The following is a 115,343-nucleotide window of genomic DNA, read 5'->3' as shown; positions in this document are numbered from 1 at the left end:
TATAACAGGCGGCGTTTCGAGCTGGATTCATGCTCTGATCCGCCATATGCCGGAGCATGAATTCGTTGTCTATGCCATCGCCGCGGAACGAAAGCAAAAGGGGAAGTATAAATATACGCTTCCCGATAATCTTGTCGAGGTTCGGGAGGTCTTCCTGGATGATTATTTGCGGATCGATGGCCAATGGGGTCACCGCGTTAAGTTGAGCAGAGAGGAAAAGGGCGCTTTGAAGTCGCTGATCGGCGGCGGCGAACAGGTGGACTGGGGACCAATCCTGCAAGTGCTTCATCATCCTAAGCTTAAGAATGCCGCTGATTTCCTCATGAGCAAAGATTATTTCGACATTATGAGCGAGCTCTGCATGATGAAGTATCCGCAAATCCCGTTCACGGAGATGTTTTGGACGGTTCGCTCCATGATTCTTCCGCTGCTGCTGACCGCCAGAGAACCGGTGCCCGAAGCGGACATCTACCATGCGGTTTCGACCGGTTATGCAGGCGTTATTGCGAGTCTGGGCAAGCATGTATACGAGAAGCCGATGCTGCTTACGGAACATGGCATCTACTCGCGGGAGCGGGAAGAAGAAATCATTAAGGCGGATTGGGTGAAGGGCTACTTCAAGGATATATGGATCGAATACTTCTATACGCTTTCCGCCTGCGCTTACCAGTATGCGGATCAAGTCATTACGCTGTTCAACCGCAACAGAGAGATTCAGATCGAGCTTGGCTGCGAGGAAGAGAAGATTCAAATCATACCTAACGGCGTAGGCGTCGCTGATTTCGCGGGGCTTCCGGCCAAGCCCGCCGGCGAGCCGCTTTGGATCGGCGGTCTCGTGCGCGTTGTTCCGATCAAAGACATTAAGACCATGATTCTGAGCTTCCAGTACGTGAAGTACGAAGTGCCGGATGCGAAGTTTTTCATCATGGGGCCGTACGAGGAAGACTTGGAGTATTATGAAGAATGTTTACAGCTGATCGAGTCGCTGCAGCTGAAGGATGTCATCTTTACCGGCAGCGTCGATATCAAGGACTACATCGGGAAAATGGATGTTCTCGTGCTGACGAGCATCAGCGAGGGCCAGCCGCTTGCGGTGCTCGAAGGCATGGCCGCCGGTAAACCTTTCGTAACGACTGACGTGGGCAGCTGCAAGGAACTGCTGTACGGCGCGGATGACGAGTACGGGAATGCCGGAACCGTAGTTCCGGTTATGAACTACGAGCAGATCGGACAAGCGATCGTAACGCTGTGCCAAAGCGGGCGGCTGCGCAAAGAATATGGCGGCAACGGACTTGAACGCGCACGTAACCGTTATACGCGGGAAGCGTTCATTAACAACTACAAGTCGTTATATCGGACTTACGGAGGAGGGGGGCGCTAATGGCCGGTATCGGTTTCGAATTAAGAAAGCTGTTTGATAAAACAGGTCTCGTCAACAAGCTCAAAGCGTTCTCCTACTCCTCCATTGTTACAATCGGACCTATGCTGGCTTGTATTTTGCTGGTGCTCGCCGTTCAAGTGATTTTGATCGGGAACGATATCGCCTTCATGGATCGCGAGCTGTTCATTGCTTGCACCGTCTATGCGTTCACATTCTCTTATGTGTTTTCCAATTTGCTGACCATGTTCATTACGCGTTCGGTATCGGATTTCATCTATTTGGGCTATGTCGACGCGCTTCTTCCATCCTTCTACGGATGTATCATTGTAAACTATATCATCGGCGCAGTCCCTGCACTTATTTTTTTATCGGTGACCGGGCTGACGTTTGCCATAAAGGTCGCGCTATTTACGCTCTATATGATTTTGATCACGATTTGGAATATGAATATCTTCATTTCGGCCATGAAGAACGTTCGGTTTATCAGCTACGCGTTCGTAACGGGTGCGGCAGTGGCGCTTCTTCTTGTCTTGGCGGTCGTGCATTTCTTGGATCATGCGAATATGATCGCCAATATCCTGTTTGCCATGGACATTGGCTTCGCCGTAACGGCAGGAATGCTGCTCTTCCAAATTGAACGGTTCTTCCGTACGGGCAAAAAGATGCTGCCAAGCTTCTCGTTCTTCGCCTACCTGCGCAAATATCCTTCTTTGATTGCAATTGGAGCCTTGAGCGCGGTCGGATTGTACTCGCATCAATTCATACAATGGTTCGGTTCTGCCGGTCAAATGGTCGGCGGGTACTTCCGGATGGCGCCGGAATATGACATTGCCGTATTTTACAGCTTTATATCCGCCGTACCGACGATGATTCTATTTACGGTTACGCTGGAGACCGCGTTCTATCCGCAATTCAAAGCCTATTATTCGGCCATATTAACGCGCGGCTCGATTCTCGATATCGACAAAGCAAAACGCAGTATCTACCAGGTTATTTCCCAGCAATTGTCGATTATAATGGGGGTGCAGCTGTTCTTCTCCATTATGGCGATCGCCATGGGCATTCGATTTCTGCCGTTGATCGGTTTTACATCCGCGCAAATCGACGTGTATAACATTCTTGTTATGGCCTTTTACGCTTATATTATTTTCAATGTTACGGTACTGATTTTGCTCTATTTCGATGACCGCAAAGGCGTGCTGTTCTTATCGGCGGCGTTTCTCGTTCTGAACACCTTCTTTACGATCATTTCGGTGGCGCTGCGCGAGCAAGGCTTCTCGTTCTTCATGGCCTCGTTCATTACGCTCTTGCTGACGCTGGCAAGATTGATCTATTTGATGCGCAATTTGAATTACTATACTTTCAGCGCGCAGCCGCTCATTGCCAGAGAGTATGACAACCGCTACACACGCATGTTGAAGAGCAGTCAAGAAGAGTAGCCCTGCGTATATCGCTTCTTCGCAAGAGAAGGTAGGAGGATGACATGAACAAAAGAAATAAGGGCTTGTTGACGTGGGGAACCTTGGCGGCCATGCTTGTTGTCTTGAGCGGTTGTACGGCAGCGGACCGAACGAATGATCAGCCGGCTGCGAGCAAGATTGAATTGGCTGCAGCCTTTAGCGCGAAGCTGGTTGAAGATCGATCGGTCTATCAACAGGACAGTCCGACTGATGTGGTAGACCTTTACATAACGGTTTCGGCCATGAATAAAACGGCGGAGCATCCCATGACATGGTCGAAGCTCAACAGCATTATGACCAAAGAGGAAAATACGGATGAGAAGACGATGGAAATCATCATTCAAGAGGGCGATGAGCAGTCGCCGAAGTCCGGCATGTTTGGCTTTGGCTCTACGCATCCAAATGCGCAGATCAGCTTGAGGGGAAACTCCTCCATCGCTGCGCGCGCAGATCAAAAAAGCTACAAGGTGAAGCTCTTCGACAAAGCCGGGCTTTGGCGCAGCCAAAGTACGATCAACCTCGTCAAGCACGCCTATGATTTTACGCGAATGCGAAATAAAATCAGCTTCGATATCTTTAAACGGCTTCCCGATTTCACAAGCTTGCGAACCCAATACGTTCGTCTGCATGTGAAGGATTTGACCGGAAATGTGCCCGGCTTTCAGGATTACGGTCTATATGAGCAGATTGAACAGCCGAATAAAGCTTTTTTGCGTTCACACGGCCTTGATCCGAACGGGCAATTATACAAGGCGGCTAACTTTGAATTCCTGCTCGGCGAAGCTCTCAAAATGAAAGATGACCCTGCTTATGACCAGTCGAAGTTCGAACGAATTTTGGAGATAAAAGGAAGCGACGACCATTCGAAGCTGCTTAAGATGCTCCGGGATCTGAACGATCTTTCCTTGGATATTGACGATGTCGTCGATCGTTATTTTGACAGAGATAACTTCCTGACTTGGCTGGGGACGAATATCCTTCTGGATAATGTGGATACGAACTCGCAGAACTTCATGTTGTATTCGCCTTTGAACTCGGAGAAGTGGTTTTTTCTGCCGTGGGACTATGACGGGGCGCTGGGATACTATGATTATAAAGGCATTCCGACAGAATCGCGGGCGAGCTGGCATCGGGGGATCCACAATTATTGGGGCGTAAAGCTGGAGAACCGCTTCTTCAAGAAACCTGCGAACGTTCAGCAGCTGCTGGACAAAATCAAGGAGCTGAAGACGTACATTAACCCCGACGAACTAGGCAAGCTTATCGGCACGTATAAACCGATCGTGAATGAGTTTGTCAGCCGTACGCCGGACTTGTCCTCCCTGCGCTACCCCTACTCGGAGTGGAACGGCGAGGTAGAGCGGATCAAGCAGCTGCCTGTCTTGAATGAGCAGAAGTTTATGGCTGCGCTCGAGAACCCGATGCCATTCTATCTCGATGAACCGCGTGCCGAGGGCGGCAAGCGCCGGTTCGATTGGGAGATCTCGTACGACTTGCAAGGAGACGAGATCGGTTATAAGTTCCAAATCGCGAAGGAACCGTCATTTGCTCGCCCGATCTTCAAATCGGAGAAGCTGACTGCAAATTCCGTCACGATCGATGAACTGCCGCCGGGACATTATTATTTCAAAGTGGAAGCTCGAGATGCAAAGGGCAATGCCACGCCGGCTTTTGATACCTTTAGTCATGTGGATGATAACGACTACTTCGGCGTTAGGGAGTTCTATGTCGAATAAGAAGATTGGAATTTCACTCTTGCTGGTGCTGGTCGCAATCGCGATGCTCGGCTGGCGCTTGATGGAACGGCAGAGCAGTAACGAGGGAAAGTCTCATCAGGATGTGAGTTACAATGCGGAACCTCGCTTCTCTCTTCAGCCAGGATGGTATCCGGAAGGTACTAAGCTTGCCATCGCATTAAGCGGGGATGAGCGGATGAAGGGAAAGCTGGTCTACACCTTGGACGGAGCGGAGCCGACTGCGGCTGCTACTGCATACGATAAGCCCATTGTACTCGATCGAACGGTGCTGGTGAGAGCCAAGCTATTTTACGAGGACGGCACGGCCGGACCTGAAACGGCCGGTTTCTTCGGCATCGGAGCAAAGCCGGCCTTGCCTGTAGCGGTTGTGCTCGCCAACCTGGACAGGCTCTCGGAGGAGACGATTCCGGCCCGCTTCCAATGGTTCGACCCGGAGGGTGCGCTTGCCTATGAAAGCGGCGCTGGAATGGAGTTGTTTGGCGGCGAATCGCGTCTGCAGCCGCAGCAATCATTGGAATTGAAGGCGAAGAAGAAGTATGGCGGGAAGAGCTTTGCATACCGGTTCTTCGATCAGCGGGAGCGGAAAGCGTACAATTCCATTATTCTTCGGAACGGCGGGCAGGATTTCCCGCTGACCCATATGCGCGACAGCTTGTCTTCGCTAATTGCGGAACCGATCTTGGAAGATGTGCAGGCGTACAGACCTGTTGCGGTTTACTTGAATAATCGCTATTGGGGCATTTATGATTTGCGCGAGAAGCTGGATGAGCAGCTGCTTGCCGATCGTCATGGCCTTGAAACCAAATCCATCGATTTGCTTGAATCGGACGGCGAAGCGAAGGCCGGCGGCGACAAAGCATTCAAGCTGCTGCTCGAAGAGCTGCGCGATGCGCGGTCTTCGTCACCGCCGGACATTCGGAAGCTGGAATCGATGATCGATACGGATAATTTGTTCGATTACATGATTGTGGAGGCTTATATCGGCAATACGGATTGGCCTGACCACAATATTCGTTACTGGCGTTCCGATCAGCACGATGGCAAGTGGCGCTGGCTCTTGTACGACGCCGATCTCGGCTTTGGGAAAGCGGATGAGCCGACGTTGAACAGACTGTTATCTCCGGCGCTGGCCTCGCATCCGTCCGTGGAGCTGTTTCAAACCCTGCTTCAGGATGCCGGCATGCGTGAGCGGTTCCTAAAAAGGTTCGGTACGCTGTTGAACGGTCCGCTGAGCACGGAGACGGTTACGGCCGCAATTGATCGGGCGCGGGCTGCGCTTGAACCGGAGATGGAACGCCATCAGGAACGCTGGGGCGGGACAGTGAGCGGCTGGCATGCGGAGACGGACAAGCTGGTAAGCTTCGCTGCCAAGCGGCCTGCCGAATTGACGAAGCAGGTACGGCAGCAGTTCCGGTTATCGGATGCGGAGATGAACGCTTACGGGCTGAAGTGAAGGTCGCAGGAAAGGCGGATAAACGATGCAGTTTGCGGGGAAGAAGCTTCGACATGAATTGAAGTACTATATCCATTATCACGAGTACTTAGGGCTTCGCGAACGCGTTGGCTCCGTGCTTCGGATGGACGAGAACTCCATCGGCCGGGAGGGTTACCATATTCGCAGCCTGTATTTCGACAATGTGCATGAGACGGCGCTGCTTGATAAGAATAACGGCATCTTCCAGCGCAAGAAGTACCGGATTCGCATTTATAACAAGAGCGACAGCTTGATCAAGCTCGAACGCAAAAGCAAATTTCATGACTATGTCGCAAAAGAATCGGTTGGCCTGACGCGCGAGCAATTCGACAGCCTTATCGCAGGCGACTTTGAATTTCTGCCGGAGCTTAATCATCCGCTGGCCAGAGACTTTTATTTCGACACTAAGCACGGCTTCTTGAAGCCGGCCGTCGTCGTCGACTACATCCGGGAAGCGTATATCTACCCGGTCAGCGATGTACGAATTACATTCGATAAGTGCTTGAAGGCGAGCGTGCAGTCGCTTGATATGTTCGATCAAGATTTGCCTATGATCGAATCGATCGAAGGGCCGAAGACCATTCTGGAAGTGAAATATAATCAATTTCTGCCGGATTTCATTAATGGCCTCGTGCAAATGTCCGCCGCGAACCGGTCTACGATTTCCAAATATGTGATTTGCCGCGAAAGAAGAAAGACCTTCGCGGATTAGGTTAAGGGGGAGGCGGGCGTACGTGGGGGATACCATTAATTTTCAAGAAGTGATCAAGAGCAGCATTCTAGAGCTTGAAGCCTTTAGGCAGGTATCGATAGTGGAAATCGTCGTGGGCTTGCTTATTTCCTTCCTGCTTGGCATGTTCATCTACTGGACGTACTACAAGACGTTCCGGGGCGTGGTCTACAGTCACAACTACAACCTGACATTCGTGATTATGACGATGTTGACAACGATTGTCATTATGACGATCAGCACGAATATTGTTCTCTCGCTCGGGATGGTCGGCGCGCTAAGCATCGTCCGATTCCGGACGGCAGTTAAAGATCCGCTCGATATAATGTATATGTTCTGGTCGATTACGGTGGGGATCGCAACCGGGGCGAAGATTTACCCGATTGCGATTTTAGGCTCGATTGCAGTCAGCGCCGTGCTGTTTATACTGGCGAAGCGCGAGAGAAAGGACTTGCCGTACTTGTTGATCGTGAATTATGAGGAGCGGGCGAGCGATCAAGTCAGAGCGGTGCTGCGCAGAAAGAAGCATGTATTGAAATCCAAGACGGTGCGCAAAGACATGACGGAAATGACCGTGGAAATCCGCTTGAGCGACGATAACACCTCATTCGTCAATCAGATATCGAACTTCGATGGCGTCAAGGATGCCATCCTCGTAAGCTACAATGGGGACTATGCGCCATAAGGGCCGCGATTAGAAAGAATAGAACCTCTCTTCCGATTAGCGGATGAGAGGTTCTTTTTGATTCTGATATTATCATTGGTCATCGTACCCTTTTCTTAAGCTTTATAGCTTCACTTTGATTAATCTTAGCAGTTGTTGAAAGCATTGCAGCCTGAAGTAGTTTCAAAGAGAATGCCACTTTCCAATATATAGATTAGAGTCTATATAATATAATCTTATATGTATTATACATAAATGTACCTTTGGCCTATACTAAAATAAGGGATTAGGACTATGATCTGGTTATTTCGCTAGTGGCGCCGCTAGAGAATAAGTCCCATTTTGTATCATAATCTACAGGGGAGCTGAGAAGTTCAGTCTATATATGGACACTTGGACTGAATGGAGCGAATAGTGTAACCGACCCTCCTATTAGTATACAGATAATACTTTGGGAGGAATTTTCTTTGAAGAAAAAAATCGCGGTTTTGGCTCTAGCACTAACATTATCCTTATCGGGTTCTGCTCTTGCTTCAGTTACATACGATTCCAGTACAGGAATAGGTACTGTGGGTAAAGGTGATGTTCAACTCGCTTTGAACTACAACAATGCTCAAATGCAAGCGAACGCTTCGAGTTTAGTATTCTCGCAAGAATCGGAAGATGAGTACCTTATAACGGTTGAATGGGATACCGCCGAAGGTAAAAAACAAAAACACCATACTCAAAAGCAGCACAAAACGTCAACATTAGCCGATACGGTTTCGTATGACACAAAAGTAAAAAAACAAGTTGTTGGGTTTAACTTGACAGGAATTTCTTCTACTGTCGTTGATGGTCCAGCTCTACCAGTAGTAGGCGACATTCTTGTTGATAATGAAAATATTCAAAAAACAGTAACAGCAGTAACTCTACTTTCTCATACGGAAAGTGGCTTAAAAGTAAATGGTGTGGTAATCCCTATTGCACCGCCTGTAGTAGAAGGGCCAGTTTTACCATAATAAACAATAAGTTAATGAAAAGCTGGTGGGTGTACTCCACCGGCTTTTTTGTTGCTTCATATACACTATATCCTATTCAACTATCCTGCCCGCTAGCTTAATCAGAAAATCAACAACAAAGTTTAACAAAGCCTTGAATTAAGGGGATGTAATGCTCACTGCGCCTAAAAGATATCTGCCGTCTTCCCTTTTGCCGCTAATGGCGAGCTGAATGCCCGGCTGTCCTGTTTCCGGGTCCAGAATGGCTGCCGTCACTTGATAGATTCCATCCGGCAGACCGGCAGGAACAGGCAGCTCTGCGGATATAACGGAATGGCCTGGCAGCCAGGAGCGAATATCCGTGCCCGTTATCATCGACGTGCGGATAGCTCCCGTTTCGTCCGTCAAACTTAGCTCCAGCGGCCACTCGAAATAGAATGGCGCTACGCCGCGGTTAAGAATGGAAAGTTGAACATGGAGCGGCTGGCCCGCCTGAATTTCTTCCTCATGGGATTCCTCTGTGATCACGAATCGGTAGCCGATCGTATTGAGGAAACGGTCGATGTTGGGCTGCATCGGACCGCCGAGCGGTTCTTTCAACGGTGCGTAGGGTCCCATCCAGGAAACATGAGTCAGTTTAGCTTCGAGAATCGCTTCCTCGATCGTATCGTCTGCCAGCAGGCTGCTGTCACTGGAGAATTCGCCTCCGCTAGGCGCATTCTTCCAGAAGTCGGGCATCGCAGGCTCTTCTTCTTTCGTCAGCCAATTGGTATAGCCATTCGTATACCAGTTCAGGAATTCGTCGATCGTAGCTTCCCGGTCGCCGAACGCATCATTGAACAAGCCCATCCCGTTTTTCTTCGCGATCGCATGCGGTCTGCGCATCATAAGGGGTTTGTCCGTAAAGTAGTCGATGTAAGGTTGGACATACTTGTCCGCGATCGCCCGTTTTGGAAAAGGAATCGGCTTTTCCGTATCATTGCCGTCATAGGTGTGCCATTCTCCCCAGTGACCTAGACTGCCGAGTTCGACAAAAGCAATGGCTGGATCATCATTGTAGCGTTCGCCCAGTTTCTTAATGAGCTGCCTGTGATATTGAATGAGCAAAGGGTTCGCATAGTCCGGGCTAAAGCCTTTGCCGTATCGGTTATCGTAAATGGTGCCTTTCTTGCCGATCTCTTCGTACAGCCACTGGGGGATGTCCTTGTGGGCCGTCTTCCTCGGATAATCCATGACAATACGAATGACAAGCTTGACGTTCTTCTGCTTCCACAGCGCCAAATTAAAGTCGCGCTCAATCTCATCAAAGGCATAGACGCCTTTGGCCGGTTCAAGCTCAGCCCAGCTGATATTGGCATGCGCAAGCCGGAACGGCTGCGTCGCATCGTCATATCTGGCATCGGCCACAAATCCCGTATAAGGGTTATCCAGCACCAGCGAGGGTGTTTCAGCCGGTATAAATGAAACGCGCGGAGCTTCGGAGGAAGCAAAGAGCTCCCTCCAGGCATAAAAGGAAACGAATAGGATGCAGACGGTGAGAACCGCTAGCATCATGGAACGTTTGAACATGTGAGTGCCTCCGCTTAAGCTGATGATTTGGAAGAAACGATTTGGATCGCGGCCGTCGGCTTCTCCCAAATGACGAGCGCGCCGAGCGATTCGCTGATGAACCGCAGCGGTACGAAGGTTACCCCGTTCGACAGTACAGGCGCTTCGGCTAGAATGAGCGGTTTTTGATTAACGGTGGCGTGTATGCTGCCGACTGCGAGCCTCAGCGTTAACCCGGATTTATTCGCTTGAATGGAACGGTCTTTGGCATTCCATCTGACGGCGGCGCCGAGCTTCTCGAAGATGCCGCGCATCGGAACGAGCGTCGTGCCTCGCGAAATAAACGGCTTCTGCGCGTAGAACTGCTCCCAGCCGTCAATGAAGACGCGGGGCGCCGCCGACTGATCGCGGATTCCAATGATGCCGAGCAGCGGCGAGGCGCACACCGCATCGCCGGAGGGAGCGGCTTTGCAGGTCAAGTCCGGGCCGATCGCTTCATCGGCATCTTGAAGATTCAGCTGCAGCGAATAACGTAATTTGCCGCTGTCCGCAGCCAGCGAGTACCAGCCATCATGCTGATCTTGTATGTATAAGTTGCCCGCAAGATCCGCTTGGAGCGTATCAAGGCGCAACTTCTCCCCTTCAGGGGGCTTATAGGTCCAGTAATGCTTTGTGTTACTCGAGATTACCGCGTTTTCATTCGCCGAGATACCGGCCGGAATGGGAACAAGGAAGGACGAATCACTAGAGTGCTGCAAAGCGGGCTCCCCGGATGGCAGGATGGCGGCCTTCTTCCCCGCGGCCATATAGTAGAACGTATTGTCGGCGGAAACGAATAGGCTGCTGATTCGGTCCTTGCTTTCCATGCGCCACGCGATGTCAAATCGATCGTCTCCGGTGAGAGTAGCGTGTATCGTACGGCCGGGCGCCGGAAATACAATGGAGCGGGTCTGGGGTGCGAGCATATCCGATGCAGCTGTAGGAGAAACTTGCAAAATGGCCAGAGCCGCTGAAAGCAGAACAATCCTTTTTTGGCGCAAAGCGATGCCTTCCTTTATCTATGGAATCGAAAGATGAATCTAGTATACTTGAAAAGCGCGGAAGGCTGCATGAGACAAGGAAAAAAATGGCCCGTTTCAGGGGCTTGTTCTTTCTTCGTGAGTTCATGCAATCTTTAGATTAAGCCATGCCTGTAGCTGCATAAAATCGGAGTACATAGCCTTTTAAGGGGGCTAACGATTTTCTTAATATTATGCAACAATTTCTTATAGGAAAACGGGACTGGGGGAGCGAAAGGTTTCAGATCACATTTTGCGGGTTAAAGGCAGACTATGATGAAGAACTTTATGCGGTATTCCATCAACCGAATAGACTATAACAGGCCAAGCGATGCAACGCCGGAAGTACCGGCGTGCGGCTTGGCTTCACGCGCCTGCGCAGGCGACGGCGCGGCGCCCGCGGGCGGCTGCGCGCAGCCGCCCGTCGCTCCGCGCTCGCGGCGCTCGCGCCTCGCGCGCCTCGCGCTGCACGCGGCGCTCGCAGCGCTGCTGCTGTGGAGCGCCCCTGCGGGAGCGGCCACCGCCGCCGCTGCAGGGGCCGCTCCCGCGGCCTTGCCGCCTGCGGCGGCAGCCGGCGGCCCGCCGATCGCGGCGGCCGCGGCCAACCCCGCCGCCGCGGGCGGCCACGATGAGCCCGCGCCCACCGGCGGCTGGCTCATCAAATGGCGCGACCCCGAGCTGGCGAAGCCGCTGCCGGGTACGCGCGTGCTCCGCCGCCTAGCCATGCCGGGGGCGGCGGCCGTGGACGTGGTCCGCCCCGAAGACCCCGGGGCGGACACGTCCGAGTGGCTCCTCCGGCTGCAGCGGATGCCGGAGATCGCCTATGCCGAGCCGATCAGCAGGGTCCGTCTGCTTGCGGCGGAAGTCCAGCCCAACGATCCGGAGCTGCCGAAGCAGCATCACCTGGATCAGATTGGGGCGAAGGCGGCCTGGTCGAAGGCTCATGACCAGAAGGCGCTGACCATCGCGCTCATCGATACGGGCGTCGATCTGGGCCATCCCGATCTGAAGGATAATCTCGTTGCGGGCACCAATCTCGTAAGTCCGGGCAAGCCGCCCGAGGACGACAACGGGCACGGCACGGCCGTGGCGGGGGTGCTGGCCGGCGAGGGGAACAACAAAGCGGGCATCGCGGGCGTGCTTTGGCATGCCAAGCTGATGCCGATCAAAGCGCTCGACCAAGACGGCTTCGGGGACGAGGAGCGGCTGGGCAAAGCGATTCTTTACGCCGTCGACCACGGGGCGAAGATCATCGTGCTGTCCGTCGGCCTCTACCGCTATTCGCCCTACCTGCGGGACATCGTGCAATATGCCGAGTCCAAGGGGGCGCTGCTCGTAGCCGCAAGCGGCAACGACGGATTGGCGCTCGGCGCGAAGGCTGAAGTGAAGTATCCGGCTGCCTATGCGACGGTGCTGGCGGTCTCGGGGGCTGACCCTGATGGACAACCGGAGCCGCGCTCCAATGCCGGTTCGGAGATCGACCTTGCGGCGCCATGGCATGTCTATACGACTGCGCCGGGAGGCGGGTATAAACACGAGGAAGGGACCTCTATGGCTGCGCCGCAGGTGGCCGCCGCAGCTGCGCTGGCGTGGGCGGTTCATCCGGGATATAAGCCGTATCAGGTACGCGAACTGCTGCGCCAAACGGCGCGGGACATCGGAAAACCGGGGGTGGATGATGCAAGCGGCTACGGGCTGCTACAGGTAGACCGTGTGGTCACGGGACTGCTGAAAGCAGACGGCTACGAGCCAAACAATACCAGGCAGGAAGCGCGGAAATTTCCGCTGGGCAAACGGATCGGCGCAGAGCTTGCCGGCGGATCGGACCGCGACTGGTATGCCTTGGATGCGCCTTATGACGGCGTCATATCCATTCAGCTGCAGAGCTTGACGACGCCGGGCACGACGACGCCGATTCTTCAGATGACGCATGTCGCAGGCGGCACCGTTCGAGGAACAAAAGAAACGAAACTTGGGAACCAAACCATCGACTGGCACGTTAAGAAAGGGAGGAACGAATTTGAGCTGCGCTTCTTTGACAAGACGACAAAGCAGCGGCTCTCTTATTTGTTGACCTCAACGTTCGAGATCGCTCCCGATGCTTATGAAATCAACGACAAGCCGTACCAAGCGTTTACGCTAAAGCCGCAATCCCAGCAGCTGACGGGCAATTTTCATCAAACGGGCGATCGTGACTGGTATGCGATTCATTTTGAAACGGGAGGCACGTTGAAGCTTACGCTCTCCACCGATTCCGCGCGGATCGATCCCGCGCTGGCTTACCAGCGGCAGGGAGAAGCGCTGCACGAAATCGATGAGAACGGCGAAGCCGAAAGCGAGGTTTCGGAACAGATCCAGGTAACGCCGGGTCTGTATTACATACGCGTTCACAACGGGCTGTCGGCGCAAGCCGGCCCGTCTGCTGCGGCGTATACGCTAAACCTGAAGCTGATTTCGAAATATACGGATCCTAACGAGCCCAACGACAAGACGTACGAAGCTACCGGTGTTGCCCCCGGATCGAACTATATGGGGGTCATCGGGGCAAACGATGCGGATTGGTACCAGCTGCGGACGGACAGCGAAAGCGTGCTGTCGGTACAGGTTAGCGGCATTCCGAGTGGCATTCGGATGAAGGCGGAGGTGTTTGACAAACGGCAGAAGCCGTTATTCACCCTGCAATCGGCACGGAACCAAACCCGCATGGCCAAAGAACAGCGTGTACAAGCGGGTCTGTACTATGTCAAAGTGACGGCGAACAGCAGCTTTGACAAACAATATTACGGGCTTCGCATCGGTGCCGAGCCGATTGTGGCAGGGTTCCGCGATATCGACGGCCATTGGGCCGAGGATGCGATCGCTTCGCTCAGCAAGTCCGGTATCGTGAAAGGGAGCGGGAACTACCGCTTCCATCCGGACAAGAGCATTACAAGGGCCGAGGCTGTCTCGATGCTCGTCCGGGCGTTTGAGCCTGTGCCGATAAAAGGAGCGGGCTTTAGCGATGTGCCGGCAACCCACTGGGCGTATACCGCGATCAGTGAAGCATCGGGAACCGGTTGGATCGGCGGCTATCCGGGCGGAGCGTTCGGTCCAAGCCGGCCGATTACCCGCGAGGAGATGGCGTCCATCCTGCTGCGGGTGCTCCGATTGAATGCCGGCCGCCCCAATGCGTCGCCGTTTAGCGACGTCGAAACGGCGCGCTGGTCGTCTGCCGCGATTCAGGCCATGAAACGGAGCGGGCTGCTTGGCGGTTATCCGGACGGCAGCTTTAAGCCGGAGCGAACCGCAAGCCGGGCAGAGTTCGCGGCGCTGCTGCTCCGGGCAGTGCAGATGTAGAAATTGTGTAGCAGGGAGTCAATCACATGGATCAATTTGCCGCGAATGCCGGCGTACATGCGCTTCTTTCCATCCTAATCGAGCTGTTCAGCATTGCGCTGGCATGGATTGCCTTGCAGGAGCTGAAGTTAACGTCCATTCTGAAGAGGCCGCGGAGCGGGCAGGCAAGACTGCTGCAAATTATGCTCGCGATCGTGCTGGGACATGGCTTTGCGGACTTCGTGTTGTCTTACTGGAACTGGTCCGGGCTGCTCAGGGGAATTGTCGAATAACTAGGGGGAAAGATGTCAACAATGGGTAATACATGACGGTACAAAACCCGAAATCGGCTTCGAATAGTATAGAACTTGGCATTTCATAACGAATTTCGACAGGCAGAAAATAACGCTTGTCGATTGTTGTAAGCTGATGGTAAGATGTAGGTTGGGTACGGGGGTCCGTACCATTAATTGTGCAAAAAGGTAAATGAATCTACTGCACGCGGAGGGAAACTTGAGATGAGCAAAATAATCGTCCGCGGCGGCCAGCGACTATCCGGAAATGTTCGTGTAAGCGGAGCAAAGAATGCCGTATTGCCGATTCTCGCTGCCACGTTACTTGCTAAGGAAGGCGAGAGCGTCATTCATGACGTGCCTAATCTAGACGATGTAATGACCATACAACAAGTGCTTGCCGCATTAGGCGGAAAGCTGACATATGACAATGAAACGATGCGGATTAACGCTGAGCAATTAACCTCATTCGAAGCGCCTTATGAATGGGTGCGCAAGATGCGCGCATCCTTCCTCGTAATGGGACCGCTTTTAGCAAGGCTCGGCCGTGCGAGAATTTCCCTCCCTGGCGGCTGTGCGATCGGCACGCGTGCGATTGATCAGCATTTGAAGGGCTTCGAGGCGATGGGCGTCGAGATCGTCCTTGGCCAAGGCTTCATTGAAGCGCGCAAAGAAGGCAAGCTGAAGGGGGCTAAGATTTACCTCGACGTTGCCAGCGTAGGCGCAACTGAGAACATCATGATGGCGGCCGTGCTCGCCGAAGGCACGACGACGATCGAGAATGCGGCGAAGGAGCCGGAGATCGTCGACCTCGCCAACTACCTGAACGCGATGGGGGCGAAGGTTCGCGGCGCCGGAACGGGCATTATCCGCATTGAAGGCGTTGAAGAGCTGAAGGGCGCTAAGCACTCGGTCATTCCCGACCGCGTTGAAGCGGGCACGTTCATGATCGCGGCTGCGATGACTGCCGGCGACGTTCATATCGAAGGCGCAATCGGCGAGCATTTGGCGCCGGTCATCTCCAAGCTTGAAGAAATGGGCGTAGTGATCACCGAAACAGAGAACGGCTTGCGCGTCGTGGCACCGAAGAAATTGAAGTCCGTTGACGTCAAGACTTTACCATACCCTGGATTCCCGACGGATATGCAGTCGCAAATGATGGCGCTTCTCATGGTTGCCGAAGGCACCAGCATCGTGACGGAAACGATTTTTGAGAACCGTTTCATGCATGTCGAGGAATTTCAGAAAATGAGCGCGCATATTAAGATCGACGGCCGCATGGCCATCGTCAGCGGCAGCACGGCGTTGACGGGAGCGAAAGTAACCGCAACCGATCTTCGCGCGGGCGCTGCGCTAATCTGCGCGGGGCTGTGCGCGGACGGTGAAACCGAAGTGACGGGCCTTCACCATGTGGACCGCGGTTATGTCGACATCACCGGCAAGCTTGCGGCGCTAGGCGCCGACATTCGCCGCGTCGATCCGGCACCGGCAGAGCCGGTCTATGCGAAAGTGCTCGAAGGCGTTGCAGCTGCACTGGAAGAAGCGGAGCCCGTTGCCGTTGCGGCAATGGCATCGGCCGAGCCGGCGAAGCGCGAGAAAGAAACGCCTCGTCTGAAGGTTCAGCCGACCTGGGCGTAACACCTTACACATAACTGTTGATAAAGCCTTGTTCCCTCTGAGGAGAGCAAGGCTTTTTTGCTTTTTTCCGTCCATTCTTCCTTTCGGTACTATCCTACTTGTCAGGTTCATAGACTGTAGCAAGCAAGAATTAAGAGATAGGAGAATGGCGTAAGAGGAAGGAGCGGCGGATGGATCGAGTGAGATGGCGGACAGGCAGTTCGAGGCGAGGGCGGCCCTCGGCGAGCGGATGGTTGTTCTATTTTATGTGGGGGCTGCTGCTGGTCATGCTGGTTCGAGGAGTCGTCTACCTTAACGAGCGTGGCGAAGGGAAGGAATCGGGCCAGACGCAGGAAGCGGCAATGACGGCGACAGCCGGGGAAGAGGGCGTGCAGGAGAGCGCAGAGCCGGCTATCGCGCAGAAGAAGCCGGTGCAGGACAAGCCTGCTTCCGGACAAGCCGCGGCCGGGCAGGAGGAAGCGAAGTCTGCTAAGGCGCTAAGCGCGTATGACCGCATGTGGGTCAATGTATACCTCACCGAGGAGAAACGGATCGAGAAAATGCCGATTGAGCTGTATGTGCGCGGCGTGCTGGCCGGCGAAATGCCGATCGATTTCGAGCTTGAGGCGCTGAAGGCGCAGGCGATTGCCGCACGCACCTATATTTATAAGCGGCTGCTGCAGCAAGACCGCAGCGGGCTGGGCGACGAGGCGAAGCAGGCCGATGTGAACGATACCGTCATGAACCAGGTGTATGTCTCGCTTAGCCAGCTGCTGTCGCGCTGGAGCGGAACGGATAAGGAAGCGAATTTGGCGAAGCTGAACGAAGCCGTGGAGCAGACGAAAGGACAGATTGTCACATATGACGGGGAGCCGATCCAGGCGTCTTTCTTCTCTACAAGCAATGGCTATACGGAGAACGCTTCGGATTATTGGGATATGGACCTTCCCTATTTGCGCAGCGTAGCGAGCCCCTGGGACAAGACAATCTCTCCGAAATATAAGGAAACGGTCACCATGTCGCTCAAGGCATTCAGCGCCAAGCTTGGCGTGAAGAAGAGCGCGGTCAGCCAAATGCGCATCCTGGATACGACGGAAGGCAAGCGCATCAAGACGGTTTTGATCGGAAGGGACAAGTTCAGCGGCAGAGAAATCCGGGAGAAACTGGGTCTTGCCTCTTCGCAATTCCACTGGACGATCTTAGATGACGAGATCCGCATAACGACGTTCGGCTACGGCCATGGCGTAGGCATGAGCCAATGGGGCGCTAACGGCATGGCGATGAAGGGCCAAACGGCGGACCAGATTCTCGCACACTATTATACCGGGACGAAGCTAGAGAAAGCGGCAGGCCTGCTAGACTAGCGCAGCGGCCGCGACTCTCGTTCTCTAACAATCTCAAAAAATGTTAAACCCTCACGTATAAACTGCTAGGTTGTGGCAACAATGGCTAGTGAGGTGATCGAACAATGAGTGATAAATCAAAGTTCAATGAAGAAGCTCCCAAAAATGTAGTGGGAGGCACTGCCGTCAAACCGTCTGCATGGAGAAAGCTGCTTTCTAAGAAATGGGCAGCACCGTCAGCATTCCTAGCCGCGGCAGCAATTATCGTAACCTTAATGTGGCTCTATGGGGGAGCTGGAGAAACTAGCGACAAACCAGCCAGCACCGACGTAGAAGTTACACAAGGAACGACGGATGAAATGACGGAAGATCAAGTGCCGGCTGATGACGCTGCAGTTCAGGTATCGGAATCCGAACTGATGCAGTGGCCGGTAGACCGCAGCCAGCTGGATATCGTAGCGCCGTTCTATGACGCGAAAGCTTCCGGCGAAGAACGTCAGGCTGCTCTGATTCAATCGGGCAACACATTTGTAACGAACATGGGGATCGACTTCGCGAAGAACGACACCGCATTTGACGTATCGGCAGCGCTCAGCGGCCGCGTCGTGGTAGCCGAGAAGCACCCGCTGAACGGCAACATTGTCGAAATCAAGCACGCGGACGGCATCGTAACGGTGTACCACAGCTTGACCGACGTACAGGTTAAAGTCGGCGACGAAGTCAAGCAAGGCGCGATCATCGCAAAAGCCGGCCGCAGCGAGCTGGAGAAAGAGCTGGGCGTCCACCTGCACTTCGAAGTGCGCAAGGACGGCAAGCCGATCAATCCGAATACGCTGATCACTAGCGCAAGCGCTACAGAGAACTAATTTCACAAGCAGTACTTTTGAAGGCAGGGAAGTCCCTGCCTTCTTTTTTTTGCTCCGATTAGGCGGTTTGGATGCCCCGGAAAGCGGAAAAGCACCCGTTTCTGAAAATAATTGCGCTTCTTAGGCTTGTCACGCTTGGACACAAAGAATATATACCCGTACCCCTCATATAATGTACCAAACTATCTCGAGTAGGGAGGCGGGAGCGTGCACGATTACATCAAAGAACGGACCATAAAAATCGGCCGTTGCATCGTCGAGACGAAGCACACGGTGCGGACGATCGCTAAAGAATTTGGCGTCTCCAAGAGCACGGTGCACAAGGATTTGACCGAGCGTTTGCCGGAAATAAATCCCGATTTGGCGGACCAGGTGAAGCATATCCTAGAGTACCACAAGTCGATCCGGCACCTGAGGGGAGGAGAAGCGACCAAAATCAAGTATAAGAAGAGCTCCGGGCGTAAGCGCGAGGTTCTCGCAGCTGCAAAAACGTAAGCGATTTTTTCTACAAAAATAGAGGAATTTCGATCATTTCAGCGAATACTAAACAAGATGATCATTGCATCGAATTCTTATTCGCCGTGGAGGATTTAGTACTTATGTTTAGCAAGGATATTGGGATCGATTTAGGGACAGCGAATGTCTCCATTCACGTAAGAGGGAGGGGCGTTGTACTGGATGAGCCTTCTGTCGTCGCGATTGAAAGCGAGACGAAGCGCGTGCTTGCGGTAGGTGAAGAAGCGCATCGGATGGTCGGACGGACTCCTGGTAACATTATCGCCATCAGACCGCTGAGAGACGGCGTTATCGCCGATTTCGAAATTACGGAAATCATGCTGAAGGCCTTTATCGATCGCGTCGGCGGCCGTTCTTGGTACAGCCGCCCTCGCATCTTAATTTGCGCCCCGACGAACATTACGTCGGTGGAGCAGAAGGCGATCCGCGAAGCTGCCGAGCGCAGCGGCGCAAAGGACGTCTTCCTCGAAGAGGAGCCGAAGGCGGCCGCGATTGGCGCGGGCATGGACATTTATCAGCCTAGCGGCAACATGGTTGTCGATATTGGCGGCGGCACAACGGACGTAGCCGTGCTTTCCATGGGCGACGTTGTGACCGCCTCTTCGATTAAGATCGCAGGGGACAAGTTCGATGAAGCGATCATGAAGTATATCAAGAATAAGTACAAGCTGATGATCGGCGAACGGACTAGCGAGGATATCAAGATCAAAATCGGCTCGGTCTATGACAATGGCTTCAAAGACGAGATCGACATTCGCGGACGGGATATGGTTACGGGCTTGCCGCTTACGGTGACGATATATTCGGAAGAAGTGCGCGAAGCGCTTTGGGAACCGGTGTCGTCCATTGTATCGGCGGCCAAGTCCGTGCTGGAGCGGACACCGCCGGAATTGTCGGCCGATATTATTGACCGCGGCGTCATCCTGACGGGGGGCGGCGCGCTTCTTAGCGGCCTTGACGCGCTTCTGGCCGAGGAACTGAAAGTACCTGTATTGATCGCTGAAGACCCGATGCATTGCGTCGTGAAAGGGACAGGCCTGCTGCTCGACCATTTGGACCGCTCTCCTCGCAGAGAGAAAACCAAGCGCCAAGCATAAGCTGCGAAGCGGCAGCTGCAGGATGTCCGGGTAGGACGCCTTAGGGGGGCGTGCCGAGGGGCATCGCCTGCAGAATAGTTCTTAAGTCATGCGGCCTTCTATACATCGAGAGGACGAGTTGTCCGATATATACGGTAGAGATTAGATGGTTCGGCCATATGGATGGGAACGAAAGAGCCGATCCGGCAACGTTACAGCGTTCAGGAGGTAGCTTCATGCTAAGAGGTCTGTATACCGCTGCATCGGGGATGATTTCGCAGCAGCACCGGCATGATACGGTAACCAATAATATTTCAAACTTGAATACACCCGGTTATAAACAGAAGAGCGCCGTTACGCACTCCTTCCCGGATATGCTGCTTCGGCTCTCCGGCGTTGAAGAAGGAGGCGGCCGCGCGGTCGGCAAGCTCAATACCGGGGTGTTCGCGGAAGAAAGCATTCAGATCAACCTGCAGGGCGACTTGATGCAGACGAATCGGTTCAGCGATTTCGCCATCGTATCGGACATCGAGGTGCCCGGCATGAATTTCGACGCATCCGGCAAAGCGATGTCGGCGGACGGGAGCTACGTGTTTCAGCCGCAGGCATTCTTTACGGTTCAGAATACAAACGGCGAAACCCGTTATACGCGGGACGGCCAATTCAAGCTTGACGATGAGGGCTACCTGACGCTGCCCGACGGATCCCGCGTACTCGGCGCCGACGAGCAGCCGTTCCGCTTGCCTGACGGCATGACGTTCAATCAATTGGTCTTGACGAGCGGCAATCAGCTCGTTGATCCGATGACGGGCGCCAGCGCCGGTCAATTGCTTATTACGCGGGTCGAGAATCCGAACATGCTCATCCGCGAAGGAGATGGTAAGTTCAGGGTCGGCGACGATGCGGCCGGGATCCGTCCGATCGGCGCGAATGACCGCGTAGAGCTGAAGCAAGGGTACGTCGAGCGCTCCAACGTCGATTCGGCTCAGTCGATGGTCGACTTGATGTCGGCGGCGCGTGCTTATGAAGCGAACCAGAAGGTTATACAATTTTATGATAAAAGTTTGGATAAAGCGGTGAATGAGATCGGACGGGTATAACCGCCCGCATAGCAGCATGAGCGATGCGTGAGGACGCACGGCAGAGGAGGTTGCAGAATTGAACGGTTCGATGATTAACGCGATGGTGTCCATGAGCGGGCTGCAGCAGAAGCTGGACCTATTGGCGGACAATATCGCCAACGTGAATACGGTCGGCTATAAGCGCAAGACCGGGACATTCGAGGACCTGCTGACAACGCTGAAGAAGCAGCCGGAGGTGTTTAATCAGCCGGGACGGCTTACGCCGCTTGGCTTCAACCAAGGCTGGGGCTCGCGGTTGACCATGATTCAGCCGGATTTCTCCCAAGGACCGATTCAGCAAACGGACCAGCCTCTTGACGTCGCGATCGAAGGTAATGCGCTGTTTGAAGTAACCGTTAACGACCAAGGCGATCTCGGTTATACGCGCGGCGGGTCGTTTCAGACCTCGTTCACGCGTGACGGCGTTCATATATTGACGACTAAAGAGGGTTACCCGATCTCATCTGTCGACGGCAACCCGATCGAGATTCCCGCGGAAATGAAGGAAGTCCGCATTGATGCGAGCGGCAGCATCATCGGCACGCTCCCTTCCGGCGAGCTTGTCCCGATGGGACGGCTGAAGCTGGTGCAGGTGGACAAACCTTCGCTGCTGTCGCAGGTTGCGGACAATTTGTTCGCGATTGCGGACGGTTTTGCGGTCGGTGATGTACTTCACCAGGTGACCGCGAGCGCGGAAACGAATATCGATATCAAACAGGGCTTTTTGGAGCAATCTAATGTTGTCATGTCCGACGAGATGACCGAATTGATCAGCGTGCAGCGGGCTTATCAGCTCAGCGCAAGGGCATTGTCCTCCAGCGATACGATGCTGGGCCTTGCGAACAATCTGCGCGCGTAAGAAATGAGTGAATGCGTATGGATGCAAAAAAAGAAACGGCGGCCGGCATGGAAAGCGTCGCGCAAGCGGAGCGGCCTAATCTGCTGAGCTCACCGCCGGCAAGCAAGAAGCAGCGTCAAGGCGGCAATAACCAGCCGGAACGCGAGTCCGGTGTTGTTAAAGGGAAGGCGTCGGTGCGCAAAAAGCGCCATCCGGCACTTCGGGCCCTTCTGTGGACGCTGCGAAAGAGCATCGTTCCGATCCTGTGCGTCCTTGCTCTGCTCGGCGGCATGTATGCTGGGTATGCGGTCCTTGGCCATCGCCCGGGAGAAGAAGTATTTGACCTTGCGACTTGGAAGCATATGTACGATCTTGTATTTGCGGATTAATTTATACTTTCACATGGCGGTCACAGGAGGGGCAATCCTGGACCCGCTCTTTTTCGTCCCTTATCCAAAAAGCACCTCTTCGACTATCGTCGCCGCTCGCGGTGATTGCGTCGAACGAGGTGCTTTTTTGATGAGAAGAGAGGTTATTTTACGACGACCCGGATGCTGACGGACTTGCCGTCGAGCACGGCTTTTATGATTGTGCTTCCTTTAGCTGCCGCGGTGACGATGCCGTTCTGGACGGTTGCCACTTTTCGATTGCCGACCGTCCAAGCAGCGGTCTTCGTTACATCGGTTACGCGGCCGCCTTCGTACTCCGCCGTTACGTTAACGGTTTCTTTGCCCTCGGCTGCAAGCGTAACGGATTTGGTCGACGCACTGAGCTTCTTCACTTTAGCGACGACCGTAAGGGCAACCTCGACGGATTTGCCTTGATACGTGCCTGTCAGCTTGCCTGAGCCTTCCTTAAGTGCCTTTATGGAGCCGTTCTTAATGGAAGCGAGCGTTTCCGGATTGACTTCCCAGTTCATCTTGGTCGTGAGGGATACGGATTTACCGCTCTTGTATATGCCCGTCACTTTCAGGCTCTTGGTCCGGGAAGGATTCAAGGTAAGGGTCTCCGTCTCTACGAACAGTTTCTTAATTTCCTCTTCGATCGCGACGCGGACTGTCGTTGATTTGCCCAGGTAGGTGGCGGTCAATGTGACGTTCGACGCCTGCAAGCCTCTCATATTCGGCGTTTTCACGAGCAGGTTGGCAGACGAGCTCTTCCAGGTCACTTTGTCCGTGACATTTTCCTCTTCGCCGCTTTCATACATGACGGTAATGACCGGCAGCTTGATTTCCTTGCCGATGATGACGGAAGCATTGGCTTGATCGGGCGTCAGTAAAATCGGCCTCTCGTGCACTTCTACGGTAACGCTGACCGATTTGGATTGAACGGTTCCGGTTAGAACGGCTGTGCCGAGCTTCTTTGCGGTCCATGTGCCATCCACCTTGTCCACGATATCTTTATTGCTGCTTGTCCAGCTCACAAGACTCGAGACATCGATGGTTTCTTCGGCGATCGACTCCGCAGTCACCTTAGGAAGCGCGATGGCTTCGTCCAAGAACGCGTCTACGGAAGCTTTGGCTGCCTTCAGGCTGCCGACCGTAGGATAAACCGTTACGGATACTTGCTGCGAAACGCCCAAGTAGCTGGCTTTAATAAAGGTCGTGCCCACCCCTTTCGGCATGACGACTCCGTCCTTGCTTACGGTGGCCGCATAGAAGTTCGAGGATGTCCATGTCGCCTTGGAGGTGACGGTCTCCGGCGCTTCGTCGCCTTTCCTAACAACGACGCTGAATTGGATCGGTTCATCTTGCAGCGTGACATGCTGATCTTCTTTCGGCGTGATGCGCATGGCTTCGAAGGCCGGGCGGACAACAACGTCGATGCGGCTCTTAACGCCCAGGCAGGAAACGGAAATCGTCGTCGTACCGCTTCCAACCGGAGTGACGACGCCTTTGGAGACGGTAACGACAGCGGAATTGCCGGTTGTCCATTCCGCAAGATCGGTAACGTCGGATAGCGTATCGTCTTCATCCGCGGCCGAAGCCGACAATGCTGCGGCGCTGTCGCCGACGTTGAACTCCAGCAGCTCCTCCGGGGAGATCGATAATGACTTGTAAGGCGAGGTAACAGATAGCTTTATGGAATCGGATCTGCCTTTATATTTGGCCGTGATCGTTGTTTCGCCGGCCGCAAGCAGCTTGATTTCCCCGGCGTCCACGGTTGCAACCGAGGTGCTGGAGCTCGTCCATAGTGCGGAATCGGTGACGTTCTCGTCGGCTTTGCCGCTCTTTGCCGCCATCAGCTCATAGGCGATCGTATCGCCGAGATGGACGTCTGCCGCCGTTGCCGCGAGATTTCCATTCTCCGTCAGTTTGACGCTGTCATATAGATAGTGTACGGAGACAGGGAGCGTGATTTTGAAGCCTTTGTACGAGGCGCTTACGATTGCCGTGCCGCTGGTCAGGCCGACCAGCACGCCTGCGGACGCTTTCGCGACGGCCGTATTGGATGAGCTCCACACGGCGTCATTCGTAACGTCTTTGACGGAAGTCGCGCCCGGAATCGATGCATTTACTTGCAGGGAAATCGTATCGTCATCAACATATAGCACGGCTGGCGAAGGCGCATTGTCGAATGTAATGCCTGTTACAACCTCTTCCGCGTAGGCAAGTCCCGCAAAGGACGAGAAGCTAAGGACGATGGCGAGCATGACGGACAGCCAGGTACCGTACCGTTTAGATGCCGCGTGTTTGTTCGTGCGCATGTGGTTTAAAACCTCCAAAGACTCGATTTTTCCGTATCTTCTATAATTAACGGCTATCGAGACTGAAATTTGAAGGCATAACACATCTTTTTCCATATTTAGTTGCCCGGGCACGGCGGCTCAGAGAGAAGAATGGCTGGATTTCGCGGCACTTGCACTGGTTTTATTTTTTCCAGCGTAGAGTTATAATGGGAAAGAATCTTCAGAAGCATCTTTCCGTTAGAAGGTAAGGGGGCGTAAACGTTTGAATTTGCCTAATTTGCTCACGATGCTTCGCTTTGCCTTAATACCCGTTTACGTTGCCGTTTTTGCATCGGACTCTTCGAATCATATGAAGTGGGCATTTTTAGTCGTGGTCATAGCCGGACTGACAGATATACTGGACGGTTATTTGGCCCGGAAGTATGGACAGGTGACCTCGGTAGGGGCGATGCTGGATCCGCTTGCGGACAAGACAATGATGATTACCGTCATTTTGTCGCTGCTCTTAACCGGACATATTCCTTGGAGCGCGGGCGCGGCTATATTTATCCGCGACGCAGGGATGATCATCGGATCGGCTTTCTTTCATTTCCGGGGGAAGAAGACGGTACCAGCAAACTGGATGGGGAAATTAACGACGATCTTGTACTACCTGGCGATCATGTTCATTTTTTTCGAACTGCCTTTTGCCAGGACGTATTTGTGGGGCGTTATCGTGTTCTCCTTCATCACTTCCTTCATCTATATCTTCCTGTTCGTCGCGCTGAACAAGGATGATGAGGAGCAGACCGAAGGAGCGGCGTCCGTCCAGCCTGCCGGCAAGAAGCAGGATAAAGACTTACCGCATGTATGAGAAGATTAAAAAGGAGATTGAACTCGCAAAAGGCCGCGTGAACGGCGTTGCAGCCTTCAATCTCCCTTATCTTAACCCCACGACTGCAGTTTCGTGATGGATGGCCTTATTTTGGCACAAGTCCAAGCAATTTATTACAACCGCCTTGAAGGGAGATCGTTTCATGCTGGATATTAGACAAATTCAAGAAATCATTCCGCACCGCCCGCCGTTTCTGCTCGTTGACCGCATTCTTGAGGTGGAAGAAGGCAAACGCGCCGTCGGGATCAAGAACGTATCGATGAATGAGCCGTTCTTTACGGGTCATTTCCCGCAATACCCGGTAATGCCGGGTGTGCTTATTGTTGAGGCTCTGGCTCAAGTAGGCTGCGTGGCCATCCTTAAAGTCGAGGAGAACCGCGGCAAAATCGGCTTCTTCGCCGGTATCGACAACTGCCGGTTCCGCGGACAAGTCGTTCCGGGAGATACGCTAAGGCTGGAAGTGGAAATTACGCGCCTTAAGGGCATGATCGGCAAAGGACAAGCGGTAGCCAAGGTTGGGGACAAGGTTGTCGCGGAGTGCGAAATTATGTTCGCGCTGAAGGATCCGGAATAAGTCTCATTGGGCTGCGTGCAGGCAGGCTCTGCACGCCGTTTTTTTATATAAATGAGAACCTTTACTGACTACATATGGAGAGAGGATGCTAAAGGATGAACCAATCCGCTGTTGAACGTTATGAGGCATGGTTGAGCGATCCGCTAATTGACGCGGCGACGAAGGAAGAGCTGGCTGCGCTCAGAGGCAATGAGAAAGAAATCGAGGACCGCTTCTACCGCGAGCTGGAGTTCGGGACAGGTGGGCTGCGCGGCGTCATGGGCGCCGGCACGAACCGCTTGAACGCTTATACGGTCGGCAAAGCCACTCAAGGATTGGCGAACTGGGTGCTTGGGAAGAGCAGCGTTCCATCGGTTGTCATTGCTTATGATTCCCGCAATAATTCGCCGGAGTTTGCGCTTGACGCTGCTCTTGTGCTGGCTGCAAACGGCGTTAAAGCTCATGTTTTCCAGTCGCTTCGTCCGACGCCGCAGCTCTCGTTCGCGGTACGCGCACTTGGCGCGACAAGCGGGATTGTCATCACGGCAAGCCATAATCCGCCTGAATATAACGGATACAAAGCATACGGCTCCGACGGGTGCCAGCTTGTCCCGGAGGACGCGGCAGAGGTGATCGGCGCCATTCAGCAGGTGACGGGCTTCGATCAAGTGCGCCGCATCAGCCGCGAGGAAGCGGAAGCGAAGGGTCTGCTGCACTGGCTGGGCGAAGCGGAAGACCGCGACTATATTCAAACCGTTGCGGCTGAGAGCTTGAACAGCGGCCTGCTGAAGGATGGACTGGGCGAGTCTCTGACCGTTGTCTATACGCCGCTTCACGGGGCGGGGAATATGCCTGTTCGCGAGGTGCTGAAGGAAATCGGACTGTCGAATGTTCACATCGTACCGGAGCAGGAGAAGCCGGACGGCTATTTCAGCACGGTGAAATCGCCGAACCCGGAGGAGCGGGAAGCGTTCGCGCTCGCCATCAAGCTCGGACAAGAGCTCGGCGCCGATATCATTGTCGGCACGGATCCGGACTGCGACCGCATGGGCGCGGTTGTGCGCAACAATGAAGGCGAATACGTCGTGCTGACGGGCAACCAGTCCGGCGCGATCATGGTCAATTACTTGCTCGGCTCGCTGAAGGAGCGGGGAGAACTGCCGGCTAACGGCGTTGTCGTGAAAACGATCGTAACGAGCGAAATGGGCGCCGATATCGCGGAATCCTACGGTGCGGAAGTCGTCAATACGCTGACCGGCTTCAAATATATCGGGGAGAAAATAACCCAATACGAGCGCAGCGGCGAGCGTTCCTTCTTGTTCGGCTATGAGGAAAGCTACGGTTATTTGGCCGGCACGTATGCCCGCGATAAAGACGCCGTTATTGCCTCCATGCTAATTTGCGAAGCGGCTGCTTATTATAAGAGCAAGGGCAAAACGCTTTACGACGTGCTCTTGGAGCTGTATGCGAAGTTTGGCAACTACATGGAGCATTTGGAGTCCCGTACGCTTAAAGGCGTGGACGGCGTTCAGCAAATCGCGGCGATCATGGAAGACTGGCGCAGCAATCCGCCGGCCGAAATCGGCGGCGTGGACGTAACCCGCGTGCTCGACTATTTGCCTGGCCTGGACGGGCTGCCTCCCGAAAACGTGCTTAAATACATGCTCGCCGACGGTTCCTGGTTCTGTCTGCGTCCGTCGGGCACGGAGCCGAAAATAAAAGTTTATTTTGCCGTTCGCGGAAACTCGCAGGACGAGGCGAAGGCGGCGATCGCTCGCCTGACTCAAATCGTAATGGAGCGGGTAGATAATAGGGCATAGCTGCAGTACCTTCCGTACGTGAAATTTTCCTGCGGAACATACAGACCATCGTAGCGAAAATTTCCTACGGCATATGTTAAGGAGTGGAAGACGTGCATAACTGGCAACACTGGAATCGTAAAGCAAACATTGTTCTTTGTGTATTGGTTATCTTAGGCTTGATCGCGGCGCTGCCGATCGGCGCCGTGCGCTGGAAGATGGAGAAAACATCGGACAAGGTGCAAATGGTGTTCGATTATCGGGATTTGGTGCAGATTGCGGCCTATAAATCGCATCCGAAGCAATTCCTGAAGGACGAGCTCGTTAAGATGCAGGCCGCCGGCATTAACGCAATGGCGGTATTCGAGTCGTCGCTGCAGGAGCTGAGCTGGGCGGGACGTCTATCGCTGTACAATACGGCGACGGCCTCTGAGCTGCAAGGTAAGCCGGCTGCGGCAGATGAGAATTTCACGTACGTGCTCTTTGCCGGCGGTGAGGACGAGAAGGCGATTCGTCCGGTCATCGAGGCTACTTTTAAACAATGGGGCATCTCAACCTCTTCGTGGAGCTACGAAGGCCACGGCGGCCTTATTCTGGAAACGCCGCTGGAGGATGCGATCCTGAAGCCGATGGTTCCGGATCCGATTGCGGTAAGCGAGCTGCATGAGGCCGGGTTTACCCTTATGCCGCGGCTATCCGACCGCGTTCCGTTCGATGCGGCATCGGTAGATGCGATGCTTGGTTCTTTTGAGCAGATGGGCGTTAAACGCATTTTGTTCGAAGGCGATTCGGTAAAAGGCTTCACGGACAATGCCGAGCTGAAAAGCTTGAACCAGTTCGCGGAGCTCTTGAACAAGCATGGTATCGGAATCGCGACGATCGAGAACTCTAAACCGCAGAAGGGTATGGGCACCCTTGGTTATTTGACTCATTATAATGTAGTAAGGCTGTATTCGCTTTCCGATAACGATTCGGCTTCGATGAAGCCCGAAGAGATTGCCGACCGGTTCCAGCTTGCGGCGAAGGATCGCAGCATCCGCATGTTCTATCTGAACGGCGCTCCATCGAGCAGTCCGGTGAAATCGGCCATTACCGATCCGCTTCAAAATCTATATGATGCGATGCAGGACAAAGATGGCGTGCTCGCCAAAATGGACAAGCTTGGCTTCGAGATCGGTCAGCCGCAGCCATTCCAGTACGAATCACCTTCATGGATTAAGCCGCTCAAAGGCATTGTCGTCGTTGGCGCGATTGCGTTTATTACGCTGCTGATCAGCGCGTTTGTGACGGGCGTTGCCATTCCGGTATTTGTGCTCGGTCTTATTGGCAGCGCCGGCTTGTACGTGCTGTCGAAGCCGATCCTGGAGCAGGCGCTGGCGCTTGGGGCATCCATTAGCGCGCCGACGCTGGCGCTGATCTGGGCGATTCGCCGCGTTCGCGCTCATACCATCGGCAACCGCAGGCCGATCGGCGGCGCAGCGGACACCACGCGCATTGACGTCGATCAAGTACGGTGGTTCTTCCCTGGACTGGGGGCATGGCGCCGGCTTATGATGGCTATCACGATTTTTGTTACTACGGCCTTGATTTCGATGAGCGGCATTCCGTTTATCGTCGGTCTGCTGAACAATATCACGTACAAGCTTGTCTTGGAGCAGTTCCGGGGCGTCAGCCTGCTGCATTTGGCACCGATTGCGCTCGTTGCGCTGTATTTGTTCCTCTATACCGGCGACTCGGTAATCGGTAATTTGCGGAAATTGCTGAAGATGCAAATCACCTTGCTTTGGGTTGGCGTCGCAGGCGTCCTCGGCGTCATGGCGCTGTACTATTTGTCCCGTACGGGCAATGAAGGACAAGCTTCTTCCTTGGAATTGATGTTCCGCAACACGCTGGAGTCCACCTTCGGCGTCCGTCCGCGGACGAAGGAATTCCTGCTTTCGCACCCGCTGTTCTTCTTCGGGCTTTTCCTCGCGCTTCGATATCGCGCTGCGTGGGTATTATTTATTGTAGGCTCGATTGGGCAGCTTTCTATGGTAGACACGTTCGCTCACATTCATACGCCCCTTCTGATTTCCATCATCCGTGATTTGCTCGGCCTTGTGCTTGGCGCTCTGATTGGACTTGCGATGATCGGCGTATGGCAAATTGGGGAAGGAGTTTGGAAACGATGGGCACCACGAGCCACACAACTGAAACAGGGCTACAAGTCCGGCGTGTAGTCATCTCCGGCTACTATGGTTTCCGCAACAGCGGAGACGAGGCGGTCCTGAAATCGATCCTGTTCGCGCTGGAGGAGGAAGGCCGGCAGCAAGGGCTTCGGATCGAACCCGTCGTTCTATCCATTGATCCGGCTTGGACGACCGGGATGTACGGCGTGGAAGCCGTGCACCGGATGCGCCTCGGCGAGGTCGTTCGCGCGATTCGCAGCAGCGATGGCCTCATTAGCGGAGGCGGCAGTTTGCTCCAGGATGCGACAAGCGCGAAGACGATTCCTTATTATACCGGCATCCTGAAGCTGGCTCAGCTGCTCGGGAAGCCGACATTCGCGTATGCGCAAGGCATCGGGCCTGTGAATCGCCGGTGGATGGACCGGCTGATTCGCGGGGTCATGCGCCGCAGCGCGTATGTCTCTGTGCGAGACACCGAATCCGCCGCTTTGCTTGGGCGGATCGGGGTGCCTCGCGACCGGATCGACGTAGTGCCCGATCCGGTCATGGCGCTGCCGCTGCCGGCAGCGCAGCCGCCTGCGGGCGGCCCGGGCGCCGGCGCGGCGCTGCCGCTCATCGGCGTGTCCTTGCGCCACTGGCGCAAGGACGGCGCCGACTTGGCGCTCTTCGCTGCCGCGCTGGGCGCGTTGAACCGCAGCCGGGCGGTGCGGCTGCGGTTCCTGCCTTTCCACACCCCATCAGACGCGGAAGCGTCGCGATGGGTGATGGAGCGGCTCGGCGATCTCGGCGGAAGCACGGCCGAAATTGCCGAGCCCGGCGAAGACCCCCAGCAAATGCTGCTGGAGGTCAGCCGATGCGACGCGCTGCTGGGCATGCGCCTGCACGCGCTGATCTATGCGGCGAATCAGTCCGTGCCGATGCTCGGACTGTCCTACGATCCGAAGATCGATCAATTCCTGAATCGGATCGGTCTGACGCCGATCGGCACGACGGAAGCGCTCGATCCGCAAGCATTCGTCACGGCAATGGGCGAGCTGCTCGACAATCCGGAGCAATGGCGGTCGAGGCATCAAGCGGCAATCTCGCAATTAAAACAAGAAGCGCGCAGACCGGCGAAACAAATCGCAGCTTATTTACGTTAATCTATATGTAGATTTCTCCCTCTCCCCAACACGAGCAGCGACTACTAAAGCTTGGATATAACGCCGAAAAATGTAGCGAATGCGCTGTGCGAGAAAGAAAATGTCGCAAAATCTCGACCAAGCAAGCGATTTAAAGGGGAAATCCGTGAAAATTGCTTGAAAATGAGAGTGGAGTTTCTTTTTCAAACAGCGTATAATTCAATCCGGCGATAGCTATGAAAGGGAGATGGAAATGAGTCAGGTCGTACTCTACACAATCGGATTTATCATTTCATTATGTCTTGCGCTTGTGTTAACCCCGTTTGTCATTAAATTCGCAAACAAAATCGGGGCGATCGACAAGCCCAACCATCGTAAAGTACACACACGAATCATGCCGCGGCTTGGCGGTTTAGGTATATATGCAGCTTTCGTTGGAGCTTATTTCGCGGTCAAACCTTTCATCCCGGAAGGCTTGCTTCGCAGCTATGACACCAACCTGATGAACGCGCTGCTCGCAGGCGGCTCGATCATCGTCATCATTGGCGCGCTGGACGACCGCTTCGAACTGTCCGCCAAAGTCAAACTGCTGGGCCAACTGATTGCGGCTTGCGTTGTCGTATTCGGCTTCGGCGTTAAGATCGACCTAGTTAATATTCCGTTCGGCGAAGCCATGCAGCCAATTGCGGCATGGATCAGTATCCCGCTCACGATCATCTGGATCGTAGGCGTAACGAACGCGATCAACTTGATTGACGGCTTGGACGGCTTGGCTGCCGGCGTATCCGGCATTGCCATCAGCAGCATTCTCGTCATGGCCGCATTCATGGGCTCTGCCCCAGTCATCTTGCTGAGCGCGCTGCTTCTAGGCGGCGTAATCGGCTTCCTGGTTTACAATTTTCATCCGGCCAAGATTTTCATGGGAGATACCGGCTCCTTGTTCCTCGGCTTCAGTCTGGCAACCTTGTCGATGATGGGCTTTAAGCAGGTGACGATGGTCTCCTTCGTAACGCCGCTTCTGATTATCGGCGTGCCATTGTCGGACACATTCTTCGCGATCGTTCGCCGCTGGGTAAACAAGAAACCGATCTTCGCGCCGGATAAAGGCCACCTGCATCACTGCCTGCGCGAGCTTGGCTTCAGCCATCGCCGCACGGTATTGATCATTTACGGTATCGCATCGGTATTCGGCATTTGCGCCGTCCTGCAATCGACAATCGTGCAATCCGATGCAGCTAACTGGATTACGTTCGGCGTCATTCTAGTGCTCGTGTTCATTCTGCAAATCGGGGCAGAGCTGATCGGCATCGTGGATAAAACCCGCCGTCCGCTGCTGAACTTCCTGCAGCGTCTGGTTCTAAGAACTACTGAGCAATCTCGCTCGAAATAATAGGTACGGTTTAATGAACTTCGTTCCCGCGCGGGAACGAAGTTTTTTATTGTTGCCGCAAATCCGGATCCGGTACATTTCTAGAGATCGTCTAAACTTTTGGCCTTACAGCGCCGATAAAAAAGATACATGAAACGATGAGAAATGGACTGGAGTGGAGGAGACGCACCGTGATTAGAAAATTAGGTACATGGTTTATTTTGCTGGCCCTAGTCATTCAATTATTGCCTGTCCAACGCATGGAGACGGCTAATGCGGCGACAGGCAATTTCACGTTCCCAAGCGAAAGCGACCAAATTGGTTCACCGCGAGTGACGACCGAGGAGCGCATCACGCTGCAGGGGACCATCAACAATGTCGATCCGACTTCGATCTCGTACAGCGTGTATCAAATCATTGATCAGTCCGACGAGTCCAAGATTGGAAGCACGCGCGAGAACCTTACCAGCAATATTTCGGTGAGCGGCTTTAGCATGCAGGTGTTCAACATCCAGCTGTTCCCGGGCTTGAACAAAATTACGTTCAAAGGCACGCAAGGCGGCGGCGAAGTGGTGAACTCCATTTACGTCGAGTACCGCAACGGCCCGATGCTGTTTGACTTGACGGCAAGTTTGGACGGGAACAACTTTCCGATCGCGGAGAACGGAACAACCGTAGTTCAGTCCACGACCTCGCGCGGACGCAACAGCGCGGATATCAGCATCACAGGTAAAGCGCCGAACGCGCAGCAAGTTACGATCGTCGTGAACGGAAGCAGTAAAACGTACTCGGTCAACAGCGCCAACAATAATTCGTTCGCCGCTGCGCCGATTACGCTGCAAAAAGGAAAAAACCAAGTGACGATCCGCATTAAGAACGGAACGCAAGTGATCGAAACCTCCCGCGATATCGCGTTCTATAACGGCAGCGTTACGTTCTATGACGTTGATATCAATGAAATGAACGGAGCGGCTAGCTTGCAATCGGCTGCCTTGGAGTACACGCCGAACTTTGTAATCAACACAGCTAATCGCTTAGAGCTGACGGGTAAAGTTATCGTACCGAACAGCTATTATGAGGATACGCCTTCGAGTCCCGCCGTGCCTCACCCGGATCCGACTTTGCCGCTTTCTACGATGAAGGCTAACCTCAAGAAGGTAACGGATTTGGCCTATACCGATATTTCATCAAGAATTACGAGCATCGTACCGGTTGGAACGCCTTCTCCTACAGATAAGTTCTTTGTTTATGAATACACGATTGATCTAGGCGCGGCAACCGCATACACGCTCGACACGATGTATAACGTAAAACTCACTGCCCGCAATGAAGAGAATGTCCATCTGAACCTGACGCCTACGGAACAAGGGACGGATGCGCTTTACTTCTCCTTGCGCGATAGTAATAGACCGTTTATCAGCCAAATCAATTATTTGTCCGGCTACAAGCCAACCAACTATCAAGGCATTGAAGGAACGACGCTTGAAGGAAAGAACATATATGGCTTGCCTCTAGGCATCGAGGTTCTTGTCGGCAACTCATCCGGTTCCGATGCCGTGACGGTAACCAGCATTTCGGATTTATACGGTCATACGATGACACCGGTACTGAAACCAATCCCTTCGGCAGGACAATCGCTTGCTTCAGGTCAATATGCCGTTCGAGAAACCTCGCTTGTAACGAGGGCGGTAAACGGGATTCCTCAAGTCTTCCAACGGGTTATCTTGGAGTTCTATAAAATGCCTTATGAGGGAACGCAAACGATTACGGTACGTGTAGGCGGCGCCGGCGGCGACACGGAATCGTCGAAGTTTACGCTGCTCTACGGTCCATATACCAACTTCAATAAAATTTTTGACGGCATGACGATTTATGATGATTCGACTCTATCGACGATAGACCGGATTACCGAAATCATTGCGAATAAATTAGGCAATTTCCAAGGCTCGCTGCAAAACATCAACAATACGTCGGAGATCAAGTACGACAATGCCTCCGGGCCGCGTACGGTTTACTTTTATATTAATAACGTTTCCTTCCCGCTGGAGATTGTCGGCGGCGACGTAACGCAATTCAAGCTTAAGACCGGCGAGGCGGGCAATGCGCTCAATGCCATGTTCAACGGGGAGAACACCATCAAGTTCGTCTTCCAAGGCTCCAAGAGCTACTATGAGAAAGTCGTGAAGGTAAATAAAGTGCCGACGAATCTGCCGGTTATTCCCGTTCAGTCGACTGGCGTATTCCCGTTCACTTACGAGGATGCCAACTCGAATCCGAAACCGATTCTAAACGATCCAAACTTCCCTAAGTCCGGATCGATCTACAACACGACCGAACCTTTCATGAATATTTACGGTACGTTCGACTTTATTGATTTAGGAGACTCAACGGGCGAGATTAACGGTAAAATGGCATCGTTGCTTACTCCGGACGCGCCTGGCCATAGGCCGGCCGACGATTACATTTTGAGAATTACGGGGGCTTCGCTCCTGACCGACATTACTTGGAAGCTAAGCGAACCGTTCCAAATCGTAAACGGCGAGACGCCGGTCGGCATTTATCCGGCTGGCGGGAACATCAACGGCGACTTGGTCGTCCGTTATGATATCGCTACGCAATCGTTCCAATTCCTATTGAGAAAGCAGGAGCTGAATGCCGACGGCAGCTCCAGCGTTTATCTGTTCAATGTCTATAACAGCGGTTTGACCGGGCCAAAAGCGACATATCGCCTAGAAGTGGATCCAACGGTACTGCCGTATAAGATCCTTCGTCCGTATATGCCGGCAGAAGGGATCGTCAATAAGAACTTCGTTGATGTGATCATCAATGCTAAAGGCGCGGAGAAGGTAACGATTAATAAGCAAGCTGCAGATAAGTTCGCTTATGATTCCGATAACAACCCGGCTAACGGCATGGAGTACCCGCACGCTTTTAAGGCCACAATCACGGGACTTAAACCGGGCGTGAACAAGATCAGCTTCACGATCGAGAGTTCATCCGATAAGGTGAGCAACTATATCGAAGTAAATTATACGCCGACCAACATTCCAGGCGCGGAATTCATGGACGAGATGAAGAATTCGAACAAAGTCTTCGACGGAGCGGTTTCCCTGACGTTCCCTAAAGGCACTGCGCTCATTCGCCGCGACTATAATGTTCCGGCTAACTTGAAGAGCCAAGTCTTCACGGGCCACAAGCTGTTGTTTGCCATTGCGAACCCCGAAGACGGCGTCGTCGACCGCCGCGAGTACGATAACCCGCCGGCAGACTTCGATCTGATTATGCAAAGCTTCGGTACGCGGTTTAAAGTATCGTTCCCGACTCGCTTCGTGAAGTCCAGCCCGGTTTACTGGATTGATGCCGGCCTTGCGGACGACACGGCGACGTCGAACTACGATCCGCTCAAGATGGGCGTGGATCCGTATCAATATCCAGGCGCCAAAGGCCCTGGAGATACGAAGATTCCAACCTATGACGATCGTCCGGATGACCGCGAGCTTGTCGCTTCCAAACGCGGAACGCTGACGCTGGCTTTCGACCCGAGCATCCGCAACACGGCCGGAACGATCGTAACGGTATTCCGCTACGATGTGAAAAATAAGTTCTGGGTTAACCTGGGCGGCACGGTAGATACGAAGAAGAACACGATTACGGTTCCGTTCGATCAATTCGGCTATTACGTGGCTGCGAAGATGGGCTACTCTTTCTCGGACGTCACGAACCATCCGTATGCACGCAACTATATGGAAGCTATATATTCCAAAGGCGTTATGAACGCAGCGAACTTCGATGATTTTGGTGCGGATATGTACACGACCCGGGGCGAGTTCACGAGCATGATCGTCAAGGCGCTCGATATTCCGCTCAACTACGAGCTGAGCAAGCCGCACTTCGACGACGTTCCGCCGATCATTAACCAGGATGCGTTATGGGACTACAGCACGATTGAGACGGCGGCGCGCGAAGGCATTATCCGCGGTACGCAGCCTCGGGCTTTTGAACCAACTGCTAACCTGTCCCGCGGCGATGCGGCTGTTTTCCTTGCGCGCGCTCTTAATCTAAAGCTCGAGACGGATTCTGAGAAAATTGATAAAGCGCTTCAGAAGACCTTCAAGGATTATGCGGAGATCGATTACTATGCCAAAGCTTCCGTTCTTGCGATTGCCAAGAAGGGCTACATTAAAGGGTCGCCTATCGATCCCGCGGATCCGAAGAAAGGCTTCACGTTCGAGCCGAAATCAAGCTTGCTCCGTTCGGATGCAGCTATCATTCTCGGAAAAATGCTAGCAGATCTCAAGAAGTTGCCTAAGTTGAACTAGCAGAAAATAGGCAAAGCTGCCCGGGAAATCCGGGCAGCCTTCATTAGTGCCTTTGCTATGAAATTTGCTAGAGTTATCTTTACATGGGAAATCTTATCTATCGACGAAAATAGGACATTCGTTCTATAATAAGTGACGTGGTAGACAAGTTATGCTAGTTCATGTGGCTTATCGACAAATTTAGAAAAAAGAAACATTAGAAAAAGATTAAAAAACTTTTTCCTAATGGCGCAACTTTTTCGAAACCTGTGCGTTTAATTACATGAACAAGGCAGCAGGGGATGCTGAGTTAGCGTAGCGGAGTACTTGGAACGAATTCTCAAATTACTCTTTACGCTATAAATAGCCCATTGTATAATGTTGTAGTGGTGTTCAGACTCTACCAATATTTTCTTGTCAACTTTTGTTTACAAGATTCTGCGACAAGTTCCTACAGGGAAGCAACTTCTTGCAGACACTTTTAATACTAATTCTGCTCAACTCGTGAAAGGAGGTGAATCGGCCAATGAGAAAAACGAGCAATCTATATTCTATTAAACAAAACTCTCAAGAACCGAAGCAATTTAGAGGAGGAGAAAAAAAGGTTATGAAAAAAAGTTTATCTCTACTAGTAGCAGCTGCTATGACACTTTCCACAGCGTCCGTAGCATTCGCAGCTGATGCACAAGCAGAACTGACAACTCAACAAAAGTTCGACGCACTTAAAGCAGCAGGTGTTTTCAACGGTTTCCCGGACGGCTCTGCTGGTCTTGAAAAAGAAATGACTCGCGCTGAGTTCGCGAAAGTACTTACGAAGTTGACTGAGCTTGCAGAAAACTCCGCAGCTAACGTTTACTCCGACGTTGCTAAAACTCACTGGGCAGCTGGCTTCATCGGCGCTGCAACAGAAGCTGGCCTTCTGAACGGTCTTGGCGGCGGCAAATTCGGCCCATCCGGCAAAGTAACTATCGAGCAAATCGCTAAAGTTGCTGACCTGGTTGCAGGTATCGAGCCAGATGCTGACGGTACAGTAAGCGGCGTAGTTTCCCCTTGGGCTAAAGGTTTCGTAGCAGCTGCTATCGAAGCAGGTCTTCTTCCAGAACTTCCTACTTACAAAGTAAACGCTAAGCGCGGTCAACTGGTAGAAGTTGCATACGAGCTTGCTGAATCGCTTGGCGAACTGTCGGTTGTTAAAGCATCCCAAACAGGCGCGAAAGCAATCACTGTTGAGTTCAGCCGTGCTGTAACTGCAGAAGAGAAAGCAGCTACAACGTTCGAACTGAAAAACGGCCTTGTACCTTACGCTGTTACTGTTAAATTCGCAGATGACAACAAATCTGCTGCATTGACTTCCGCATTCCTGCCAGCTGGCGACTATACGCTGACTGTTAAGGGTCAAGACCCAATCACAGTTAAAGTGGTAGACGAAGTAGTAACGAAATTGGAAATTGGTGCAACAGTTCTTCAAAAAGCTGCTAACCAAGATCTGAAAGTAAAAGGTCTGAACCAATTCGGCGAAGAAGTTGCAAATGCAGTTGCTGATGCTAACATCACTGTATTCAACAGCAAACTGGGTTCGCTGACTGGCAACAAAATCGATCTTTCCGGCGCTGATATCGATTCCGCAGTTATCGTTACTGCATTCCACCCAGCAACTGGTCTGAGCGTTACTAAAACATTTAAAGTAGTAGATCCTGCATCCGCTACTAACATTAAACTGGGTACAGTAGTTCCGTTGAAAGACGAAACTCGTATCTCCGTTGGCAAAGCAGAAGGCTATGTTCTGCCATACACAATCGTAGACCAATATGGTCAAGCGGTTAAATTGTCCGGCGCTCCAGTAGTAGCTGGAAACAAAGTTACAATCAACGGAATCGACTTCGTAATCAGCGATACTGCAGTCGTAACTCCTGGTTCCTTCAAAGTGAACGCTGATGGCGTCCTGACATTCGGTACTGGCGCTAAAGCCGGCACTGTAGTAATCACTGCAGTTAACAGCAAAACTGGTGCAACTGCTTCGACAACAGTTAAAGTTGAAGCACTGCCAGCTCTGAAAACATTCCAAATCTCGCAACCAGGCGTACTGCTTGTAGCGAACGAAGCTATCAAATTCCCATATGCAGCAACTGATTCCTTCGGTGCAGCATATGCGCAAAAAGATGTTAAAGCAGCTACGGACGCATTGAATGATGCTGATCCAGCTACTAACTTCAACATCACATCTTCGAATCCAGCTGTTACAGTAGCTTACGGATTCGACGCGAAAACTGGTGAATTGAACCTTACGTTCACAGGTGCAGGTCAAACTACACTGTTCGTATGGATCAACAACCAAATCGCTTCCCAACTGAACCTGGATGTTAAAGCAGCTGCAACTCCAGTTAAAGTATTGGGTCTGAAATCCGGCGCAGCAACTTCTGTTGGTATCAACGGTGTAGCTGATCTTACAATCGATCAACTGAACGTAGTAGATAACTACGGCCGTGCAGTAACTAAATTGCCTACTGGTTGGGCTCTTAAAGTTGTCGAAGCAGCTGATGCTACTGCTGGCGTTGTTGACTATGCTGCTGGTAAAGTAACTGGTAAAGCTGAAGGTACTGAGAAACTGGCTATCAGCCTGACAAACGGTGGCGCTGACGTAGCTAACTCCGGTATCGAAACAACTTACACTACAGTTAAAGATGCTGACATCAAATCGTTCGCGATCGAAGCAATCGGTACACTGTACGGTGGTACTACTGGCCATGTTGCAGGCCACAATGCAACTGTAACTTTGGTCGGTAAAACTGCTTCCGGTGCTGTAATTGCAATCGACCAATCCCGCTTCTTCACAGCGATCACAAGCTCGGATCTGTCCGTAGCTACAGTAGCTGGAACAACTGTAACAGGTAAAGGCAAAGGTACTACTACAATCACTGTTTGGAACGGCGCTACTAAACAAGCTGAAGCAGCTGTAACAGTTAGCGATGCTGCTCCAGTGATCACTTCCGTAGCATTCGATCCAACAGAAATCGACTATGTTGCAGGTCTGAACGTTGCTGCTAAATTGGCTGTTAAAGACCAATATGGCGTAGCAATCGATAAAGATGGTGTGTTCGCATCGTCCGACAAAGCTAAAGCAACTGTTACTCAAGCAGGTGTTGTAACTAAAGTTGCTGGTGCAACTGGTTCCGTTACTATCTCGTTCGTATCCGTGAACGGTCTGGTTTCGACAATCGTTGTTAACCTGTAATAGTTTATAATTTCTCCAAAAGGACCCGGCATAAAGCCGGGTTCTTTTTTGTTTCTTACGAAACAAATTCTGCCCAAATAGCGTCTAATTAGGTAGAATGCTACAGGAGGAATGTAAATTGAGGAAATCCATCAAGACGTATAGCGTTGCTGCGCTAGCGGCAATTACGATTGCTGCTCAAACCATAAACATCATACCCGCGCAGACCGTATCTGCCGCGGCTGCACAAACGATTTCTTCTAAGGTTGTAAGACTAAGTTCGAACAGTACCTTGTCGATCAGAGATGCGCAATTTCTTATGCAAGAGAAGGGTAAAGTATTAGCGATTACGGTTACGATTACGAACAACGATAACAAAGAGCTGGACCTTCTCGATTATTGGTTGAAGATTAAGACGAAATCCGGACGTACGTTCAAAACAAACATGACGGAAGCGGATAAATCGAAATCAACCGTAGCTCCTAAATCTTCAGTGAACATTACATATTACTCCGTTATCGACATGGCTACGAAACTGACCGATTTGCAATTTCAAATTTTGAAATGGGATTTTTCTGCGGCTAATTATGAACGTACTTTAGGAGTAATTACTTACCCTAGTACGCAAAGCGATCGCGCGGCTCCATTTCAAGCCAAGACGATTTTATTTGGTAATACCAAGCTGCGTTCGGCAGTTAAACAAGTTTCGATCAGTCAGGACAGCACGAGCGCGTACATGACCGTTTCATTATTAGCCGAGAATGTTGGCTTCCAGACGACAGACTTGTCAAAGCTGTCACTCTTCCTTCAAACAGAGAGTCTGTCTATCTACAATGTGGATACGAGTCAAATCGCGAATGTCGTCGTTCAGCCGAAGGAACGCAAGATAGTTACGGTTACGGCATCGATTCCGCTTGTCAGTGCAAAGAAAGCGTTATCGCTCGTATTGGCTTCCAATGATGAAGCAAGCAAAGTCATGCTTCCGCTAGGTGCATTCGCTCTGCCTATTGTCAAACCGGGTGCGGCAACAGCTGTAAACCAATCCAAAACGATCTATTTAAGCGGAGAACCGATTTCCACCAAAATTGATTCTACGTACTCGGCTGTTAATGAAGACAACCGTGATGTAACGGTTTCGTATACGCTTACGAACAATGGCGTTGCTGCAATTACCGTACCTGGACTTGAAATGTCGATTAAAACAAAGGACAACGTTCAATATCCATTGACCTTTACGCCTGACGAAAAGAAGCTGCTTCCGAAAACAAGCAGAACCATTACTTTAACCGGCCAAGTACCAAATGCTGTTGATATGAACACCAGCCAGCTTATCGTGAGTACAGCTGCGACTGATAAAGGCAAAGGTTATGTACTCGGCAATTATGCGCTATCCGTTAAAAGTCAGGATGGCAACATTACAAAACCGTTCGATTATAATGGATATTCCATTAAAGTAAATCGAATAGAACGGACGCCGCTTGAGAATGATGACTTGCTTGTAGCGGACCTAACCATTACGAATAAAAGCACGATCAGCAAGTCCATTCCAAACTTAAGCGGATACTTTGTCGTAAATGGCGTTAAGGTAGATGCTGCACAAACCAAACAACAAGTCTTAGATAATGCGATCTCCATTGCTCCGGGAAGCTCATATAATATGGTTGTGTATACGAAGATCCCATATACGTCCACCATTGGAACCGTCAACTTTGTACTTACTGAAAAGGTGGACGCGAATAATGATAAATCGCTATATCAATTCACTAGCGGCGGAGTGAATGAAATTGTTTCAGTACCGCTTACTAGTAGTTATGAAATAACGAATACAGGTCATAAGTCGTCGGTGCGTGTGATTAAAAACGCGATATACGGCAGTGACAACAACAAGCTTTTTTATAGTGAAATCGAACTTACGAATAAAGAGGTTCGCTCAGCAGCTTCGGTTCAATTAGCAGGTTATTTGAAGAATGATAAAGGCGAAGTGCTAAAAGTTACTTTCTCAACTTCGAAAACAAAACTTTCACCGAGTGGAAAACAACTGATTTCCGGAACCGCTAAACTGCCGGCATCGTTCCAATCTTCCGCCTATACTCTATATCTGGGTCAGGCTATCAACCTAGGCGGAGACAATGAAAATGCAGAGCTAGGTCTAATTAAGCCGGTTGCATATGGTTTAGGTAATGGTATCACGGATTCGACCAAAACAGATTTCAATAATTTGACTGTTGGTGATTATACGCTTTCGTTCAGACAATTCAATGCATTCCTAAATGTATCTGGCGGGTTTGATGTATTAGGCATTAAATTGCAGCTTAATGCGGATGTGAAGCGAAATGGTATTTATGAAGATGTAACAGACGACCATAAGCTTATCATTGAGTTTGTAAACCAAGACAGCAATAAAGCAACCTATTCGAAAGTGTTGTCTTTTAAGACAGGCGAACAAGGAACAGTCGAATTAAGAGAAGGAACAGGAATGCCTGTCACAATCACCTTCGACGATCCAGACGTTCAAAACATTGTACAAAGCTACGAGAAGTACCGAATTAATATATATGATTCCATTCAAGACAATAAATTATTAATCGCTTCGAAAGAGCTGCGTTGGTTTACCCTCTCCGACTAAAAGGCTGGAGAATATTCTCATAATCTAGTATGCTAAAAGACAGTGATACTAGAATGAGAGGAGCATCCTGGAAATGAAGAAACAAGCGTTTCGCCTGACGGTTGCTGTTATTTGTATCGGAGCAGCCGTTTGGGTAGGAACACGTTGGTCCAGTGAGGCGGAAGATTCAGTCGTTCCCGGGTCGGTTAACGATCCTGTCGTGACTAAGAGCTACATTGATAAAAAGCTGGCCGAGTTGGGTAATCAAAGCGGAAGCGGCGGGCAAGGCGTTGATGAAAAGAAGCTGCAGGAAATGCTTGATGCTTTCCGTTCCGAATTGGAGCAGAGTGGCGGTGGTTCGCAGCAGGTGGTGGTTGTTACGGTCCCGGTGGGAAAACGGCTTATCGCTAAAGACGGAGCCGAGTTTATTGTACGGGCAGGCAAAGCGATGGCGTACAGTGCGGACAGCAATGGCATTTCGGATTTGACGGATGGCAAGGATATTAAGAATGGCAAAGCCGTACCGAATGATCATCTCATTCTGTTCCCGCGCGGCGGACGCGGCGTCACTGCACAGGTTGGGCAGAAGTCGGGGCTGACGGTACTGGTGCGCGGCGAATATGAGATCCAAGTACAGCCATAGTTTATTTTACCCGAACTGACAACAACTTAGCCGCTTCGAACCATGTGTCTAGGCACACACTATAAGCATCCCATCAGGAGGTGCTTATCATGTCGAGAAGTAATCGTAAGGTTGTTCCGGAATGTGCTCAAGCGCTTAATCAAATGAAGTATGAAATTGCAGCCGAGCTTGGCCTTATGACAGGCGGATTCAATGCTGGCGCAAGCGATACGGAATTTGCGGGAGAGCTTGGCGGTACTGGCGGCTCAAGCGGCGGGCAAGTCAATTGGTCGCAGCTCGCGACAAGAGACGTCGGTTTTGTTGGCGGCAATATGACGAGGCTGCTCGTACAGCGTGCCGAGCAAGTGCTTAAAGGACTGTAATCACGGCTTGCTTAACCATTGACACAAAGCGACAGATTCGGTATCATACTGTTTTAGAGAGTTATTCATGAGACCTTTTCCGATTTGCTTAGTCGGAAAAGGTTCATTTTTTGGAATCGAAACGTTGGGCATATATATAAGTTCCTTTGGGAAGTGGATTTTCTTTATAGAGTCCCAGCATTTTGTGCATTATATTCATCATACTTAGAATTTTGAAGGCTGTAGGAGGTTGAGATCAGATGTCACTTAAAGGACGTCACTTGTTCACGTCGGAATCGGTTACGGAAGGCCATCCCGACAAGATTTGCGATCAGATTTCAGACGCGGTATTGGATGCTTTTCTTGAAGTTGACCCGTATGCGCGCGTAGCGTGCGAAGTATCGGTAGCTACAGGTCTTGTACTTGTTATCGGTGAAATCAGCAGTAAAGCGGATTATGTCGATATTCCTGCAATCGTACGTAAGACGGTTAAAGAAATCGGCTACACGCGCGCGAAGTATGGCTTCGATTACAGCACTTGTGCGGTTCTTACGTCGCTTAACGAGCAATCCGCTGACATCGCGCAAGGCGTTAACGCTGCGCTTGAAACTCGTGAAGGCGTAGAAAACGTTCATCAAGAGAACCCGGATATCGGCGCTGGCGACCAAGGTCTGATGTTCGGTTTCGCATCGAACGAAACACCAGAGCTTATGCCGCTTCCAATCGCGCTTGCACACCGCATTTCCCGTCGTTTGTCGGAAGTGCGCAAGAACGGCACTCTCGAGTACCTTCGTCCTGACGGTAAAACGCAAGTTACAATCGAGTACATTGATGGCAAACCGAAGCGCGTTGACGCCATCGTTGTTTCGACACAGCATGCGGAAGAAGTTACGCTGGAGCAAATCCAAGCGGACATCCGCGAGCACGTTATCGCCCCTGTCGTTCCTTCGGAATGGCTGGATGAAGAAACGAAGTACTTTATTAACCCTACAGGCCGTTTCGTAATCGGCGGTCCTCAAGGCGATGCGGGTCTGACTGGCCGTAAAATCATCGTTGATACGTATGGCGGTTACGCTCGTCACGGCGGCGGTGCATTCTCCGGTAAGGATCCGACAAAAGTTGACCGTTCCGCAGCGTATGCAGCGCGTTATGTAGCGAAAAACATCGTTGCTGCAGGCCTTGCAGATAAATGCGAAATCCAGCTTGCTTACGCGATCGGCGTAGCAAATCCGGTTTCCATCAACGTGGACACTTACGGTACGGGTACAGTCGATGAGGAAGTACTTGTTGAAGTCATCAAGAACAACTTCGACCTTCGCCCAGCAGGCATTATCAAGATGCTTGACCTGCGTCGTCCTATCTACAGCAAAACGGCTGCTTACGGTCACTTCGGCCGTACGGACCTCGATGTTCCATGGGAACGCGTTGACAAAGCAGAGCAGTTGAAAGCTGACGCACAGCGCTAATAATCGACATTTAGTTCAAAACCGCTCCTGACAAGGAGCGGTTTTTTTCGTGCATATTTTACAAACGAAGCCTTCATTTCAACTCACTCCCAACCGAAAAATATAGTACATGTTTCATTAGTAGGGAGTGGGTACTGTTGGTCCTAAATCGAAGATGGATTTCTATCTTAGTTGCAGCACTATTATTCGTTCAATTCGCCGTTGGTGGATTCGCCGCCATTCCATCGAAAGTCTCGGCCGCCGCTGGCGGTCCGATCCTATCAAGTATTTCACCATCCAATCATGCTTCGAATGTAGCGGTGAACGGGAGGCTGATTATTGCCTTTGACGAAAACGTGAAGAAAGGCACGGGCTCCGCGACCATTCAAATTCGCAAGCAGATCGACAATCAACTGTTTGAGTCGTATGTGGTGGAAACCGACAATCGGGTTTCGGTCGGTTCAGGAACGAACCGAAATATCGTAACCATCTCGCCAAGCAGCAATTTTGCGTTGAATACGAGTTACTACGTCACGATTGATGCGGGAGCCTTCACAAACGATAACAATGCGAGCTACGCTGGGCTCACGAGCGCGGTAGGATGGGTATTTACGACCGTTTCCGCCATCGATAAGGCAGCCCCGGTGCTGTCGACCGGTCCGAATGCACTTCGGCCGGTTAACGGTTTGGCAGCCGATATAGGAACTGCGCTAACTATGGCATTTAGCGAACCGGTTTTTGCGGCAAGCGGCACGATTACCGTGACGAATATCAACCAGCCGGCAGATGTGCAATCCGTAAGCGTCAATTCGACTGGCGTGACGGGCAGCGGCAGCGCGAACGGTACGATTGTCGTCAATTTGCCGAGTACGCTGAAAGGGAACAGCACCTATGAGGTAGTCGTGCCGAACGGAGCTTTTCAGGACGCGGCCGGTAATGCTTTTGCAGGTATTGCCCCGAGTAGATGGCGATTTACGACTTCCTCGCCACCGCTGGGTGCGGCGGTTTTCGAGCCTGCCGATAATACGTTCGCCGTAAGCGTCTCTTCGAATTTTTATATTTCGTTCCCTGGCGCAGTCCGGGCAAATACGGGGTATATCCGCATCAACAAAATATCCGATAACAGCAACGTTCAAACGATCAGCGTCAATTCGGCCAGTGTAACAGTCGGCTCCAATGGGGTAGGCAGCTCGGTTGTCATTAATCCCACAAACGATCTGGCGCCGAATACAGGCTTCTATATTCTGATTGATCCAGGCGCTTTTGCCGATGCGTCGGATTCGACAAAGCAGTACCAAGGCATTACGGATGCGACGAGCTGGAATTTCTTCACCGATCCGGGCAACGATGCGACGCCGCCAGTGCTGCTCGCCGAACGCAAGCCATCAAGCGTGCAAACCACAACGGCCGTGAATTTGGAAATGAATTTCAGTGAACCGGTCTATCCGGGCACAGGCAGCATCACCATTCGTTACGCGGCGACCGATGCCGTATTTACGACCATTCCTGTAACATCCTCTAATGTAAGCGGGGGCGGAACGGCGAAGATTGTCGTAACGGACGGCAGCAGAAGCTACACGAACAACCAGAGCTACTACGTGGAAATCGGCGGACAAGCGTTTTCCGATTCGAAAGGGAACAATTTTGCCGGACTGTCCGGTCCGAATGCATGGCGATTCACGGTCACGCAGGATAACGTGAAGCCGACGATCGTCACGCAATCGCCTGGCAACGCGGCAGTGGATATTCCGGCTCTTGGGGCGGATTTCGAGGCTGTATTCAGTGAACCGATCGCACTTGCTTCAAGCGATCCGGAAGCCATTGTGGTCAAGCGGGTATCCGGAGGCGCAGCCTCAGCGGTTTCGACTTCGTTCATCGTCGACCCTGATAACAACAGGAAGCTATTGATATCTGTAAACGGTGAACTAGCTGTTTATACGAATTACTATGTCGAAATCGCACAAGGGGCCATCACCGATTTGGCCGGCAATGCCTTCGACGGCATTCTGAATCAATATCAATGGACGTTCCGGACCGCGCTTAATTCCGGCGGCGCTCCTGCAGTGACGAAGGCGGAGCTGCAATCCGGCACGCAAATTAAGCTCACCTTCAACAAAGGGCTGAACGAAAGCGCAAGCGCGACGCCCTATCCGGCCAACTTCTACGTAACGGCAGGCGGGGCTTCGAGGGCGGTAACAAGCGTGCAAGTTGATGGCCAAGCCGTGACGCTTACGCTGCTAAGCAGTGTCGCGAATGGGCAAATCATCAAGGTTTCCTACTCGCCAGGCACGAAACCGCTTAAGGATCTGTCCGGCATGCCGGTCGCGGACTTCTCCAATCTGGATGTGGCAAACGCGCCTGATACGGTTGCGCCTAGGCTGCTTAGCGGTACGGTCGCCGGCAATATGATTATTTTGACCTTTAGCGAAGAGCTGTCTGCGATCCATGCTAGCGCATATTTTCAATTTACGGTTAGCGTTGACGGTACGAACCGTACGGTTACTCAGCTAAGCGGGGGAGGAGCCTCCGCATTCCTGACGTTTAGCGGGAGCCCGGCCATAGAAGGGCAGACCGTAAGACTGTCCTATTCGAGCTCCTCGTTCCCGCTGCGAGATATGGCGAATAATGAGCTCACGTCATTTAGCTCCTTCTCGATTCAGAACGGTTCGGATGCGCTGGCGCCCGTGCTGCAAAGCGTTACGGCGTTAGCTTCGACCGTGGCGCTGAACTATAACGAAATGCTTAAGCAGGCGCCGGCTCCGCCAGTGACCGCCTACTACGTTACGGTAAACGGAGCGGCTAGACCGGTTACTTCCGTTACAATCAGTGGCTCGCAAGTTATTTTAAGGCTGTCGTCCGCAGTCGCTTCAAGCGATATCGTGCTTGTTTCTTATTTTGGCGGCTCGTCGGCCATTGCCGACGTCAGCGGCAATGCTGCTCTTATCTTTAGCAGCATGCCGGCAAACGGAAGCGGGGCGACGACGCTAGCGTTGAATGGCATCGTGGCAAAAGGCAGCGAAGTAACGATAACGTTCGCAGAAGCGCTAAACAAGGCGTACCTGCCAGGTACCTCACAGTTTAGCGTCAAAGTGAATAACGTCTCGCGTCCTATCGCTACGGCAGTCATTAAAGGCGCTTCGATCGTACTTAGCTTATATACGCCTATTGGCGTCGGCGACTCCGTCAAGGCTAGCTACAGCAGTACGGGAATTGCAATTCGTTCCGTATCCGGGGCAGAGGCGGCAGCCTTCACCGATTCCAACGCTGCTAACCAGACGACTTGGGAGGATTCCGCAGACGGTGATTTCACAGCGTCGGCAGGCGGCGGTTTGGAGATCAAAGTTTCGGGCGCGACCACGACCTCAGTCGTATCTCCGGCGGGAGCGGCAGTGAATCAATTTGCGCTTACTTCCGAAAAAGTGACGGCAGCCTTTAGCGCCATTCGCAAAGCAGGAGGTACGGTACCTCGCGTTGTCTTCACCGTACCGGATATGGAGAAGGCGGCAGTAGTCGCGCTTCCGCTCGGAACGATGGAAGCGGCGAGGAAGGCGACCTCCAACGCATCCATCGCGATTGCATACAAGTCGGTTACGTTTGAAATCCCGCTTAGCGCATTGAACTACACGCAGTTAGGGCAAATGATGAATGCGGCAAGCGCAGTCGGTCAGTTGATCGTTTCCATCGATACGAATGCCGGAACGCTTGCGACGACGCTCATCACCCAGCTGAACGGGACGAATGCGCAAACGCTCGTAAATCCCGTAAGCATTCAGCTTGCTGTATCCAGCTACGGACAGACGAAAACGATCGAATCGCTCAATGGTCATGTAACAACATCGGTCAAAACGTCCGCCGTACTGAGCGGCAAGCAGACGGCAGCTGTGTGGCTGGATCCGGAAACGGGCAAGATCTCCTATGTCCCGACGCAAGTGACGAATACAAGCGGCCAGTCCGTTATTACCTTCAAGCGCAAAAGCGCTAATGGCGTCTATGCAGTCGTGCGAGGAGCGGCAGCCTACACCGACTTGAATAAGCATTGGGCACGCAGTGACGTGCTTCTGCTAGCGAATAAATTTATCGTAGAAGGCAGAACGCTGACAGAATTCGCGCCGAACAGTGCCATTACGCGCGGCGAGTTCGCGATGTTTATTGCGAAAGGTCTTGGCCTTGACGGCGAACGCTTGGCGGCGGGCAAGTTCAGAGATGTGAACACCGCAACGGCGCTGGCAGCTTATATCGGAGCGGCAAGCAAGGCAGGAATCGTAACGGGGCTGGTGGACGGCACCTTCAGGCCCAACAGTCCGATTACCCGAGAAGAAATGGCGGCGATGATGGTACGCGCGGCTAGCGCGGCCGGCGTGAATATCGTGCCGAAGCAATCGACCGCCGAGCTGCTGAAGCGGTTCAAGGACCGGGGGGGAATTGCCGCATGGACGCAAAGCAACGTCGCTAAAGGGGTAGACGCCGGCATCATCGGCGGAATGACGGCGAACACCTTCGGTCCGAAGAACAAAGCCACCCGGGCAGAGGCTGCGGTCATGATTAAGCGTCTTCTGAGCTATGTGGAATATATCGATATCTAAACCTAGGACAAGCTATCCGGTCGGGAGACTTGGATAGCTTTTTTTTGTCGGAAAAACGAGATTGATAGGACTCTTCTATCAGACGTAACTTTTCTAGTAGTTTCATAGTCTAACCATCATAGAACCAAATTTTGTGATGGGAGAGTTGCTAGAGTAATGCGAGGATTTGAAGAGAAGAAACCGGTCTTTGCCGGCAAGCAATTGTTAACGTTGACGCTCGGGGCCGCGCTGTTGGCGCAGCCAGTTTCGACAATTGTATGGCCTGCGGCGCCTGTGGCGGCGGCTGCCGGCGAGACGGTTACCCCTGTCGTGCAGCAGCAGCTGGTTAAAGTATTTGAAGAGATGATTACCGCAGGCGCGAAACGCGTCGATTATACTTGGTCGAACAAACTGGGAGAAGGCGCAACGATTTCCCGTGTCCACGTCATTGAAATCGACCTCACGAACCCTTACGTCAAGTTGGATGTCATGAACGGCAAGCCGGGCTCGGTTTCTGGTGTCGGCTCAGTGGGTAATATGGTGGAGAACACCGGTGCGGTGGCCGGCATCAATGGTGACTATTTTAACACGGCAGGCGGCAAAGGCAGCCCGATCGGCGCCGAAGTGACTGGCGGAACGCTAGTGTCGAGTCCATCGAAGCTGACGGGCATGTATGCTTTCGCCGTCACGGCGGACCGGAAGCCGGTCATCGACATGTATAGCTTCGAAGGCGCCGTAACGGCAGGCGACGGCTCGACATTCTCGCTGTCCGGCATCAATAAGGCGGCATACAAAACGGAGCCGGACAATGGATTCAGCCATGCCAATGCGATGTATATCTATACTAGCGCCTGGACGCAGTCGCGCCCGGATGTGGCGGATAGCTCCACAACGCCGACGGAGGTGCTGGTGCAGAACGGCATTGTCATGCAGATCGCGGAAAATGCAATGATTCCGGGTACGGCTCCCGTAGACGGCTACATTTTGCGGACGCATGGCAAAGCGGCTCAATATGTCAGGGATCATCTGCAGGTCGGTCAGGCGGTAAATGCAACCTATAACCTGGTCTCGCAATCGACCGGGCAGAAGGTAGACCCTTCTTCGCTGCAAATGCTGATCGGCGGCCATACGATTCTTGTCGACCAAGGTAAAGCGGCTACATACTCCCGTAATCCTAGCAGCATCAGTCCGAGCACAGACCGCGCGCGTACGGCGGTCGGCTACTCCATGGACGGTACGAAGGCACTCCTGATTACCGTTGAGGACAGCGGAAGCAGCCAAGGCGTGACTCTGCCCGAGCTGCAGCAGCTTATGGTGCAGCTTGGCGTTTGGAAGGGCGTAAACCTGGACGGCGGCGGCTCGACGACGATGATTGCCCGCCCGCTGGGCGAAACGGGCACAGAGCTGGCATTCCCGACGGAATACGGCGATACGCAGCGCCTAGTGACGAACGGTATCGGCGTGTTCTCGACGGCGCCGCAGGGCCAATTGAAAGGCATTAAAGCAAGCGGAAGCAGCGTGCTGTTCCTAGGTCAGCAAGCTTCGTATACGATGAAAGCCTATGACACGTACTATAATCCGGTAGACCCAGGCTCGCTGGCTCCTGTCTGGAGGGCCGAGAGCGCGCTTGGCACCTTTGCCGGCAACACCTTTACTGCGACGAAAGCCGGGAAGACGTCCATCACCGTGAAATCCGGCACGATCAGCGATAAGCTGAACATTGAAGTAATCGGCGGCGATTCGATCGCATCCATGAACGTAGATGCAAGCTCGCTCGTGCTAGAGAGCGGAAAGTCCATATCCGTACCGGTTCGCGTGACGCTGAAGGACGGCCGTCAATTGACCGTTCCGGCTTCTTCTCTTAAATGGGAAATGAAGGGCTTCACAGGCACCTGGAGCGGAGACACGCTGACCATCGGAGCCGTGAATCCTTCTGCGCAAGCGGGCTATCTCATTGCCCGTTATGATGGATTTTCCTCCATGGCGGCACTAGCAGCCGGATCCGACAAAAAATTTGAAGATTTTTCTGGGAATACCTACCCAATTTCGTTCCAAGGTACGAATGGTGTAGTAGGAACATCTACCGTAGCCTCGGGACTACCGGGCGAGAATACAACGAATGTCCTGCAATTGCAGTATGATTTTACCGGAGGATCCGGCACGAAGGCGGCTTATGCGGTACTGAACGGCACCGGCCGCCAGGTGGAAGGCAATCCTTCGGCAATGAATGTCGATGTGATGGGTGACGGCAGCTTGAACTGGGTCCGCGCCGAATTCATCGACAGCAAAGGCGCTGCCCATCTGGTGACGCTGGCGAAGCAGGTGGATTGGGTCGGCTGGAAGCAGATTAAGGTCAATCTGCCTGCTGATAAAATGGCTTACCCGGTGAAGCTGAAACGGCTGTATGTTGCCTCCCTGGAGGACGGCCAGGATGAGCGTGCGCTAACCGGCCTGCTCGCTTGGGATAACATTTCGTTCCAGTATCCGGCTGTGATTGCCGAACCGAAACGTCCGACGATCGAGCTGAAAATCGGCTCCAAGTCGGCCAAGGTAGATGGACAGCTTTACAAGATGGATGTTACACCGCTGCTGCTGAACGGTACGACGTACCTGCCTCTTCGTTTCGTAACGGAAGCGATGGGCGCGCAGATCGGCTGGGAGCCTACAATGAAACGCGTTTCCGTGCTGCGCGGCGACAAGCTGCTGGAAATGTGGGTGGGGCGGAAGGACTTCTTGTTGACCGGCGTTCGGAAGCAATCCGAGGTTGCGCCGATTACGAGAAGCGGCCGTACGTTAGTTCCGATTCGGCTCGTTTCTGAACAATTAGGCCTACAAGTCAACTGGAATGGGAAATTGGGCACGATTACCGTTCAATGAGATAGTCGCCTAGGGCCGGTTATGTGATATGATAGGTTCAGTATAACTTGCAGAAAGTGGGCCGAGGTATCGTGGATTATCGCATAAACGACATCGATCGCGTGATCAAGAACGCGGTTTCGGTGATGGAGGACAGCAAATATCAAATCTTTGAGATTTGCGAGTCCGCGCGAAAAGAAATGTTCTCTCTCGGTCAGGAACTCAACCAAGTGCTTGCTGAAGCTGCGGCGATTATCGATAAAGTCGATAAGCTGGAGCTGGATTACCGCCGGGCGCGGATCCGCTTAACGGAAGTAAGCCGCGATTTTGTCCGCTACAAGGAAGAGGACATTAAAGCGGCTTACGAAAAAGCGACGCAGCTGCAGCTCGATCTCATGGTTTTCCGGGAGAAAGAGACGTATTTGAAAGCCCGCCGGGATGATTTGCAGAAGCGGGTGCGGAATGTGGAGAAATCGATCGATCGAGCGGAATCGATCGCCTCGCAAATCAACGTCGTGCTAGAGTACCTCGCAGGAGATTTAAACCAGGTGACCCGCATTTTGGAATCGGCCAAGAACAGGCAGCAAATCGGCTTGAAAATTATTTTGGCCCAGGAAGAAGAGCGCAAACGGATCGCTAGAGAGATTCACGACGGTCCTGCTCAGTCCCTAGCGAATTTAGTGCTAAGGACGGAAATCGCGGAAAGAATGCTCGTGAAGCAGGAATTTCAAATTGTGCAAGAAGAATTAGTAGATCTAAAGAGTCAGGTGCGATCCGGGATCGAGGAAATCCGCAAAATCATTTTCAATCTGCGACCAATGGCATTGGATGATTTGGGACTTGTACCTACCCTGCGTAAATATATTCAGGATTTTGAAGAGAAAAGCAAAATCCGGGCGATGTTCGAAACCGTCGGCAAGGAGTTCCGGCTGCCATCGGCCATGGAGGCCGGCATATACCGGATGGTCCAGGAAGCGTTCAGCAATGCGTTTAAACATGCCGATCCAACCTTTGTTATATTGGAACTTACCTATCAAGCCCAAATGGTCAAGATCGTCGTAAAAGATAACGGTGTCGGTTTTCATGTGGATCAAATGGAAGCCCGCGTTAAAAACAGCACGCACTTTGGCCTCATTGGAATGCGGGAACGCGTGGAGCTGCTCGAAGGAAGGATGGAGATCGAATCAGCGATCGGTCAAGGCACGAAATTAACCATTCATATTCCCATTACTGCGGAACTACGAAAGGAGTAATTGACGATGGAAACAAAAACTGCTAACGGCAAACGAAAGATAAGAGTATTAATCGCCGACGATCATCAGCTGTTTCGCGAAGGCCTGAAGAGGATTCTGAATATGGAAGATGATCTGGAAGTCATCGGAGAGTGCAACGACGGTATTCAGGTGCTTGAATTCTGCAACGAGAACAAGCCGGAAATCGTCCTTATGGATATTAATATGCCGGTTGAGAACGGCGTCGTGGCGACGGAACGTCTGCGCGATATTTTCCCGGAAGTCAAAGTCATTATTCTATCCATTCATGACGATGAGAGCTACGTATTCGAAACGCTCCGCAAAGGGGCAAGCGGCTACCTGCTGAAGGACATGGAAGCAGAGGCGCTCGCGAATGCGATTCGTTCGGTCGTAAACGGGTACGCTTACATACATCCGAAAGTAACGGGCAAGCTGATCAATCAGCTTCGCCGCATGACATATCTTGATGAAATTGGCGCAACCTCCGGTGCGGCGGCAACGCGCGAAGCCGGCGTCAAGTTCATCCCGAGCGAGAACAATCCGCTCACGCGCCGCGAGGCGGAGGTGCTCCGTCTGATGGCCGAAGGCAAGAGCAACAAGATGATCGGCGAATTCCTGTTTATTAGCGAGAAAACGGTCAAAAACCATGTCAGCAGCATATTGCAGAAGATGGAAGTGGATGACCGCACGCAGGCCGTTATTAATTCCATTAAATTCGGTTGGGTTACGCTTTAATATACATATTGACGAGAGAAGCTTCTGCTTTGTTGCAGAAGCTTCTTTTTTAGTTGGCTTGCTATGGTACGATTGGACAAGATAAAAAAATGATTCGCTTAGTGCAGGGGTAAGCGGGGGCAGAAGCGTCTAGTAAGTAGAGGGGAGGGAGAGAGATTCGGGACGAAGCGTTAATTACACAGATTAAACAAGGAAATCGCGAGGCGTACGGGGAACTGGTTGCGCTGTACCGGGATGAACTGTACCGGCTTATCTGGAGCGTGCTGCGCGATTCGGGCGATGCGGAGGATACGCTGCAGGAGACGTTCGTGCGGATTTATCTCTCCCTTCCGAGCTACCGCGGCGAAGGCTTCAAAACATGGGCAGCACGCATAGCCATGAATCTCGCAATCGACTGCCGAAGGCGCAATACCCGTAAGGAGGCGCTGCTGCAGCGCGCCGGCCAAGAGGCATTGTCCCAGGGCGAAGCGGCGGCGCAGACATGGAGCAAAGCGGCGGCAAGCGCCGAGCGGCAAGGAGCAAAGGGGCCGGCGGAAGCTGCAGCGGGCCATGCGCCGCCGGCGGAAATCGTGGCGCTCAGGCGGGACCGCATTCGGCGCGTGCGCGCGATGGTCAGTACCCTTCCGGAGGGGTATCGCCGCGTCGTTCGTTCTTATTTTCTCGAGGAACGGCCGCATAAGGAAATTGCCGAGCTGGAGCAGCTGCAGGTGAAGAGCGTGGAGTCGAAGCTTTACCGGGCGAGACAATGGATGCGCAAGCATTGGAAGGAGGAGGATTTGGAATGAATCATCGGGACGAGAGGTTCTGGCGCATGTACGCGCAAGGGATGCTTGGCGAAACGGAGCGGCTGGAGGCCGAAGAGCATTTGGCGGCTTGCGGCGGCTGTCTGGAGCGGTATATGGAGCTTCTGATGGGCGTGGAAGAGATCGAGCCGCTTGGCGGCGATGCGGCGGACGCCGTTACGGCGCGCGTTATGGCGGCTATTGCCGAGCTGGAGCCATTTGAAATGGCCGCAGGACCGAACGAGGACGGCCAAATGTCTCCTCCTACGGACAACGCAGCAGCGCGCCGGAAGCCGGTAAAACGAAGCAGCCGCAAGCAAACGATGATCCATTATCTGATTGCGGTAAGCGTGATGCTCGTGCTGATGTCGACTGGGGTATTTCAGCGCATAGCCGAGCAGCCGCAGCATTGGGAGGAGCATCAAGTCAGCAAGAGAGAATCGGTTACGACCTCCATTATGGAGCGGACCGCTGCGGTAATCGACGCCATTGTCGAGAAGCCGAATAAATAGATGGCGCAATATAACGGAAAGCGAGATGATGGTATGGTTAAAAGTCCAGTGGCAACGCTGTTCTTGGGCTTTCTGCCGGGAGCCGGACATTTTAAAGCCGGGCGTGGCTGGCGCGGGTTCTTGTATTTGTTTTTATTCTGTTTCTTTTTTATTGTCGCGGTAATAGCGGGGTCTAGCGATAGTGAAGAGGGTTTTGTCCTGTTTATGTTCTTCACTTTCGCTACGTGGGCGATTAATATGCTGGATTTGATCATTTATCTGATTCGGCACAGCGGTGCGAAGGAGATTCATATTCCGGCGCCTGCTTTAGGCCAAGTCGTCTATGGCCCGCAGCCGCTGGACCTGCCGGAGTATCGGACTACCGCCGTGCCGCAAGAGACTCAGAATCATTCCAGCGAACGGTTTTACACGATTCTGCTGTCTTTTATTCCGGGCCTGGGGCATCTGCAGCTCGGACTGATGCAGCGGGGGCTTAATCTGATGATCGGGTTCTTCGGTCTGCTTGCGATGATCATCTTCGTTGCGGTGCTTGCGGATCAGCCTGGCTTTCTGACCTTCCTGCTGGCGCTGCCGATTATTTGGCTCTTCGGCATGTTCGATGCGATTCGCCATGTGGGGTTGAAGCAGGCCGGCGAAACGCTGCATGACCGCTCGATTCTCGACGATTGGGAGGATCACCGCCAAGGCGGCAAGCGCAGCAAATGGCTCTCCACGGTGTTGTCGATCCTTCCCGGAGCAGGGCATATGTATCTGGGCTTGCAAAAAAGAGGGCTTCAGCTCATGGCCGGCTTTCTGCTCTCGATCTATCTGCTGGACGTCCTGCAGCTGTCGCTTTTTCTGTTCATGGTGCCGCTTCTGTGGTGCTTCTCGTTCTTCGATGCGCTGCAGCAGCAGTCGCGCCTGAATAACGGAGACGGCCAGCTGGAGGATGTACCGATCGTCGATTGGCTGATTCACCGGCAGAAGTGGCTCGGCATTGGACTGGTCGCTCTGGGACTCTACTATATCGCAGACCGGCTGCTGCTCGAATATGTACAGCGGATATGGGCTGATTGGCAATTGACTTATGAAATCCGTTATTATTTCAAAACCGGCCTGACGGCGCTGCTCCTGATCGGAGCGGGTATTAAGCTGCTGTCCGGAAACAAAAAGGCGGTGAAGCCGGAATGAGACAGTGGCGTGTCGGGACATGGTCAATGGGAACGGCGCTGATCGCGATGGGCGTTCTGCTGCTTGCCGTGCAGTTTGGCGGCATTAGCTGGCTGGATCAAGGCATGGTGTGGTGGCCGCTGCTTTTTGTTCTGATTGGCGTTGAAATCGTCATTTATTTATGGCGAAGCAAAACGGAGCAGCCTGTGCTGCGTTACGATCTGTTCAGCATCATTATCGTTGCGCTGCTGGGCGGCTGCTGTCTCATCTTCACGTCCGTCAGCGCTACGGGGCTCATGGACGAGATCCGCGGCGCGATCGGTTCGAAGGAAGTGCGCGTGGAGGCGGCGCAAGTTTCGGAGGAGGTCGGCGCGGCCGTGAAGCGGATTGTCGTGCAAGGCGAGAACTATTGGAACGGCTCGCTGCTGATCGATGCGGACAGCAGCGGATCGAACCAGGTGCAAGCATTCGGCGCGTGCCGCTATGACATCGGACGGGATGAGAAAGCGCCTGCCTTGCTGGATTTGGTTGACACGCATATGGCGGGCGATGCTTTGTATGTGACGGTCAAGCAGCCGGTGGAGCAGGGACCGGGAGCTTTTGCGGCCTCGTCGCCATCTTGCCAGCTCACGGTTGTGCTGCCGAGCGAGAAGAAGGTCGAGCTGACGCAGAGCGTTCGCGGATTTATGCCTCATGACCGGAAGCTGCCGGCAGGCTGGCGAATGGTATTGTAGACGGATATTTAAATAAGCTTTGCTCCGTTGGAGCAAGGCTTTTTTTTGTGCGGATGCACCAATTTTGCGACTTGTCCGTGAATGTCCGTCACCCCTGGGCGCTTTACGGCATATGATGTCACAAAAAAGGAGGTGGCTGCCTTGATTCCAGTCCTATTTTGGATCTTCGGTTGTTACGCCTTGGCTGCGGCTGCCGTGCATGCCGTATCCGCCCTAACCTGGCGGAGGGAGCGTCTTGTGAAGCATTACGTCCTGGTCGCCGGTAACCATCAGCTCCAGATGGAATGGTATATGCGCTCGCTTCGGCGCTTTTCTCATTTTACGGGCACAGAAGTGAAAGTGACTGTCGTGGACCGCGGCTCAGAGGATGAAACGATGAGTATTGCGCGGTGCTTTGCTAGACACGGAATGGATGTCCATTTTCACTCCTCTGCCACGCCAAATGAGCAAAGCCGCTTGCCGGAAACGCTGAGCAGACCGGCTTCGGTCAAAGCTCATGAAGCGGCGGGAGGACAGAGCGGTAAAGGCTTGGAAGGGCACATTAACGGGCAAGAAGGACAAAAGGAAGACGCGGGCGGCTTAAGCAGAAAAGTTCATGCACACGGACCATCTGAGAGCAGTCCCACAAAATGGCATCGCTTTCGCGCGAAGCTGTGGAAGTCAGGAGAAAGGCGCCCCTCAGCGCGTTCGGGAAAGTCAAAGAAGCTTGATCCGACGAATCTGCTGTGGATGCTTCAAGCAGAAGGCATTGTTTCGGTGAAGGACCACACGGTGCTGGTCGATTTGCAAAACCCGGATGATTTGTCGAAGCTGCCGTTCTAGACGGCTGGATGATGTGGTGTTGAGCGCAACCAAAGAGTGGAAGTAATTGTAAAATGGAGTTGGGCGAGGTATAATCGAACTGTTCATAAACGAGTGAAGCACACCCGTATGATCTGCCGGCGGCAGGTTGCGCGGTGTGCTTTTTTTGTTGGGTTTTTGTAGTTGAAGCCGCGATTGAGCGGTGGCGGAAAGGCGGTTTGCGTATGCGCGTGTTACTGTATGTGGTTCAGTCGGGGAGCCGATCGCGGGCAATATGGTCGATTGCGCCCGAGGTCGACTGGGCGTACTGGCTTGATCGGGATTTTCGGCAGGAGGCGAAGCGGGTAATGGGTTGCTCCGTTTCGGACGGGAAGGCGACGCCGGATGTACCTGTTGTAATCGCTTGGTCAGAGCCGCTGCCGCTGGGGTTAGCGGAGCGGGTTGCTGAACGCTGGCCTGGCGATGCAGAGGAGATTGGCGAGGCCTTGAGGCGTTTGGTCCTTGGGGTGGTGGCGGAGCGTGAGGGACGTGAAGGGAGCGAGGCGGGTGAAAGGCGTGAGGGGCTTGAAGGGCGTGATAGGCGTGGTTGGGCTGCTTTGGGCCGGGCGCAGCAGGTATATCGCGCTTCCGAGCTGTGCGAGGAAGCGCATGTGCTGGCGGCGCGTGCTCATCGCGCCGCTTCGCTGCTGCAGGGACGAGCGCTGCTCAGCAGCGAAGCGCTCGCCCTGCTCGAGGCCGCGGGTGCGGCCGGGCCGGCCGGTGCTGCGGCGGCTTGGAGCGCGGTGGCACCCGCGCTCCAGCTGGCCGCGCTGCTCGGCCGGCTGCGCCTTGGCGGCGCGGTCGCCCCGGAGCCGCAGCCACGGCTGCTGCGGTGGCTGCGTCGGCTAGGCGCGAGGCCGCGCCCGCGGCTCCGCTGCCAGCGCTGCGGCAGCGGCACGGCGCGCATGCGCCGAACGGCATGCGCCGCGTGCGGCAGCGCATGCGCGTACTGCGAGGCATGCCTCACGATGGGCCGCAGCCGCGAATGCGGCCTGCTCATCCTCGGCATGCCGAGCAGCGGCGCAGCCGCCGGCGCCACGCGCGCGGCAAGCTCCCCTGCGCCAAGCGAGCCGGCCCCATCGTGGGGCCTCAGTCCGGCTCAAGCCGCGGCAACGGCAGCCGCACTCGGCTTCATGGCGGCCGGCCCTGGCCGAACAACCATCCCTCGCAGGTTTCTGTTTTGGGCAGTCACCGGAGCGGGCAAAACCGAAATGATTTTCCCGCTGATCGAGGCATGTCTGCAGCGCGGAGGAAGGGCGCTGATCGCTACGCCGCGCAGGGACGTCGTGCTGGAGCTGGACCCGCGAATCCGGCGGGCTTTTCCGAAAGCGGCCGTCGTCACCCTCTATGGCGGCAGCGAGCAGCGCTGGGAGCAAGGCGACATTACGCTGGCGACCACGCATCAGTTGTTCCGGTTTCATCGGGGCTTCGACCTCGTCGTGATCGATGAGATCGATGCGTTTCCTTATCATAACGACGCCATGCTGCAGTTTGCCGCAGACAAGGTCTGCAAGCCGGAAGGCGTCAATATCCTGCTGTCCGCAACGCCTCCCGCCGAGCTAAGGCGGGCAGCGGCACTAGGCCGGCTTGCGCATGTGCGGGTGCCGGTTCGCTTTCATCGTCATTCGCTCCCGGTCCCGGTGCAGCGCCAAATTCCATCCGTCCGCAAAATGCTGGACAAGCCCGGCCTTCCCGGTGACCTCTTGAAGAGGCTCCGGCATTCCTTGGACCGTGGCGCTCAGCTCTTTGTCTTTGTTCAGCAAATTCGCGATGTCGATCCGCTAGTCGAACGGCTGAGACGGGCTTTTCCCGGTATCGCGATTGACGGGACGTCATCGAAAGACCCTGACCGCGCTCGGAAAGTAATCCGGTTCCGGGACCGCGGCATCCGCTTGCTCGTGACGACGACCATTCTCGAGCGGGGCGTCACCGTACCGATGAGCGATGTGTTTATTTTGGATGCCGACGGCAAGCTGTTCGATGACGCATCGCTCATTCAGATGGCGGGCCGAGCCGGAAGGTCGAAGGACGACCCGGCAGGGCTTGTTTATTTTTACGGGTCAGCTCGCACGCATTCCCAGCAGTCGGCTATCCGGCAGATCAGAAGCATGAACCGGATCGCCCGCCGCAATGGGTATCTAAATCATTGAAAGGTACGATAAGCCCATGTCCTCTTCATCATCCCTCTGGCGCAGGCTTCAAAAGTTCACCCAGCAAACCTTTTCGTCTTCTGCTATCTTGCTGCAGCCTCAATCTCCTTCCTGCGCCGTCTGCGGCAGCCGAGACGGCAAAACGCCGCGCCATGACCGGTTTCCGCAGCTGTGCGGGCGCTGTTACGGGAAAATTCCGTGGATTACGCAAATGTTTTGCCCTGTATGCGGCCGACCGGAATGGTGTCCGGATTGTATCCGCCGTACCGGCACTGCTTTTGTCTGTAACCGTTCAGCCGTTCGCTACGATCCCGTCATTCGGCAATGGCTCGCACTCTATAAATACCGGGGGAACGAGGGCTTACTCCCGCTGCTAGGCGAGATGATGGCCATGGCTTATCGGGGCATGATCGCAGAACTATCTCTCACCAGCCAAGAACAAGTTCAAATCCACGGGCTCATCCCGGTTCCCGTCAGCGAGGAGCGGCTGCTTGAGCGCGGTTTTAACCAAGCCGAACAGCTCGGATCCTATCTAGCCGGCAGCGAGCGGCTTGCGTTATACGACATCCTGCATCGTACTCGCCACAGCGACAAGCAAAGCTTCAAAACAAGAGGCGCTCGCCTTCGGGACACCGAACAGCTTTTCGCAGCCGATTTGCACGCAGCTGCCGCAATGCTGGACTCATTCAACTCTAGCGGCTTAAAAACGCTCAGACTGCTAATAATCGATGATATTTATACAACCGGCAGTACGGCAAACTCTTGCGCGCAGGCCCTTGCCGAAGCCTTGAAGTCATTGGCTCCGGCACTGCCCGTCCGGATTTACATTCTTACTCTAGCCCGCTCTTAATGCTCTATCTCAAAAAAATGGTGAATTTTGTCCATATATGAGTTAATATGGAGTCAAAAAACGGCCTGACCGAAGGGAACGGTGCAAGATGAATCTTGGAAATTGCCCTCGCTGCGGGAAATTGTTCGCCAAAAACTTCCGCGACGTTTGCCCGGCCTGCATCAAAGAAATCGATAATGAATATACGCTATGCTCGGACTATCTTCGTAAACATAAAGGCGCCATCATTACCGAGCTTTCGGATGCGACCGGCGTTTCGATAAAGCAAATTACGAAATTCATTCGCGAAGGCCGGATTTCGCTCGTCGGTGCGCCAAACCTGATGTACCCATGCGAAATGTGCGGCATTCTTATACGGGACAATACGAAATGCGAAAGCTGCCGAGCCAAACTGCTCAAGGAAATCTATAAAGCCACCAAGCAAGCGCAAGCCGACACAGCTCCTAAAAACGAAGACAAAGCGCCGACCACCGCCGCTTCCGCATACCGCAATCTGGAGCGCGGGCGGGACTGAAATCCGTCTAAATTACGAAATCTATAAATAATTACATGCACTTGCCGATAATACTCTTATGCGGAGTTATCGGCTTTTTCAATTGTTGGAGGGATTTCTGATGAAGATAAATCAATCGCACCGGATTAACGCAGTGAATCCATATCAGAAGCAAAGCGAGCAGCAGCCGACGGGGGCGACGGACCGCAAACGGAAAACCGACGAGGTGCAAATATCGGCCGAGGCGCAGGAGATGCTTTCTTCCAGCCGGGTAAACAGCGCTGACCGTGCCAAGCGGATTGATGATCTGAAAAAATCCGTAAGCTCCGGGACCTACCATGTAGAGTCCGGGAAAATCGCGGAGAAATTGCTGCCCTTTCTTAATAACAACGACAAGTCAGGTGAACCCAAATGATCGTCGTAACGATTATTGCGACGCTTGAGCAGCAGGCTGACGTCTACAGCCAATTGCTTGCGCTGGCCAAAGAGAAAACGCCGTATCTTGTCCATAACCAAGTGGATCGGCTGAATGCTGCCATCCAGAAGGAGCGGAAACTGCTCAAGACGGCAGAGGAACTGGAGCAGCAGCGCATGCGGCTTTCGGGGCAATATTTTACGAGTTTAAACATGCTCCGCTATAAGGGCGGCAAGATCAGCGAAATGATACGGACGGTTACTTCGCCTCAAGATAAGATACGATTGACGATTGTACATACGGAACTTACCGGGTTGCTTGACGAGCTGCAGAAGGTTAACCAGCTTAACCAACAGCTTATCGAGCAATCATTGAAATTCATAGATTACTCGATTGATTTGATGGTAGAGAAGCCAATCGACGATATTACCTATCAGCATCCTCTCAGCCTTGGATATGGAAATGCGCGCAATCGATTATTTGATACAAGAGGATAGGGAGGACCCCCTGTTATGAGTTCTACTTTTCATGGAATTGAAACGGCCAAGAGGAGCCTATTTACGCAAACGGCTGCTTTAAACACGACCGGCCATAATATCTCAAATGCGAATACGGCAGGCTATTCCAGACAAGTCGTCGGCATGACGGCATCGAGACCGATGGAGTACCCGGGCTTGAACAGATCCAATGCGGCGGGTCAATTAGGAACAGGGGTAGAATTTGCATCCATTACTCGCGTTCGTCAAGCTTTTCTGGATGATCAATTCCGCAACGAGAACAAGGCACTGGGCGGTTGGGAAATTCAAGCGGACACGCTGAATAAGCTGGAGAGCATCGTAAACGAGCCTTCCGATACAGGTATCCGCACGGTACTGGATAACTTTTGGAAATCGTGGTCTGATTTAAGCAAGGATCCGGAGAATATAACGGGACGGAAGATCGTACGCGAGAATGCGATTGCATTAACGGACGCCTTTAATCAAACCAGTAAACAGTTAAGCGACTTAAGCACGGACTTAGCTAATAATATTCAAGTCAAAGTAAATGAAATCAACTCGATCGTAACAACCATTTCCAATTTAAATACAGAGATCTCGCGGGTTGAAGGATTAGGGAACAACGCTAACGATCTGCGAGATCAGCGAGATCTGTTAACGGATAATTTATCTAAAATTGTGAATATTAGCGTGGTTAATACGTCCGCGGGCTATGATATTTCAATGGGTGGGGTCAATCTAGTAACGGGAGGAACCTCTGCGCCGACGTCAGTAGATGCCCTTACCACGGCTTTTGGCAGCGGCGATGGAACCGGAGATTTAAATAGCGGCGAAGTGTTCGGCATGTTCGTTTCAAAACAAAAATATGTAGCCAGTTATCAAAATCAGCTGGACGTGCTGGCAAATACGATCGCAAACGGTGAAATTACGATTACCATTCCCGCCGGATCGGTTATGCCTGAGGGGACAACGGTCAAAACGCCGGATGGCGACATATCCTTCGCCGGCTCCAATCGATTGCTAACACAGGATACCGTCGTTATTGTGAATGGACTTAACGGCTTGCACAAATTAGGCTATACCTTCGGCACTCCTGCCAAATCGGGAGAAGACTTCTTCACAGCAGCATCGGGCGATATTACGGCCGGCAGCATCCGATTAAATCCCGATATTGCAGCAGATGCGAGTTTAATTGCAACGTCGTTGCGCACAACCGGAACAGGAAATAACGAAACAGCGGTCAAAGGCAACAATACGCTTGCCGCATTAATGGCAAACCTCAAAGACACATCATTTGCCTTTTCAACAACAGGAAATGGTATTACAAGCGGCAGCATCGACGATTATTTTAGATCCATTGTCGGGCAGTTAGGGGTTCAAGGGCAAGAGGCACAGCGTCAGCTATATAATCAACAAGTGCTTGTCGAGCAAGTAGATGCCAGCCGCCAAGCTGTCAGCGGAGTTTCCATTGATGAAGAAATGTCCAATATGATTAAGTTCCAGCATGCCTACAGCGCAGCAGCTCGATTTATGACTGCGTATGATGAAATTTTGGAAAAGCTAATAAATGGAACGGGCACTGTAGGACGGTAATCCAAGATAGGTGGGGATGAAGTTGTCATTAAGAATCACGCAAAGCATGATGCATGCGCAGCTGCTCAGAAATGTGAATAATAACTTAAGCCGCATGGATAAGCATCAAACGATGCTCGCAACGGGAAAGAAAATAAACGCTCCCTCCGATGACCCGGTTGGTATTACCTACGCCTTGCGGTACCGCAGCGAAATTTCTATAAATGAACAATATCAGAGAAACATAGATACGGCCAAATCTTTCGTAGATCATACGGATACCGTATTATCGCAATTGACGGACATCCTGCAGCGCGCCAATGAACTGACTGTTCAAGGGACAAATGGTACGAATCCTCAAACCGCATTAGATGCGATTGCCGAAGAGATGGGACAGCTTTACGAGCAAGCCGTAGCAATCGGCAATGACAGGCTTAACGGCAAGTCCATTTTCAATGGACAAATGACCGATAAAGACCCTTATACAGTGGCTGGAGCAGCAACTGAACAAGCAGATAATCAAGCCATTCTTTATCAATTTGCCGCAGGTGTTACAATTCCGATTAATGTGACGGGTGAAGCGGTATTTGGAAGCGCTAACCCTGCGCCGCCGGCTGCCGCTACAACGCCTGATAATCTTTTCACGGTATTAAGCGGATTGCAGAAGGCATTCTCGGCAGGAGATCAATCACAGGCTGGGGCATTATTAGGACAATTAACCACAAGAATGGATAAAATACTGAATGTTCGTGCGGAAGTAGGCGCAAGGAGCAATCGGATCGATCTCATGGATGCTCGAATAAAAGATTTGAATGTGAACATGACGGAGCTGAATTCCAAGATCGAGGATGCCGACATGGCAGAAACGATTACGAAGCTGCAAGAGGATCAAAACGTGTATCAAGCTTCTCTATCCGTCGGAGCCAAAATCATTCAGCCAAGCTTATTGGATTATTTAAGATAATCCAATTGGGGGGAGCCCTTTGGAACTACCGCGCTTATCGATTCATCAAACCTATGCTAAGATTGGCATTCAGACACAAGCAGCGAGCCTGGACATTCAATCTCCGCCCGGTGAGTTGTCTATCCAGCAGCCACAGGCCAAGATGGAAATCGAATCCTCCCGTGGCGAGCTTGAAATTGATTCATCCGAAGCTTGGGCAGCACTTGGTATGGGGTCAAATTTAGAGTGGTTAAATTCGATCTACAGTCAATGTAAAAGCATTGCGCTTCAAGCCATTGCGAAGATCGTAGAAGACGGCAACCGGATGGCGCAAATCACCAATCCGAACAATGCGTTTGCAGAGCTTGCCCGCGATGCCTTTCAGCGTAAGAATCCCATTCAGTACGTTGGAGAAGCTTCCGTAGATCATGTAAGGTTGCATTATCGTGCCCATGCACCTATCATCAATATTGAACCGCAGCTTCCTTTGATTGAGTACACGGCCCATAAACCGGAGATTCAATATCATCCGGGTTCGGTGGAAGTCTATTTAAAGCAAAAGAACTCCGTTGAAATCCGCGTGAGCGAATACGATAAATACATATAATCATACGAAATGCTATAGCGCTGGCTATAGCATTATCTGTTGGAGGAGAGTGTTTTCCATGCTCAATTTCTTACAAGGCAGGATTTTTCAATTGAATGGCAGCATTCTTGGTTTTGAGGATTGCAATGAGTTTTCCATACAGGTAGTGGAGGAAAATCCGAGTTTCGCTTACTTGCAAAGTCTGGATCACGACTATGTAGGATTTCTGGTCATAACGCCGTTTGCCTTTGAGACCGACTATTCGATTGATATTGAGGAGAAAGATAGGAAGCTGCTCGATATCGAAGCCTCTGAAGATGTAAGCGTCCTTACTATTGTAACAACCACTGAGCCGTTCACGAATTCCACTGTAAACTTGCTTGCGCCTATAATATTGAATACCAGGAACGGGCAAGGCAAGCAATATGTACTTCCCCCCTCCAGCACATACAGCACGAAGGAACCGCTCTTCAACGTCGTTCAATTGGAAAGCGGTGAATCGTCATGTTAATATTGAGCCGTAAAAAAGGCCAGTCGATATTGTTAAACAACAATATTGAGATTGTTATCTCTGCAATTGATGGGGATCAAGTGAAGATAGGAATCAAAGCGCCAAGCGATGTGAATATCCTTCGTAAAGAAGTGTATGATGCCGTACAAGAAAGCAATAGACAAGCCTTGCAGGGGCAGCTTAATGTAGCGGAACTGAAAAAATGGTCTAGTCCCAAGAAAACCTAACAACGCTCCCAATGCATATGGCATTGGGATTTTTTTATATCTCTGATGTTGTCGCGCTGGACATCATTTTTTGAGTTTTGAGGAAATTGCTATAAAGAATTGCAATAGGTCCGCCGATATAAAAAATAAGCGCTGTTTCAAAGCCTGGCGGCCGACCTGATCGCGAAACAGCATAAGTCTCCACAAGGATGTGGGGGCATACCAACTTCAAGGAGGAAGAAAAAATGAGAATTAATCACAACATTGGAGCACTTAACACTCACCGTCAGTTGTCTGCTAACACTGCAAACCAAAGCAAGAACATTGAGCGTCTGTCTTCCGGTCTTCGTATCAACCGCGCTGGTGACGATGCTGCAGGTCTTGCCATTTCCGAGAAAATGCGTGGTCAGATCCGTGGTCTAGATCAAGCCTCCCGAAATGCTCAAGATGGTATTTCGTTGATTCAAACAGCTGAGGGCGCACTTAATGAGACACACTCAATTCTTCAGCGTATGCGTGAACTTACGGTTCAATCGAACAATGGTACAAATACTGCAGATGATTTAACTGAAATTCAAAAGGAAATTTCTGAATCAGTTGCTGAAATTGATAGAATAGCATCCAAAACAGAATTTAATACAAAAACATTATTAAATGGAAACATCGGAACTAAAGCTGCGAATGGAACGGCGTTGATCTCAGATTTTACGGCTAAAGGTATTTCCCTTGATGTTTCAGGAGTAAAATCAGGTGCAACATTAACATTTACTCTTGTAGCTAACACTAGTGTCGCGGTGAGTGATGGAACCACTACGCAGGTATTAACACAAGACCCTGATTCTGTTACTGCAGGATCTACTTTGAATTTCGATAAGCTGGGGCTTAAAATGTCTTTTGCTTCAAATGCAGACTTAACTGCCGGTTTTGGAGGTGCATCATTAACTACCAAAACCATTACTACTTCAGGTAACCAACTAAGTTTTCAGATTGGTGCAAACCAAAATACAACACTTGATATTTCTATTAATGATATGAGTTCAACTGCTGTTGGTACAGGTACAGGTAATGCTAACGTAACAAGTGTTGGCTTAGTTAATGTAACTAATCAATCATTCACCGAAAATATCAAAGCTGTCGATCAAGCTATTAAACAAGTATCAGCTCAACGCTCCCAATTAGGTGCGTGGCAAAACCGTCTAGACCATACTATTAATAATCTGAATACATCTTCAGAAAACCTGACTGCTGCAGAATCTCGCGTTCGTGATGTAGACATGGCGAAGGAAATGATGGAGCAAACCAAGAACTCCATCCTTGCTCAAGCTGCTCAAGCGATGCTTGCTCAAGCGAACCAACAGCCGCAAGGTGTTCTGCAATTGCTTCGTTAATCTTGACGAGCGACAAAGAGATCCTAGACCTTCTAGGGTCTTTTTTGCTTGAGATCGAAACGAAACAAAATAAAAGATACATCACAATGTAGAGCATACATTCATATGATGTTTGCAACATTTGTCGGAGTTCAACCTGGAAGGATATGACCGCCAAGTCTGCTTTGAGCAGGACGACTATTTGCTGAGTGATCTGGGTTGGCCGGAGTGCGTGGAGCGAGTCCAGTTAGGCGGTTTCGCGATTTTCAAGATATACATGATGAAAGCTGAGGACATAGGCGTACGAACAACTCAATTGAAGAAACTCTTGACGATGAATCTGAACGATTTTTGAAGGAACGTGCAGATTGGAACGAAAGTTGGGCTGCCTCAATCCTGAAAAAGGATTGGGGCAGTTTCTGTTTTTGGGAGACGAAAAGTATGAGTCAAACAAAACTGTTTCGGAGGAGTCGATAGAGATGAAAAGTTTTCAGCCTGCAAAGCGGGTAGACATCGTGAGCTTGAAGGGAGTGGATTTGGAGGAAGTGGAGCAAGTTTCGGCCAACGAGCAAGGGTAAGGCTGAAAGGAAACACATTTTTTTCAATAGGCTCTATACATCATTGCTCATATGACACCGATATAAGTAGTAGCATATCATCGGGAGGAAAGCACTATGAATATGAATCTGCCAATCAGTAATGTGCCAATGAGTAGCTCTGTACCCAATGCAGGTAGCGATCGACAAGGCTTATCGGATCAGCAGAAGAGTAATTCACCAGGGCTTAAAAATGAAAGGGAATTGAAGCAAGCGGAAAACAATGGTGTGAAGGTACCCTTAGGTGAAGAAATATTGATTAAAGCGATTGAGAAAGCGAACAAAGCGGTTATGGGCGTGGCGACTTCTTGTGAATTTTCCATTCATGAGAAGACAAAGCAAATCATGGTTAAAGTCGTCGAAAAGGAAACGGGCAAACTGATTCGTGAAGTTCCACCAGAGAAAATTTTAGATCTTGTAGCAGCGATGTGCGAAAAAGCAGGCATATGGATTGATGAGCGGAGATAATGGCTAGTAAAAGGGTGGTGTGGCAATGGTATTAAGGATTAATGGAATGGCCTCGGGCTTGGACATCGACAGCATTGTCAAGCAGTTAATGACAGCGGCGAAGGTGCCGGCAGACAAGCTGAAGCAGCAAAAGCAAACTGTCGAATGGCAGCGTGACATCTATAAGGATATAAACAAGAAATTACTTGATTTCCGAAATAATAAAGTTTTTAACTTCAAGTCAGAGAAAACCCTTGCAGCTAAGCAGGTGGCGATTAGCGGAGATAACCAAGTGTTTACTGCCACTGCAAGAGCGGATGCCCCTATTGGGACAACGTCTATCAAGGTGATGTCGCTTGCGACATCAGCGAAGATGACAGGCGGAGATATTCGCGTCGCTCCTGTCGCACCGGACACAACCGTATTCGATCCGGCTAGTAAGCTTTCGGATCAGACTGCGAAGTTGGATCCATCATTAATCGTAGGCACGGGAACAGGAGTCGGAACGGACTATTCCTTCAAAATAAATGGAACCCAAATCGATGTTGATACCAGTGTGGATTCGCTCAATGATGTGATCTCCCGGATTAATAAGACAACGAATGTGAATGCCTTCTACGATTCGTTCACAGGGCAAATTAGCCTTACGACGAAGGCGACGGGAAAAACTGCGGATATCAAGATCACAGATGATACTAATAATTTCGCCGGTTCCATTCTTAAGTTAAATGGTCTTGTTAATACTCCGGCAGAAAATGCGAAGCTAGAGATCAATGGCATCTCCACAGAGCGTGAAAGCAACTCCTTTTCGATAAACGGTATGGATATCGTATTAAAGCAGAAGAGCGTGTTTACCGGTGTGGCCGGTCAGGAAGCGGATCCGACCAAATATGTTGCTACATCCATCGGTGTAAGCACGGATACAAGTAAGATAGTAGATTCGATCAAGACCTTTATTAATGATTATAATGATGTATTGAAGACGCTTCAGGATAAAGTAGGAGAGAAGCGTTACCGCGACTTTCTTCCACTGACGGATGATCAACGGAAAGACATGAAAGAGGATGAAATTACGCAATGGGAGACGAAAGCGAAGAGCGGATTGCTGTATAATGACAGCATTTTTTCATCAGCCATTGCCTCTTTGCGTTCCGTAACGTCAGCTGTTGTAAATACAGGAAATAGCGACTACAGAACGTTATCTTCCATAGGAATCGGTTCCATCAATTATGCTGAGCACGGTAAGCTATACGTAACAGATGAAGATAAGTTAAAGAAGGCCATTGAGACCGATCCGGATGCGGTGTTGGCCTTGTTCTCAGCGACGGGTAATGGTGATGCTGACGAAACCGATGTTGGGATTGTTCAGCGAATGTACAGTAACCTGAAGGTTACTCTCGATATTATTGCGAGCAAATCGGGAACATCAATTTTTTCCGACTCTGCAGTCTTGAAATCAGACAGCATGATGGGGAAACAGCTCACCCAAATATCCAACCAAATCGATACATGGAACAGCCGCCTCATCGATATGGAGAATAATTACTATAAAAGATTCACCGCGATGGAGCAAGCCATTTCTAGGATGAACTCCCAATCGCAGAACCTGGCCAATACTTTCTCAGGGAATTAATTAATAGGAGGAACCAATGATGCTGCAAGCACAGATGAATAAATACTTGGACAACTCCGTTCAAACCGCCTCGCCTGCGCAATTGCTGATTATGCTTTACGATGGCGCGATTCGTTTCTCGAAGGCGGCCATAATGGCAATCAAAGACGGTAAGAACGAGGACGCCAACCGGAACCTGCTTAAGGTTCAAGCTATTGTATCGGAATTTGAGATTACGCTGGATCGAAAATCGGAGCTGGCCGATGGATTGCTGAAGCTCTATGAATATTTCAAAATGCGCTTAATGGAAGCAAATATTAAGAAAGACACTGCTCCGGTTGAAGAAGTACTCGGTTATTTAACCGAGCTTCGGGAGACATGGGTTGCCGCCGCCAGACCTGTAGCGAGTGCTCAGAGGAGCTCTTAACGGTCATGGAAGCGTTAAGTGAATTAGAGCAGTTGACGTTGCAGATGATCGCAGATATTAATGAAGTAACAGTGGAGCAGATAGAAAGCTTTTTGGATCGGAGAGGGCGCATCATTCAGGAAATCCAATCCTATTTCACAACTCATCCAAAAGACGGGTCGGAGCTGGAGCTAGTGAACCGAATCCTAGGTTTTGACGATCGCATATTGAAACGTATGGAATCATTGAAGAACGAAGCGATGCTAGGGTTGAATAATTTCAATCGGGCACGCGTTCAACGTGACGCTTATGGCGCCAGTGGAGCATACGGTACCGATAATAGTTTATTCTTCGATGAAAAGAATTAGCAGCACCATTAAATGCACCCGATTGGGTGTGTTTTTGTCTGTAAATATTTTCTAAATCAAAAGCCAAAAAAATCAAAATGTATTCGCTTACAAAAACTATTGACAATATTGTGAAGCGGATGGTATATTCGATTTGTGGGCCACGCCTAGTGATCTCGCAGCTATATGAAGATGAAGGGAATGTTATGAATGCAAGGTAAAGTAAAATGGTTCAACGCTGAAAAAGGTTATGGATTTATCGAGACTGAGCAAGGCGGCGACGTATTTGTTCACTTCTCCGCAATCCAAGCTGAAGGTTTCAAAACTCTTGAAGAAGGCCAATCCGTTGAGTTCGACATCGTTGAAGGCGCACGTGGTCCTCAAGCTGCAAACGTTATCAAACTGTAATCATACCGCTGTTAAGCGGCCACATTATATATGGTTCGCGCTTAACCGAATGTGATCAGCAGAAGCCCCGGGAAACCGGGGCTTTTTCTTGTTTTCGCGGACATGCTTTTTCCCAGATCCTTTCATCTATTAAATTATTAAATAATTCAAAAAAGACAGAAAATATCTTTGAGATCGCCTATGGACGATGTTATAATAAGACTATGTAAAAGGAGGAATGCCACATGAAATACAACATTCGAGGTCAACACATCCTAGTGACAGACGCCTTGCGCGACTACGTCGAGAAGAAGCTTAGCCGCCTGGAAAAGTATTTTGAAGAGCCGATTACCTCCGAAACAAATGTGACCATGTCCGTAACGAAAGGCAAGCACGTTATTGAAGTCATGATTCCGCTTTCTAACGCAATGCTGCGAGCAGAAGAGAAAAGCGAAGACATGTACGCTTCCATTGATTTGGTTGTGGACAAACTGGAACGTCAAATTCGCAAACATAAAACGAAAATCAACAACCGATACAGGAAGGAGAGCGGCATCCGCACCTTGTTTAAGGAAGACGGGGCAGCGGCCCGCGTGCTTGAAGAGGAAGAGGATTATGAGCTGGTAAAGACGAAACGCTTCATGCTCAAACCTATGGATGTCGAGGAAGCGATCCTTCAAATGAACATGGTGGGACACAATTTCTTTATGTTCGCGAACGCCGCGACCAAAGAAGTTAACGTCGTTTATAAACGCAGCGATGGCCGCTACGGATTAATAGAAGCGGATTAAACAGACGAGGCAGGGCCCTGGGAAACCAGGGTCCTTTTTTGCTAGAGGACATAATAGACGGCTCAAAGTGGAATGTCTTGGAGACGGCAGGCTCAGCAGTATACAAATTGTACAGACTTTCCAAGGGTTTGAGGCGTCATCCCAGCTTCTCCCTAAGGGGAGTAACATTGCGGTAACTGCCGCAAACTGTTACAATTTATGCAATAAGGCGTAACAGACGAAAGGGGAAGACCATGCTCGGACTTGTAAAGAAATTATTCGGAGACGCCAATGAACGTGAGATTAAGCGTCTTATGCGTACCGTAGAGGAAATTAACGGCCTGGAGCCGGAAATTTCGAAGCTGTCGGATGAGGGGCTTCGGGAGAAAACGGCAGAATTTAAAGCCCGCCTTGAAAAAGGAGAAGATATCGACAGCTTGCTTCCTGAGGCGTTCGCGGTCTGCCGCGAGGCATCGAAGCGCGTGCTGGACAAGCGGCACTATGATGTGCAGCTGATCGGCGGCATGGTGCTGCATGAAGGGCAAATCGCCGAGATGAAAACCGGTGAAGGTAAGACACTGGTTGCAACGCTGGCCGTTTATTTGAACGCGTTGCAAGGCAAAGGTGTCCATGTCGTTACCGTCAATGACTACTTGGCTACGCGCGATAGCGAGCAAATGGGTCAGATCTATACCTTTTTGGGATTAACGGTCGGATGCAACCTGCATGGCCTCACACATGAGCAGAAGCAAGAAGCTTATGCATGCGACATCACATATGGAACGAACAATGAGTTCGGCTTTGACTATTTGCGCGATAACATGGTTCTCTACAAGGAGCAAATGGTACAGCGCCCGCTTTTCTATGCCATCATTGACGAAGTGGATTCCATTCTCGTGGATGAAGCCCGTACACCGCTCATTATCTCGGGTCAGGCTGCGAAATCGACGGAGCTGTATTTTGCTGCGGACCGGTTCGCAAGCCGCTTGAAGGAAGAAGAAGATTTCACGGTAGATATTAAGATGCGTTCCGTTACGCTGACCGATGCAGGGGTAGAGAAAGCCGAGAAAGCGTTCGGCATCGAGAACCTGTTCGACCATGCGAACGTGCTGCTCAACCATCACATTCAACAAGCGCTGAAGGCGCATGTTATTATGAAACGCGACGTGGACTACGTGGTTCAAGAAGACGAGGTCGTCATCGTCGACGAATTCACGGGCCGTCTGATGGCCGGCCGCCGCTACAGCGACGGCTTGCACCAAGCGATCGAAGCGAAGGAACAGATCAAGGTTCAGAACGAGAGCATGACGCTCGCAACGATTACGTTCCAGAACTACTTCCGGATGTACCGCAAGCTGTCCGGGATGACCGGTACGGCGAAGACAGAGGAAGAAGAGTTTAAGAAAATTTACGGTCTCGAGGTCATCACAGTGCCGACGAACCGTAAAAATGTCCGTAACGACATCGCGGATGTCGTCTACAAAACCGAAAACGGCAAGTTTAAGGCGGTCGTCGAAGAAATCGTCCAGCGCCATAAAAACAATCAGCCGGTGCTCGTAGGTACGGTATCCATCGAGAACTCGGAGAAGCTGTCCGAGATGCTGAAGAAGAAGGGCATCCAGCACAAGGTACTGAATGCGAAGTATCACGCGGAAGAAGCGGAAATCATTTCGCGCGCGGGCCAGTCTGGCTCGGTAACGATCGCGACGAACATGGCGGGCCGCGGTACGGATATTTTGCTTGGCGAATTGGTGGAGGGGCTTGGCGGTCTGCACATTATCGGTACGGAGCGCCATGAGAGCCGCCGGATCGACAACCAGCTGCGCGGTCGTGCCGGCCGTCAGGGCGACCCGGGCTCCTCGCAGTTCTACCTGTCTCTCGAAGATGATCTCATGCGCCGTTTCGGCTCGGAGAACATCATGGGCATGATGGAGCGTCTGGGCTTCGAAGAGGATCAGCCGATCGAGAGCCGTCTGATCTCCCGTGCGATCGAATCCGCTCAGAAGCGCGTAGAGGGCACGAACTTCGATCAGCGTAAAATCGTTCTCCAATACGACGACGTTATGAACCAACAGCGTGAAATCATCTACAAGCAGCGCCGCGAAGTGCTCTTCTCCGAGAACATCCGCGAAATCGTGCTTGAGATGATCAAGCCGGTCGTTACGAAGATCGTGGAAGCACATTGCCCGTCCGAAGAGGTTCCGGAGAACTGGGAGCTTCAAGAGATCGTCGATTATGCGGAAGGCAACTTCCTGAACGAAGACATGATCACAAAGGACGACCTATGGGGCAAGGAGCCGAATGAAATCATCGACTTCCTGCTTGAGAAGGTCATCGGCCTGTACGATCAGCGCGAAGCCGAAATCGGCTCGGAAACGATGCGCGAATTCGAGAAAGTTGTCGTGCTGCGCGCGGTAGACAGCAAGTGGATGGATCACATCGACGCGATGGATCAATTGCGCCAAGGCATCCATCTCCGTGCATACGGCGGTACCGATCCGCTGCGCGAGTATCAATTCGAAGGCTTCGAGATGTTCAAGGAAATGATCGAGCACATCCAGGAAGAAGTCTCGAAGTATATCATGAAAGCGCACGTGGAGAGCAACCTGGAGCGCCAAGAGGTAGCCAAAGGCCAAACGGAATCCGGCGGCAGCAGCGAAATGCAGCAGAAGCGCCCGGTACGCAAGGAAGAGCGCGTACGCCGCAACGATCCGTGCCCATGCGGCAGCGGCAAGAAATATAAGCAGTGCCACGGACAATAAGCCTGTCCGCTGCATAAGGTAGGGCAACGAAGTTCATTTTGAGGTGAAGCGATAGTCATGATCGATATAACGGTGAAGCAAGACCTGCGTGAAATGGCGAAGCGTCTCCAAGAGCTCAGGGGGTCTCTTTGACTTAGACCTCAAGCAGGAGATGATTCTCAACTTCGAGGAAAAAATGAGCGCGCCGGATTTTTGGGATGACAACGACCGCGCGCAAAGCACCATCGCGGAGCTGAATGCCGTCAAATCCGTCGTCGATCAATTCGATCGGATGCAGAGCGAGCAGGAAGATCTGCAAGTGATGCTGGAGCTGGCGGAAGAGGAAGGCGACGATGAAGCGCTTGAGGCGGATCTGACGCGCGGCGTCGCAGAGCTGGTCGGCAAGGTAAGCGAATTCGAACTGCAGCTGCTGCTCAGCGAGCCGTACGACCGACTGAATGCCATTTTGGAGCTGCATCCCGGCGCCGGCGGCACAGAGTCGCAAGACTGGGGCCAGATGCTGTACCGGATGTACACCCGTTGGGCAGAGAAGCGCGGCTTTAAAGTCGAGCTGCTTGATTACTTGGCGGGCGACGAGGCGGGCATCAAGAGCGTCACGATCTCCATCAAGGGGCACAATGCTTACGGGTATTTGAAATCCGAGAAAGGCGTTCACCGCCTCGTGCGGATTTCCCCGTTCGACGCGTCGGGACGACGCCATACCTCCTTCGTCTCCTGCGACATTATGCCGGAGATCGATGACGATATCGAGATTGAAATCCGCACCGAGGATCTCAAGGTCGATACGTACCGGGCGAGCGGCGCCGGCGGCCAGCACGTCAACAAGACGGAGTCTGCTATCCGGATTACGCACGTTCCGACCGGGATCGTCGTCTCCTGCCAGACGCAGCGTTCGCAGATTCAGAACCGCGAGCGCGCGATGCAGATGCTGCGATCCAAGCTCTACGAGCGCAAGATCGAGGAGCAGCAGAAGCACCTGGCCGAAATTCGCGGCGAGCAGTCCGATATTGCATGGGGCAGCCAAATCCGCTCCTACGTCTTCCACCCGTACAGCATGGTCAAGGACCATCGCACCTCGGTGGAAACGGGCAACGTCGGCGCCGTAATGGACGGCGACCTGGATATGTTTATCGACGGTTACTTGCGCAGCAAGATCCGGCACGAAGAGCAACAAGGCTAAGCGAGGACGCATAGCGAGGAGTAAGAGTTCCAACACTAGTAGGTGTTGGAACTCTTTTTTGTAAACATCTAAGCAAGTATCGGACGACTCAAGTCGCTTGAGCATCGAGAATAAAGGACGGGACAACTATGAGTAAGCAAGACGTACATAAAGAAAATCGAAGACTGCGGAAACCGCCGGGTCCGAAGACAGAGGCAGCGCTAAGCGTTGCCCTGCTGCTCATCGGGGCGTTTCTGATTGCGATTAGCTTCAACATGTTTTTGGTGCCGCTCGGCATCGCGTCCGGGGGTGTCTCGGGCATATCCATCTTAGTGAATCATGTGTGGGGCATTCCGCCGGCATATACGCAATGGGCGCTGAATGTGCCGCTGTTTCTGCTCGGCTTGTGGCTGCTCGGCAAGCGCTTTGCGCTGAAAACGGCGTTAGGCTCCTTTATCTTGCCGCTATTTGTCCTTCTCACCTCGGATTGGTCGCCGCCAACGAACAACGCGATGCTCGCTTCCATTTACGGGGGGATCGGCGTAGGCGCTGGCCTTGGCCTCGTCTTCCGCGGCAGGGCTTCTACCGGCGGCCTCGATTTGGCGGCGCAGCTGCTGCACCGGTTCACGGGCGTGCGGCTCGGCTTGGCGGTGGCCTGCTTCGACGGCTTCGTCATTGCGGCCGCGGGGATCCTGATTGCGCCGGAGAATGCGCTGTATGCGCTGGTCGGCTTGTTCGTCACAAGCAAGACGATCGATTTTGTGCAGACGGGCTTGGCGACCTCTAAGGTCGCTTTCGTCATTACCGATCGGCCGGAGGAGATCACGCAGGTGGTGCTTCATGATCTGGACCGCGGCTTGACGAAATTGGACGGGCATGGCGGGTATACGGGCGAGGCGCGCAACGTGCTGATGGTCGTCGTCGGACAAGGCGAGGTGTCGAAGCTGAAGGGCCTCGTAAAGGCGGCGGACCCGGATGCGTTCGTCATCATTAGCGACACGGCAGAGGTGCTCGGAGAAGGGTTTCAGCTGGCTTAAAATAGCTTCAAATAGCCGTTGAATTATTATGAATACGTATGTATAATAATACAAAGTGTTGACTATTTCCTCTGTCCATCTGATCGTGTAAAATGGATAGCTAGAAAGGAAATGGATGGGAGAGAACGGATATGAACCAAACAGTAAAAGCAGCGATTATCGGATCAACGGGTTACGGCGGCGTGGAGCTCATCCGGCTTCTGGCCAGCCACCCGCAGGTTGAAGTGACATCCGTCATTTCGTCCTCTACCGCAGGCGCCCCGATCGCGGAGGGCTACCCGCATTTGACCGAGATTCGTACCGATATATTGGACGACGTCGATCCGGCTTTGATTCGAAGCAAAGCCGATGTCGTATTTCTGGCAACGCCTCCGGGCATCGCTACCAAGCTGATCCCTTCGCTATTGGCGGAAGGGCTTAAGGTGATTGACATTTCCGGCGACCACCGGCTTAAATCTCGCAGCGAGTACGAGACTTGGTACAAAAAGGAGCCTGCGGAGCAGCAGTACCTCGATCAAGCGGTATACGGCCTCTCCGAGGTGTATGGCGAATCGGTGCGAGGCATCGATTTCGTTTCCAATCCGGGCTGCTTCCCGACCTCTGCGCTGCTTGGCCTCATTCCGGCCGTGAAGGCAGGCTTCATCGATCTGTCGACGATCATTATCGATGCCAAGTCGGGCGTATCCGGCGCAGGCCGCGGCGCGAGCCTCGGCACGCATTACTCGGAGCTCAACGAAAATTTCAAAGCTTATAAGATCAATAAGCATCAGCATATTCCGGAAATCGAGCAGGTGCTCTCGGACGTGGCCGGCCAAAAGGTGCTGACGACGTTTACGACCCATTTGGTCCCGATGACGCGAGGCATTATGAGCACGATCTATGCGACGGTGCAAGGCGGCCATGGCACCGAGGACTTCATTTCGCTCTACCGCAACTATTATGAAGGCCGTAAGTTCGTCCGCGTCCGCGGCAACGGCATTTGGCCGTCCACCAAGGAAGTATCGGGCTCGAACTACTGCGATATCGGCTTTTCCGTCGACGAGCGCACGGGCCGCGTGACGATCATTTCGGTCATCGACAACCTGGTAAAAGGCGCCGCAGGGCAAGCCATTCAGAACTTGAACCTCATGATGGGCTGGGACGAAACGCTGGGCCTTAACTTCGTTCCAATGTATCCGTAAATATATAGCTTCCACCACCGTGATGAAGGAGACGCGATAGAAAAATGGGGAACACAGCACCAACCTATACCGTCGTGCCGGAAGGCTCCGTTACGACGCCTAAAGGCTTTATAGCCGGCGGATTGCACTGCGGCTTGAAGAAGACGACGCGCCATGACCTTGGCGCCATCGTATGCGAGGTGCCTGCGGCGGCGGCGGGCGTTTACACGACGAACGTATTTCAGGCGGCGCCGATTCAGGTGACGCGCGAAAGCATCGGCGCGGGCGGCAAGCTGCGCGCGGTCATCGTGAACAGCGGCAACGCCAACGCGTGCACGGGCAAGCAAGGCGATGCCGATGCGTATGAGATGCGCAGCGCATTCGCCGAAGCGATCGGCGTGCCGGCAGAGCAGGTGGCGGTCGCATCGACCGGCGTCATCGGCGAGCTGCTGAAGATGGACCGCGTTCGCGGCGGCATTGCGGAGCTTCCGGTGCGGCTGGGCGCTTCTTACGAGGCGGCGGATGACTTCTGCCAAGCGATTTTAACGACGGATCTCGTGAAGAAGGAAGTGTGCGTCTCCGTTACGATTGACGGCAAGGTCGTACATATTGCCGGCGCTTCGAAGGGAAGCGGGATGATTCACCCGAACATGGCGACGATGCTCGGTTTCGTGACGACGGATGCGGCGATCGGGAGCGAAGAGCTGCAGAAGCTTCTGCGCCAAGTGACGGACGTCACGTTCAACATGATCACGGTTGACGGCGACACGAGCACGAACGACATGCTGGTCGCCATGGCGAGCGGTTTTGCAGGCAACGAAGAGCTGCATGCGGGACACCCGGATTACGCGGCATTCGCGGACGGCCTGCGCTATGTGTGCGAGGTGCTAGCCAAGGCGATTGCCCGCGACGGCGAAGGCGCAACGAAGCTCGTCGAGGTGCAGGTGCGCGGCGCGGTTTCGAACGAGGCGGCGCAAGCGATCGCGAAGACGGTCATCGGCTCGTCGCTCGTGAAATCGGCCGTGTTCGGCGCGGACGCGAACTGGGGCCGGATCATTGCGGCGGTCGGACGCGCAGGCGTTCCGGTCAACCCGGAGACGGTCGACATCGCGCTCGGCGACATCGTGACGCTGACGCATTCGCGGCCGATTCCGTTTGACGAGGACGCGGCGCTCGCTTACTTGAAGGGCGATACCGTCGTCATTCACGTGGATCTGCACATGGGCGAAGGCACGGCAACCGCTTGGGGCTGCGACTTGACTTACGACTACGTTCGCATTAACGCGGCATACCGGACTTAATTGCAATTCGCGGCCCCCGCATAGGAGGCCGTTCTTATAGAACAGGGGACGAAGGGAACGAACGGGAACCTATGGAACAGCGGTTTGTGATGAAATGCGGAGGCAGCACGCTTGCGGCGCTGCCGGCTTCTTTTTTCGAGGATTTGCGGAGCCTGCAGGAGCGCGGCGTGAAGCCGGTCATCGTGCACGGCGGCGGCCCGGCGATCTCCGATACGCTCGGTAAGCTCGGCATCGCGAGCGAGTTTGTAAACGGCTTGCGCAAAACGAGCGACGAAGTGCTCGATGTCGTGGAGATGGTGCTGGCGGGACGCATCAACAAGGAGATCGTCCGCCGCATCGGCCAAGGCGGCGCGAAAGCGCTCGGGCTGTCCGGCGTGGACGGAGCGCTTATTCAGGCGAAGCCGGTGGCGAACGCGGACGAGATCGGCTTCGTCGGCGACGTCACGGACGTAAACGCCGCGATCGTCGAAGGCGTTATGGGCATGGGCTACATTCCGGTTATAGCGCCGATCGGCATTGACGCCGCAGGGCAGCGCTATAACATCAACGCGGATACGGCGGCCGGCGCGGTCGCCTCGCATCTCGGCGTCGAGCAAATGATCGTCGTGACCGACGTGCCTGGCATCTTGAAGACGGTGGACGGCGAGAAGCAGGTGCTGCCTACCGCAACGGTGGAAGAAATCGAAGCGATGATCGCAAGCGGCGAAATCTATGGCGGTATGATCCCGAAAGTGCGCGCGGCTATCGCTTGCATTCAAGGACGCGTCAAGGAGGTCGTCATCGTGAGCGGCGACGTGCCGGGCGTGCTCAGCAAAGCGGTGCTCGAAGGCGGCATCGGGACAAGAATTATACAATCTTAATATTTAGCGGGGTGAACGAATGATGAGCGATATGAACAAAGGCAGTGAAGCGGCAGTCAGCTCGCTTTTTCCGACGTATGCCAGATATCCGATCGCGCTGGTGAAGGGCGAAGGCAGCTGGCTGTGGGACGACAAGGGCAATAAATATTTGGATTTCATGTGCGGCCTGGCCGTGACGAATCTCGGCCACGCGCCGAAGCAAGTGAAGGAAGCGCTGAAGCGGCAGCTCGATGAGCTGTGGCATGTATCCAATCTGTTTCACATTCCGAACCAGGAAGCGGCGGCTAAACTGCTGACCGACAACAGCCATGCGGAAGCGGTGTTCTTCTGCAACTCCGGCGCGGAAGCCAACGAAGCGGCGATTAAGCTCGCCCGCCGTTACCATCAGAAGGTGAAGGGGAACGGCCGCAACGAAATCATTACGTTCGCCCAATCCTTCCACGGCAGAACGCTTGCCACGCTGACGGCGACCGGCCAAGAGAAGGTCAAGGAAGGCTTCGGCCCGCTGCCGGAAGGGTTCCGCTATATTCCGCTGCATGATATCGAGGCGTTGGAAGCGGCGATCTCCGATAAGACGGCTGCGATCATGATCGAAATGATTCAAGCCGAAGGCGGCGTCATTCCGGTCGAGCCGGCATTCGTGCAGCACATCGCGAAGCTTTGCAAGGAGCGCGGATTGCTCCTGATCATAGATGAGATTCAAACCGGCATGGGCCGTACGGGCAAGATGTTCGCGTTCGAGCACTATGGCATCGAGCCGGACATTTTTACCCTCGCGAAAGGGCTCGGAAGCGGCTTCCCGGTCGGCGCGATGCTGGCGAAGGGCGAGCTGATCGAAGCGTTTACGGCAGGCAGCCACGGTTCAACCTTTGGCGGCACGCCGATCGCTACGGCTGCGGTTAAAGCGACGATTGAAACGATTTTGAGCGAAAAAGCGGTGGAGCGTGCGGCGGAGAGCGGCGAATACTTGAGCGCGCAGCTGCGCGAGAAGCTGGCCGGCAACCCGTTCGTGAAGGACATTCGCGGCAAGGGCCTTATGATCGGCATTGTCTGCAGCGGCCCGGTTGCTCATATCGTTGCCGAAGGCCAGAAGCGCGGCTTGCTAGTGGTGACGGCAGGTCCGGAAGTGGTCCGTTTGCTGCCTAGCCTGCTTGTTTCAAAGGAAGAAATCGATCAAGCGGTGAGCATTCTGACCTCGATTTTCGCGGATCAAACGGCTCCTGCGCAGCTGTAGAAAGAAAGGAGAACGACCCATATGTCACAATTATTGACGGAAGAAATAGCGGTCAGCCTTAAGGGCCGCGACTTTATCGGACTCGGTGATTATACGCCGGCGGAAGTGCGCTATCTGATCGATCTAGCGATCGAGCTCAAGCGCAAGCAGAAAGCAGGGGAATTTTATCACCCGCTGAAGGGCAAGACGCTCGGCATGATTTTTGAAAAATCCTCCACGCGTACGCGCGTTTCCTTCGAGGTCGGCATGTACCAGCTGGGCGGCCAAGCGCTGTTCCTCAGCCGCAACGACCTGCAAATCGGCCGCGGCGAGACGATTTCGGATACGGCTCAAACGCTGTCCCGTTATCTCGACGGCATGATGATCCGTACTTTTGCGCATCGTACCGTTATTGAGCTGGCTCGCGCGGCAACGGTGCCGGTCATTAACGGCCTTACCGATCTGTCGCATCCATGCCAAGCGCTGTGCGACTACCAGACGGTGCTGGAGCATAAGGGCCGCTTGGAAGGCCTCAAAGTCGCCTATATCGGCGACGGCAACAACATGGTGCACTCGCTCTTGATGGGCGCAGCGAAGCTGGGCATGCACATGTCGGTGGCAACGCCGGAGGGTTACGAGCCGGATGGGGACATCGTGCGCATGGCGAAAGAGAACGCGTCCGAAACGGGCTCGCGCATCCAAATTTGCCGCGATCCGAAGGAAGCGATTGCGGAAGCGGACATCGTCTATACGGATGTATGGGCGAGCATGGGCTTTGAGGCAGAGCAGAAAGAACGCGAGCTTGCTTTTGCCAACTATCAAGTGAACGAAGACCTGGTGCGCTATGCGAAGAAAGACTATCTGTTCATGCACTGCCTGCCGGCACACCGCGGAGAAGAAGTGAGCGAAGGCGTCATTGACGGCAAGCAATCGATTATTTTCGATCAAGCGGAGAACCGGCTGCACGCGCAAAAAGCGATCATGGCTGCGATTATGTAGCAGCAGACAGAAACAGGAACAGGGCCCGGAAGCGGACTTATCCATATTTAGAATAGGGAGTGTAGGAAGAAATCATGGCAAAGGAAAAAATCGTGCTGGCATACTCGGGCGGTCTGGATACGTCCGTAATTTTAAAATGGCTTAAAGAAACGTATGACGCGGAAATTATCGCATTCACGGCAGACATCGGCCAGAAGGATGAATTGGACGGCCTGGAGGCCAAAGCGCTGGCGACAGGCGCATCGAAGGTGTACATCGACGACCTGCGCGACGAGTTTGCGCAAGACTTTATTTATCCGATGTTCCAATCCGGCGCTCTCTATGAAGGCCAATACTTGCTCGGTACTTCCATTGCGCGTCCGCTGATCGCGAAGCGCATGGTGGATATCGCCCGCGCCGAAGGCGCAACGGCGATCGCGCACGGCGCAACGGGCAAAGGCAACGACCAAGTGCGTTTCGAGCTGACGGCCGCAGCGCTTGCTCCGGACATCGCCGTTATCGCTCCGTGGCGCATCGAAGAGTTCCGCGAGCAGTTCCCGGGCCGCGCCGAAATGATCGCATATGCGGAGAAACACGGCATCCCGGTTCAAGCATCGGCGGCGAAGCCGTACTCGATGGACCGCAACCTGCTGCATATCAGCTTCGAGAGCGGCATGCTGGAGGATCCTTGGTTCGATCCGAGCAGCGACGAGAACAAAGGCATGTACGTACTGTCCGTCTCGCCGGAAGATGCGCCGGATCAATCCGAATATGTGGAGCTGACCTTCGAAGCCGGCAACTGCATCGCAGTTAACGGCAAAGCGTTGAGCCCGCTTGAAGTGATGGAGAAGCTCAACGAGCTTGGCGGCAAGCACGGCATCGGCCGCGTCGATATGGTCGAGAACCGCTTCGTCGGCATGAAGAGCCGCGGCGTGTACGAGACGCCGGGCGGCACGATTTTGTTCACGGCCCACCGCAAAATGGAGTCGCTCACGATGGACCGCGACGTCATGCACCTGCGCGATTCCCTGATCTCGAAATACGCATCGCTCGTCTATAACGGTTTCTGGTTCGCGCCGGAGCGCCTTGCGCTGCAAGCGCTCGTGGCCGAAAGCCAGAAGAACGTAACGGGCGTCGTTCGCTTGAAGCTGTACAAAGGCAATGTCATCGGCGCAGGCGTGAAGAGCCCAGTCAGCTTGTACAACCCGGACATCGCAACGATGGAAGCCGACCCGTCCAAAGCGTACGATCAAGGCGACGCAACCGGCTTTATCCGCCTGAACGCGCTGCGTCTTAAGGTTTCCGCCGGCGTAGAGCAAAGCAAGAAGCAGTAACGCAAGCGAACGATAAAGGAGTGCACCTGAGTGAGTAAATTATGGGGCGGCCGGTTCACCAAGAAGACCGACCAGCTGGTTGAAGAATATACGGCATCCATTACTTTTGATAAAGAGCTCGCGGAAGAAGACATTCAAGGCAGCCTCGCGCACGTGACGATGCTGGGCAAGCAGGGGATTCTGCCGGCGGACGACGTGGAGAAAATCCAGGACGGCCTGCACCGCGTGATGCAGCGCATCAAGCGCGGCGACATCGAGTTCACGATCGCCGATGAAGACATCCATATGAACATCGAGAAAACGCTGATCGACGACGTCGGTCCGGTCGGCGGCAAGCTGCACACCGGCCGCAGCCGGAACGACCAAGTTGCGACGGATATGCACTTGTACCTCCGCAAGCGGGTCGTCGAGTTCGTCGACCTGCTGCAGAAGCTGCAAGCCGCGCTCGTGCAGCAGGCTTCCGCGAACCTGGACACGATCATCCCGGGCTACACGCATCTGCAGCGGGCGCAGCCGATTCTGTTCGCGCACCATATGATGGCGTACGTGTCCATGTTCGGCCGCGATATCGAGCGTCTGCAGGACAGCTATAAGCGGATCAATACGCTGCCGCTCGGTGCGGGCGCGCTGGCGGGAACGACGTTCCCGATCGACCGCCATTTCGTGGCGAGCCAGCTGAAGTTCGACCGCGTGTACGAGAACAGCTTGGACGCGGTAAGCGACCGCGATTTCATTCTGGAGTTTCTCTCGCATGCGTCGATCATCATGATGCATCTGTCGCGCCTGAGCGAAGAGTTCATCATGTGGTCGAGCACCGAGTTCAACTTCGTGGAGCTCGACGATGCGTTCTGCACGGGCAGCAGCATCATGCCGCAGAAGAAGAACCCGGACGTGCCGGAGCTTGTCCGCGGGAAGACGGGACGCGTTTACGGCAACCTGGTCGGCCTGCTGACCGTGCTCAAGTCGCTTCCGCTTGCCTACAACAAGGACATGCAGGAAGACAAGGAAGGCATGTTCGACACGGTCCGTACGCTGCAAGGCGCATTGCAATTGTTCGCCCCGATGGTGGCGACGATGAAGGTGAACAAGGACCGGATGCGTCAAGCGGTCAACCAGGACTTCTCGAACGCGACCGACATCGCCGACTTCCTCGTCGGCAAAGGACTGCCGTTCCGTCAAGCGCATGAAGTCATCGGCAAAACCGTCCTGTACTGCATCCAGCAGGGCAAATACCTGCTTGATCTGACGCTCGACGAGTTCAAGCAGTTCTCCACGCTGTTCGACGACCGCATCTACGAGGTGCTGCAGCCGGAGAACGTCGTGAATGCCCGCAACGTGTACGGCGGTACGGCGAAGCCTCAAGTCGCCGAAGCGATCGCCCGCGCGGAGCAGGAACTGGCCGCAACGGCGGCATGGGTTGAGGAATACGCCGAGCGCAGCAGATAATCGCCATGCCTCACATAGAGAAGCCCGTTCTTTCAGCTGAACCTTCAGCTGGGAGAGCGGGCTTTTGTCATTAGGCTACTGAACGACGCCGTCCTCCAGGAGCGGCTCCTGCTGCTCCTCCTTCGAACCGCCGCCTTGGCCGGCCCCGTCCTCTTTGGACACGGCATACATGACAGGCTGCGCCTTGTACGTATCCCGCGAAATCCGTTTGCGGGATACTTGCGCGCCGTCCTCGAGCTTGATGCGGTACGTTTCGACGATAAAGCCGGGTTTGCCTTCCGCGATCAGCCGGCGCTCGCCCGGCAGTACATCCTCTTTGGGCACTTCCTTCACCGGCGGGACGACCGTGGCGACTGTCTTGGACTCAAGGCTGTAGCTGACATTCTTCGGCATCGTGCCGAACAGCTTCACGGTCAGCTCGCGGTCCTTCACGGCCGTGCGGATAATAAGATGTTTCCCGGTCGTGTTCTTGAAGCGGAAGTTGATGGCGTCATCGGCAAAGGTCGCATCCCGGCCAAGCGGCAGGTAGGCGACGGGCAGCGAATGGTTCCGGCGCTCCACCATGTCAAGGCCGGCGAGCAGCGCAGCGTTATACAGCGTGCTGGAGACTTGGCAGATGCCGCCGCCGATGCCGGGCACAAACTCGCCGTTCAGAATGACGGGCGCTTCGCGGAAGCCGTACTTATCATTGGTCAGCGAAATGATTTTGCCGTAATCGAAGATTTCGCCGGGCGCGAGCTCCCAGTCGTGAAGCGTCTTCGCCGTCACGGTCACGTTGTAGGCACGGCCCACACCGCTCGTCTTGAACTCCGTAGTAAACGACGTAATCAACCGATCGATCCCTTCATCCTTCAGCCGCTGCAGCGTGACGTTCGGATGCACGACGCGCAGCTCTACCGGCCAAGTCATCGCAGTAGGCGCCGTTCCCCAGTCGCCGCCAATCGTGCGGTTAATGGCGGCTACTGCCGAGGCATACATGCGGTCCGTATCCAGCCGGTAAGCATCTTGATGCGGGGTATAGACAACCTTATCCTGCTCCGTAATTTTGCGAGTTGCGTTCACCGGCTCGCCGGCATCCATCCAGCCCCATTCGCTGCGTACCTTCCCCGTGAACACCGCCTTATCGAAGCTCACCCCGATCGCAAGCCGCTGCGGAAAACGCCAGCGGTATTTCGCTTTCGCCCATATATCGCCGCTGCCTAACCGGTCGATCGCCGCAAGGGTTTCTTTCGTATCGACCGCCAGGCCGAGCTCGGACAACGTCCATGTTTTCGTTTGGCCTTTCCCCGGACCGCCCTTTATCGTGACGGAGAGCTGCTCCAGCGCCTGCTTCCGGCTTGTCAGCATCTGCTTAGCTTCCTCTGCGCTCATCGTGCCGATCGGAATCACGGCGCCGCCATGCAGCGATTGACCCGGCGTTTTACCCGCCACGACAACCGTCACCCGCTTAGGAATCGTAAGCTGAGAGGCATACGTCCAAACGCCGCCCCAACCGGCGGAGGCCAGCAGCAAGCAAGCGATAACGACGGTCCATATCACATGCAGCCGTTTGGTTTTCATAGGTTCATCACCTCGGAGCTTGTATTCTTACATGTATATGCACCGAGATCGCGATTTCTGCCATCAGCGTATGTAGAGCGATCTATCCGACTACCGACCGGGCAGGCGGCTGCAGGAGTTTTGTCGAAAAATATACGTTTCATTCCGCCAAAACGCTCCAAAACGCCGCAAGAGAAATATGAAAATATGCAGAAAACGGGACTTTCGTAGAGGATTTACCGCAATCATGTCGAATAGTTAAAAGCTGACTACCTACAGGATGTGATATTGTGATTGAATTGCAAGATATCTGGAAGACGTACGCGGACGGCACCCATGCGCTTCGCGGCGTTTCCGTTCGAATAGACCGCAATGAATTCGTTTACTTGGTCGGCCCGTCCGGTGCCGGAAAATCCACCTTCATGAAGCTCATCTACCGCGAAGAAATTCCGACGAAAGGCCAAATTTCCGTAAACGGCTTTAACATCGGCAAGCTTAAGCCCCGTAAAATTCCATATGTCCGCCGCAACATCGGCGTTATTTTCCAAGATTACCGCCTGCTGCCGAAGCTGACCGTCTACGAGAACATCGCGTTTGCGATGGAGGTTATCGAAGCGCCGCGCCGGGTCATCAAGAAACGGACCATGGAGGTGCTGGAGCTGGTCGGCCTCAAAGGCAGGCATAGCAGCCTGCCTCAGCAGCTGTCGGGCGGCGAGCAGCAGCGCGTCGCCATTGCGCGCGCCATCGTCAACAATCCGTCTGTCATCGTAGCGGACGAGCCGACGGGCAACCTGGACCCTGAAACCTCGTGGGGCATCATGAATTTGCTCGAAGAAATCAATTTCCGCGGCACAACGATCATTATGGCCACGCATAACAAAGAGATCGTCAATACGCTCCGCAAACGCGTCATCGCCATCGAGAACGGCACGATCGTGCGCGATGAAGTGAGAGGAGAGTACGGCTATGAAATTTAGTACCCTCGTTCGCCACCTTCGCGAAGGCGTCAAGAATGTTGTGCGCAACGGATGGATGACCTTCGCCTCCGTCAGCTCCATCATCATTTCGCTCTTTATTTTAGGGGCTTTCCTTCTGCTTGCGATGAACGTCAACAATTTGGCGGATCAGATCGAAAGCCAGGTGCAGATTCGGGTGTACCTGCAGCTGAATACGGATGACGCGAAAATTAACGAGCTTAAGAACACCATCGGCAACATTCCGGAAGTGAGCAAGATCGAGTTTGTTTCCAAAGAGAAGGGGCTGGAAGCCCTTCGGGAGAGCATGGGCGCAGATGGCGCGGAGCTGCTGGAAGGCTACGACCAAACGAATAATCCGCTGCCGGATTCTTTTACGGTCGAGGTATTCGAGCCGCAGAAGATCGCCTACGCCGCCAAGCAGATCGAAGCGATCGGCAAGACGGACGAATCATCGCCCATTACAAGCGTGAAGTACGGCAAAGGCACCGTCGAATCGCTGTTCAAAATCATGAACGCCGTCCGCAACATCGGCCTCGTTATTGTGGCGGGTCTTGGCGTTACCGCGATGTTCCTGATCTCCAACACGATCAAAACGACGATTGTTGCGCGCCGCCGCGAAATCGGCATTATGAAGCTGGTCGGGGCGACGAACAACTTTATCCGCTGGCCATTCTTCATCGAAGGAGCGCTGATCGGATGTTTCGGCTCGGTCGTAACCGTTGTGCTCCTGCTGGTCGGCTACTCGCGGTTAGTGGAGGTGTCGCAGGTGGAGCTGGGCCTTATGATGATCAAGCTCGTCACGCTGAAGGATGCGGGCTATACCGTGTCCGTCCTGATCTTGGGCCTCGGCACCTTGATCGGCATTTGGGGGAGCACCTTGTCGGTGCGCAAGTACTTGAAAGTGTAGGTGAATGGTAACGTGAACGGGAACGTGAAGAAAGGACTTGCCCTTCTAGCTATGATCGTACTTGCCGGATCTGTCTTTCAGCCTTACCAAGGCGAAGCTGCTTCGCAGCTGGACAAGATCAACAGCGAGCTTGCGCAGGTGCGCAAGGAAATGAGCGCGGCCTCCCAAAACCGCAAGCAGGCGGATAAGGATAAGGAATCCGTGTTGGCCATGAAGGAGAAGACGGCGAAGTCCGTCAACGAAATTTTGCAGCAAATCAATGAAGTTAGCACGCAGCTGAGCGGCGTGCAGACCCAGGTCGATTCGACGGAGGAGAAGCTGCTGAAAGCCGGTGAAGACCTCGAAGCGGCGGAGAAGCGCCTGAAGATGCGGGACAAGCTGCTTCAATCCCGCATTCGCTTGATGTACACGAACGGCGTCGTTTCTTACTTGGATGTGCTGATGAGCGCAACGAGCTTTGGCGATTTCATCGACCGGATGGACTCCTTGAAGTCCATTTTGAGCCAGGACCGCGACATCCTCGATAACCACAAGAAAGACAAAGCGCTGATCGCGCAGAAGAAGAATGAAATCGAGAAGTCGCTCGGCGATGTGAAGCAAATGTACGCGAAGCTTGCGGATTACCATGAACTTCTGAAGGACAAAGAGAAAGAAAAGGAAGTCATGGTGCTGAAATACAAGCATGAGGCGGAAGAGCTGGAGGAAATCAGCGAAGAGCAAGAAGCGCTGCTGATCAAGCTGGCGAAGAAAGTATCCGACCTGGAAGCGAAGAAGAAGAAAATCAAAGTTTACTATACCGGCGGCAAGCTGGGCACGCCGCTTCATACCGACTGGCGTTTGTCCTCGCCGTACGGCTACCGGACTCATCCGGTAACGGGCCGGAAGAAGCTGCACGCCGGCATGGATATGGCAGCGCCGAAAGGCACGCCGATCTATGCGGCCGAGTCGGGACTTGTCATTGTCGCGCAATGGTGGAGCGAGTACGGCAACTGCGTCATCATCGATCACGGCGGCGGCCTTTGGACGGTGTACGGCCATATCCGCAACGGCGGCATTAAGGTGGAGAAAGGTCAAACCGTGAAGCGCGGCCAGAAAATCGCCGAGGTCGGCAGCACGGGCATGTCCACGGGCAATCATTTGCATTTTGAGGTGCGCAAGAACCAGGAAGCGGTCAACCCTGCACCATTTCTCAAATAAATAGCGCGCGCAGCCGATAATGGATGTATGCGCCAGCGACGACGCCGTACCCGATTGCAAATAATTGGGTGCGGCTTGTCATATACTAGGGAAGGTTTTACAATCTCACTAAGGCAGGGAATGCTCACGAAGGGGTGTTGACGTGCAGTTCAAAGGACGGACAGTGGCGGCGTTCATCTTGCTCACGATGGCGGCTTCAACGCTTATAACTTTAACGGTCGCAGACCGTTTGATTGCAATCGGGAGTGATGGAACAACAGCTAGAGCGGCGTCATCGGAATCGTCCGGACAAGTCGAGTTAAGCGAAAAGGAGCTTCAGAAAATAAACACGGTGCTCGGGCTGATCGAGACCAAATATTTTCGCGACGTGGAACGGACGAAGGTGCTTGACGGCGCTATTAACGGGATGATGGAGGCGCTCGGCGACCCTTATTCGGTGTACATGAAGAAAGATGTGGCGAAGCACTTCTCCGAATCCATCGAAGGCTCGTTTACGGGAATCGGCGCGGGCGTGCAAATGAAAGACGGCAAAATCACGGTCGAATCCGCGATCAAGGGCTCTCCCGCGGAACGGGCCGGCGTCCTCCCGAACGATGTGTTGTTATCGGTCAACGGCGAGAAATTGGACGGCCTATCGCTAAACGATGCCGTTGCCAAGATCCGCGGGCCGAAAGGGACGAAGGTGAAGCTGTCGATCCAGCGGGCCGGCGTTTCCCAGCCGATCCAGCTCACGATCGTCCGCGACGATATCGATTATGAGACGGTATACGCGCGCATGCAGGACGGCGGCATCGGCGTCATCGAGATTCGGCAATTCTCGCTCAATACGGGCGAGCGGTTCACGGAAGAGTTGGGCAAGCTGGAGAAGCAGGGAATGAAGGCGCTGATCATCGATGTGCGGGGCAATCCCGGCGGCGTGCTTCCCGTTGTCGTATCGGTCGCCCAGCCGTTCGTGCCGAAGGGCGAGCCGATCGTGCAGGTGGAGGATAAGCAAGGACATCGCGAGAAAACGGTATCCAAGGGCGGCGGCAAACCATACCCGGTCGCGGTGCTGATGAATAAAGGCAGCGCAAGCGCATCCGAGGTGCTGGCCGGAGCGTTGAAGGAAGAAGCGCATGCCGTTCTTGTGGGCGAGACCTCCTTTGGCAAAGGCACCGTGCAGGTCAGCTACGATAAGGCGATGGCAGACGGCAGCCTGGTCAAAATGACGATTGCCAAATGGCTGACGCCGCTCGGCAATTGGGTGCACGAGAAAGGGCTGAAGCCGGATGTCGAGGTGCTGCCTCCGGATTATTACACGGTCGCGCGCATGTCCAAGACGGCAACGCTGAAGCCGGATACGATCGACCAAAATACGCGCAGCCTGCAAATTATGCTCGCGGGGCTGGGCTACACCGTTGACCGGAAAGACGGCTACTATAGCAATGCTACCGCGATTGGCGTCAAAGCGTTCCAGAAGAAAGCCGGCTTGCCGGTGACCGGAAGCACGGACAAAGCGACGGCGGAAAAGGTGGAGGAAGCGCTCATCGCGAAGATTCGCGACGAGAAGAACGACACGCAGCTCTTGAAGGCGGTCAGCGTGCTGCAGCAGAAGCTTAAGGCGGCACAGTGACGCAGGCAGGAATTTGCTTGGCAGATGTCGAATAGAAGGAAGGTTAGTTCCGCGGTTGATGCGGAACGGCCTTCTTTTTATTTTGCCCTTGAAAACGTTCACGGGGAGGAGTGAAAGCTTTGGAAGCGGCTTTAGATATACTTAGGCAGGCGGGGGCGGCGGTGCTTAGCCTGCTGCAGTCACCTTTTTATTACGTGGCTGTGCTCCTGGTCATGCTTCAATATATGCGGCAGACGCGCTTGGAACGGAAGCTGTTCAGCGTCCGGCTGCAGCCTTGGCCGATTCAGCTCGGCCGGACGATCGTGGCCGGATTGCTCGTCGGTCTGCTCATCTCATGCGCGGGCTTGTTTCTCGGCATATCCATAACGGGAGAAGCGGTTTTATGGATGTGGGGTACGGCGGCGGTGCTTGTGTTCATCCGCCTTCGGTATTTATGCTTTGCCTACAGCGTGGGCCTGCTCGGCATCCTGCAGTGGGCTCTCGGCTGGACCTCGCTTGGCGAGCGGAGCGACTGGATCGGCTCTGCGGCGGTATCGCTTGACGGGCTCGACATTCCCGGGCTGCTCGTGCTCGTCGCGCTGATGCACCTGGCTGAAGCGCTGCTTGTCCGCTGGCAGGGGGACCGCTTTGCAAGTCCTCTCTTTCTGGAGGGGAAGAGAGGCAAGCTGGTCGGCGGCTATTCGCTGCATGGCTACTGGCCGGTGCCGATGCTGCTGCTCGTGCCGGCGGTATCGGGCGGAGGCGGCGAAGCGCTGCCATGGCCGGTGTTGCTCGGCGACGGCAGCCTTTGGAGCAGCGGCTTTACGATGATCGGCTTTCCGATGATGATCGGCTTTTCGGAGTTGACGCGCTCGCTTCTGCCGGCGGCGAAGGCGCGCAGCGCTTCGAAGGGGCTGCTGGTTTACGGGCTTGGCGTCGGCATCGTCGCCGCGGCGGCTTCCTTCTGGAGCCCGCTGACGCTGGTTGCGGCGCTGTGCGCGCTGCTGCTGCACGAGGCGCTCGTTGCCATTAGCTATTTCAGGGAAGAAGCGAGCGCACCGTTTTATGTACATGACGAGCGCGGCTTGCTCGTGCTGGCCGTGATTCCGGGTACGCCGGCCGAATCGATGGGGATTGCGGCGGGCGAGGTCATTCAGAAGGTGAACGGCTTACGCGTTCGGACGAAGGAGGATCTGTATGAAGCGCTGCACGTCAATTCGGCCTTCTGCAAGCTGGAAGTGCTGAATCATGAAGGCCAGGTCAAGTTCGTTTCGCGCGCGCGATATGCCGGCGAGCATCACCAGCTTGGCGTCGTGCTGGCGCCTGACGACAAGGCCGGCTTCTACGCGGCTGCTGCACCGGCTTCGCTGCTGGATCTGCTGCTGCGCAAGCGGACGGCCAAATCGAGGCAGCGCGCGACATCCTCTTCGACGACATCGACGACAGCATCTCTATAACCGGTTCAAGTGCCTTGGCACCGTTCTTGGCGGAACGGCGGCCGGGGCTTTCTTTTTGCGGTTCGGTTTTCGGGGCGGAGGACAGGATGGAGCAACCTTTCATTGCAACCGGCCGGCTAAATCGGTATAATAAGAACGATATGGGAACACATATTCTTATGGTTTGACTATTTTTCGGGTCAATCTATTTTTTGGCTATATATTGGGCATACAAAATAGTAGGTCTTTTCAGAAGAGACGGCCGCTATTATATCATAGTTTCATAGAAGACATGGGATTGGGGTGTAGGTAAGATGTTTGAGAAACAAGGACAGGAGAAGCGCTTCGAGCTGAAGTCGGATTATACGCCGCAGGGCGACCAGCCGACGGCGATTCAGCAGCTCACAAGCGGCGTGGATGCAGGGATGGCGCATCAGACGCTGCTCGGCGCGACGGGCACGGGGAAGACGTATACGATTGCGAATACGATCGCCAAGCTGAACCGGCCGACGTTGGTTATCGCGCATAACAAGACGTTGGCGGCGCAGCTTTGCAGCGAGTTCAAGGAGTTTTTCCCGGACAACGCGGTCTCCTATTTCGTCAGCTATTACGATTATTTTCAACCGGAAGCCTACATCCCGTCCACGGACACTTTTATCGAGAAAGATTCGAGCATTAACGATGAGATCGATAAGCTGCGCCACTCCGCAACGAGCTCGCTGTTCGAGCGCCGCGATGTCATCATCGTCGCGAGCGTGTCGTGCATATACGGCCTCGGTTCGCCGAAGGAGTACGGACAGCTCGTGCTCAGCCTGCGGGTAGGGATGGAGAAATCGCGCGATGCGATTCTTCATAAGCTGGTCGACATTCAATATCAACGGAATGATATTAACTTTATTCGGGGTACGTTCCGCGTGCGCGGAGATATTATTGAGATTTTCCCGGTTGCCAATAACGAGCGGGCGATGCGGGTGGAGCTGTTCGGCGATGAGATCGAGCGCATCACCGAGATCGACGTGCTGACCGGCGAGATCGTCGGCGAACGCGATCATGTCGCCATCTTCCCGGCTTCTCACTTCGTTACGCAGGAAGAAACGATGAAGAAGGCGCTCAAGAACATCGAAGCGGAGCTGGAGGAACGGCTTGCCGAGCTCCAGGAGCAAGGAAAGCTGCTGGAAGCTCAGCGGCTTGAACAGCGTACGCGCTATGATCTGGAGATGATGGCGGAGATGGGCTTCTGCAGCGGCATCGAGAACTATTCCGGACCGCTGACGTTCCGCGAGCGGGGGGCGACCCCTTACACGCTGATGGACTATTTCCCGGACGACATGCTCGTCGTCATCGACGAGTCGCACGTAACAATTCCGCAAATCCGGGCCATGTACAACGGGGACCGGGCGCGCAAGGAAGTGCTCGTCGAACATGGCTTCCGTCTGCCTTCGGCAATGGATAATCGCCCTCTTCGCTTTGAAGAGTTCGAGCAGAAGGTGAAGCAAGCGATATATGTATCGGCAACGCCGGGTCCATATGAACTTGAGCACTGCCCGACCATGGTACAGCAAATTATCCGTCCTACCGGCTTGCTCGATCCGATTATCGAAGTGCGCAAGACGAAAGGACAGATCGACGATCTGCTCGGCGAGATTCGCGAACGAGTGGCGAAGGACGAACGCGTCCTCGTTACGACGCTGACGAAGAAGATGGCCGAGGATTTGACCGATTATTTGAAGGATGTCGGCATCAAGGTGCGCTATTTGCACTCGGATATCAAGACGCTCGAGCGTCTTGCGATATTGCGCGATCTGCGGATGGGCACGTTTCACGTGCTAGTGGGGATTAACCTGCTGCGGGAAGGTCTGGACTTGCCGGAGGTCACGCTCGTGGCCATTCTCGATGCGGATAAGGAAGGCTTCCTGCGTTCAGAACGCTCGCTTATTCAGACGATCGGCCGCGCGGCCCGCAACTCCGAAGGCCGCGTTATTATGTACGCCGATAAGATTACCGATTCCATGGAAAAGGCGCTCGAGGAGACGAATCGCCGTCGTACGATTCAAGTCGCTTATAACGAGCAGCATGGCATCACGCCCCAGACGATTCGCAAGAAAGTGCATGACATTATTGAAGCAACGAAGGCTGCCGAGCAGAAGAGCGACTACTTGACCGGCGCCGGCATCGATAAGATGTCGAAGAAGGAACGCCAATCGCTGCTGCAGCGTCTGGAAGCGGAAATGAAGGAAGCGGCCAAGAGCCTGCAGTTCGAACGCGCGGCCGAGCTTCGCGATGCGCTGCTTGAGCTGAAGGCAGAGCTGGGGATGTAAGACGGTTAACGGGATTAATAGCTTAGGAGGATAAAATAGTGGCCAGTGATTCCATCGTCATTAAAGGGGCGCGAGCCCATAATTTAAAAAATATCGACGTCACGATACCGCGCGACAAGTTTGTCGTGTTGACAGGGCTCAGCGGCTCCGGCAAATCCTCGTTGGCGTTCGATACGATCTATGCTGAGGGCCAGCGCCGGTACGTCGAATCGCTGTCCGCTTATGCGCGCCAGTTCCTCGGGCAAATGGAGAAGCCGGACGTGGACTCCATCGACGGCTTGTCGCCGGCGATTTCGATCGACCAGAAGACAACGAGCCGCAACCCGCGGTCGACTGTCGGCACGGTCACGGAGATCTATGACTATTTGCGGCTCTTGTTCGCGCGGGTCGGCAAGCCGCATTGCCCGGAGCACGGCATTGAAATTGCGTCCCAGACGATCCAGCAGATGGTGGATCGCATCATGGAATATCCGGAGCGGACAAAGCTGCAAATTTTAGCGCCGATCGTATCCGGACGCAAAGGCGAGCACAGCAAGCTGCTGGCGGATGTGCAGAAGCAGGGCTTCGTTCGCGTGCGCGTCAACGGCGAGCTGCGCGAGCTGAGCGAGAAGATCGAGCTGGAGAAGAACAAGAAGCATAATATCGAGGTTGTCGTCGACCGGATCGTCGTGAAGAGCGACATACACAGCCGGCTTGCCGATTCGCTGGAAACGGCGACGAAGCTCTCCGACGGCCAAGTGCTGGTTGATGTAATGGAGAAGGAAGAGCTGCTGTTCAGCTCGAACCTGGCTTGTCCGATGTGCGGATTTAGTATCGACGAGCTGGCGCCGCGGATGTTCTCGTTCAACAGTCCGTACGGGGCTTGCCCGGACTGCGATGGCCTAGGAGCCAAAATGATCGTCGACCCGGACCTGCTAGTTCCGGATGGAAGCAAGCCGATCGAAGAGGGCGCGTTTGAAGCATGGGCGGGCAGTACGTCCAACTACTATCCGCAATTTCTTGAGGCGGTTTGCATTCATTTCGGCATTCCGCGGGATGTGCCGGTCGGCGAGCTGACGGCGGATCAGATGAAAAAGCTGCTGTACGGTACGGGCGGCGAGCGCGTACGTTTCCGGTATGAGAATGATTTCGGCCATTCCAAGGAAGCGCTTGTTCCGTTCGAGGGGATCGTGAACAATCTGGAGCGCCGCTACCGGGATACCGGTTCGGACGGCATCCGTGAGCATATCGAGCAGTACATGAGCGCAAAGCCTTGCAGCGGCTGTAAGGGTCATCGTCTGCGCAAGGAAAGCCTGGCCGTTACGATCGGCGCTCAGAACATCAGCCACGTTACGTCGCTGTCCATCGGTGAAGCGGAGCGCTTCTTCAGCGGCTTGGAGCTGACGGAGAAGGAGAAGCTGATCGCTCACCTGATTTTGAAAGAAATCAACAGTCGTCTAGGCTTCCTCGTAAACGTCGGCCTTGAGTACTTGTCGCTTAACCGTGCAGCAGGTACGCTTTCTGGCGGCGAGGCGCAGCGGATCCGTCTGGCTACGCAGATCGGATCGAGTCTTATGGGCGTCCTCTACATTCTAGACGAGCCGAGCATCGGCCTGCATCAGCGCGACAACGATAAGCTCATTCAAACGTTGGAGCATATGCGCGACCTAGGCAATACGCTGATCGTCGTCGAGCATGACGAGGATACGATGCTCGCTTCCGACTACATCATCGATATTGGGCCAGGAGCCGGTATTCACGGCGGTCAAGTCGTCTCGATGGGGACGCCGGCAGAGGTGATGGCGGACGAGCAATCGCTCACCGGCGCTTATCTCAGCGGCCGCAAGTTCATTCCGGTTCCGCTGACCCGCCGTGCCACGAACGGTAAGTGGCTGGAAGTCAGAGGGGCGAAGGAAAACAACCTGCGCAGCGTCAACGCGAAGATTCCGCTCGGCGTCTTCACGGCCGTCACCGGCGTATCCGGCTCCGGCAAGTCGACGCTCGTGAACGAGATTCTATACAAGACGCTGGCCCGCGATTTGAACAAGGCTAAGGTTCGCCCAGGCGAGCACAAGGAAATCCGCGGACTCGAGCATATCGAGAAGGTCATCGATATCGACCAATCGCCGATCGGCCGGACGCCTCGTTCCAACCCGGCAACGTATACAGGCGTATTTGACGATATCCGCGATTTGTACGCTACGACGACTGAAGCGAAGGTGCGCGGATACAAGAAAGGCCGCTTCAGCTTCAACGTGAAGGGCGGACGCTGCGAGTCCTGCCGCGGCGACGGTATTATCAAGATTGAAATGCACTTCCTGCCGGATGTCTATGTTCCTTGCGAGATTTGCAAAGGGAAACGGTATAACCGGGAGACGCTGGAAGTTAAATATAAAGGCAAGAGCATTGCGGACCTGCTCGAGATGACAATCGAGGATGCGTGCGAGTTCTTCCGCAACGTACCGCGCATTCACCGCAAGCTTCAGACGCTATTGGACGTTGGCCTTGGCTATATGAATCTCGGACAGCCGGCAACGACGCTCTCCGGAGGCGAAGCACAGCGCGTGAAGCTTGCGGCGGAGCTGTACCGCCGCAGCACCGGCAAGACGATGTACATCCTCGACGAGCCGACAACCGGTCTTCACGTCGACGATATCGACCGTCTGCTTGTCGTCCTCCATCGGTTAGTCGATTCCGGTGAGTCCGTACTCGTTATCGAGCATAACCTCGATGTCATCAAGACTGCCGATTATCTGCTCGACCTTGGTCCGGAAGGCGGCAACGGCGGCGGTACCATCGTCGCGACAGGTACGCCGGAAGAAGTCGTGAAGGTAGAAGGCTCTTACACAGGCCGCTACTTGAAGCCGATCCTGGAACGCGACCGTGAACGTACGATTGCGCAGCAAAGGGAAGCACAGGAAATGCAAAGCGTAGCTGCAGGTATTGAAGAATAACAAGAAGAAGCCCTTAGTGGAGGTGCGACGCCGAGAAAAGTAAACCGGCGAAGACGCTACGCTAGGGGCTTTTTTGCGCTTATAACAAACAACGGGCCGAAGGAGTCATCTCCTTCGGCCCGTTAATCATTAGCTAGCCAAAATTTCAGTCAGCTTCTCTTGGAATGCTGGTACGCCCACGCGGTTCACGAAGCCGTGGAAGTTCTCGCCGGCTGTGCGGTTTTCTTTGTAGAAGTTAAGGAGCTGCGCAAGAACGGCGCCGACTTCATCGCCTTTGACGCGGCCCTTGAGCGATTGGTTGAACTTAGCGTCTGGTCCAAGCGTTCCGCCGATTGCGATATCGAATGCGTCAACCATGCCTTCAGGCGTTTTTACTAGCGCGCCTTGCAGACCGATGTCCGCGATATGCTTCTGACCGCAAGCGTTCGGGCAGCCGATGAAGTGAATACGGACCTTCTCGTTCTCGTCAAGCTGAATTCGTTCATCCAGATATTCAGCAACAAGGCGAGCGCGTTCCTTTGTTTCAACGACAGCCAAGTTACAGAACTCGTTGCCAGTGCAGGACACGGTGCGGCTCATGAACGGCTTCGCGTTAGGAGACAGACGTTTCAGCACCGGCACTTGCAGAGCCTCTTCAACCTTGTCGTCCGGAACGCCCGCAAGCATGATGTTTTGCGACATCGTCGTACGAATTGTGCCGTCACCGAACTTGTCCGCAGCATCTGCAAGCTGTTCCAGCTCATCCGAATTGGTGCGGCCAACAGGTACGTTCAGACCGATGAAGTTCAGACCTTCCTGGCGCTGCGGATATACGCCATCGTAGTAAACCGCGTTCCAGCCAACGATTTTGCTCTCGCCGGCAGAAGGCATTTCGCCGATAATTTCGATCAGCTTCTCCTTGAATTTCTCCGGACCCCAGTCCGCAACGAGAAACTTAAGCCGGGCTTGGTGACGCTTCTCGCGGTAGCCGTAGTCACGGAAAATTGTTGTTACGCCGATAGCGACTTTCAATACGTCCTCAGGACGAACGAACATGTCGAGCTCTTTCGCCAGATGCGGCTTCGCGGACAAACCGCCGCCTACATGAACGTGGAAACCGATCACTTCTTCACCGTCGATGACCTTCGTAGCAGGCGTATAGGCGATATCGTTGATCTCGGCGTTAGCATTGTTATAGATGTTTGAAGAAATGGACATTTTATATTTGCGAGGCAAGTTGGAAAAATCACGGTTCATCAGGAAAAAGTCGTTGACTTGTTCGACCAGCTCGCGCGTATCCATCAGCTCGTCGCGGTCGATGCCCGCAAGCGGATTGCCGACGATCGTACGAGGGCAGTCGCCGCAAGCTTCATAAGAGTACAAGCCAACCGCTTCAAGACGATTAAAGATGTCCGGAAGGTTTTCGACTTTCAGCCAGTGGTATTGGATCGCTTGACGCGTCGTGACGTCGATCAGATCGCGGCCATAGTCGCGGCCGATGGAAGCCAATGCGCGCGCTTGAGCGGACGTCATGATGCCGGTGTTAATGCGGACACGCATCATGAAGTGACCGTCACGCGGCTTTTGTTCGTAAACGCCGGCCCATTTAAATCGGTTCATATCGTCTTCGGGAATGGAGTCATAGCCTTCCTTCGAATACTTGTCGATGATGGTGCGAATGACATCCAGACCGTCTTTTTCCATCTTCACAAACTCGAATTTATTCAATTTGGATGGGTCATTCATCCATACGGCTTCATATGCCATTGCTTGTTCCTCCTAAGGATGTTATGCTCTCGCTGTAATCATGCTTCTTCGCGGAAATCCGACGAATTTCGTATGAAATTGCTATTAAGAATGGTACCATAATAAAGCCCAAGCCACAATGAAAAGGAATGGCACCTTTATAAGATTTTATTATATAAGTTGAAGAGACTGATTATAATAAAATCCACCTTCCGCAAATCGTGACAAACTTGTTACGTTTCTCGATTGTAGCTTGCATCGAGTCCGTGATAAGGCTAACATACTACTATAGGCTACGTGCGAAAATTTAAGGAGGTCTTCACCCATGTTTCTTGCTGAGAACGCTACAGCGACAATTTCGAAATTCGATCCTTTTGATATTATGATGCTGCTCTTTACGATCGTAATTTTCATCGGTCTGGTTCGTTTGCTTATGGCCCGTCCGAAGAAAAATATGTTCGCGATTGGATTCGCGACAGTTGCCTTTCTCGTTTTCCTGTTCGCCAACTACGTGATGATTTTCAAAGTGTGGCTGTCGTAGTTCGCATAGCTATTCCGATACAAGCCGCCCCAAGCCTTTCCCGCATCCGCAGGAGGCAGGGCGGCTTTTTTAGTTCTCTTTGCAACAAAAAACTCCGGCCCATTCAGGCTGGAGTTTTTTATAATTAAGCGATTAAGCTTAAACCCACCACATCTCGCCAAGCGGTTCTTTGATGAGGATGGATTGCAGATTTTGTACGGCTTTCGTGAAGCCTTCGTCCACGGACATCAGGCCGTCTTCGTGCTCGATGCTGACGACATAGTCGTAGCCGACAAGGCGAAGCGCGCTGATGATGTCTGCCCAAGTCTTCAGGTCGTGGCCGTAGCCGACGGTACGGAACTGCCAAGCGCGGTCAAGCATAAGCGCGTATGACTGCATGTCCGTTACGCCGTGACGGTTGACGTTGTTCGTGTCGATCGTCGTATCTTTCGCATGGAAGTGGTGGATCGCGCCGGCGCGTCCAAGAATGTGGATCGCTTGAACCGGATCGATGCCTTGCCACCACATGTGGGATGGGTCAAGGTTGGCGCCGATTGCGTCGCCGCATGCCTCACGCAGGCGAAGAAGCGTCGCAGGGCTGTGAACGGAGAAGCCGCCGTGCAGCTCAAGACCGATTTTCACATTGTTCTCGGTAGCAAGCTTCGCGATTTCGCTCCAGTAAGGAATAACTTTCTCTTCCCATTGCCATTTGAGGATGTCTTGGAAATCGTTCGGCCAAGGCGCTACCGGCCAGTTCGGATATTTTGCATCCTCGTGGTCGCCAGGGCAGCCGGAGAACGTGTTGACGACAGGTACGCCAAGCTTGTTAGCAAGCTGGATCGTTTTGCGGATAACCGCATCGTGCTCGCTAGCGATTGCTTTTTGCGGGTGAAGCGGGTTCGCGTGGCAGCTCAGTGCGCTGATTGTCAAACCGCGCGAAGCGACTGCTTCCTTAAATGCGTTCAGCTTCGCTTCGTCAGCCAGCAGCGTGTCAGGATCGCAGTGCGCGTTGCCTGGGTAGCCGCCAGTGCCGATTTCGATTGCTTCCAGACCTTTGGATGCGATGTAGTCAAGCGCGTCTTCAAAGGATTTCTGTGCAAATAGTACGGAAAATACGCCGAGTTTCATACGTGTATAGTTACCTCCCATATGGATATGTATTGCGAATGGCTTTTCCCATTATAGCATGAGCAGAATGTAAGGTTAAGATTCAGCGGGCCCAATGACAAAAAAACATATGAAATGAACAAATAGTGGGAAGCTAGAATGCCCGAGAGGAGCATTGGCCCATATCCAAGCGGAAAATATTCGGAGACGCGAGGCGCCGCCGCATGCCCTTCGCTTTTGTTTAAGCGTTCGCTCTGGTACACTGAAAGAAATATGCGATTGATAGATAAGGATGGCGGAAGTAAACGATGACGGACAAGTTAAAACGGCAAGATATCGAATTGCTGGCACCGGCCGGCGATTGGGATTGCATGAGGGCGGCGGTGGCCAACGGGGCCGATGCTGTTTTTTTTGGCGTGGAGAAATTCAATGCGCGGGCTCGGGCGAACAACTTTCAATCGGACGAGCTGCCGGAGATTATGGCGTTTCTGCACAGCTACGGCGTGAAAGGCTTTCTGACCTTTAATATATTGGTATTCGAAGAAGAGCTGAACGAGGCGAAGAAGCTGATCGAAGCTTGCATCGATGCGGGCGTGGACGCCGTCATCGTGCAGGATCTCGGTCTGGTCAAGCTCATTCGCGAGCTGTCGCCGGACTTCCCGATCCACGGCTCGACGCAGATGACGATCACGTCGCCGGAAGCGGTGGAGTTTACGAAGCCGTACGATATTGAGCGGGTTGTACTCGGACGGGAAAATAACCTGAAGCAAATCAAGACAATCGGCGAGCAGGCGAAGCTGCCAATGGAAGTATTTGTGCACGGCGCGCTGTGCGTGTCCTATTCGGGTCAGTGCCTTACCTCGGAAATGTGGGGCGGCCGTTCGGCGAACCGCGGCGAATGCGCGCAGGCGTGCAGGCTGCCATACGACTTGATGGTTGACGGCGAACAGAAGCCGATGGGCGATGTCGCCTACCTCTTGTCGCCGAAGGACCTTGCGGCGGTGGAGCTGGTGCCGGAGCTGATCGAAGCGGGCGTTACCTCTTTCAAAATCGAAGGGCGGTTGAAGAGTCCCGAATACGTAGCCAACGTCGTGAGCAAATACCGCCGCGCGATTGACAAGTATTTCGATGGCGACCGTTCAGCCCCATCGAAGGAAGAAATGCGCGAGCTTCAGCAGAGCTTCTCGCGCGGGTTCACGCACGGCTTCCTGGAGGGTACCAACAACAAGAAGCTAGTTGAGGGCACGTTCCCGAAGAGCCGGGGCGTCTATCTGGGACGAGTGGAGCGGGTGCTGCGCGATGCGGTCGTGTGCCGCATCGAAGCGCCGCTTAAGCGCGGCGACGGCATCGTCTTCGATGCGGGCGATCCAACGAAGAAGGAAGAAGGCGGCCGCATCTACGACTTGCGCCGGCAGGGTACGAAGTTCGAAGGCGAGGCGCAGGAAGGGACCGTTATCGAGCTGGTGCCCGGGCGCAACGACGTTGACCTTCGCCGCGTGCACGTCGGCGACCGCATCTGGAAAACGAGCGATCCGGCGCTGGATAAACGGCTTCGCGCGACGTTCGAGACGGAGAAGCCGTATCGCGTATTCCCGCTGCATGTGAGGGTTACCGGCGGGCTCAGCCAGCCGCTTCGCTCGTGGTGGACGGACGTGGAGAAGGGCAACACGGTCGAAATTGTCTCCGAGCTGCTGCTGGAGCAGGCGGAGAAGCGTCCGATGGACCGGACGCTGCTGGAGGAGCAATTCGGCCGGCTGGGCGGGACGGTCTATCAGCTGGAGTCGCTGGAGGTCGACCTGCAGGGCGACCTGATCGTGCCGATGCGCGAGCTGAACCGGATGCGCCGCGAAGCGGCCGAGGCTTTGGATGGCGAGCGTCCGAAGCCGCCCGTGTACGTGAAGCGCGCCGTCGAAGTATACGGCGACGCGCATCGTCGCGGCGAAGCCGCAGCGGGCCGCGTGGCCGCATCGGCTAAGCTGACGGTGCTTTGCCGCAGCTTGGCGCAGTTGGAGGCTGCGGTGCGCTCCGAGAAGGTAGGCATGGTCTATGCCGACTTCGAGTTCATCAAGCAGCTGCCGGCCGCCATGGAGATGGCAAGAAGAGCAGGCAAGCCGATCGGGCTCGTAACGCCGCGGATCCATATGCCGGGCGAGAACGGCTACCATGCGAATATTTTGAAGCTGCAGCCGGATGCGGTGCTGATTCGGAACACAGGCGCGCTATATTATTACCTGCGGGCCCGCGCGTCCAAGCCGAACGAGCCGTTTCCGCAGCTGATCGGCGACTTCTCGCTTAATGTTGCGAACCACAGAACGGCCGATCTGTTCTTCGATGCAGGCTGCAGCCTGATCACGCCGTCTTATGACTTGAACGTACAGCAAATGTTCGATCTGCTTCGCAACAGCGATACGTCGCGTATGGAGGTCGTCATTCACCAGCATTTGCCGATGTTCCATACGGAGCACTGCGTATACTGCACCTTCCTTAGCGAAGGAACGGATTACACGAACTGCGGAAGACCGTGCGAAGAGCGCCGCGTGTCGCTTCAGGACCGGATCGGCATGTCGCATCCGGTTCGGGTCGACGAGGGCTGCCGGAACACGGTTTACAATGCCATCGAGCAATCAGGCGCGGAATATATCAAGCAATTCGGAGATCTGGGCGTCGCCTCCTTCCGAATTGAGTTTCTGGAAGAGACCGCCGAGAAGGTGGACGAGGTCATCGATCTGTACAGCGATGCGATCGCCGGCCGAATCGGGGGCACGCAAGTATGGCGAAGCTTGAAAGCCATCAATCAGCTCGGCGTAACGAGAGGCCAGCTGGTCAAATAAAGATTAGGGAGGGGCAGCTTCATGCGGCCCCTCTTTTTTGCATAGGCTATAATTCCCAAGTTTTACTTACAAATAGCTTTCATTTTCGACAGTGTGGAAGGGTTTTGGGCCATAGGGGGCGAATAGTAGCAGTAATTCATGATGTGTATCGTTAATGCCGGCAACCAATCTTACCGCTGGAAGTCGAGTAAAGGATAGGTTTGGTGGGGATGAATTCAATGAAAGCGAACCATAGCCATGACGGCTGGCTAAAGGAAGTATTAAAAGCCGAACAAACGATTCTGGATGGCCAAACGCCTGCCATTGCGCAGCTGCTGGCGATTCCGGCTGACATACGTATGAAATCGCCCCTGCTGCTCCGCGCGGAATGCGAGGACGGCTTGCTTAGAGGGCGCTTGATCGAAACCAAGCAAAGACTGGAAGCTGCGCTGAAAGGTTTTGCCGCTCAAGCGGACGATACCGCCATGCTGACGATGATGGCCATGCTAGGTCTATTGTACGAGCAGGTGGGCGATAAGCAAGAGTCCAAGCCCGTAATGGCGCTGCTTGCGGAAGAATGGGAGCGTAACCCGGAGTGCTGCAGCGGCTTCGTGCCGTGGGCATTGGCAAGAGCGGCTGCGAATAGAAACGCCCGATATGAATCGGCGCAGCAGCTGTTCATTGATGCTGCGCAGCGGTTCAGAGAGGAAGGCAAACCGCTGTGGATGGGCTATGTGCTTCTGGACCGGCTGCTATTTGATCCTGAAGAGAATGAGCATCCCGATTGGCAGCTTTGGCTGCAATGGTTAGGCCGCCATATGGCGGACAACCGGTCCGGCTCGGTGCTTCTGGGCTGTCTTGAAAAGCCGAGCCTGCAGTTGTGCGCGCAACTGCCGGAGCGCTTCGCCTATCTTAGCAAAGCGATTCTGCTCAAGCAGCCGGATGAGTCGCTGCCGGCCAATTTGAAGGCGGATATTGAAAGCACCATCTATGCGCTCGGGGCTCGAATCAAACGACTGCAAAGCGAGGACCAGGGTGAACAAGCGGAGCAGGCCTGGCGCAAGCTGGAACGCCTGCGCCAGCTGGTGTCAACGCCGGCGGTAGACAGGCTGGCTGCAGAGGTAAAGCAGCACGTCGTTGGCAGCGCGGATATGGGAACCAGCAAAGGTGCTCCGGCAGCCGGCAGCAGCGAGTCTTCAATTCCGGTAGAGAAAGTCAGCGAAGAAATGGCTGAAGCCGTAAACGCAGCCGCAGCCGCAGCCATAACGACTGCAGTCAAATGGAGGGTAAAGCTGATCGGCGGAGTCAGTTTCCAAACGCCGGAAGGCAAACAGACGGAGCCGGTATGGAAGCGGAGAAAAGCCGGGGAACTATTCGTTTATTTGCTGCTTCAACCGGGATACAAAGCAAACAGAGATCAAGTCATCGAGCGGGTATTCGGCGAAGGAGATCCTGCCAAACGGTCCAACCAGCTCTACGTAACGCTGCATGACCTGCGCTCCTCGCTTAAGGAGCTTGGCATGCCCGAGGATTTGGTTTATGCGAAGCGCGGCGTCGTCGGCATCAGTGAGCCGTGGTTTGAATCCGTCGACGTGGAAAGCTATATTACGCTGTCCAGGGTAGGCGACCAGCTGTGGATGGATGACCGCGAGGAAGCGTGCCGCTTGTATGATAAAGCGCTGCCGCTATATGGTCAGCTCGGCACGGAGCTTTCTTATGCGGAATGGCTTGAGCGAGTCCGGGAGCAGCTGCTGGACCGGCAAACGAATATGATTAAACGTTTGGCCGTTTACTATACCGAGCTCTTTGACGAGGCAAGGGTTGAGCAGTGCTTGGCCGATTGGGTCGCGCTCAGGCCGGAGCAGGAGGAAGCATACGAGGCAATGATCCGGCTATGCCTGCGCGGCGACCGCAGAATCGAGGCGATCGGCTGGTACCGTCGTTTGGAGCGTATCTGCAAGGAGGAACTGGGCAGCGAGCCGCTTGATGAGGTGAAGAATCTGCTATGGAAATAACGGAGCGAAGCAGACCCTGGACTTCCCAAGCAGGACGAACGCTGCTGGGCGGGCTGTTGACGGTCTATTTGATCTCGCTGCTCTTGGGACTATTTATTTTGCGGGCGGAAACAATGTTGGTATCGCACTTTAAGACGATGTTTCCGTTCCCCTTTACGGTAAATCTGCTGGGCGCCGTCTTGCTTGCGGTCATTCTCGCGTGCGCGTCGGCATGGCGGCTAAGGCCGGTCATCGATGAGCTGGAATACGGCTCCGGCGCTCAGCCGGGGCAGAACAGGGACAGCCGCTCGACGAATGAAGCGCTTATCCGGCTATATCGCATGCCCTATGAGCTGCTTGTCGGCATACTACTGCTCGGCATTCTGGTTTGCGCAAGCTTTCACCTGGCGGAGCTTGTCCGGTCGTGGGGCAATCCGGCTAATGGCGACGATCCGTCCGACTGGCTGCAGCTAACCGGTATCATGGCAGGCGAGCAGAGCTTGACGATGACGGTAGCCCTCATCCTATTTACCTCTGTACGGCGGCTATTTCGTCCATACATATTGAGGCTGCAGCCGCTTTCCGGCAGCTTCGACGGCCGGGCGTCGGTATCGCAGCCGCTTGTCATTACGTATACGTGCACGTTTTTGGTGACGATTCTAAGCCTGTTTCAGCTCGCGATCGTGACGGCGAGGCCGCATGAAGCGATGGAGCCCTTCAAATTCGGACTAATCGCCTTATTTTATTTCTTAATCGGGTTAAGTTTGTTCAGCTACGTCACGATGCAATTCAGGCAAGAGCTTCGCGGCCTCATCCGGGATATCCGGGGGCTGGTGGGCGGAAGCGATCCTCGTCATTCCGGCGCGGCGTCTGTCGTCCACGATGAAGCCGGCGAGCTTGCGGTCGCGTACAGCGAGCTGCAAAACCGCATTAACCGGGAATACGATTCGCTGGAGCGGGAATTGAAGATGGCTTACAATGTTCAGCAGAAGCTGCTTCCGCCCGGCAATTTAACGATCGGCTCCTACCGCATTACGGCGCGCTGCCAATCGTACCGTGAGGTAGGCGGCGACTTCTTCGACGTCGTATCGCTTGGTCCAAGCCGCTTTGCCGTTATGATCGGAGACGTGTCGGGCAAAGGCTTGCCGGCGGCGCTGATCATGTCCGCGCAGCTGCTGGTGTTCCGCTCCGAGATTCGCAGGAACGGCAGTCCGTCGGAGGTGCTGTCCCGGATGAACCGGCAGCTGTGCGAGGCGATGGGCGAGGAAGGCTGCGTGTCCATCGGCGTGGGCGTCATCGACCTTACAACGAATCAGGTACAGTATGCCAGCGCGGGCCATCTGTCTCCATATATCGTTGCAAAAGACGGACGATTCGTCTCGGTCGATTGCAGTTCTCTTCCGATCGGTATCGACCCGGAGGCTGTTTACGAGGAGAAAAGCCTGCAGCTGGAAGACGGAGACCGGTTTCTGCTATACACCGACGGCTTGATCGAAGCGGTGGATCGCAGCGGCCGGATGTACAGCTTCAACGGACTTGAAACGGAGATTGCGACCTGGGCGGAGGCGGGGGATATGTCCGAATTGGTAGATGATTGGCTTGCTCGCGTTGACTTGGCATGCGGAGCGGGGCAGGATGATCGTACGGTCGTCGTGCTGGAGCTTGCCGGTGAATACCGCAGCGCTCTTGCGACGCTCGATATTCCGCAGGGTGAATATGGCGGCGCGGAGCTGTCGTATGGCAATCCGTTCATGACGCGTGAATGGTCGCTGCGCAGCAAGCTTGGCGAAGAGCGTATTGTTGCCTTGAAGCTCGGTGACTGGATTCAAGAAAGATGGCCGGAATCCGATATTAAAGAAGACGTGCAAAGCGCCGTGTGCGAAGCGATGATTAACGCCATTGAACACGGCAATAAACTGCAGTCGAATAAATGCGTGACCGTCATCGCCCAGATCGGCGGCATGCTGTCCGTTTGCCGGATCTATGACGAAGGCGGAGGGTATTACCCGAAACTTTCACGGGACGAAACCGAGATGCGCAGGAAGCTGGAATCGGAAGACCCGCGGGGCTGGGGACTGGTTATGATCGATTCGCTTGCGGATTATTGGACGACCGGCCGCGATGAGAGGGGCTTTTATACAGAGCTTTATTTTATGAGAAAATCACCGTCAGATCGAGGAAAGGGGGCATCATAACATGGCTGAACAACCATTGGTGATCGAATCGCGTAAATTCCCGAGCGGACTGGTGCTGAAGCTGGAGGGCGATTTAAGCAAGTCGGCCGAAGCGAAGCTGATCGCGGGATTCGAGCAGGAGACGGAGCTGGGGAGCAGCATTCGTTTTTTAGCCCTCGACCTGACCAAAGTAGCGTATATCAACAGCGGCGGCATGGCGGTTCTGATCCGGCTGGCACGCATGGGCAGCAAGGCGGGCGTTCATACCTTCGCTTGGGGTATTACGCCTCATTACGAGAAGCTGTTTCGTATGGTAGGATTAACGGAATTTATGATGATTTATCCCAATGAGTTCGCAGTGATGCAGCGGATTGAGGCGCTTGAGCTGTAACCTGCGGGAGCTGGATCTATTTTTAATCGTTCGGAGGGCAACATGGAAGTGCAATCGGCAATCTACACCGGGTGGCGGCATGTCTTTAAGCTGGATCCGGATCGTGAAATAAGCGACGACCGGCTGGATGCGATCTGCATGTCCGGAACGGACGCCGTTATCGTGGGCGGTTCGACGGGGGTCACCTTCGATAATACCGTCGATTTGATGTCCCGCATCCGCCGGTATGAAGTGCCGTGCGCGCTTGAGGTATCGAATGAAGAGGCGGCCGTTCCCGGCTTCGACCACTATTTCATCCCGCTTGTGCTGAATACGGATAAAGCGGAATGGCTGGCCGGCAGGCAAATCCAGGCACTGCGCAAATTCGGCGCTTTCATCCCTTGGGAGAGCACCTCGGCGGAGGGCTACTTGATTTTGAATGAGGACGCGCAGGCGGCCAAGCTTACCGGCGCGCAAGCCGGGCTTGACCCGGAATCGGTCGCTGCCCATATCTACATGGCGGACCGGCTGATGCATTTGCCGGTGATCTACATGGAGTACAGCGGCAGGTTCGGCGATATGGAGCTCGTAAAGAAGGCGCTCCGTCTTGTGACGGGAGCTAGGCTTTTCTATGGCGGCGGCATCGACGATGCGGAGAAAGCCAAACAGGCGGCGGCTGCGGCGCATACCGTTATAGTGGGCAACGTCATTTACGATGACTTGGACGCGGCGCTATCGACGGTAGAAGCGGTTCGGACAACCGCCACGCCAATTCTTTAATGATTTTAAATAAGAACGGCTTCGTAACGAATCGGCAGCAAAGGACAGACGGTTCGGGATTCGAAAGCCGTTTTTATTTTGCCGATTGAAGTGGGTTATAATTGACACAGCCCGGGCGGTTGTCTAGACTTAAGATAAGGCGAACAAATGCGAACAAAGGGGTTTTTTTTCTCAATGTTAAACGAATTCAGCATCGACCAGGCTGTTCAGAAATTGAACGCGCCGCAGCGCGCGGCTGTTCAAGCGACAGACGGGCCGCTGCTTATTATGGCAGGGGCGGGGAGCGGCAAGACGCGCGTGCTTACGCACCGCATTGCTTATTTGATCGAGAAGAAGCGGGTAGCGCCATGGAGCATCCTGGCGATTACGTTTACCAATAAAGCGGCTAGAGAAATGCAGCAAAGGGTCAGCGCGCTGGTAGGCAACGCGGGCCAGGACATCTGGGTCTCGACGTTCCACTCCATGTGCGTGCGTATTCTGCGCCGGGATATTAACCGGATCGGATTCACGAATAGCTTCACCATTTTGGATTCGGCGGACCAGTTGTCGGTCATCCGCAATTGCATGAAGGATTTGAATATCGATACGAAGAAATTCGAGCCGAAGAGCGTTCAGGCTGCGCTGGGCGGCGCGAAGAACGAGCTGATTTCCCCGGAACAGTTCGAGCTGAAGATCGGCGATTATTTCGACGGCATCGTGGCCAAGGTGTATACCGCATACCAGAAGCGGCTGAAGAGCAACAACTCGCTTGATTTTGACGACCTCATCATGAAGACGATCCAGCTGTTCAAGGAAGAGCCGGACGTCCTGGCCTTCTACCAGAACAAGTTCCGTTATATCCACGTCGACGAGTACCAGGATACGAACCGGGCTCAGTACATGCTTTGCAAAATGTTAGCCGACAAGCATCACAACATCTGCGTCGTCGGTGACAGCGACCAGTCGATATACCGGTGGCGCGGCGCGGATATTACAAATATTTTGAACTTCGAGGAAGACTATCCGGAAGCCCAGACGATCATGCTGGAGCAGAACTACCGCTCCACCGCGAATATTTTGAACGCGGCCAACGCCGTCATTAAGCTGAACGCTAACCGAAAGCCGAAGAAGCTTTGGACCGATCAGGGGGATGGCGAAGTCATTACCGTTTACCAGGCGGATACGGAGCATGACGAAGGGTACTACGTAACGGGGGCGATCCGGAAAAACGTGAACAATGGCCGGAAATTTGCCGACCATGCGATTTTGTACCGGACGAACGCCCAATCGCGGGTCATAGAGGAAACGCTGATCAAGTCGGATATACCGTATCAAATCGTCGGCGGCGTCAAGTTCTATGACCGCAAAGAGATCAAGGACCTGCTAGCCTATCTGCGCCTTGTGTCCAATCCGGACGACGACATCAGCTTCCAGCGGATCGTTAACGTGCCGAAGAGGGGCATCGGCGACACGACGGTTGCCAAGCTATCGGAGGAGGCGGCGCTGCGCGGCATTTCGGTCTTTGCGCTGTTGGAGCAGCTTGATTGGCTGGACGTGACCGGGCGCGCCCGTACCGCTTTGGCGGAATTCCGCGATATGATTGATAACCTGACTCGCATGGTCGAGTACTTGTCCGTTACGGAGCTGACGGAGAAGGTGCTGGAGCTGAGCGGTTACCGCGAGGAGCTGCAGCGCGAGAATACGCTGGAGTCGCAGGCGCGGCTTGAAAATATCGACGAGTTCCTGTCCGTAACGCAGGACTTTGAGAAACGCAACGAAGACAAATCTTTGATTTCTTTCTTGACCGATCTAGCACTCATTGCAGATATAGACACGATGGACAAGGACGAGCCGGAAGGCGGCATCAAGGATGCGGTCGTTCTAATGACCATGCACAGCGCCAAAGGCTTGGAGTTCCCTGTCGTATTCATTATCGGCATGGAGGAAGGCGTCTTCCCGCACAGCCGGGCGTTGACGGATAACGAAGAGCTGGAAGAGGAGCGACGTTTGGCCTATGTAGGCATTACGCGCGCCGAGAAGCAGCTGTATCTTACCTGCGCGCGTATGCGGACGCTGTTCGGGCGGACGAATGCGAACCTGCCGTCGCGCTTCCTGCGGGAGGTGCCGGACGAGCTGAAGACGGATGCGTCGGCTGTGGGCCGAGGGCGTCCGGCCGGCGGCTTTGGCGCCGGCAGCCGCAGCATCGGCGGTGGAGCGGGAGCTGGCGGCCAGACAGGCTTCGGCTTCCGCAGCGGCGGGGCATCGGCTGCAAGGCCGGGCGCTCCGGCGGGAAGCAGCGGCGTACGCGTCACTTCGCCGGCGGATGCGGCCCGAGCGGCTTCAGGCGCCGCTGCTGCGGCCGGAGCTAGCGGCGAGTTCGCGGCCGGCGATAAAGTATCGCACGGCAAGTGGGGCATCGGCACCATTGTCTCCGTGCGGGGGACGGGCAATGACAAGGAGCTGCAGATCGCGTTTCCGGCTCCGGTCGGGTTGAAGAAGCTGCTCGCCAGCTTCGCGCCGATCACGAAAGTTTAATTTTGAAGCAGAGAGGGAGAACGTCCAATGACGACTGCGATGGAACCGGGACAAAATGCAGAGCCGAAGAAGCTTGCGCGCATGCGCGAGCTGGTAGACCTCATTGCGGAGCACAATTACAGCTATTACACGCTGGATCAGCCGACGATCAGCGATAAAGAATGGGATGCGCTCTATGACGAACTGGTACGGCTGGAGCAGGAAACCGGCAGCGCGCTGCCGGACTCGCCGACCCAGCGCGTTGGCGGCGATATTTTGAAAGGCTTCGATCCGCACCGCCATCGCGCCCGGCTCTGGAGTCTCGATAAAGCGCAGGATAACGAGGACCTGCTTGCATGGAATACGCGCGTTAAGAAAGCAATCGGCGACTTTAATGCGAAGAACCCGGGCGAAACGCCGCTGCCCGAGCCGAGCTACGCCATCGAGCTCAAATTCGACGGCTTAACGCTGAACTTGACCTACGACCAAGGCAATCTCGTTCAAGCTTCGACTCGCGGCAACGGAGTGATCGGCGAAGGGATTCTCGCGCAAGTGAAGACGATCAAGTCGATTCCGCTTACGATCCCGTTCAAAGACGGGCTCATTGAGGTTCAAGGCGAAGGCATCATGAACTTATCCGTTCTTGCAGCGTATAACGAGACGGCCGCCGAGCCGCTCAAGAACGCGCGCAATGCGGCAGCAGGCGCGCTGCGCAACCAGAATCCCCGCATTACGGCGGAGCGCAAACTGAATGCTTTCTTTTACAATATCGGATTTGCGGTAGGCGTCTCCTTCGAACGGCATGCGGAGATGATTCAATTTCTTAAGGATAACCGCTTTAAGGTGAATCCCTATACGTTCTACTGTTCGACTATCGAAGAGGTGCAGGAGGAGCTCGCGCGGGTCGCGGAAAGCCGCGATACGCATGACTTCCTGATCGACGGCGCGGTTGTGAAGCTGACGGATATGCGGACGCGCGAAGCGCTCGGCTATACCGACAAGTTCCCGCGCTGGGCCGTCGCGTTCAAATTCGAGGCGGAAGAAACGACGACCATTCTGGAAGGCGTTTCTTGGGAAGTGGGACGCACCGGTAAAATCACGCCGGTCGCCCGGGTCGAAGCGGTCGATCTGGCCGGTGTAACGGTTCAGAACTGTACGCTGAACAATATAGGAGACATCGAGCGAAAGAACCTGAAGTTTGCGCTGGGCACGCATGTGTTCATCCGCCGATCCAACGATGTCATCCCGGAGATATTGGGCAAAGCCGACGACGAACCGGGCGGAGAAATCGTCGCGCCTTCGGAGTGCCCGTCCTGCGGTACGCCGCTTGAGCTGCGCGGCGCGCATCTGTTTTGCGGCAACAAGCTTGGCTGCAGGCCGCAAACAATTGGCCGCATTACGCATTTCTCGTCCCGCGATGCAATGGATATCGAGTCCTTCAGCATCATGACGGCGGAGCAGCTGTTCGACGAATGCGGCGTCCGCGATCCGGCGGATCTCTATTCGCTTACGTATGATCAGCTGATTGGCCTGGAGCGCTTCGGCGATAAGAAGGCCCGGAAGCTGCTCGAGGCGCTGGAGAAGTCCAAGGAGCGCGACTTGGCTGCCTTTCTGTTTGCCCTGGGCATTCCGAACACGGGCAAAGCGACGACTAAAATGCTTGCCGACCATTTCGGCAGCTTAAGCGCCGTTCGCGCCGCCACGGTTGAGGAGCTTATCGGCCTGCCGGACGTTGGCGGCATCGTTGCGGAAAGCATCCATTCTTTCTTTAAAGACCCTATTGCCGCAGAGAGCGTAGACCGCATGCTGGCCCTCGGCGTTAAAGCGGAGGCCGAGCAGCAGGAGGCCGCCCGCACGGACAGCATCTTCAGCGGCAAAACCGTCGTGCTTACGGGCACGCTCTCGCTCATGACGCGGGATGAGGCGGCAAAGAAGCTGGAAGCGCTTGGCGCTAAGATCAGCGGCAGCGTGTCTAAGAAGACGGATTTCGTGATCGCCGGCGAAAGCGCGGGCAGCAAGCTGACCAAAGCGCGCGATCTCGGCGTTACGGTAATTGATGATGAGGCTGAGCTGGTGAAGCTGCTTCAGTAGTAAGGTTTAATAAGTGTTCAAAGCCGTATCGAATGATGGTTTGTTCGATGCGGTTTTTTGTCATTTTTTACAAGTTGCAATAGGAGTGCGGATGTGATAAATTATTTCTTGTCGCTTCTGAGACATGCGCCAATAACAAACACCTTTCGACAGAAAGTAAAAAAAGTTGTTGACACATTAGGTCGAAGCTGGTAACATAATCACTTGTCACCACGAAAAGCGAAAAACAAGTTCTTTGAAAACTGAACATATGGATCACGTCAGATTCAACAAGTTTTAAAACAAGCTAGTTTTTGAATGAGCTAACAAGCGAATTCATAAATGATCTTCGGATCACTTTTATGGAGAGTTTGATCCTGGCTCAGGACGAACGCTGGCGGCGTGCCTAATACATGCAAGT

At 53.5% G+C, this 115,343-nt stretch carries 86 protein-coding genes, 1 rRNA gene and 1 riboswitch (1 of these 88 running past the window's edge); of the genes, 81 read left to right on the top strand and 6 right to left on the bottom strand.

Annotation, left to right across the window (positions count from 1 at the left end; genetic code table 11):
* The 7 genes from pelF to DL346_RS28835 form a co-directional block, all read left to right on the top strand.
* A protein-coding gene (pelF, locus tag DL346_RS23155) for a GT4 family glycosyltransferase PelF (RefSeq protein WP_112884768.1) crosses the window boundary here: on the top strand, positions 1-1,381 show its 3' portion. It extends 38 nt beyond the left edge of the window; the window shows 1,381 of its 1,419 coding nt (coding positions 39-1,419); its start codon lies off the left edge, out of view; it ends in the stop codon at positions 1,379-1,381.
* A complete protein-coding gene (gene pelG, locus DL346_RS23150) occupies positions 1,381-2,820 on the top strand; it encodes an exopolysaccharide Pel transporter PelG (protein ID WP_112884767.1) in 1,440 nt (479 codons plus the stop codon). Before pelF ends, pelG begins: the two co-directional genes overlap by 1 nt.
* Before the next feature lie 44 nt (positions 2,821-2,864).
* On the top strand, positions 2,865-4,577 hold the full coding sequence (locus DL346_RS23145; protein WP_240633379.1) for a CotH kinase family protein: 1,713 nt from the start codon (positions 2,865-2,867) through the stop codon (positions 4,575-4,577).
* Positions 4,567-6,051: a CotH kinase family protein gene (locus DL346_RS23140; RefSeq protein WP_165822636.1), complete on the top strand. Its 1,485-nt coding sequence runs from the start codon at positions 4,567-4,569 to the stop codon at positions 6,049-6,051. The genes DL346_RS23145 and DL346_RS23140 overlap by 11 nt, the downstream gene beginning before the upstream one ends.
* Before the next feature lie 25 nt (positions 6,052-6,076).
* On the top strand, positions 6,077-6,784 hold the full coding sequence (locus tag DL346_RS23135) for a polyphosphate polymerase domain-containing protein (RefSeq protein WP_112884765.1): 708 nt from the start codon (positions 6,077-6,079) through the stop codon (positions 6,782-6,784).
* Positions 6,785-6,806: 22 nt separating this feature from the next.
* Positions 6,807-7,487, top strand: a complete 681-nt coding sequence (locus tag DL346_RS23130; protein WP_112884764.1) for a DUF4956 domain-containing protein — start codon at positions 6,807-6,809, stop codon at positions 7,485-7,487.
* 330 nt (positions 7,488-7,817) lie between these two features.
* Positions 7,818-7,901, top strand: a riboswitch (cyclic di-GMP riboswitch).
* Positions 7,902-7,933: 32 nt separating this feature from the next.
* Positions 7,934-8,467 (top strand): hypothetical protein, encoded by a 534-nt coding sequence (locus DL346_RS28835; RefSeq protein WP_133257563.1) that lies wholly within the window; start codon positions 7,934-7,936, stop codon positions 8,465-8,467.
* 138 nt (positions 8,468-8,605) lie between these two features.
* Here the strand turns inward: DL346_RS28835 and DL346_RS23125 are convergent, their stop codons facing one another.
* On the bottom strand, positions 8,606-10,015 hold the full coding sequence (locus DL346_RS23125) for a DUF4832 domain-containing protein (RefSeq protein WP_112884763.1): 1,410 nt from the start codon (positions 10,013-10,015) through the stop codon (positions 8,606-8,608).
* A gap of 14 nt (positions 10,016-10,029) precedes the next feature.
* Positions 10,030-11,034 carry a copper amine oxidase N-terminal domain-containing protein gene (locus DL346_RS23120; RefSeq protein WP_112884762.1) on the bottom strand — a complete coding sequence of 335 codons (1,005 nt, stop codon included), beginning with the start codon at positions 11,032-11,034 and terminating at the stop codon, positions 10,030-10,032.
* Between the two features lie 291 nt (positions 11,035-11,325).
* Here DL346_RS23120 and DL346_RS23115 point away from each other — a divergent pair, with 291 nt between their 5' ends.
* From DL346_RS23115 to DL346_RS23070, 10 genes are all read left to right on the top strand, one after another.
* On the top strand, positions 11,326-14,388 hold the full coding sequence (locus tag DL346_RS23115) for a S8 family serine peptidase (RefSeq protein ID WP_133257562.1): 3,063 nt from the start codon (positions 11,326-11,328) through the stop codon (positions 14,386-14,388).
* 26 nt (positions 14,389-14,414) lie between these two features.
* On the top strand, positions 14,415-14,660 hold the full coding sequence (locus DL346_RS23110) for a DUF1146 domain-containing protein (RefSeq protein ID WP_112884760.1): 246 nt from the start codon (positions 14,415-14,417) through the stop codon (positions 14,658-14,660).
* Between the two features lie 225 nt (positions 14,661-14,885).
* Entirely contained in the window at positions 14,886-16,298 is a 1,413-nt protein-coding gene (gene murA, locus DL346_RS23105) for a UDP-N-acetylglucosamine 1-carboxyvinyltransferase (protein WP_112884759.1), read from the top strand.
* A gap of 170 nt (positions 16,299-16,468) precedes the next feature.
* Positions 16,469-17,641: a stage II sporulation protein D gene (gene spoIID, locus DL346_RS23100; protein WP_240633378.1), complete on the top strand. Its 1,173-nt coding sequence runs from the start codon at positions 16,469-16,471 to the stop codon at positions 17,639-17,641.
* A 104-nt stretch (positions 17,642-17,745) separates the two neighbouring features.
* Positions 17,746-18,486, top strand: coding sequence for a M23 family metallopeptidase (locus tag DL346_RS23095; RefSeq protein WP_112884757.1), 741 nt, complete (start codon positions 17,746-17,748; stop codon positions 18,484-18,486).
* Positions 18,487-18,693: 207 nt separating this feature from the next.
* Complete coding sequence (gene spoIIID / locus DL346_RS23090; RefSeq protein ID WP_112884756.1) at positions 18,694-18,981, top strand: sporulation transcriptional regulator SpoIIID; 288 nt, start codon at positions 18,694-18,696, stop codon at positions 18,979-18,981.
* Positions 18,982-19,085: 104 nt separating this feature from the next.
* A complete protein-coding gene (mreB, locus tag DL346_RS23085; protein ID WP_112884755.1) occupies positions 19,086-20,099 on the top strand; it encodes a rod shape-determining protein in 1,014 nt (337 codons plus the stop codon).
* Between the two features lie 215 nt (positions 20,100-20,314).
* Positions 20,315-21,178, top strand: coding sequence for a flagellar hook-basal body protein (locus DL346_RS23080; protein ID WP_112884754.1), 864 nt, complete (start codon positions 20,315-20,317; stop codon positions 21,176-21,178).
* 58 nt (positions 21,179-21,236) lie between these two features.
* On the top strand, positions 21,237-22,058 hold the full coding sequence (locus DL346_RS23075; RefSeq protein WP_112884753.1) for a flagellar hook-basal body protein: 822 nt from the start codon (positions 21,237-21,239) through the stop codon (positions 22,056-22,058).
* Positions 22,059-22,075: 17 nt separating this feature from the next.
* Positions 22,076-22,426, top strand: coding sequence for a DNA-directed RNA polymerase subunit beta (locus tag DL346_RS23070; RefSeq protein WP_240633377.1), 351 nt, complete (start codon positions 22,076-22,078; stop codon positions 22,424-22,426).
* Positions 22,427-22,569: 143 nt separating this feature from the next.
* Here the strand turns inward: DL346_RS23070 and DL346_RS23065 are convergent, their stop codons facing one another.
* Positions 22,570-24,744, bottom strand: a complete 2,175-nt coding sequence (locus DL346_RS23065) for a hypothetical protein (RefSeq protein WP_112884752.1) — start codon at positions 24,742-24,744, stop codon at positions 22,570-22,572.
* A 244-nt stretch (positions 24,745-24,988) separates the two neighbouring features.
* On the opposite strand from DL346_RS23065, the gene DL346_RS23060 reads away from it, so the two are divergent.
* The 48 genes from DL346_RS23060 (at position 24,989) to argH (ending at position 85,981) form a co-directional block, all read left to right on the top strand.
* Entirely contained in the window at positions 24,989-25,579 is a 591-nt protein-coding gene (locus DL346_RS23060) for a CDP-alcohol phosphatidyltransferase family protein (RefSeq protein WP_112884751.1), read from the top strand.
* A gap of 163 nt (positions 25,580-25,742) precedes the next feature.
* The gene (fabZ, locus tag DL346_RS23055; protein ID WP_112884750.1) at positions 25,743-26,174 is read left to right on the top strand and encodes a 3-hydroxyacyl-ACP dehydratase FabZ; all 432 of its coding nucleotides are present in this window, start codon (positions 25,743-25,745) and stop codon (positions 26,172-26,174) included.
* Between the two features lie 95 nt (positions 26,175-26,269).
* On the top strand, positions 26,270-27,973 hold the full coding sequence (locus tag DL346_RS23050) for a phospho-sugar mutase (RefSeq protein ID WP_112884749.1): 1,704 nt from the start codon (positions 26,270-26,272) through the stop codon (positions 27,971-27,973).
* A 92-nt stretch (positions 27,974-28,065) separates the two neighbouring features.
* Entirely contained in the window at positions 28,066-30,171 is a 2,106-nt protein-coding gene (locus DL346_RS23045; protein WP_112884748.1) for a DUF5693 family protein, read from the top strand.
* On the top strand, positions 30,120-31,262 hold the full coding sequence (csaB, locus tag DL346_RS23040) for a polysaccharide pyruvyl transferase CsaB (protein ID WP_112884747.1): 1,143 nt from the start codon (positions 30,120-30,122) through the stop codon (positions 31,260-31,262). Before DL346_RS23045 ends, csaB begins: the two co-directional genes overlap by 52 nt.
* Before the next feature lie 232 nt (positions 31,263-31,494).
* A complete protein-coding gene (locus DL346_RS23035; RefSeq protein WP_112884746.1) occupies positions 31,495-32,631 on the top strand; it encodes a glycosyltransferase family 4 protein in 1,137 nt (378 codons plus the stop codon).
* A gap of 170 nt (positions 32,632-32,801) precedes the next feature.
* On the top strand, positions 32,802-36,929 hold the full coding sequence (locus tag DL346_RS23030) for an S-layer homology domain-containing protein (RefSeq protein ID WP_165822635.1): 4,128 nt from the start codon (positions 32,802-32,804) through the stop codon (positions 36,927-36,929).
* 505 nt (positions 36,930-37,434) lie between these two features.
* Positions 37,435-40,140, top strand: coding sequence for an S-layer homology domain-containing protein (locus DL346_RS23025; protein ID WP_112884744.1), 2,706 nt, complete (start codon positions 37,435-37,437; stop codon positions 40,138-40,140).
* Positions 40,141-40,258: 118 nt separating this feature from the next.
* The gene (locus DL346_RS23020) at positions 40,259-42,745 is read left to right on the top strand and encodes a hypothetical protein (RefSeq protein ID WP_112884743.1); all 2,487 of its coding nucleotides are present in this window, start codon (positions 40,259-40,261) and stop codon (positions 42,743-42,745) included.
* 73 nt (positions 42,746-42,818) lie between these two features.
* A complete protein-coding gene (locus tag DL346_RS23015; RefSeq protein ID WP_112884742.1) occupies positions 42,819-43,367 on the top strand; it encodes a hypothetical protein in 549 nt (182 codons plus the stop codon).
* Between the two features lie 89 nt (positions 43,368-43,456).
* A complete protein-coding gene (locus tag DL346_RS23010) occupies positions 43,457-43,729 on the top strand; it encodes an alpha/beta-type small acid-soluble spore protein (protein ID WP_112884741.1) in 273 nt (90 codons plus the stop codon).
* A gap of 239 nt (positions 43,730-43,968) precedes the next feature.
* Entirely contained in the window at positions 43,969-45,174 is a 1,206-nt protein-coding gene (metK, locus tag DL346_RS23005; protein ID WP_112884740.1) for a methionine adenosyltransferase, read from the top strand.
* 137 nt (positions 45,175-45,311) lie between these two features.
* Positions 45,312-49,736, top strand: a complete 4,425-nt coding sequence (locus tag DL346_RS23000) for an Ig-like domain-containing protein (RefSeq protein WP_112884739.1) — start codon at positions 45,312-45,314, stop codon at positions 49,734-49,736.
* Positions 49,737-49,892: 156 nt separating this feature from the next.
* Positions 49,893-52,592, top strand: a complete 2,700-nt coding sequence (locus DL346_RS22995) for a stalk domain-containing protein (RefSeq protein ID WP_112884738.1) — start codon at positions 49,893-49,895, stop codon at positions 52,590-52,592.
* Positions 52,593-52,663: 71 nt separating this feature from the next.
* A complete protein-coding gene (locus DL346_RS22990; RefSeq protein ID WP_112884737.1) occupies positions 52,664-53,824 on the top strand; it encodes a sensor histidine kinase in 1,161 nt (386 codons plus the stop codon).
* A gap of 6 nt (positions 53,825-53,830) precedes the next feature.
* Positions 53,831-54,559 (top strand): response regulator, encoded by a 729-nt coding sequence (locus tag DL346_RS22985; protein ID WP_112884736.1) that lies wholly within the window; start codon positions 53,831-53,833, stop codon positions 54,557-54,559.
* A 155-nt stretch (positions 54,560-54,714) separates the two neighbouring features.
* Positions 54,715-55,344, top strand: coding sequence for an RNA polymerase sigma factor (locus tag DL346_RS22980; RefSeq protein ID WP_112884735.1), 630 nt, complete (start codon positions 54,715-54,717; stop codon positions 55,342-55,344).
* Entirely contained in the window at positions 55,341-55,853 is a 513-nt protein-coding gene (locus DL346_RS22975; RefSeq protein WP_112884734.1) for an anti-sigma factor, read from the top strand. The genes DL346_RS22980 and DL346_RS22975 overlap by 4 nt, the downstream gene beginning before the upstream one ends.
* A gap of 204 nt (positions 55,854-56,057) precedes the next feature.
* A complete protein-coding gene (locus DL346_RS22970; protein ID WP_240633376.1) occupies positions 56,058-57,023 on the top strand; it encodes a hypothetical protein in 966 nt (321 codons plus the stop codon).
* The gene (locus tag DL346_RS22965; RefSeq protein ID WP_112884733.1) at positions 57,020-57,736 is read left to right on the top strand and encodes a LiaI-LiaF-like domain-containing protein; all 717 of its coding nucleotides are present in this window, start codon (positions 57,020-57,022) and stop codon (positions 57,734-57,736) included. Before DL346_RS22970 ends, DL346_RS22965 begins: the two co-directional genes overlap by 4 nt.
* Before the next feature lie 141 nt (positions 57,737-57,877).
* Positions 57,878-58,558 carry a hypothetical protein gene (locus tag DL346_RS22960; protein WP_112884732.1) on the top strand — a complete coding sequence of 227 codons (681 nt, stop codon included), beginning with the start codon at positions 57,878-57,880 and terminating at the stop codon, positions 58,556-58,558.
* 203 nt (positions 58,559-58,761) lie between these two features.
* Positions 58,762-60,726, top strand: a complete 1,965-nt coding sequence (locus DL346_RS22955) for a helicase-related protein (protein WP_240633375.1) — start codon at positions 58,762-58,764, stop codon at positions 60,724-60,726.
* 16 nt (positions 60,727-60,742) lie between these two features.
* Positions 60,743-61,576 (top strand): ComF family protein, encoded by an 834-nt coding sequence (locus DL346_RS22950; protein ID WP_112884730.1) that lies wholly within the window; start codon positions 60,743-60,745, stop codon positions 61,574-61,576.
* An 88-nt stretch (positions 61,577-61,664) separates the two neighbouring features.
* Positions 61,665-62,090, top strand: coding sequence for a TIGR03826 family flagellar region protein (locus DL346_RS22945; RefSeq protein WP_112884729.1), 426 nt, complete (start codon positions 61,665-61,667; stop codon positions 62,088-62,090).
* Between the two features lie 100 nt (positions 62,091-62,190).
* Positions 62,191-62,484 carry a flagellar biosynthesis anti-sigma factor FlgM gene (gene flgM, locus DL346_RS22940; RefSeq protein WP_112884728.1) on the top strand — a complete coding sequence of 98 codons (294 nt, stop codon included), beginning with the start codon at positions 62,191-62,193 and terminating at the stop codon, positions 62,482-62,484.
* Positions 62,481-62,981, top strand: a complete 501-nt coding sequence (locus DL346_RS22935) for a flagellar protein FlgN (RefSeq protein ID WP_112884727.1) — start codon at positions 62,481-62,483, stop codon at positions 62,979-62,981. The genes flgM and DL346_RS22935 overlap by 4 nt, the downstream gene beginning before the upstream one ends.
* Before the next feature lie 15 nt (positions 62,982-62,996).
* The gene (gene flgK, locus DL346_RS22930; RefSeq protein WP_112884726.1) at positions 62,997-64,574 is read left to right on the top strand and encodes a flagellar hook-associated protein FlgK; all 1,578 of its coding nucleotides are present in this window, start codon (positions 62,997-62,999) and stop codon (positions 64,572-64,574) included.
* A gap of 22 nt (positions 64,575-64,596) precedes the next feature.
* Positions 64,597-65,517, top strand: coding sequence for a flagellar hook-associated protein FlgL (gene flgL, locus DL346_RS22925; protein WP_206098576.1), 921 nt, complete (start codon positions 64,597-64,599; stop codon positions 65,515-65,517).
* Positions 65,518-65,536: 19 nt separating this feature from the next.
* Entirely contained in the window at positions 65,537-66,103 is a 567-nt protein-coding gene (locus tag DL346_RS22920; RefSeq protein WP_112884724.1) for a DUF6470 family protein, read from the top strand.
* A 58-nt stretch (positions 66,104-66,161) separates the two neighbouring features.
* The gene (gene fliW, locus DL346_RS22915) at positions 66,162-66,593 is read left to right on the top strand and encodes a flagellar assembly protein FliW (RefSeq protein ID WP_112884723.1); all 432 of its coding nucleotides are present in this window, start codon (positions 66,162-66,164) and stop codon (positions 66,591-66,593) included.
* On the top strand, positions 66,587-66,820 hold the full coding sequence (gene csrA, locus DL346_RS22910; protein ID WP_112884722.1) for a carbon storage regulator CsrA: 234 nt from the start codon (positions 66,587-66,589) through the stop codon (positions 66,818-66,820). Before fliW ends, csrA begins: the two co-directional genes overlap by 7 nt.
* A 224-nt stretch (positions 66,821-67,044) precedes the next feature.
* Positions 67,045-68,187, top strand: coding sequence for a flagellin N-terminal helical domain-containing protein (locus tag DL346_RS22905; RefSeq protein ID WP_112884721.1), 1,143 nt, complete (start codon positions 67,045-67,047; stop codon positions 68,185-68,187).
* A 653-nt stretch (positions 68,188-68,840) separates the two neighbouring features.
* Positions 68,841-69,230: a flagellar protein FlaG gene (locus DL346_RS22890; RefSeq protein ID WP_112884718.1), complete on the top strand. Its 390-nt coding sequence runs from the start codon at positions 68,841-68,843 to the stop codon at positions 69,228-69,230.
* Between the two features lie 25 nt (positions 69,231-69,255).
* The gene (fliD, locus tag DL346_RS22885) at positions 69,256-70,842 is read left to right on the top strand and encodes a flagellar filament capping protein FliD (RefSeq protein ID WP_112884717.1); all 1,587 of its coding nucleotides are present in this window, start codon (positions 69,256-69,258) and stop codon (positions 70,840-70,842) included.
* A 16-nt stretch (positions 70,843-70,858) separates the two neighbouring features.
* A complete protein-coding gene (fliS, locus tag DL346_RS22880) occupies positions 70,859-71,248 on the top strand; it encodes a flagellar export chaperone FliS (protein WP_338066323.1) in 390 nt (129 codons plus the stop codon).
* 5 nt (positions 71,249-71,253) lie between these two features.
* A complete protein-coding gene (fliT, locus tag DL346_RS22875; protein ID WP_112884715.1) occupies positions 71,254-71,595 on the top strand; it encodes a flagellar protein FliT in 342 nt (113 codons plus the stop codon).
* Positions 71,596-71,784: 189 nt separating this feature from the next.
* Positions 71,785-71,982: a cold-shock protein gene (locus DL346_RS22870; RefSeq protein WP_112884714.1), complete on the top strand. Its 198-nt coding sequence runs from the start codon at positions 71,785-71,787 to the stop codon at positions 71,980-71,982.
* A 224-nt stretch (positions 71,983-72,206) separates the two neighbouring features.
* Positions 72,207-72,752 carry a ribosome hibernation-promoting factor, HPF/YfiA family gene (hpf, locus tag DL346_RS22865; protein WP_112884713.1) on the top strand — a complete coding sequence of 182 codons (546 nt, stop codon included), beginning with the start codon at positions 72,207-72,209 and terminating at the stop codon, positions 72,750-72,752.
* Positions 72,753-72,985: 233 nt separating this feature from the next.
* Positions 72,986-75,493 (top strand): preprotein translocase subunit SecA, encoded by a 2,508-nt coding sequence (gene secA / locus DL346_RS22860; protein WP_112884712.1) that lies wholly within the window; start codon positions 72,986-72,988, stop codon positions 75,491-75,493.
* A 57-nt stretch (positions 75,494-75,550) separates the two neighbouring features.
* Positions 75,551-76,673, top strand: a protein-coding gene (gene prfB, locus DL346_RS22855) for a peptide chain release factor 2 (protein ID WP_112884711.1) whose coding sequence is annotated in 2 segments (ribosomal slippage) — positions 75,551-75,622 and positions 75,624-76,673 — 1,122 coding nt in all. Because the reading frame shifts where the segments join, the coding sequence is not laid out codon by codon here.
* Between the two features lie 128 nt (positions 76,674-76,801).
* On the top strand, positions 76,802-77,689 hold the full coding sequence (locus DL346_RS22850) for a YitT family protein (protein ID WP_112884710.1): 888 nt from the start codon (positions 76,802-76,804) through the stop codon (positions 77,687-77,689).
* Positions 77,690-77,820: 131 nt separating this feature from the next.
* Positions 77,821-78,870, top strand: a complete 1,050-nt coding sequence (gene argC, locus DL346_RS22845; RefSeq protein WP_112884709.1) for an N-acetyl-gamma-glutamyl-phosphate reductase — start codon at positions 77,821-77,823, stop codon at positions 78,868-78,870.
* A 44-nt stretch (positions 78,871-78,914) separates the two neighbouring features.
* Positions 78,915-80,150, top strand: a complete 1,236-nt coding sequence (gene argJ, locus DL346_RS22840) for a bifunctional ornithine acetyltransferase/N-acetylglutamate synthase (protein WP_112884708.1) — start codon at positions 78,915-78,917, stop codon at positions 80,148-80,150.
* A gap of 71 nt (positions 80,151-80,221) precedes the next feature.
* On the top strand, positions 80,222-81,010 hold the full coding sequence (gene argB / locus DL346_RS22835) for an acetylglutamate kinase (protein WP_112884707.1): 789 nt from the start codon (positions 80,222-80,224) through the stop codon (positions 81,008-81,010).
* A 22-nt stretch (positions 81,011-81,032) separates the two neighbouring features.
* Positions 81,033-82,244 carry an acetylornithine transaminase gene (locus DL346_RS22830; RefSeq protein WP_420849600.1) on the top strand — a complete coding sequence of 404 codons (1,212 nt, stop codon included), beginning with the start codon at positions 81,033-81,035 and terminating at the stop codon, positions 82,242-82,244.
* A gap of 21 nt (positions 82,245-82,265) precedes the next feature.
* Positions 82,266-83,222, top strand: coding sequence for an ornithine carbamoyltransferase (gene argF, locus DL346_RS22825; protein WP_112884706.1), 957 nt, complete (start codon positions 82,266-82,268; stop codon positions 83,220-83,222).
* A 74-nt stretch (positions 83,223-83,296) separates the two neighbouring features.
* Positions 83,297-84,535, top strand: a complete 1,239-nt coding sequence (locus tag DL346_RS22820) for an argininosuccinate synthase (protein WP_112884705.1) — start codon at positions 83,297-83,299, stop codon at positions 84,533-84,535.
* Positions 84,536-84,565: 30 nt separating this feature from the next.
* Complete coding sequence (gene argH / locus DL346_RS22815) at positions 84,566-85,981, top strand: argininosuccinate lyase (RefSeq protein ID WP_112884704.1); 1,416 nt, start codon at positions 84,566-84,568, stop codon at positions 85,979-85,981.
* Positions 85,982-86,056: 75 nt separating this feature from the next.
* Here argH and DL346_RS22810 read toward each other — a convergent pair whose 3' ends face one another.
* Positions 86,057-87,541 (bottom strand): VanW family protein, encoded by a 1,485-nt coding sequence (locus DL346_RS22810; RefSeq protein WP_112884703.1) that lies wholly within the window; start codon positions 87,539-87,541, stop codon positions 86,057-86,059.
* 269 nt (positions 87,542-87,810) lie between these two features.
* On the opposite strand from DL346_RS22810, the gene ftsE reads away from it, so the two are divergent.
* The 7 genes from ftsE (at position 87,811) to uvrA (ending at position 98,879) form a co-directional block, all read left to right on the top strand.
* Positions 87,811-88,497, top strand: coding sequence for a cell division ATP-binding protein FtsE (ftsE, locus tag DL346_RS22805; protein ID WP_112884702.1), 687 nt, complete (start codon positions 87,811-87,813; stop codon positions 88,495-88,497).
* Complete coding sequence (gene ftsX / locus DL346_RS22800) at positions 88,487-89,404, top strand: permease-like cell division protein FtsX (protein WP_112884701.1); 918 nt, start codon at positions 88,487-88,489, stop codon at positions 89,402-89,404. The genes ftsE and ftsX overlap by 11 nt, the downstream gene beginning before the upstream one ends.
* Before the next feature lie 12 nt (positions 89,405-89,416).
* Positions 89,417-90,601, top strand: coding sequence for a murein hydrolase activator EnvC family protein (locus DL346_RS22795; RefSeq protein ID WP_240633373.1), 1,185 nt, complete (start codon positions 89,417-89,419; stop codon positions 90,599-90,601).
* A 142-nt stretch (positions 90,602-90,743) separates the two neighbouring features.
* Positions 90,744-92,213: a S41 family peptidase gene (locus DL346_RS22790; RefSeq protein WP_112884700.1), complete on the top strand. Its 1,470-nt coding sequence runs from the start codon at positions 90,744-90,746 to the stop codon at positions 92,211-92,213.
* A 119-nt stretch (positions 92,214-92,332) separates the two neighbouring features.
* Complete coding sequence (locus DL346_RS22785) at positions 92,333-93,649, top strand: PDZ domain-containing protein (RefSeq protein WP_206098575.1); 1,317 nt, start codon at positions 92,333-92,335, stop codon at positions 93,647-93,649.
* A gap of 293 nt (positions 93,650-93,942) precedes the next feature.
* On the top strand, positions 93,943-95,946 hold the full coding sequence (gene uvrB / locus DL346_RS22780) for an excinuclease ABC subunit UvrB (RefSeq protein ID WP_112884699.1): 2,004 nt from the start codon (positions 93,943-93,945) through the stop codon (positions 95,944-95,946).
* Between the two features lie 38 nt (positions 95,947-95,984).
* The gene (gene uvrA, locus DL346_RS22775; protein ID WP_112884698.1) at positions 95,985-98,879 is read left to right on the top strand and encodes an excinuclease ABC subunit UvrA; all 2,895 of its coding nucleotides are present in this window, start codon (positions 95,985-95,987) and stop codon (positions 98,877-98,879) included.
* 129 nt (positions 98,880-99,008) lie between these two features.
* Here the strand turns inward: uvrA and DL346_RS22770 are convergent, their stop codons facing one another.
* Positions 99,009-100,625, bottom strand: coding sequence for a nitrite/sulfite reductase (locus tag DL346_RS22770; RefSeq protein ID WP_112884697.1), 1,617 nt, complete (start codon positions 100,623-100,625; stop codon positions 99,009-99,011).
* Between the two features lie 304 nt (positions 100,626-100,929).
* Between DL346_RS22770 and DL346_RS22765 the strand changes: the two genes are divergently transcribed.
* Positions 100,930-101,145 (top strand): hypothetical protein, encoded by a 216-nt coding sequence (locus DL346_RS22765; protein WP_112884696.1) that lies wholly within the window; start codon positions 100,930-100,932, stop codon positions 101,143-101,145.
* A gap of 138 nt (positions 101,146-101,283) precedes the next feature.
* Here DL346_RS22765 and DL346_RS22760 read toward each other — a convergent pair whose 3' ends face one another.
* Positions 101,284-102,252 (bottom strand): sugar phosphate isomerase/epimerase family protein, encoded by a 969-nt coding sequence (locus tag DL346_RS22760; RefSeq protein WP_112884695.1) that lies wholly within the window; start codon positions 102,250-102,252, stop codon positions 101,284-101,286.
* A gap of 287 nt (positions 102,253-102,539) precedes the next feature.
* Between DL346_RS22760 and DL346_RS22755 the strand changes: the two genes are divergently transcribed.
* From DL346_RS22755 to DL346_RS22720, 8 genes are all read left to right on the top strand, one after another.
* Positions 102,540-105,062, top strand: a complete 2,523-nt coding sequence (locus tag DL346_RS22755) for a U32 family peptidase (protein ID WP_112884694.1) — start codon at positions 102,540-102,542, stop codon at positions 105,060-105,062.
* Positions 105,063-105,280: 218 nt separating this feature from the next.
* The gene (locus DL346_RS22750; RefSeq protein ID WP_165822634.1) at positions 105,281-107,056 is read left to right on the top strand and encodes an AfsR/SARP family transcriptional regulator; all 1,776 of its coding nucleotides are present in this window, start codon (positions 105,281-105,283) and stop codon (positions 107,054-107,056) included.
* Entirely contained in the window at positions 107,047-109,230 is a 2,184-nt protein-coding gene (locus tag DL346_RS22745; protein ID WP_112884692.1) for an ATP-binding SpoIIE family protein phosphatase, read from the top strand. Before DL346_RS22750 ends, DL346_RS22745 begins: the two co-directional genes overlap by 10 nt.
* Position 109,231: 1 nt before the next feature.
* Positions 109,232-109,600 carry an STAS domain-containing protein gene (locus DL346_RS22740; RefSeq protein ID WP_112884691.1) on the top strand — a complete coding sequence of 123 codons (369 nt, stop codon included), beginning with the start codon at positions 109,232-109,234 and terminating at the stop codon, positions 109,598-109,600.
* Between the two features lie 42 nt (positions 109,601-109,642).
* Positions 109,643-110,359, top strand: a complete 717-nt coding sequence (gene pcrB / locus DL346_RS22735; protein WP_112884690.1) for a heptaprenylglyceryl phosphate synthase — start codon at positions 109,643-109,645, stop codon at positions 110,357-110,359.
* Between the two features lie 174 nt (positions 110,360-110,533).
* The gene (gene pcrA, locus DL346_RS22730) at positions 110,534-112,873 is read left to right on the top strand and encodes a DNA helicase PcrA (RefSeq protein ID WP_112884689.1); all 2,340 of its coding nucleotides are present in this window, start codon (positions 110,534-110,536) and stop codon (positions 112,871-112,873) included.
* 27 nt (positions 112,874-112,900) lie between these two features.
* Positions 112,901-114,943: an NAD-dependent DNA ligase LigA gene (gene ligA, locus DL346_RS22725; RefSeq protein WP_240633372.1), complete on the top strand. Its 2,043-nt coding sequence runs from the start codon at positions 112,901-112,903 to the stop codon at positions 114,941-114,943.
* A 338-nt stretch (positions 114,944-115,281) separates the two neighbouring features.
* A 16S ribosomal RNA gene (locus tag DL346_RS22720) occupies positions 115,282-115,343 on the top strand; the annotation flags it as partial.

This window comes from Paenibacillus montanisoli, from assembly GCF_003268025.1.
GTDB lineage: Bacteria > Bacillota > Bacilli > Paenibacillales > Paenibacillaceae > Paenibacillus_Z > Paenibacillus_Z montanisoli.
Note: the sequence above shows the minus strand (reverse complement) of the source record. Positions and strands in the feature narration are given on the sequence as shown.

What these genes read in the sequence shown, in the direction of transcription:
- pelG (WP_112884767.1), top strand. Translation starts at nt 1,381, where the DNA reads ATGGCCGGTATCGGTTTCGAATTAAGAAAGCTGTTTGATAAAACAGGT.
- DL346_RS23145 (WP_240633379.1), top strand. Translation starts at nt 2,865, where the DNA reads ATGAACAAAAGAAATAAGGGCTTGTTGACGTGGGGAACCTTGGCGGCC.
- DL346_RS23140 (WP_165822636.1), top strand. Translation starts at nt 4,567, where the DNA reads ATGTCGAATAAGAAGATTGGAATTTCACTCTTGCTGGTGCTGGTCGCA.
- DL346_RS23135 (WP_112884765.1), top strand. Translation starts at nt 6,077, where the DNA reads ATGCAGTTTGCGGGGAAGAAGCTTCGACATGAATTGAAGTACTATATC.
- DL346_RS23125 (WP_112884763.1), bottom strand. Translation starts at nt 10,015, where the DNA reads ATGTTCAAACGTTCCATGATGCTAGCGGTTCTCACCGTCTGCATCCTA.
- DL346_RS23115 (WP_133257562.1), top strand. Translation starts at nt 11,326, where the DNA reads ATGATGAAGAACTTTATGCGGTATTCCATCAACCGAATAGACTATAAC.
- DL346_RS23110 (WP_112884760.1), top strand. Translation starts at nt 14,415, where the DNA reads ATGGATCAATTTGCCGCGAATGCCGGCGTACATGCGCTTCTTTCCATC.
- murA (WP_112884759.1), top strand. Translation starts at nt 14,886, where the DNA reads ATGAGCAAAATAATCGTCCGCGGCGGCCAGCGACTATCCGGAAATGTT.
- spoIID (WP_240633378.1), top strand. Translation starts at nt 16,469, where the DNA reads ATGGATCGAGTGAGATGGCGGACAGGCAGTTCGAGGCGAGGGCGGCCC.
- DL346_RS23095 (WP_112884757.1), top strand. Translation starts at nt 17,746, where the DNA reads ATGAGTGATAAATCAAAGTTCAATGAAGAAGCTCCCAAAAATGTAGTG.
- mreB (WP_112884755.1), top strand. Translation starts at nt 19,086, where the DNA reads ATGTTTAGCAAGGATATTGGGATCGATTTAGGGACAGCGAATGTCTCC.
- DL346_RS23080 (WP_112884754.1), top strand. Translation starts at nt 20,315, where the DNA reads ATGCTAAGAGGTCTGTATACCGCTGCATCGGGGATGATTTCGCAGCAG.
- DL346_RS23070 (WP_240633377.1), top strand. Translation starts at nt 22,076, where the DNA reads ATGGATGCAAAAAAAGAAACGGCGGCCGGCATGGAAAGCGTCGCGCAA.
- DL346_RS23065 (WP_112884752.1), bottom strand. Translation starts at nt 24,744, where the DNA reads ATGCGCACGAACAAACACGCGGCATCTAAACGGTACGGTACCTGGCTG.
- fabZ (WP_112884750.1), top strand. Translation starts at nt 25,743, where the DNA reads ATGCTGGATATTAGACAAATTCAAGAAATCATTCCGCACCGCCCGCCG.
- DL346_RS23050 (WP_112884749.1), top strand. Translation starts at nt 26,270, where the DNA reads ATGAACCAATCCGCTGTTGAACGTTATGAGGCATGGTTGAGCGATCCG.
- csaB (WP_112884747.1), top strand. Translation starts at nt 30,120, where the DNA reads ATGGGCACCACGAGCCACACAACTGAAACAGGGCTACAAGTCCGGCGT.
- DL346_RS23035 (WP_112884746.1), top strand. Translation starts at nt 31,495, where the DNA reads ATGAGTCAGGTCGTACTCTACACAATCGGATTTATCATTTCATTATGT.
- DL346_RS23025 (WP_112884744.1), top strand. Translation starts at nt 37,435, where the DNA reads ATGAGAAAAACGAGCAATCTATATTCTATTAAACAAAACTCTCAAGAA.
- DL346_RS23015 (WP_112884742.1), top strand. Translation starts at nt 42,819, where the DNA reads ATGAAGAAACAAGCGTTTCGCCTGACGGTTGCTGTTATTTGTATCGGA.
- DL346_RS23010 (WP_112884741.1), top strand. Translation starts at nt 43,457, where the DNA reads ATGTCGAGAAGTAATCGTAAGGTTGTTCCGGAATGTGCTCAAGCGCTT.
- metK (WP_112884740.1), top strand. Translation starts at nt 43,969, where the DNA reads ATGTCACTTAAAGGACGTCACTTGTTCACGTCGGAATCGGTTACGGAA.
- DL346_RS22995 (WP_112884738.1), top strand. Translation starts at nt 49,893, where the DNA reads ATGCGAGGATTTGAAGAGAAGAAACCGGTCTTTGCCGGCAAGCAATTG.
- DL346_RS22985 (WP_112884736.1), top strand. Translation starts at nt 53,831, where the DNA reads ATGGAAACAAAAACTGCTAACGGCAAACGAAAGATAAGAGTATTAATC.
- DL346_RS22975 (WP_112884734.1), top strand. Translation starts at nt 55,341, where the DNA reads ATGAATCATCGGGACGAGAGGTTCTGGCGCATGTACGCGCAAGGGATG.
- DL346_RS22970 (WP_240633376.1), top strand. Translation starts at nt 56,058, where the DNA reads ATGTTCTTCACTTTCGCTACGTGGGCGATTAATATGCTGGATTTGATC.
- DL346_RS22965 (WP_112884733.1), top strand. Translation starts at nt 57,020, where the DNA reads ATGAGACAGTGGCGTGTCGGGACATGGTCAATGGGAACGGCGCTGATC.
- DL346_RS22955 (WP_240633375.1), top strand. Translation starts at nt 58,762, where the DNA reads ATGCGCGTGTTACTGTATGTGGTTCAGTCGGGGAGCCGATCGCGGGCA.
- DL346_RS22950 (WP_112884730.1), top strand. Translation starts at nt 60,743, where the DNA reads ATGTCCTCTTCATCATCCCTCTGGCGCAGGCTTCAAAAGTTCACCCAG.
- DL346_RS22945 (WP_112884729.1), top strand. Translation starts at nt 61,665, where the DNA reads ATGAATCTTGGAAATTGCCCTCGCTGCGGGAAATTGTTCGCCAAAAAC.
- flgM (WP_112884728.1), top strand. Translation starts at nt 62,191, where the DNA reads ATGAAGATAAATCAATCGCACCGGATTAACGCAGTGAATCCATATCAG.
- DL346_RS22935 (WP_112884727.1), top strand. Translation starts at nt 62,481, where the DNA reads ATGATCGTCGTAACGATTATTGCGACGCTTGAGCAGCAGGCTGACGTC.
- flgK (WP_112884726.1), top strand. Translation starts at nt 62,997, where the DNA reads ATGAGTTCTACTTTTCATGGAATTGAAACGGCCAAGAGGAGCCTATTT.
- fliW (WP_112884723.1), top strand. Translation starts at nt 66,162, where the DNA reads ATGCTCAATTTCTTACAAGGCAGGATTTTTCAATTGAATGGCAGCATT.
- csrA (WP_112884722.1), top strand. Translation starts at nt 66,587, where the DNA reads ATGTTAATATTGAGCCGTAAAAAAGGCCAGTCGATATTGTTAAACAAC.
- DL346_RS22905 (WP_112884721.1), top strand. Translation starts at nt 67,045, where the DNA reads ATGAGAATTAATCACAACATTGGAGCACTTAACACTCACCGTCAGTTG.
- DL346_RS22890 (WP_112884718.1), top strand. Translation starts at nt 68,841, where the DNA reads ATGAATATGAATCTGCCAATCAGTAATGTGCCAATGAGTAGCTCTGTA.
- fliD (WP_112884717.1), top strand. Translation starts at nt 69,256, where the DNA reads ATGGTATTAAGGATTAATGGAATGGCCTCGGGCTTGGACATCGACAGC.
- fliS (WP_338066323.1), top strand. Translation starts at nt 70,859, where the DNA reads ATGATGCTGCAAGCACAGATGAATAAATACTTGGACAACTCCGTTCAA.
- fliT (WP_112884715.1), top strand. Translation starts at nt 71,254, where the DNA reads ATGGAAGCGTTAAGTGAATTAGAGCAGTTGACGTTGCAGATGATCGCA.
- DL346_RS22870 (WP_112884714.1), top strand. Translation starts at nt 71,785, where the DNA reads ATGCAAGGTAAAGTAAAATGGTTCAACGCTGAAAAAGGTTATGGATTT.
- hpf (WP_112884713.1), top strand. Translation starts at nt 72,207, where the DNA reads ATGAAATACAACATTCGAGGTCAACACATCCTAGTGACAGACGCCTTG.
- secA (WP_112884712.1), top strand. Translation starts at nt 72,986, where the DNA reads ATGCTCGGACTTGTAAAGAAATTATTCGGAGACGCCAATGAACGTGAG.
- DL346_RS22850 (WP_112884710.1), top strand. Translation starts at nt 76,802, where the DNA reads ATGAGTAAGCAAGACGTACATAAAGAAAATCGAAGACTGCGGAAACCG.
- argC (WP_112884709.1), top strand. Translation starts at nt 77,821, where the DNA reads ATGAACCAAACAGTAAAAGCAGCGATTATCGGATCAACGGGTTACGGC.
- argJ (WP_112884708.1), top strand. Translation starts at nt 78,915, where the DNA reads ATGGGGAACACAGCACCAACCTATACCGTCGTGCCGGAAGGCTCCGTT.
- argB (WP_112884707.1), top strand. Translation starts at nt 80,222, where the DNA reads ATGGAACAGCGGTTTGTGATGAAATGCGGAGGCAGCACGCTTGCGGCG.
- DL346_RS22830 (WP_420849600.1), top strand. Translation starts at nt 81,033, where the DNA reads ATGAGCGATATGAACAAAGGCAGTGAAGCGGCAGTCAGCTCGCTTTTT.
- argF (WP_112884706.1), top strand. Translation starts at nt 82,266, where the DNA reads ATGTCACAATTATTGACGGAAGAAATAGCGGTCAGCCTTAAGGGCCGC.
- DL346_RS22820 (WP_112884705.1), top strand. Translation starts at nt 83,297, where the DNA reads ATGGCAAAGGAAAAAATCGTGCTGGCATACTCGGGCGGTCTGGATACG.
- DL346_RS22810 (WP_112884703.1), bottom strand. Translation starts at nt 87,541, where the DNA reads ATGAAAACCAAACGGCTGCATGTGATATGGACCGTCGTTATCGCTTGC.
- ftsX (WP_112884701.1), top strand. Translation starts at nt 88,487, where the DNA reads ATGAAATTTAGTACCCTCGTTCGCCACCTTCGCGAAGGCGTCAAGAAT.
- uvrB (WP_112884699.1), top strand. Translation starts at nt 93,943, where the DNA reads ATGTTTGAGAAACAAGGACAGGAGAAGCGCTTCGAGCTGAAGTCGGAT.
- DL346_RS22770 (WP_112884697.1), bottom strand. Translation starts at nt 100,625, where the DNA reads ATGGCATATGAAGCCGTATGGATGAATGACCCATCCAAATTGAATAAA.
- DL346_RS22765 (WP_112884696.1), top strand. Translation starts at nt 100,930, where the DNA reads ATGTTTCTTGCTGAGAACGCTACAGCGACAATTTCGAAATTCGATCCT.
- DL346_RS22760 (WP_112884695.1), bottom strand. Translation starts at nt 102,252, where the DNA reads ATGAAACTCGGCGTATTTTCCGTACTATTTGCACAGAAATCCTTTGAA.
- DL346_RS22755 (WP_112884694.1), top strand. Translation starts at nt 102,540, where the DNA reads ATGACGGACAAGTTAAAACGGCAAGATATCGAATTGCTGGCACCGGCC.
- DL346_RS22750 (WP_165822634.1), top strand. Translation starts at nt 105,281, where the DNA reads ATGAAAGCGAACCATAGCCATGACGGCTGGCTAAAGGAAGTATTAAAA.
- DL346_RS22745 (WP_112884692.1), top strand. Translation starts at nt 107,047, where the DNA reads ATGGAAATAACGGAGCGAAGCAGACCCTGGACTTCCCAAGCAGGACGA.
- DL346_RS22740 (WP_112884691.1), top strand. Translation starts at nt 109,232, where the DNA reads ATGGCTGAACAACCATTGGTGATCGAATCGCGTAAATTCCCGAGCGGA.
- pcrB (WP_112884690.1), top strand. Translation starts at nt 109,643, where the DNA reads ATGGAAGTGCAATCGGCAATCTACACCGGGTGGCGGCATGTCTTTAAG.
- pcrA (WP_112884689.1), top strand. Translation starts at nt 110,534, where the DNA reads ATGTTAAACGAATTCAGCATCGACCAGGCTGTTCAGAAATTGAACGCG.
- ligA (WP_240633372.1), top strand. Translation starts at nt 112,901, where the DNA reads ATGACGACTGCGATGGAACCGGGACAAAATGCAGAGCCGAAGAAGCTT.